This window comes from Nocardia stercoris (genome assembly GCF_003696265.1).
In the GTDB taxonomy this organism is placed as follows: domain Bacteria; phylum Actinomycetota; class Actinomycetes; order Mycobacteriales; family Mycobacteriaceae; genus Nocardia; species Nocardia stercoris.
This window is the reverse complement of sequence record NZ_RFFH01000019.1, coordinates 1-115,343: the sequence shown is the minus strand read 5'-3', so window position 1 is coordinate 115,343 and position 115,343 is coordinate 1. Positions and strand designations below refer to the sequence as shown.

The 115,343-nt window shown below is 69.0% G+C and carries 98 protein-coding genes, 1 tRNA gene and 1 pseudogene (1 of these 100 running past the window's edge); 56 read left to right on the top strand and 44 right to left on the bottom strand.

Annotated elements, in window-relative coordinates:
• Positions 1-1,777 carry part of the coding region annotated (locus tag EBN03_RS29290) for an Rv0361 family membrane protein (protein WP_233608713.1) on the top strand (this coding region is incomplete at its 5' end). 1,456 nt of the annotated region lie to the left of the window's left edge, so 1,777 of the 3,233 annotated nt are shown.
• Positions 1,778-1,943: 166 nt separating this feature from the next.
• The gene (locus tag EBN03_RS29285; RefSeq protein WP_122191381.1) at positions 1,944-2,972 is read left to right on the top strand and encodes a fused (3R)-hydroxyacyl-ACP dehydratase subunits HadA/HadB; all 1,029 of its coding nucleotides are present in this window, start codon (positions 1,944-1,946) and stop codon (positions 2,970-2,972) included.
• A 44-nt stretch (positions 2,973-3,016) separates the two neighbouring features.
• On the opposite strand, the gene EBN03_RS29280 is transcribed toward EBN03_RS29285, so the two are convergent.
• Both EBN03_RS29280 and fbaA read right to left on the bottom strand, forming a co-directional pair.
• Complete coding sequence (locus EBN03_RS29280) at positions 3,017-4,135, bottom strand: BTAD domain-containing putative transcriptional regulator (protein WP_122191380.1); 1,119 nt, start codon at positions 4,133-4,135, stop codon at positions 3,017-3,019.
• A gap of 51 nt (positions 4,136-4,186) precedes the next feature.
• Positions 4,187-5,224: a class II fructose-bisphosphate aldolase gene (gene fbaA, locus EBN03_RS29275; RefSeq protein WP_122191379.1), complete on the bottom strand. Its 1,038-nt coding sequence runs from the start codon at positions 5,222-5,224 to the stop codon at positions 4,187-4,189.
• Positions 5,225-5,489: 265 nt separating this feature from the next.
• Between fbaA and EBN03_RS29270 the strand changes: the two genes are divergently transcribed.
• Both EBN03_RS29270 and EBN03_RS29265 read left to right on the top strand, forming a co-directional pair.
• Positions 5,490-6,122 (top strand): DedA family protein, encoded by a 633-nt coding sequence (locus EBN03_RS29270; protein ID WP_122191398.1) that lies wholly within the window; start codon positions 5,490-5,492, stop codon positions 6,120-6,122.
• Positions 6,123-6,150: 28 nt separating this feature from the next.
• Positions 6,151-6,810: a DedA family protein gene (locus tag EBN03_RS29265; RefSeq protein ID WP_233608712.1), complete on the top strand. Its 660-nt coding sequence runs from the start codon at positions 6,151-6,153 to the stop codon at positions 6,808-6,810.
• Here the strand turns inward: EBN03_RS29265 and EBN03_RS29260 are convergent.
• A complete protein-coding gene (locus EBN03_RS29260) occupies positions 6,804-7,898 on the bottom strand; it encodes a glycoside hydrolase family 76 protein (RefSeq protein WP_407671263.1) in 1,095 nt (364 codons plus the stop codon). The genes EBN03_RS29265 and EBN03_RS29260 overlap by 7 nt on opposite strands.
• Positions 7,899-7,981: 83 nt before the next feature.
• A complete protein-coding gene (locus EBN03_RS29255) occupies positions 7,982-8,656 on the bottom strand; it encodes a TrmH family RNA methyltransferase (RefSeq protein ID WP_122191378.1) in 675 nt (224 codons plus the stop codon).
• A 112-nt stretch (positions 8,657-8,768) separates the two neighbouring features.
• On the opposite strand from EBN03_RS29255, the gene EBN03_RS29250 reads away from it, so the two are divergent.
• The 3 genes from EBN03_RS29250 (at position 8,769) to EBN03_RS29240 (ending at position 11,311) form a co-directional block, all read left to right on the top strand.
• Entirely contained in the window at positions 8,769-10,106 is a 1,338-nt protein-coding gene (locus tag EBN03_RS29250) for a sensor histidine kinase (RefSeq protein ID WP_158675775.1), read from the top strand.
• Positions 10,107-10,120: 14 nt separating this feature from the next.
• Positions 10,121-10,762, top strand: coding sequence for a response regulator (locus EBN03_RS29245; protein WP_122191395.1), 642 nt, complete (start codon positions 10,121-10,123; stop codon positions 10,760-10,762).
• 87 nt (positions 10,763-10,849) lie between these two features.
• Positions 10,850-11,311: a hypothetical protein gene (locus EBN03_RS29240; protein ID WP_122191394.1), complete on the top strand. Its 462-nt coding sequence runs from the start codon at positions 10,850-10,852 to the stop codon at positions 11,309-11,311.
• A gap of 4 nt (positions 11,312-11,315) precedes the next feature.
• Here the strand turns inward: EBN03_RS29240 and EBN03_RS29235 are convergent, their stop codons facing one another.
• The 6 genes from EBN03_RS29235 to clpB all read right to left on the bottom strand — a co-directional run bounded on the left by EBN03_RS29235 (position 11,316) and on the right by clpB (position 18,639).
• Positions 11,316-12,374 (bottom strand): beta-ketoacyl-ACP synthase 3, encoded by a 1,059-nt coding sequence (locus tag EBN03_RS29235; RefSeq protein WP_122191376.1) that lies wholly within the window; start codon positions 12,372-12,374, stop codon positions 11,316-11,318.
• Positions 12,375-12,440: 66 nt separating this feature from the next.
• Positions 12,441-12,986: an orotate phosphoribosyltransferase gene (gene pyrE, locus EBN03_RS29230; protein ID WP_122191375.1), complete on the bottom strand. Its 546-nt coding sequence runs from the start codon at positions 12,984-12,986 to the stop codon at positions 12,441-12,443.
• 46 nt (positions 12,987-13,032) lie between these two features.
• A complete protein-coding gene (locus EBN03_RS29225) occupies positions 13,033-13,842 on the bottom strand; it encodes an SDR family NAD(P)-dependent oxidoreductase (RefSeq protein ID WP_122191393.1) in 810 nt (269 codons plus the stop codon).
• Positions 13,843-13,872: 30 nt separating this feature from the next.
• Positions 13,873-14,907 carry a hypothetical protein gene (locus tag EBN03_RS29220; protein ID WP_325052111.1) on the bottom strand — a complete coding sequence of 345 codons (1,035 nt, stop codon included), beginning with the start codon at positions 14,905-14,907 and terminating at the stop codon, positions 13,873-13,875.
• A gap of 79 nt (positions 14,908-14,986) precedes the next feature.
• Positions 14,987-15,952, bottom strand: coding sequence for a DUF5666 domain-containing protein (locus EBN03_RS29215; protein ID WP_122191374.1), 966 nt, complete (start codon positions 15,950-15,952; stop codon positions 14,987-14,989).
• A gap of 128 nt (positions 15,953-16,080) precedes the next feature.
• Positions 16,081-18,639 (bottom strand): ATP-dependent chaperone ClpB, encoded by a 2,559-nt coding sequence (gene clpB, locus EBN03_RS29210; RefSeq protein WP_122191373.1) that lies wholly within the window; start codon positions 18,637-18,639, stop codon positions 16,081-16,083.
• Between the two features lie 271 nt (positions 18,640-18,910).
• On the opposite strand from clpB, the gene EBN03_RS29205 reads away from it, so the two are divergent.
• Together EBN03_RS29205 and EBN03_RS29200 are read left to right on the top strand one after the other, a co-directional pair.
• Positions 18,911-20,071, top strand: a complete 1,161-nt coding sequence (locus EBN03_RS29205) for an FAD-binding oxidoreductase (RefSeq protein WP_122191372.1) — start codon at positions 18,911-18,913, stop codon at positions 20,069-20,071.
• Positions 20,072-20,114: 43 nt separating this feature from the next.
• Positions 20,115-20,897, top strand: a complete 783-nt coding sequence (locus EBN03_RS29200; protein ID WP_233608711.1) for an FAD-binding oxidoreductase — start codon at positions 20,115-20,117, stop codon at positions 20,895-20,897.
• A gap of 19 nt (positions 20,898-20,916) precedes the next feature.
• Here EBN03_RS29200 and EBN03_RS29195 read toward each other — a convergent pair whose 3' ends face one another.
• Positions 20,917-21,339 carry a hypothetical protein gene (locus EBN03_RS29195; protein WP_122191371.1) on the bottom strand — a complete coding sequence of 141 codons (423 nt, stop codon included), beginning with the start codon at positions 21,337-21,339 and terminating at the stop codon, positions 20,917-20,919.
• Positions 21,340-21,384: 45 nt separating this feature from the next.
• On the opposite strand from EBN03_RS29195, the gene EBN03_RS29190 reads away from it, so the two are divergent.
• Genes EBN03_RS29190 through EBN03_RS29170 form a run of 5 tightly spaced genes read left to right on the top strand, consistent with a single transcriptional unit; the run spans position 21,385 to position 24,615 of the window.
• Positions 21,385-21,714: a WXG100 family type VII secretion target gene (locus EBN03_RS29190; protein ID WP_158675774.1), complete on the top strand. Its 330-nt coding sequence runs from the start codon at positions 21,385-21,387 to the stop codon at positions 21,712-21,714.
• A 7-nt stretch (positions 21,715-21,721) separates the two neighbouring features.
• Positions 21,722-22,018, top strand: coding sequence for a WXG100 family type VII secretion target (locus tag EBN03_RS29185; protein WP_122191369.1), 297 nt, complete (start codon positions 21,722-21,724; stop codon positions 22,016-22,018).
• Positions 22,018-23,355, top strand: a complete 1,338-nt coding sequence (locus EBN03_RS29180) for a putative toxin (protein WP_122191368.1) — start codon at positions 22,018-22,020, stop codon at positions 23,353-23,355. The genes EBN03_RS29185 and EBN03_RS29180 overlap by 1 nt, the downstream gene beginning before the upstream one ends.
• Positions 23,345-24,190, top strand: a complete 846-nt coding sequence (locus EBN03_RS29175) for a HEAT repeat domain-containing protein (protein ID WP_122191367.1) — start codon at positions 23,345-23,347, stop codon at positions 24,188-24,190. Before EBN03_RS29180 ends, EBN03_RS29175 begins: the two co-directional genes overlap by 11 nt.
• Positions 24,187-24,615: a YbaB/EbfC family nucleoid-associated protein gene (locus EBN03_RS29170; protein WP_122191366.1), complete on the top strand. Its 429-nt coding sequence runs from the start codon at positions 24,187-24,189 to the stop codon at positions 24,613-24,615. Before EBN03_RS29175 ends, EBN03_RS29170 begins: the two co-directional genes overlap by 4 nt.
• A 13-nt stretch (positions 24,616-24,628) precedes the next feature.
• Here EBN03_RS29170 and EBN03_RS29165 read toward each other — a convergent pair whose 3' ends face one another.
• Complete coding sequence (locus tag EBN03_RS29165; RefSeq protein WP_122191365.1) at positions 24,629-25,798, bottom strand: globin domain-containing protein; 1,170 nt, start codon at positions 25,796-25,798, stop codon at positions 24,629-24,631.
• 482 nt (positions 25,799-26,280) lie between these two features.
• Positions 26,281-26,769, bottom strand: coding sequence for a MarR family winged helix-turn-helix transcriptional regulator (locus tag EBN03_RS29160; protein WP_122191364.1), 489 nt, complete (start codon positions 26,767-26,769; stop codon positions 26,281-26,283).
• 108 nt (positions 26,770-26,877) lie between these two features.
• On the opposite strand from EBN03_RS29160, the gene EBN03_RS29155 reads away from it, so the two are divergent.
• Positions 26,878-28,590 carry an MFS transporter gene (locus tag EBN03_RS29155; protein WP_122191363.1) on the top strand — a complete coding sequence of 571 codons (1,713 nt, stop codon included), beginning with the start codon at positions 26,878-26,880 and terminating at the stop codon, positions 28,588-28,590.
• 8 nt (positions 28,591-28,598) lie between these two features.
• Positions 28,599-28,895, top strand: coding sequence for a hypothetical protein (locus EBN03_RS29150; RefSeq protein ID WP_122191362.1), 297 nt, complete (start codon positions 28,599-28,601; stop codon positions 28,893-28,895).
• Between the two features lie 222 nt (positions 28,896-29,117).
• On the opposite strand, the gene EBN03_RS29145 is transcribed toward EBN03_RS29150, so the two are convergent.
• Complete coding sequence (locus EBN03_RS29145; protein ID WP_122191361.1) at positions 29,118-30,242, bottom strand: DUF3089 domain-containing protein; 1,125 nt, start codon at positions 30,240-30,242, stop codon at positions 29,118-29,120.
• Positions 30,243-30,495: 253 nt separating this feature from the next.
• On the opposite strand from EBN03_RS29145, the gene EBN03_RS29140 reads away from it, so the two are divergent.
• Positions 30,496-31,083, top strand: coding sequence for a TetR/AcrR family transcriptional regulator (locus EBN03_RS29140; RefSeq protein WP_122191360.1), 588 nt, complete (start codon positions 30,496-30,498; stop codon positions 31,081-31,083).
• A 57-nt stretch (positions 31,084-31,140) separates the two neighbouring features.
• Here the strand turns inward: EBN03_RS29140 and EBN03_RS29135 are convergent, their stop codons facing one another.
• The 4 genes from EBN03_RS29135 to dnaK form a co-directional block, all read right to left on the bottom strand.
• Positions 31,141-31,491, bottom strand: a complete 351-nt coding sequence (locus EBN03_RS29135) for a heat shock protein transcriptional repressor HspR (protein WP_122191390.1) — start codon at positions 31,489-31,491, stop codon at positions 31,141-31,143.
• 78 nt (positions 31,492-31,569) lie between these two features.
• Entirely contained in the window at positions 31,570-32,745 is a 1,176-nt protein-coding gene (dnaJ, locus tag EBN03_RS29130; protein ID WP_122191359.1) for a molecular chaperone DnaJ, read from the bottom strand.
• A 21-nt stretch (positions 32,746-32,766) separates the two neighbouring features.
• A complete protein-coding gene (grpE, locus tag EBN03_RS29125) occupies positions 32,767-33,399 on the bottom strand; it encodes a nucleotide exchange factor GrpE (RefSeq protein WP_122191358.1) in 633 nt (210 codons plus the stop codon).
• Positions 33,396-35,237, bottom strand: a complete 1,842-nt coding sequence (gene dnaK, locus EBN03_RS29120; RefSeq protein ID WP_122191357.1) for a molecular chaperone DnaK — start codon at positions 35,235-35,237, stop codon at positions 33,396-33,398. Before dnaK ends, grpE begins: the two co-directional genes overlap by 4 nt.
• A 325-nt stretch (positions 35,238-35,562) precedes the next feature.
• On the opposite strand from dnaK, the gene EBN03_RS29115 reads away from it, so the two are divergent.
• On the top strand, positions 35,563-36,723 hold the full coding sequence (locus tag EBN03_RS29115) for a zinc-binding dehydrogenase (protein WP_122191356.1): 1,161 nt from the start codon (positions 35,563-35,565) through the stop codon (positions 36,721-36,723).
• A gap of 101 nt (positions 36,724-36,824) precedes the next feature.
• Positions 36,825-37,148 (top strand): hypothetical protein, encoded by a 324-nt coding sequence (locus EBN03_RS29110; RefSeq protein WP_122191355.1) that lies wholly within the window; start codon positions 36,825-36,827, stop codon positions 37,146-37,148.
• A gap of 115 nt (positions 37,149-37,263) precedes the next feature.
• Here the strand turns inward: EBN03_RS29110 and EBN03_RS29105 are convergent, their stop codons facing one another.
• The 3 genes from EBN03_RS29105 to EBN03_RS33870 form a co-directional block, all read right to left on the bottom strand.
• Positions 37,264-38,853, bottom strand: a complete 1,590-nt coding sequence (locus EBN03_RS29105) for a dynamin family protein (protein WP_407671264.1) — start codon at positions 38,851-38,853, stop codon at positions 37,264-37,266.
• A gap of 117 nt (positions 38,854-38,970) precedes the next feature.
• Entirely contained in the window at positions 38,971-40,791 is a 1,821-nt protein-coding gene (locus EBN03_RS29100) for a dynamin family protein (RefSeq protein ID WP_122191388.1), read from the bottom strand.
• 28 nt (positions 40,792-40,819) lie between these two features.
• Positions 40,820-46,528 carry an IniB N-terminal domain-containing protein gene (locus EBN03_RS33870; protein ID WP_147471746.1) on the bottom strand — a complete coding sequence of 1,903 codons (5,709 nt, stop codon included), beginning with the start codon at positions 46,526-46,528 and terminating at the stop codon, positions 40,820-40,822.
• A gap of 383 nt (positions 46,529-46,911) precedes the next feature.
• On the opposite strand from EBN03_RS33870, the gene EBN03_RS29065 reads away from it, so the two are divergent.
• The 6 genes from EBN03_RS29065 (at position 46,912) to EBN03_RS29040 (ending at position 56,659) form a co-directional block, all read left to right on the top strand.
• Entirely contained in the window at positions 46,912-48,720 is a 1,809-nt protein-coding gene (locus tag EBN03_RS29065) for an Hsp70 family protein (protein WP_158675773.1), read from the top strand.
• Positions 48,721-48,727: 7 nt separating this feature from the next.
• A complete protein-coding gene (locus EBN03_RS29060) occupies positions 48,728-51,370 on the top strand; it encodes a LuxR C-terminal-related transcriptional regulator (protein WP_122191348.1) in 2,643 nt (880 codons plus the stop codon).
• Between the two features lie 65 nt (positions 51,371-51,435).
• Positions 51,436-52,590, top strand: a complete 1,155-nt coding sequence (locus EBN03_RS29055; protein WP_122191347.1) for a hypothetical protein — start codon at positions 51,436-51,438, stop codon at positions 52,588-52,590.
• A gap of 172 nt (positions 52,591-52,762) precedes the next feature.
• Entirely contained in the window at positions 52,763-54,154 is a 1,392-nt protein-coding gene (locus tag EBN03_RS29050; RefSeq protein WP_199743014.1) for a S1 family peptidase, read from the top strand.
• Positions 54,155-54,292: 138 nt separating this feature from the next.
• Positions 54,293-55,678 (top strand): S1 family peptidase, encoded by a 1,386-nt coding sequence (locus EBN03_RS29045; RefSeq protein WP_122191346.1) that lies wholly within the window; start codon positions 54,293-54,295, stop codon positions 55,676-55,678.
• 138 nt (positions 55,679-55,816) lie between these two features.
• The gene (locus EBN03_RS29040) at positions 55,817-56,659 is read left to right on the top strand and encodes an NRDE family protein (RefSeq protein ID WP_122191345.1); all 843 of its coding nucleotides are present in this window, start codon (positions 55,817-55,819) and stop codon (positions 56,657-56,659) included.
• A gap of 14 nt (positions 56,660-56,673) precedes the next feature.
• Here EBN03_RS29040 and EBN03_RS29035 read toward each other — a convergent pair whose 3' ends face one another.
• Both EBN03_RS29035 and EBN03_RS29030 read right to left on the bottom strand, forming a co-directional pair.
• Complete coding sequence (locus EBN03_RS29035) at positions 56,674-57,402, bottom strand: DUF5995 family protein (RefSeq protein ID WP_233608709.1); 729 nt, start codon at positions 57,400-57,402, stop codon at positions 56,674-56,676.
• 485 nt (positions 57,403-57,887) lie between these two features.
• Entirely contained in the window at positions 57,888-58,694 is an 807-nt protein-coding gene (locus tag EBN03_RS29030) for a hypothetical protein (protein WP_199743013.1), read from the bottom strand.
• Between the two features lie 464 nt (positions 58,695-59,158).
• Between EBN03_RS29030 and EBN03_RS29025 the strand changes: the two genes are divergently transcribed.
• The 4 genes from EBN03_RS29025 (at position 59,159) to EBN03_RS29005 (ending at position 64,393) form a co-directional block, all read left to right on the top strand.
• Positions 59,159-62,284: a (Fe-S)-binding protein gene (locus EBN03_RS29025; RefSeq protein WP_122191344.1), complete on the top strand. Its 3,126-nt coding sequence runs from the start codon at positions 59,159-59,161 to the stop codon at positions 62,282-62,284.
• 481 nt (positions 62,285-62,765) lie between these two features.
• A complete protein-coding gene (locus EBN03_RS29015; RefSeq protein ID WP_122191342.1) occupies positions 62,766-63,089 on the top strand; it encodes a hypothetical protein in 324 nt (107 codons plus the stop codon).
• A 174-nt stretch (positions 63,090-63,263) separates the two neighbouring features.
• Positions 63,264-63,569 (top strand): hypothetical protein, encoded by a 306-nt coding sequence (locus EBN03_RS29010; RefSeq protein WP_122191341.1) that lies wholly within the window; start codon positions 63,264-63,266, stop codon positions 63,567-63,569.
• A gap of 335 nt (positions 63,570-63,904) precedes the next feature.
• Positions 63,905-64,393, top strand: a complete 489-nt coding sequence (locus EBN03_RS29005; protein ID WP_122191340.1) for a hypothetical protein — start codon at positions 63,905-63,907, stop codon at positions 64,391-64,393.
• A 44-nt stretch (positions 64,394-64,437) separates the two neighbouring features.
• On the opposite strand, the gene EBN03_RS29000 is transcribed toward EBN03_RS29005, so the two are convergent.
• Positions 64,438-64,872 carry a hypothetical protein gene (locus EBN03_RS29000; RefSeq protein WP_122191339.1) on the bottom strand — a complete coding sequence of 145 codons (435 nt, stop codon included), beginning with the start codon at positions 64,870-64,872 and terminating at the stop codon, positions 64,438-64,440.
• Positions 64,873-65,126: 254 nt separating this feature from the next.
• On the opposite strand from EBN03_RS29000, the gene EBN03_RS28995 reads away from it, so the two are divergent.
• The 3 genes and pseudogenes from EBN03_RS28995 to EBN03_RS28985 form a co-directional block, all read left to right on the top strand.
• The gene (locus tag EBN03_RS28995) at positions 65,127-66,461 is read left to right on the top strand and encodes an XRE family transcriptional regulator (RefSeq protein ID WP_122191338.1); all 1,335 of its coding nucleotides are present in this window, start codon (positions 65,127-65,129) and stop codon (positions 66,459-66,461) included.
• A 113-nt stretch (positions 66,462-66,574) separates the two neighbouring features.
• The gene (locus tag EBN03_RS28990; RefSeq protein WP_122191337.1) at positions 66,575-67,822 is read left to right on the top strand and encodes a pyridoxal phosphate-dependent aminotransferase; all 1,248 of its coding nucleotides are present in this window, start codon (positions 66,575-66,577) and stop codon (positions 67,820-67,822) included.
• Between the two features lie 473 nt (positions 67,823-68,295).
• Positions 68,296-69,360: pseudogene (locus tag EBN03_RS28985) on the top strand (YibE/F family protein); the annotation flags it as partial.
• A 637-nt stretch (positions 69,361-69,997) separates the two neighbouring features.
• Here the strand turns inward: EBN03_RS28985 and EBN03_RS28980 are convergent.
• Positions 69,998-70,456: a MarR family winged helix-turn-helix transcriptional regulator gene (locus EBN03_RS28980; protein ID WP_122191335.1), complete on the bottom strand. Its 459-nt coding sequence runs from the start codon at positions 70,454-70,456 to the stop codon at positions 69,998-70,000.
• A gap of 91 nt (positions 70,457-70,547) precedes the next feature.
• Here EBN03_RS28980 and EBN03_RS28975 point away from each other — a divergent pair, with 91 nt between their 5' ends.
• The 8 genes from EBN03_RS28975 to EBN03_RS28940 all read left to right on the top strand — a co-directional run bounded on the left by EBN03_RS28975 (position 70,548) and on the right by EBN03_RS28940 (position 78,087).
• Positions 70,548-71,333 (top strand): hypothetical protein, encoded by a 786-nt coding sequence (locus tag EBN03_RS28975; RefSeq protein WP_122191334.1) that lies wholly within the window; start codon positions 70,548-70,550, stop codon positions 71,331-71,333.
• On the top strand, positions 71,293-71,526 hold the full coding sequence (locus EBN03_RS28970) for a hypothetical protein (RefSeq protein ID WP_122191333.1): 234 nt from the start codon (positions 71,293-71,295) through the stop codon (positions 71,524-71,526). Before EBN03_RS28975 ends, EBN03_RS28970 begins: the two co-directional genes overlap by 41 nt.
• A 111-nt stretch (positions 71,527-71,637) precedes the next feature.
• Positions 71,638-73,545, top strand: a complete 1,908-nt coding sequence (locus tag EBN03_RS28965; protein WP_158675772.1) for a serine/threonine-protein kinase — start codon at positions 71,638-71,640, stop codon at positions 73,543-73,545.
• Positions 73,542-75,074 (top strand): serine/threonine-protein kinase, encoded by a 1,533-nt coding sequence (locus tag EBN03_RS28960; RefSeq protein ID WP_122191331.1) that lies wholly within the window; start codon positions 73,542-73,544, stop codon positions 75,072-75,074. Before EBN03_RS28965 ends, EBN03_RS28960 begins: the two co-directional genes overlap by 4 nt.
• A gap of 154 nt (positions 75,075-75,228) precedes the next feature.
• Positions 75,229-75,621, top strand: coding sequence for a hypothetical protein (locus EBN03_RS28955; RefSeq protein ID WP_122191330.1), 393 nt, complete (start codon positions 75,229-75,231; stop codon positions 75,619-75,621).
• Entirely contained in the window at positions 75,618-76,199 is a 582-nt protein-coding gene (locus EBN03_RS28950) for a DUF3558 domain-containing protein (RefSeq protein WP_325052110.1), read from the top strand. The genes EBN03_RS28955 and EBN03_RS28950 overlap by 4 nt, the downstream gene beginning before the upstream one ends.
• Positions 76,199-77,335, top strand: a complete 1,137-nt coding sequence (locus EBN03_RS28945) for a PPE domain-containing protein (RefSeq protein ID WP_122191328.1) — start codon at positions 76,199-76,201, stop codon at positions 77,333-77,335. The genes EBN03_RS28950 and EBN03_RS28945 overlap by 1 nt, the downstream gene beginning before the upstream one ends.
• A gap of 2 nt (positions 77,336-77,337) precedes the next feature.
• Positions 77,338-78,087 carry an ESX secretion-associated protein EspG gene (locus EBN03_RS28940; RefSeq protein WP_158675771.1) on the top strand — a complete coding sequence of 250 codons (750 nt, stop codon included), beginning with the start codon at positions 77,338-77,340 and terminating at the stop codon, positions 78,085-78,087.
• 45 nt (positions 78,088-78,132) lie between these two features.
• Here EBN03_RS28940 and EBN03_RS28935 read toward each other — a convergent pair whose 3' ends face one another.
• The 3 genes from EBN03_RS28935 to dcd form a co-directional block, all read right to left on the bottom strand.
• Positions 78,133-79,446: an Hsp70 family protein gene (locus tag EBN03_RS28935; protein WP_233608706.1), complete on the bottom strand. Its 1,314-nt coding sequence runs from the start codon at positions 79,444-79,446 to the stop codon at positions 78,133-78,135.
• Between the two features lie 120 nt (positions 79,447-79,566).
• Positions 79,567-80,889 carry a UDP-glucose dehydrogenase family protein gene (locus tag EBN03_RS28930; RefSeq protein ID WP_122191325.1) on the bottom strand — a complete coding sequence of 441 codons (1,323 nt, stop codon included), beginning with the start codon at positions 80,887-80,889 and terminating at the stop codon, positions 79,567-79,569.
• Between the two features lie 141 nt (positions 80,890-81,030).
• Positions 81,031-81,612, bottom strand: a complete 582-nt coding sequence (gene dcd, locus EBN03_RS28925; RefSeq protein ID WP_122191324.1) for a dCTP deaminase — start codon at positions 81,610-81,612, stop codon at positions 81,031-81,033.
• Between the two features lie 104 nt (positions 81,613-81,716).
• Here dcd and EBN03_RS28920 point away from each other — a divergent pair.
• The 5 genes from EBN03_RS28920 to EBN03_RS28895 all read left to right on the top strand — a co-directional run bounded on the left by EBN03_RS28920 (position 81,717) and on the right by EBN03_RS28895 (position 84,964).
• Positions 81,717-81,787 (top strand) — tRNA-Gly (locus tag EBN03_RS28920).
• A gap of 393 nt (positions 81,788-82,180) precedes the next feature.
• Positions 82,181-82,594, top strand: coding sequence for a hypothetical protein (locus tag EBN03_RS28915; protein WP_147471743.1), 414 nt, complete (start codon positions 82,181-82,183; stop codon positions 82,592-82,594).
• 551 nt (positions 82,595-83,145) lie between these two features.
• The gene (locus EBN03_RS28905; RefSeq protein ID WP_122191321.1) at positions 83,146-83,586 is read left to right on the top strand and encodes a hypothetical protein; all 441 of its coding nucleotides are present in this window, start codon (positions 83,146-83,148) and stop codon (positions 83,584-83,586) included.
• A gap of 249 nt (positions 83,587-83,835) precedes the next feature.
• Positions 83,836-84,276, top strand: coding sequence for a hypothetical protein (locus EBN03_RS28900; protein WP_122191320.1), 441 nt, complete (start codon positions 83,836-83,838; stop codon positions 84,274-84,276).
• 220 nt (positions 84,277-84,496) lie between these two features.
• A complete protein-coding gene (locus tag EBN03_RS28895; RefSeq protein WP_122191319.1) occupies positions 84,497-84,964 on the top strand; it encodes a hypothetical protein in 468 nt (155 codons plus the stop codon).
• 67 nt (positions 84,965-85,031) lie between these two features.
• Here EBN03_RS28895 and EBN03_RS28890 read toward each other — a convergent pair whose 3' ends face one another.
• Positions 85,032-86,171 (bottom strand): epoxide hydrolase family protein, encoded by a 1,140-nt coding sequence (locus EBN03_RS28890; RefSeq protein ID WP_122191318.1) that lies wholly within the window; start codon positions 86,169-86,171, stop codon positions 85,032-85,034.
• 63 nt (positions 86,172-86,234) lie between these two features.
• On the opposite strand from EBN03_RS28890, the gene EBN03_RS28885 reads away from it, so the two are divergent.
• Positions 86,235-87,191 (top strand): helix-turn-helix transcriptional regulator, encoded by a 957-nt coding sequence (locus tag EBN03_RS28885; RefSeq protein ID WP_122191317.1) that lies wholly within the window; start codon positions 86,235-86,237, stop codon positions 87,189-87,191.
• A gap of 3 nt (positions 87,192-87,194) precedes the next feature.
• Here EBN03_RS28885 and EBN03_RS28880 read toward each other — a convergent pair whose 3' ends face one another.
• Entirely contained in the window at positions 87,195-87,707 is a 513-nt protein-coding gene (locus EBN03_RS28880; protein WP_325052109.1) for an NUDIX hydrolase, read from the bottom strand.
• A 163-nt stretch (positions 87,708-87,870) separates the two neighbouring features.
• On the opposite strand from EBN03_RS28880, the gene EBN03_RS28875 reads away from it, so the two are divergent.
• The 3 genes from EBN03_RS28875 to EBN03_RS28865 all read left to right on the top strand — a co-directional run bounded on the left by EBN03_RS28875 (position 87,871) and on the right by EBN03_RS28865 (position 92,996).
• Positions 87,871-89,223: a hypothetical protein gene (locus EBN03_RS28875; RefSeq protein ID WP_147471742.1), complete on the top strand. Its 1,353-nt coding sequence runs from the start codon at positions 87,871-87,873 to the stop codon at positions 89,221-89,223.
• Positions 89,220-90,176 (top strand): glutamate ABC transporter substrate-binding protein, encoded by a 957-nt coding sequence (locus EBN03_RS28870; protein WP_122191314.1) that lies wholly within the window; start codon positions 89,220-89,222, stop codon positions 90,174-90,176. Before EBN03_RS28875 ends, EBN03_RS28870 begins: the two co-directional genes overlap by 4 nt.
• Positions 90,177-90,677: 501 nt before the next feature.
• Positions 90,678-92,996 (top strand): serine/threonine-protein kinase, encoded by a 2,319-nt coding sequence (locus tag EBN03_RS28865; protein WP_122191313.1) that lies wholly within the window; start codon positions 90,678-90,680, stop codon positions 92,994-92,996.
• A gap of 30 nt (positions 92,997-93,026) precedes the next feature.
• Here EBN03_RS28865 and EBN03_RS28860 read toward each other — a convergent pair whose 3' ends face one another.
• Both EBN03_RS28860 and pta read right to left on the bottom strand, forming a co-directional pair.
• Positions 93,027-94,226, bottom strand: a complete 1,200-nt coding sequence (locus tag EBN03_RS28860) for an acetate kinase (RefSeq protein ID WP_122191312.1) — start codon at positions 94,224-94,226, stop codon at positions 93,027-93,029.
• A gap of 20 nt (positions 94,227-94,246) precedes the next feature.
• Positions 94,247-96,346, bottom strand: a complete 2,100-nt coding sequence (pta, locus tag EBN03_RS28855) for a phosphate acetyltransferase (protein WP_122191311.1) — start codon at positions 96,344-96,346, stop codon at positions 94,247-94,249.
• 104 nt (positions 96,347-96,450) lie between these two features.
• On the opposite strand from pta, the gene EBN03_RS28850 reads away from it, so the two are divergent.
• Positions 96,451-96,960 (top strand): nitroreductase/quinone reductase family protein, encoded by a 510-nt coding sequence (locus tag EBN03_RS28850; protein WP_122191310.1) that lies wholly within the window; start codon positions 96,451-96,453, stop codon positions 96,958-96,960.
• A gap of 124 nt (positions 96,961-97,084) precedes the next feature.
• Here the strand turns inward: EBN03_RS28850 and EBN03_RS28845 are convergent, their stop codons facing one another.
• Positions 97,085-98,119 (bottom strand): aspartate-semialdehyde dehydrogenase, encoded by a 1,035-nt coding sequence (locus EBN03_RS28845; RefSeq protein WP_122191309.1) that lies wholly within the window; start codon positions 98,117-98,119, stop codon positions 97,085-97,087.
• A gap of 5 nt (positions 98,120-98,124) precedes the next feature.
• Positions 98,125-99,390 (bottom strand): aspartate kinase, encoded by a 1,266-nt coding sequence (locus EBN03_RS28840; RefSeq protein ID WP_122191385.1) that lies wholly within the window; start codon positions 99,388-99,390, stop codon positions 98,125-98,127.
• Between the two features lie 435 nt (positions 99,391-99,825).
• Between EBN03_RS28840 and EBN03_RS28835 the strand changes: the two genes are divergently transcribed.
• Both EBN03_RS28835 and EBN03_RS28830 read left to right on the top strand, forming a co-directional pair.
• Positions 99,826-100,413 (top strand): SRPBCC family protein, encoded by a 588-nt coding sequence (locus EBN03_RS28835; RefSeq protein WP_122191308.1) that lies wholly within the window; start codon positions 99,826-99,828, stop codon positions 100,411-100,413.
• An 81-nt stretch (positions 100,414-100,494) separates the two neighbouring features.
• A complete protein-coding gene (locus EBN03_RS28830; RefSeq protein WP_122191307.1) occupies positions 100,495-101,679 on the top strand; it encodes a low temperature requirement protein A in 1,185 nt (394 codons plus the stop codon).
• On the opposite strand, the gene EBN03_RS28825 is transcribed toward EBN03_RS28830, so the two are convergent.
• The 4 genes from EBN03_RS28825 to EBN03_RS28810 form a co-directional block, all read right to left on the bottom strand.
• Entirely contained in the window at positions 101,661-102,584 is a 924-nt protein-coding gene (locus tag EBN03_RS28825) for an ion transporter (protein ID WP_147471741.1), read from the bottom strand. The genes EBN03_RS28830 and EBN03_RS28825 overlap by 19 nt on opposite strands.
• A 115-nt stretch (positions 102,585-102,699) precedes the next feature.
• Positions 102,700-104,313, bottom strand: a complete 1,614-nt coding sequence (locus EBN03_RS28820; protein ID WP_122191305.1) for a GMC oxidoreductase — start codon at positions 104,311-104,313, stop codon at positions 102,700-102,702.
• A gap of 225 nt (positions 104,314-104,538) precedes the next feature.
• Positions 104,539-105,249, bottom strand: a complete 711-nt coding sequence (locus EBN03_RS28815; RefSeq protein WP_122191304.1) for a type 1 glutamine amidotransferase — start codon at positions 105,247-105,249, stop codon at positions 104,539-104,541.
• On the bottom strand, positions 105,246-106,484 hold the full coding sequence (locus EBN03_RS28810) for a Mur ligase family protein (protein WP_122191303.1): 1,239 nt from the start codon (positions 106,482-106,484) through the stop codon (positions 105,246-105,248). Before EBN03_RS28810 ends, EBN03_RS28815 begins: the two co-directional genes overlap by 4 nt.
• 24 nt (positions 106,485-106,508) lie before the next feature.
• Here EBN03_RS28810 and EBN03_RS28805 point away from each other — a divergent pair, with 24 nt between their 5' ends.
• Positions 106,509-107,294, top strand: a complete 786-nt coding sequence (locus EBN03_RS28805) for a Fic family protein (RefSeq protein ID WP_407671259.1) — start codon at positions 106,509-106,511, stop codon at positions 107,292-107,294.
• A gap of 2 nt (positions 107,295-107,296) precedes the next feature.
• Positions 107,297-107,587 (top strand): hypothetical protein, encoded by a 291-nt coding sequence (locus EBN03_RS35905; RefSeq protein WP_407671258.1) that lies wholly within the window; start codon positions 107,297-107,299, stop codon positions 107,585-107,587.
• A gap of 42 nt (positions 107,588-107,629) precedes the next feature.
• Here EBN03_RS35905 and EBN03_RS28800 read toward each other — a convergent pair whose 3' ends face one another.
• The 3 genes from EBN03_RS28800 to EBN03_RS28790 all read right to left on the bottom strand — a co-directional run bounded on the left by EBN03_RS28800 (position 107,630) and on the right by EBN03_RS28790 (position 111,291).
• Positions 107,630-108,262, bottom strand: a complete 633-nt coding sequence (locus tag EBN03_RS28800) for a pyridoxamine 5'-phosphate oxidase family protein (RefSeq protein ID WP_122191302.1) — start codon at positions 108,260-108,262, stop codon at positions 107,630-107,632.
• A 170-nt stretch (positions 108,263-108,432) separates the two neighbouring features.
• Positions 108,433-110,124: a hydroxysqualene dehydroxylase gene (locus tag EBN03_RS28795; protein WP_456093819.1), complete on the bottom strand. Its 1,692-nt coding sequence runs from the start codon at positions 110,122-110,124 to the stop codon at positions 108,433-108,435.
• Positions 110,125-110,331: 207 nt separating this feature from the next.
• Positions 110,332-111,291 (bottom strand): EamA family transporter, encoded by a 960-nt coding sequence (locus EBN03_RS28790; protein ID WP_122191300.1) that lies wholly within the window; start codon positions 111,289-111,291, stop codon positions 110,332-110,334.
• A gap of 138 nt (positions 111,292-111,429) precedes the next feature.
• Between EBN03_RS28790 and EBN03_RS28785 the strand changes: the two genes are divergently transcribed.
• Positions 111,430-112,338, top strand: a complete 909-nt coding sequence (locus EBN03_RS28785; RefSeq protein WP_122191384.1) for a LysR family transcriptional regulator — start codon at positions 111,430-111,432, stop codon at positions 112,336-112,338.
• Between the two features lie 73 nt (positions 112,339-112,411).
• Here the strand turns inward: EBN03_RS28785 and EBN03_RS28780 are convergent, their stop codons facing one another.
• Together EBN03_RS28780 and EBN03_RS28775 are read right to left on the bottom strand one after the other, a co-directional pair.
• Positions 112,412-113,047, bottom strand: coding sequence for a hypothetical protein (locus EBN03_RS28780; protein ID WP_122191299.1), 636 nt, complete (start codon positions 113,045-113,047; stop codon positions 112,412-112,414).
• A 33-nt stretch (positions 113,048-113,080) separates the two neighbouring features.
• Positions 113,081-113,428 (bottom strand): hypothetical protein, encoded by a 348-nt coding sequence (locus EBN03_RS28775; RefSeq protein WP_147471740.1) that lies wholly within the window; start codon positions 113,426-113,428, stop codon positions 113,081-113,083.
• 71 nt (positions 113,429-113,499) lie between these two features.
• Here EBN03_RS28775 and EBN03_RS28770 point away from each other — a divergent pair, with 71 nt between their 5' ends.
• Positions 113,500-113,952, top strand: a complete 453-nt coding sequence (locus EBN03_RS28770) for a MarR family winged helix-turn-helix transcriptional regulator (protein ID WP_199743011.1) — start codon at positions 113,500-113,502, stop codon at positions 113,950-113,952.
• Positions 113,953-114,094: 142 nt separating this feature from the next.
• On the opposite strand, the gene EBN03_RS28765 is transcribed toward EBN03_RS28770, so the two are convergent.
• Positions 114,095-115,343: MinD/ParA family ATP-binding protein (locus EBN03_RS28765; RefSeq protein ID WP_233608705.1), on the bottom strand; the 1,249-nt coding region annotated here is incomplete at its 5' end.

Below are 115,343 nucleotides of genomic sequence, written 5' to 3'. Positions count from 1 at the left end.
CGGCAATGCGCAGTCGGGCAACACGGTCCGATCCGGCAGCAACGCTCAGCCGGGTAACGCAGCTCAGTCCACCGGCAACGCTCAGCCGGGCAACGCAGCCCAGTCCGGCGGCAACGCCCAGCCCGGAAACGCAGCCCAGTCCGGCGGCAACGCCCAGCCCGGAAACGCAGCTCGACCCGGCGGCAATGCGCAGTCGGGCAACACGGCCCGATCCGGCGGCAACGCCCAGCCCGGAAACGCAGCCCAGTCCGGCGGCAACGCCCAGCCCGGAAACGCAGCTCGACCCGGCGGCAATGCGCAGTCCGGCAACACGGCCCGATCCGGCGGCAACGCCCAGCCGGGCAACGCAGCTCAGCCCGGCGGCAACGCCCAGCCGGGCAACGCGGCTCGATCCGATGCTGCCCGATCGGGCGGTAGTGGCGCGGCCGACGGCGGCGCCGCACCCACCGGTGGCGAGGCGTCCGGTCGCACCGGCACCACTCCGCCCAGTGGTTCGTCCGGGCGTGCCGGTGCTGCCGAAAGCGCGGGGGCAGCGGCGGCTTCGGCGGCGGGTGCCGCTGCGCAGGGCGCTCCGGCCGGTGGTCCTTCCACCGTGGACGGGAAGGCTTCCAGCGCACAGGCTCCGGGGAAGGCACCGGCCGCCGGGTCCGCGAACGCGCCCAGGGCGAACGGACCGGCGCCCGCGTCGACCGCAAGCGAAAAGACCGCGGGCGCGGCCGATTCCGAGCAAGGCACCGGTTCCGGTACGGATCAGGCTGCCGGGCAAGATGTTCCACCGGCGGGAGCCGACGCGCCCACCGTGGTACACGGATTCCGGGCCATCGCCAAACCCGGTGCGGCGAAGCGGGATTCGGCGCCCGCCGACGACGAGACGCAGACCGTCGCGATCCGGCGGCAGCCGGCACCGGGGGCGTCGACCCCCGCCGACGATGCCGCGACCGCGATCATCCCGATCCAGAAGGGCCTCGGCAAGGCTCCCGCACAGCCCGGCGCTCCGAAGCCCGGCACCGACCGCGTCGTCAGCCCGCGCCCACCGGCCGGTGCGCGCCCGCCGGCCACGCCGCGCCCCGGCGGGCCGAAGAACCAGACCCCCGGCGGGCCGGTCGGTGGTTCGGCGCCGGCCGCGCCGGCGAAGAATCCGGCGCCGGGTGACCGGAACCGGGTCCAGCCGGACGCGCAGCGTCCCGGTAGCGCACCGTCACCGGCGGATGTGCAGCCTACCGTTCCCGGGCAGGTCTCGGACCGCCCGATCGCCACACCGCAGAAGGTCGGTGCCGGCGCCCCGGTGGCCGGCGCCCCGCAGAAGGTCGGTGCGAGCGGCACGGAAAAGCCTGCGGCGTCGGGCAATCGCACCAAGCTCATCGCCGCGGCCGTGGTGGCGCTCGTCGCCGTCGGTGGCCTGGTGGCGTGGTTGATGCGTGGCGGCACGGACGATTCGCCGCAGGGGCAGGTCAAGTCGGCGGTGTCGGCGTACACCGACGCCCTCGGCACCGGCAATCTGGACACGCTGCGGGCGACGACCTGCGGCCCGCTGCACGACTTCTATCAGAACATCGCTCCGGACCAGTACGCCGGCGTGCACAAGCTCGCGGCCGATCAGCGCAAGATCCCGAAACTGTCGGAGGTCACCTCCGTTCAGGTCGACGGTGCGAAGGCGGTCGCGACGGCCGGTATCTACACCGATGCCGACCCGGACCACCCGGTGGCCCGCACGTTCGACCTGCAGAAACAGCCGGAAGGCTGGAAGGTTTGCGACCCGGCCGACGGCGCGCACTGACCGCGCCCCGGCGGGGCGGTCCGCCCGGACCGCACACATCCCCGAAGGGCTCGGCGACCGTAAGGTCTACGGGCCCTTCGGGAACGATCCGTGAAGAAGTCCGGTGCGACCGCCGTCGTCTCGATAGCATGCCTTGTCCGCTGAGATACCCGAGGAGTTCGTAGTTATGCCGGAGCAGTCACCCGAAGCAACGGCACCCGATGTGGCGGGCAAGTTCTACCGGCTGCCCGACCACTACGAGGTGGGTCGCGAAAAGGTCCGTGAATACGCTCGGGCGGTTCAGAATTCGCATCCGGCGCATATCTCCGAACTGCACGCGGCGAAGCTGGGTTTCGACGGGGTGATCGCGCCCCCGACGTTCGCGTCGGCGATCGGCTTCCACCCGACCCGGGCGCTGTTCGAGACAGTGTTCGAGGATTTCGACATCTCCCTGGTGCTGCAGGTGGAGCAGATCTTCGAGCTGTATCAGCCGCTGGTGGCGGGTGACCGGGTGCACGCGCAGATCGAGATCCCGTCGATCCGCAATGTGCGCGGCAGCGACTTCGTCACGGTGAAGGTCAGTTTCATCGGCACCGACGGCGTGGTGCGGCAGAGCGCGACCGTCCAGCTCGTCGCCCGCAGCGGTGAATTGCCCCCCGAGGTCCTGTCGATGATCGAGGGCGTGGTCATGCACCTGACCCCCGACGAGACCGCCGGACTGGTGGAGATCGATCCGGCCGACGCGGCCGCGCCGCGCGAACTCGCCGACGCCCGGGCGAACACCGTGGTCAACACCCGGCCGCGGTTCGAGGACCTGTCGGTCGGCGACGAACTGCCGATCGGGATCCGCTCGGTGACCCGCGGCGACCTGGTCAACTACGCCGGTGTCTCCGGCGACCACAACCCGATCCACTTCAGTGACCGGGCCGCCGAGGTCGCGGGTCTGCCGACCGTGGTGGCGCACGGCATGCTCACCCTGGGCCTGGCCGCCGACTTCCTGAGCTCCTGGCTGGACGACCCGAGCGCCATCGAGAGCCTGAGCTTCCGGTTCTCCGGTTTCGTTCCGGTGCAGCAGATCGGCGCGACCGAGATCGAGTTCACCGGCAAGGTGAAATCGCTGGACCCGGTGCGCCGGACCGCCCAGATCCTGCTGAGCGGCACCAGCGAGGGCAAGAAGCTGTTCGGCCGGGCTCTGGCCCAGGTCCAGCTCAGCTGACTTCCGGCAGTCGGCGGGCACGGGCCCGGCCGGCTACCGGACCGTCAGTTGTCCGCCTCGAAAACCAGGACGGTGGAACCGATCCGGATCGCATCACCGTCACCGATCACGGCCCCGGACTCGATCGGCTCCTCGTTGAGGTAGATGCCGTTCGCGGAATTGAGGTCCTTGATCAGCAATCCGGCTCGACTGGACCAGATCTGGGCGTGATACCGGCTGGCCTTCGGGTCGTCGAGCACCAGATCGTTGTCGGTCATCCGGCCGATCTTCAAGCCGGCGGGCCCGATCCGCGCCACCCGGCCGTCGGACAACCGCAGCCGCCCGCTGCGCGCGGCCAGCGGCACCTCGGTGACCGTCTCGGTCATGGACTTGGCCAGGCGCTCGACCTGGGCGACCGCGACGATATCGAGCGGCTCCTGCCGCAGTACCCGCCGCTCCACCTCGACCAGTGCCGGGCCCGGGTCGATCCCCAGTTCGTCGGCGAGCAGCGCCCGCACCTGACGGCACGCGTCCAGCGCGTCGGCCTGTCGGCCGGACAGCGACAGCGCCGTGATCAACTGCACCCACAGCGGTTCCCGCAGCGGATGCTCGGTGGTGGCGCGCTTGAGTTCACCGACCACGCCGGTCGCACGGCCACAGGCGATCTCGGCGTCGATCCGCGCCGACACCACCTGCAACCGCTCCTCGTCCATGGCGGTGGCGAAGGTGTCGGCGAAGCCCAGACCGGACAGGTCGCTCAGCGCCTTCCCGGACCATTCATCCAGCGCCGCAGTGTATTTCACCGACGCGGCCGCGGGATCACCGGCACCGGCGGCCTCGTCACCGGCACGCCGTGCCGCCTCGAAACGGCCCAGATCGCAGTCGGCGTCTGCGATTTCGAGCCGATACCCCGCCGACTCGGTGCGCAGCACCGCCGCCGAATCGATGCCCGCATTGCGCAGCATCTTGCGGATATTGGAGACGAACACCTGCAGGCTCGCCTGATAGGAGTCCGGCGGCTCCTCGTTCCAGACGATGTCGGCCAGTGCCTGTGAGGACACCGCCCGGCGACGGTTCACGGTAAGGGCGGCGAGCAGCGCCCGCGGCTTCGGCCCACCCACCTGGATCGGTTCGCCACCGACCAGCATGCGTACCGGGCCCAGTACCCGGACATCCAGACTCATGTGGAATTACCTGACAAGTGCCGAATCGTCCGCCGCCCCTACCGTTTCCGACTACTTGGCGCTGACGGAACGGCCGGCCGACTTCAGGTCGCGGCACGCCTCCACGACGCGCTCGGCCATCGAGGTCTCGGCCTTCTTCAGGTAGCTGCGCGGGTCGTAGACCTTCTTGTTGCCGACCTCGCCGTCGACCTTCAGCACGCCGTCGTAGTTGGCGAACATGTGGCCGGCGACCGGACGGGTGAAGGCGTACTGGGTGTCGGTGTCGACGTTCATCTTCACCACGCCGAAGCGCAGCGAGTCCTCGATCTCCGACTTCAGCGAGCCCGAACCGCCGTGGAACACGAAGTCGAACGGCTTGCTGCCCTCGGCCAGGCCGAGCTTGGCCGACGCGACGCGCTGGCCCTCGGCCAGCACCTCGGGCTTGAGCACCACGTTGCCCGGCTTGTACACGCCGTGCACGTTGCCGAAGGTGGCGGCCAGCAGGTACTTGCCGTTCTCGCCGGCGCCCAGGGCGTCGATGGTCTTGGCGAAGTCCTCCGGCGAGGTGTACAGCTTGTCGTTGATCTCGGCCTCGACACCGTCCTCTTCACCACCGACGACGCCGATCTCGACCTCGAGGATGATGTTCGCCGCGGCACACTGCTTCAGCAGTTCCTTGGCGATCTCCAGGTTCTCGTCGATGGCGATGGCCGAACCGTCCCACATGTGCGACTGGAACAGCGGCAGGCCGCCGGCGCGCACGCGGTCGGCGGAGATCGCGATCAGCGGGCGCACGAAGGTGTCCAGCTTGTCCTTCGGGCAGTGGTCGGTGTGCAGCGCGATGGTCACGTCGTACTTGGCGGCGACCACGTTCGCGAACTCGGCGAGCGCGACCGCACCCGTCACCATGTCCTTGACGGCCTGGCCCGAGGCGAACTCGGCGCCACCGGTGGAGAACTGGATGATCCCGTCACTGCCGGCCTCGGCGAAGCCCCGGATAGCCGCGTTGACCGTCTCCGACGACGTGCAGTTGATGGCCGGGAACGCGAACGAGTTCTCTTTGGCCCGGCCGAGCATCTCGGCGTAGACCTCCGGAGTCGCGATAGGCATGCAGTGACCTCCGTGTGCGGGGGTGAAAAGGGATGTGTCGGGTCATACACTAAGGTCCGGCACCCACTCGTGGGAACCCGGCCCATCGGTTCACCGTGGTTGCAACCACCTGAGGACAGCCTGTGACCTTGCCCGATAGTGCCTTCGAAGCTGCCGCGAGGTTGGGCGGAATATTCGGTCGCCCGGTACTGTAGGCCGGGTGACCCTGCTGGCCGTGTCCGACGTTCTCGCCAGCAGCTCCGGTATCAAGGGGCTGCTGGATCCGATGCACCTGCTCACCGAAACCGGTTTGAAGCACGCGGTGCTACCGGCGATCATGATGATCGTCTTCATCGAGACCGGTCTGCTGTTCCCGCTGCTCCCGGGCGACTCGCTGCTGTTCACCGGCGGCCTGCTCGCCGCGCAGACCCCACATCCGGTGTCGATCTGGGTGCTCGTCCCGGCCGTGGCATTGACCGCGTGGGCCGGTGACCAGTGCGGCTACTGGATCGGCCGGGCCATCGGTCCCGCGCTGTTCCAGAAGGAGGACAGCCGCTTCTTCAAGAAGCACTACGTCACCGAGACGCACGCCTTCTTCGAGAAGTACGGGCCGAAGACGATCGTCCTGGCCCGGTTCGTCCCGGTGGTCCGGACCTTCATGCCGGTCCTGGCCGGTGTCTCGCAGATGGACTACCGCAAGTTCGCCACAGTCGACATCATCGGTGCCGTGCTGTGGGGTGGCGGCGTCACCATCCTGGGTTACTTCCTCGGCAACGTCGACTTCATCAAGAACCACGTGGAGTCGATCTTCCTGGCGATCGTGTTCGTCTCGATCCTGCCGGCCATCATCTCCTTCGCCCGCAAGCTGCTCGCCAAGACCGACGCCCCCGAGCCGGTCGCGGCCCGCGAAACCCGCTGAACCCTTGCAGGCGACGGAACTCCTCGCAGTGAACAGTCTGGACAGCCTCCAGTCCGCCGGCCCGGCGGTCGTGTGGACCGCCGTCCTGGTGATGGTGTTCCTGGAATGCGCGCTGATCATCGGCCTGTTCCTGCCCGGTGACTCGTTGCTGCTGACCGCCGGGATCGCGCTGGCCGCACAGCCGGGGGGCTCGACCCAGATCTGGGCGCTGTCGGTGGGTGCGATGATCGCAGCCGTCGCGGGCAGCCAGGTCGGCTATGTCATCGGCGGCCGGACCGGCAGCCGGCTCGTGGCCCGCAAGAACGGCCGCTATCTGAACGCGCACAATCTCGAACGGGTCGGCAAGATGCTGCACCGGCACGGGTTCCTCGCGGTCCTGGTCTCGCGCTGGATTCCGTGGATCCGCACGCTGGCACCGCTGGTCGCGGGCGCGGCCGGGATGAATCACCGCCGCTACACCGTCGCCAGTGTGCTCGGTTCGGTGTTCTGGGCGCCGGTCATCCTGCTGATCGGCTTCTATTCGGGCGGCTTCCTGGAACGCGTGTCGTGGCTGCTGCCGACGGTGATCGGCACCCTGGTCGCCGGGCTGATCGCCGGCACCGTGATCGGGCTGCGCCAGTACCGGCTGGAGATGTCGCGGCCGGTGGAACGCGTGTGCGCCGGGGTGGAAGTCCCCGCGAGTCAGTAACCGGCGGCGCTCACCAGGTACGCCGCCTCCATCGCCAGCCAGCCCGACAGCTGCACCGACAGCGCCCGTTCCGGGCGCGCGGACAGCAGGTCGTTACTGCCCGGGAGCTGGGCGGCGTGTGTCCAGTCCGGGCCGAACAGCGGTTCGCCCTCGACTTCGAGCCGGTGGTCCCAGGCCGCGCGGGCGGAGGCCAGCACGATTCGGGCGGCCGTGCGCCGGGTGGCGACCTGCGCGACGTCGGCGCCCGGCAGCATGACCGCGACCAGGCCCAGGTAGCGCAGCAGGATGCCGTTGAACAGGCCGCCGTCGCCCCCGCCGCCACCGGCCACCACACCGTCGTGGGTGAGGTGTTCGTCGACCGCGTCCAGCAGGCGTTGCGCCCGCTCGACGTGCCGGGTCTCGCCGGTGCGCAGGGCCAGTTCGGTCTCCAGCCCGAGCACCACCCCCTGGCAGTAGGTGAAGGTGGGCCGCTCGATCTCGCCGCCGGGTAGGTGGATGCCGTCGAGGATCAGGCCGGAGTCGCCGTCGCGCAGGTTCTTGTCCAGCCAGTCGGAGATCTCCAGGGCCAGTTCGGTGTGGCCGAACCGGGCCAGCGCGATACCGGCCGGGCCGTTGGCGGGTGCGTTGAAGTAGTCGTCGCCTTTGCGCCACGGCAGCGCACCCACCTGCGGCTGGAAGCCGCCGGCGAGGTCGGCTTCCAGGGCGGCCAGGCCGTGGCGCAGATCGGTCAGGCCTTGGGTTCGTTCGGCGCGCTCGAGCGCGAGTGCCAGCCAGGCCATGTCGTCGTAGTAGCGGTTGGTCCAGCCGGTGAGGTTGCGGGTGCGAATGCCGCGCGCTACCGCCGAGATCCGCTTGGTGCGTTCCGGGGACGGTGACCGGTTGGCCGCGTCCACCGCGCAGTCCACCAGATGCGCCTGCCACCAGTAGTCCCAGGTGAGGAAGCCGCGTTCGGCCCGGGTGGCGGGCCAACCGATGACCGCGAGCTCGACGCCCGGCACGCACAGTCTCCGGAGATGCCGGGACACGACGGCGGCCTCGGCCATATCTGCGCGCTGGGACCAGGCCGTGGCGATGGGCTCCGCAGTCATGCGTTCCATGGTGCCAGCCACGACACCGGCCGACGGCGGTACTGTTCGGATCCACTCCGGCGCGACTCGAAACCGCTACGGGCTCACCAGGACTGGGTCAGGTCGGCGTGCCGCCGGATCCAGGCGTGCATGGCGATGCCCGCGGCCACACCGGCATTGATACTGCGAGTGGAACCGAACTGCGCGATCGACACCGTCATGACGGCCGCGTCTCGGGCGGCGGCGGTCACGCCGGGCCCCTCTTGACCGAACAGCAGCAGACAGTCGCGAGGCAGTTCGGCGGTCTCCAACGGCACCGACCCGGGCACATTGTCGACGGCCACGACCGACAGGCCGTGCGCCGCCGCATAGTCCATCAGCTCTCCGATATCGCTGTGGTGGCGAATGTGCTGGTAGCGGTCGGTGACCATGGCACCGCGCCGGTTCCAGCGCCGACGGCCGACGATGTGCACTTCGGCGGCGGCGAAGGCGTTCGCGGTGCGCACCACGGTGCCGATATTGGCGTCATGGCCGAAATTCTCGATCGCGATGTGCAACGGGTGCCGGCGGCGGTCGATGTCGGCGACGATCGCCTCCCGCGTCCAGTAGCGGTAGGCGTCGACCACGTTGCGCCGGTCGCCGTGGGCCAGCAGTTCGGGGTCGAGACGCGGGTCTTCCGGTGGCGCGCAACCGAATTCGTCCACGTATGGCCCGACCCCGTGCGGGTGCTCACCCCATTCGGTGGGCCCCTGGGCGTCGTCGGGCGCTGGGGTGTTCATCCGGGAGATCGTAACCGGGTCCGGGAAGGGCCTAGGGTGTGGCCAGCACTACCCCCGATCCACGGGGCTGCGCCCTCGAACGACCGGGGCGTCCCCGGCCAGCATGGAAACCATGACCGAGACCCTTGCCGTACCGCCGGCCGCGATCGCATCCGCCGCACCGGAACCGGCGCGGCTGCTACGCACCGTCCTGCGGGCCCCGTTCCGCGCCCGGCCGTGGAAAGACCTGTGCTACTTGCTGTTCGCGTTCGTGCTCAGCGGCGTGCTGTTGGCGTACCTGTACGCCGGCCTGCTCGCCGCCGTGTTCCTGTCACCGTTCCTGGCGGGCGCGCCGCTGGCGGTGCTCGTGCTGAGCGGGCGGACCTGGGGGTCGATCCACCGTCCGGTCGTCCGGGTACTACTCGATGACGACCTGCCCGGCCCGGCCGAATTCCGGGCGCGCCGTGGCTTTTTCGGCTGGCTGGGCAGCGCGTTCGGCGATGCGCCGGGCTGGCGCGGACTGCTGTTCGTGGTCGTCGAGGTCCTGCTCGGCTTCGGAACGGGGATCGCGGCCTGCGTCGCGGTCTTCACGACGGCGATCCTGGTGACGGCACCGGTGACCACCGTGGTCTTCCACCCGAAGTCGGTGGACGACCAAGGGCACACACATAATTCGGTGTTCCAGTTCGGCGACTTCTACTTCGACACCTTCCCGCGGACGCTGCTGATCGCTGCCATCGGGCTGGTGGCCCTGCTCGTCCTGCCCTGGCTGCTGCGCGGGCTCTGCCTCCTGCACCTGGGCCTGGCCCGCCTCCTGCTCACCCCCACCGCGCGCGACCGCCGGCTGCTCGAACTGCAGGCCGGCCGCCGGATCGCCCTGGAGAACGCCGCGTCCACCGTGCAGCGCCTGGAGCGAGACCTGCACGACGGCACCCAGGCCCGGCTGGTCGCCATCGCCATGGCCCTGGGCCGCGCCGAGGAACGCCTCACGACCGGCGGCGACGCCACCGGCCTGATCGCCCAGGCCCGCACCGACGCGAAGGAAGCGCTGACCGAGCTGCGGGAACTGGTCCGCGGCATCCACCCACCGGCCCTGGACCTGGGCTTGGCACCGGCCCTGGAAACCCTGGCCGCCCGCTGCGCGGTCCCCGTCGAGCTGGACGTCGATCTGCCGGCCCGCCCGGAGCCGGCGATCGAGGCCACCGCCTATTTCGCGGCCGCCGAACTGCTGACGAACGTGGTCCGGCACGCCGGCGCAGACCGCGCCGAGCTGCTGGTGCGGCCCGACGGCACCGGCCTCGAGCTGACGGTCCGGGACAACGGCCGCGGCGGCGCGGTGGCCACACCGCACGGCGGACTGGCCGGCCTGACCGAGCGCACCCGCGCGGTGGACGGCGCCCTCACTGTCGACAGCCCGCCGGGCGGACCTACTGTCGTGACCGTGACCCTTCCGATGGCGGTTCCGCGGTGACCATCCCGGCCGGCCTGCGCGTCGTGATCGCCGAGGACAACGCGATCCTGCGCGACGGGCTGGCCGGGCTGCTGACCGACCGCGGCCATGAGGTAGTCGAAATGATCAGCGACGCAACCGATCTCGTCGACATCGTGGCCAGCCTCCGGCCCGATGTCGCCGTGGTCGACGTGCGGATGCCGCCCACCCACACCGACGAGGGCCTGGTCGCCGCACTGGCCCTGCGCCGCCGGCATCCGGAGACCGGAGTCCTGGTCTTCTCCCAATGGGTCGAGACCCGCTACGCCACCGAACTGCTGGCCGCGGGCGCCGCCGGCGTCGGCTATCTGCTCAAGGACCGGGTCGCCGACGTCGGCGAATTCGTCGACGCCCTCCAGCGGGTCGCCACCGGCGGTACCGCCCTGGACCCCGAGGTCGTGAGCCAGCTGATCGGCGCCGGCCGCCGGCAGCAGGTCCTGGACCGGCTCACCCCGCGCGAACGGGAAGTACTGGAGCTGATGGCCCAGGGACTGTCGAACAGCGCCATCGCCGCGACCTTGACCGTCACCGAGCGGGCGGTCGAAAAACACGTCGGCAACATTTTCGTGAAGCTGGACCTGCCACCGTCGGACACCCACCACAGGCGGGTGCTGGCCGTGCTGCGGCTACGCGGCTGACCCGCGGCCGAGTTGCAACCATAGGGGCAGGTCGGCGGGGTAATTCGACACTATCCTGAAATTACCCGGCCCATGGGGGAGGCAGTCATGGACCATGCGCGAATCCTGCGCACCGTTGTCGGGGTCACCGCCGCATATCTGGTGGTGCTCGGCTTCTGGCTGGGCTGGGTCATGCCACACACCCCACCGGGTACCGCACCGTTCCAGATCATGGCGCTGGTCGGCGCGTTCGGATCGTGTGTCGGGCTGGGCATGGTGCTCACCCAGCGTCCGAGCCGGGCGGACCGGGCATTGCGCCGGCGCGGGCTGGAGGGCTGGGCAGTGATCGAGGGCATGCATCCGCTCGAGCGCACCGACCATCACACCGAACTCACCGAACTGGATCTGGAACTGACCGTCCCGGGCGCCGAGACCTACCGCGGCACGATCGTCTACGACCTGCAGCCGGTGGACCGGGAACGGATCGCGGTCGGCGAGATCGTCTCGATCAGAGTCGATCCGGCCGACCGCGACCGCATCATCCTGTGCTTCGGGAAGCCACGCAGCTGACGGCTCAGAAGCTCGGCTCGACCGGGGCGGGCGGCAGCACCGCGACCTGTCCGGCGTAGCTGAGCCCGGCGCCGAAGCCGAGCAGCAGCGCCAGCTGGCCGCCCTTCGCCTTACCGGTGACCAGCATTTCCTCGATCGCCAACGGAATCGAAGCGGCCGAACAGTTTCCGGTGTTCTCGATGTCGTTGGCCATCGGAATGTCATCGGCCAGACCGAGATTCTTGCGCATCAGATCGTTGATCCGCGCGTTGGCCTGGTGCGGGACGAAGACCTCGAGGTCGTCCTTGGACACCCCGGACAGCTCGATCGCGCTGGCCAGGGCCCGCGGCAGCGTGACCGCGGCCCAGCGGAAAACCTTGGGGCCCTGCATGTGCAGGCTCATCCGGCCGACCTTCTCGACCTCCGGATCGGTGCCCTGCAGGCGCTGGGCCCGTTCCATGTACTCGAGGAAGTCGACGTCCTGCGCGATCGCCTCGGCGTTCTCGCCGTCGCTGCCCCACACCGTCGGCGAGATGCCGTTCTCCTCGCTGGGCCCGACGACGACCGCGCCGGCACCGTCACCGAAGATCATCGCGGTGCCGCGGTCGGTGGGGTCGAGGCCGACCGTCATGGTCTCGGCACCGATCACCAGGATGTATTCGGCGGAACCGCTGCGGATCATGTCGGCGGCGATGCCGAGGCCGTAGCCGAAACCACCACAGCCCGAGGTCAAGTCGAAGGCCGGAACCCCGTTGAGGCCGATGTCGCAGGCAACGGTCGGCGCGCCGTGCGGGGTCAGCTTGAGCCAGCTGGAGGTGCACAGGATGACCGCGCCGATCTTGGCCGGGTCGACCTCGCTGTTGCGCAGTGCACGGCCGCCGGCGGCCGCCGCGATGCTGCGCAGGGTTTCGTCTCCACTGATCCAGCGGCGGTTGCGGATGCCGGTGCGTTCGTAGATCCACTCCGGGGTGGAGTCGAGAATCTCACACACCTCGGCATTGCTGACGATGCGCTGGGGGCGGTAAGCCCCGATGCCGAGCATCGCGACATTCGCGTGCCCGGACTTCACTGCAATGCTCACCACAGGTGACTCACACGACCCTTCACCACCGTTGGACAAATGTTGCTCAGGCTATCGAAGCCCTCCGGGTCACCCCAGAGCCAGATCCTTCAGCCCGAGGATCGAACGATACTCCAAGCCTTCTTGCGCGATGACCTGATCGGCACCGGTTTCCCGGTCGACGACGGTGGCGACGCCGACGACGGTCGCACCGGCCTCACGCAGCGCTTGGACGGCGGTGAGCGGCGAGTTTCCGGTGGTGGTGGTGTCCTCGACGACCAGCACCCGCTTGCCGACGATGTCCGGACCTTCGATCTGGCGCTGCATGCCGTGCGCCTTCGCGGCTTTGCGCACCACGAACGCGTCGATCGGCCGGCCGGGGGTGTGCATCATGGCCAGGGCGACCGGGTCGGCGCCCATGGTGAGGCCGCCGACAGCGTCGAAGTCCCAGTCCGAGACCAGTTCCCGCAGCAGGGTGCCGATCAGCGGGCCCGCCTGGTGGTGCAGGGTCGCGCGCCGCAGGTCGACGTAGTAGTCGGCTTCCTTGCCCGACGACAGCGTCACTCGCCCGTGCACTACCGCCAGCTGCCGTACCAGCTCAGCCAGTCGGTCCCGGTCGGCCGTCGATTCGATCATGAGAGTTCGTATCCTTTCCGGCGCGCGGGCCCTGCGGCCGGCGCGGCTATGTCCTCCCGCGGCCGTTGAGCAGGCCCCGGTTGAGCCGACCCACCAGACCTCGCGGAATCAGTCCGGCGATCGTGGTGATCGCCTTGTACTGCACACCGGGCACGCAGATCACGCGGTCCTTGTCGAGGTCGGCCAGCGACCCGGCCACCACCTGGTCGACGGTCAGCCACAGCTGCTCCGGCAGCGACGACATCTCGATCCCGGCACGCTGATGGAACTCGGTGTGCACGAATCCCGGGCACAACGCCTGCACCCGGACTCCGGTCCCGGCCAGCCCACCGGCCAGCCCTTCGGTAAAGGATATGACGTAGGCCTTGGAGGCCGAATAGGTCGATCCCCGTCCGGGCACCAGACCGGCGACGCTGGCGACGTTGACCACCGAGCCCTTCGCGGCCGCGATCATGGAAGGCAGTGCGGCCCGGGTCAACTGGACGACGGCGGTGACATTGACGTCCAGCTGGCGCTGCAGCTCGGCCGGTTCGACGGTCCAGAATTCACCGGTGATGCCGAAGCCGGCGTTGTTCACCAAGAAGTCGACGCCCTCGGCCAGCCGCTCGCACACCAGGTCGCGGTCGGCGCTCACCGACAGGTCGGCGGGCAGGAGCTGGGAGCGGGTGCCGAAGCGGGATTCCAGGTCGGTGGCCAGTTCGGCGAGGCGGTCGGCCGAGCGCGCGACCAGCACCAGGTCGTAGCCGAGGGCGGCGAGCCGGGTGGCGAAGCCGGCGCCGATCCCGGAGGTGGGTCCGGTGATCAAGGCCACCGGTCGGGTGTGGCCGGGCAGTCGGGCAGCGGCGGGGCCGGACATCACGTCACCTCTCGCGACGGGTGGTGGGGGTCACCGTGCCGGACCCTGATAGGGCCGGAATCCCGGATGGAACGGGCCGCCCCGGGGTTCGCCGTCCGCGTCGGATTCGTCCGCGTGGTCGTCGTATTCCGGTGCGGCGGAGCGCTTTTCGCGGCCGTTGCCGCGGGCGGGCGGCTCGCGCCGGTCGCGCGGGTCCGGGACGACGGCCAGTGCGGGGCGGCGCGGCGGTTCCGGGTCGGCTTCGCGTTCGGGCTCCTCGGACTCCGGGTAGCCGGCGAAACGGTCGTCGTAGCGGTCCCGCTCGTACTGCTCGTCGTCCTCGTACTGTTCACCCGCCTCGTACTGCCCGTCGGGGCCGTAGCCCTCGTAGTAGTCCTCTTCGTTGCCGTAGTCGTCGTCGAAATCGCCTTCGGCATACCCGGATTCGGGTTCCACGCCGCGGGACTCGGCACCGATCGGCGGCAGCACGTGCAGCAGGCCGGACAGCCGCAGGACGGCGTCGATCGCGGTCTCCCAGTCGCGCGCGCCGGTACCCACCGGCAGCACACCGAGGGTCCAGTTGCCCTCGCTCCACAACTGCTGCACCGTATCCGGCAGCGATTCGATGAAGGCGACCATGCGCTGGTCGACGGCGTGGCGGGCGATATCGGGGTTGGTCGCGAACACCACCCGGTCGCCGATCGCGCCGAGCAGATCGAGGTCGGCGTCCTTCGGCGGCGCCGCGGTCTTGAGCCGCAGGTCGATGTCGATGTCCGAACCGATCTGGCGGCGGACCGCGATCAGCGTGGCGGCGTCCTCCAGATCGAACAGGACGAACTTCTCGCCCTTGCGGATCCCGGACACGACGTCGACCGCCGTCAGGTATCCGAGCTTGGCCATCGCGCCGCGATGCCAGGTGGCCGCCAGCGACGGCTCCACCGAAACATAGGTGTAGCCATGGGATTTCGCCCACACCTGCCGGACGTGACCGGTGCGCTGTCGCTGCAACCGATCGAAATACAGCAGTACGATCGCACCTACCAGTGCGACCGCCGCCAGACCGAACCACATCGCCGTCATCGCCATCGCCCCCGAGTCTAGGCTGTATTACCGCCGCCTGCTCGGAGGCCCTGCGGGGTCACACTTGCGCGGCCGACGGTTTCGCTCAGCGCGTCGGGAGCGAGGCGCCGAAGATGATCTTCGCCTGGATCGACCCGTCGGCCGACTTGTCGCCCTGCACGACGATCAGATCGCCACTGTGCAGGTCGGTGACGGTACTGGCACCCAACGCCAGGATCTGGGTGTCGGCGTCGGTGTGCACGGTGACCGAACTGCCGCCGAGCGACTGCACGGTGAGCGTGCCGGCATTGTTGGACTGCACCGTGCCCATCGTGGCGCCGTCGTCCGGATTACCGAGACCGGGGATCTCGCTCGGCCCGTTCGGTCCCGTCGAGGGTGTCGGGTACGCCGGTGTGTGCGCGGGCGGGAACAGGCTCGTCGTGGACGGCGACGCCGCGTTGTTGGTCGACACCGAACTGTGGCTGCCCAGGAACATCCCCACCAGCGCACCGCCGACCACCACCGCCGCGAAGATCGCCGCGCTGACCGCCAGCCACATCCCGGTCCGCCGCTTCGGCGGCTGCGGTCCGCCGGGCATCGGCATGCCGGGTCCGCCCGGGCCGACCGGCGGATAGCCCTGACCGGTCGGATAACCCGGGCCGCCGGGATAGCCCGCCGCGGGTGGATAGCCCTCGGCCGGATAACCCGGTTCGGCCGGATACCCCGCCGTGTACCGGGCCGTCTCGTCGACCGGATAGCCCGGTGTGGGGTACTGGGCGGTGGGTTCGGGATACCCCGCCGGGTTCTGCGCCGGTGCCCACTGCTGTTCGGGCGCCCACTGTGGTCCGGCGTTCCACTGCTCGCCCGGCCCCCACTGCTGTTGACCCCATTCGGCCTGCCGCGGCAGCTCGGCGGTGCCGCCGATCACCTCGGTCGGCTGCGCGTTCGCCACGCCGCCCGACGCCGGAATCGTCGCGTCCTCCGGGCGGGGGCCGTCCACCGGCTCGTCCGGCCGCTGCGCCCACGGGTCACCCGAAACGTTCTCACCACCGGCACCGCTCGGAGTAGTCATGGCTTCGATACTAGGCACGAAACATGTGCGCCCTCTGAGATCACGAACAGGAATTTCGGTGGTCACCCGGATGCCGGTGCCCCGCACCGACCTGCGTCGATGCGGGGCACAATCGGACGATCCGCCCGTCAGCGGCCGACCAGCAGCCCGTCGCCGGTCGGGTCGATGTTGACCTTGACGGTGTCACCGTCGGTGACCTCACCGGCCAGCAGTTCCTTGGCCAGCGTGTCGCCGATGGCCTGCTGGATCAGCCGGCGCAGCGGCCGCGCGCCGTAGGCCGGGTCGTAGCCACGCACGGCGAGCCAGAACCGGGCCGAGTCGCTGACATCCAGGGTCAGCCGGCGCTGCGCCAGCCGCTTCTGCAGTTGCTGCAGCTGGATGTCGACGATGTGCTCGAGCTGCTCCTCCGACAGCGGCGCGAACATGACCACGTCGTCGAGCCGGTTGAGGAACTCGGGCTTGAAGGCCCGCCGCACCGCGTCCATCACCGTGTCCCGGTCGCCGCCGGCGCCCAGGTTGGAGGTCAGGATCAGGATGGTGTTGCGGAAGTCGACCGTGCGACCCTGGCCGTCGGTCAGTCGGCCCTCGTCGAGCACCTGCAGCAGGATGTCGAACACGTCCGGGTGCGCCTTCTCGATCTCGTCGAACAGCACCACGGTGTAGGGCCGCCGCCGGACCGCCTCGGTGAGCTGACCACCCTGGTCGTAGCCGACGTAACCGGGCGGCGCACCGACCAGCCGGGCCACCGAGTGCTTCTCGGCGTACTCGCTCATGTCGATCCGGGTCATGGCCCGTTCGTCGTCGAACAGGAAGTCCGCCAACGCTTTCGCCAGTTCCGTCTTACCGACACCGGTCGGGCCGACGAACATGAACGAGCCGGTGGGCCGGTTGGGGTCGGCGACGCCGGCCCGGGCGCGGCGCACCGCGTCCGACACAGCCTGTACGGCCTCCTTCTGGCCCACAACCCGTTGTCCCAGTTCGTCTTCCATGCGCAGCAGCTTCTGGGTCTCCCCTTCGAGCATGCGGCCCACCGGAATTCCGGTCCACGAGGACACCACCTCGGCGATGTCGTCGGGGTTGACCTCCTCCTTCAGCATGACGTCCTCGGCCGGGTCGGTCGTGGCGATCCGCTCCTCGGCCTCGGCCAGCGCCTTCTCGGCGGCCGGAATGTCGACATAGCGGACCTTCGACACCTTGGCGTAGTCGCCGTCGCGTTCGGCGCGCTGTTCCTCGCCGCGCAACGCCTCCAACTGCTCCTTGGCGACCCGGATCTCGTCGATGGCGTTCTTCTCGTTCTGCCACCGGACGGTGAGCTGGCCGAGCTTCTCGCGGTCGTCGGCGAGTTCCTTGCGCAGCTTCTCCAGCCGCTGCTTGGACGCTTCGTCGGTCTCCTTGGCGAGCGCCATCTCCTCGATCTCGAGCCGGCGCACGGCCCGTTCGACCACGTCGATCTCGACCGGGCGCGAGTCGATCTCCATGCGCAGCCGGGACGCGGCCTCGTCGACCAGGTCGATGGCCTTGTCCGGCAGGAACCGCGAGGTGATGTAGCGGTCGCTGAGCGTGGCCGCGGCGACCAGCGCGGAGTCGGTGATCCGCACCCCGTGGTGCACCTCGTAGCGCTCCTTGAGCCCGCGCAGGATGCCGACGGTGTCCTCCACCGAGGGCTCGCCGACCAGCACCTGCTGGAACCGCCGCTCGAGGGCGGCGTCCTTCTCGATGTGCTGGCGGTACTCGTCGAGCGTGGTGGCGCCGACCAACCGCAGTTCACCGCGGGCCAGCATGGGCTTGATCATGTTGCCCGCGTCCATGGCGGATTCGCCGGTGGCACCGGCGCCGACGATGGTGTGCAGCTCGTCGATGAACGTAATGATCTGTCCGGCACTGGATTTGATGTCCTCGAGTACCGCCTTGAGCCGCTCCTCGAATTCACCGCGGTACTTGGCACCGGCCACCATCGCCCCCAGGTCGAGGGAGATGAGCTTCTTGCCGCGCAACGACTCCGGGACGTCACCGGCCACGATGCGCTGGGCGAGCCCCTCCACGATGGCGGTCTTGCCCACACCGGGCTCACCGATCAGCACCGGGTTGTTCTTGGTGCGGCGCGACAGCACCTGCACCACCCGCCGGATCTCGGTGTCGCGCCCGATGACGGGGTCGAGTTTCCCGTCGCGGGCGGCCGAGGTGAGGTCGGTCGAGTACTTCTCCAGCGCCTGGTACGAGCCTTCGGGATCGGGTGAGGTCACGCGGGCACTGCCGCGGACCGAGGGGAACGCCTCGCGCAGCGCGGACACCGACGCGCCGTACTTCAGCAGCAGCTGGGAGACGTCGGAGTCGCCCTCGGCGAGACCGACCACGACGTGCTCGGTCGAGACGTATTCGTCGCCGAGTTCGGTGGCCAGCTTCTGGGCGGCGTTGAGCGCGGCCACGGCCTCGCGGCCGAGCTGCGGCATGGTCGAGGAACCGGTCGCGCGGGGCAGCCGGTCGATGATGTCCTGGGCCTCGCGCCGGACCTGGCCCGGGTCGACGGCGGCCGCCTTCAGCAGCGGCGCCGCGATGCCGTCGGTCTGATCCAGGAGCGCCACCAGCAAGTGCGCCGGACGGATCTCCGGATTACCCGCTGCGGCGGCAGCCTGCACGGCGGATTGGATGGCCGCCTGGGTCTTGGTGGTGGGGTTGAACGAGTCCACTGTCACCTTCCTGCTCGTCGGTTGTATCGCAACAGTGCAACGCGGTAGAAGTTGAGTCTGTTCCGCTCAAGTCTGCCAAATTTCCGGGAGCGCCGGAAGCCCGATTCGTTCGGTGATCAACGCTACGCCCGCAAGCCCGCGTTTCATCGTCCATACCGGTGGGTATGCCGTTCGGTCCATTACCGTGCAGCCCGGCCGGTTTCAGGGATACTTGACACAAGTTCGGCGGTATCCCGCCGTACCGGATAGACAGAAAGGAAGCTGCTCGACAGTGGATGCGCGTTCTGCTGCGCTGGTCCGCGCCAATTTCCGGGCGGTGGTCGACGCTCCACAGGGTCCGGAACGCCTCATCGGCGCCTTCTACGGGCACTTGTTCGCCGAGAACCCCAGCCTCCGTGAGCTGTTCCCGCCCGCACTCGACATGCAGCCGCGCAAGCTGTGCGCGGCCGTGCAGTACGTCCTGGACAATCTCGAGGACTTCGGGCGCGCGCAGACCTTCCTCGAACAGCTGGGCCGCGACCACCGTAAATACGGTGTCGTCGCCGCCCACTACGACCTGGCCGGGCAGGCTCTGCTCAACGGGCTGCGGACCTACCACGGCCCCGCCGGCTGGAATCGCGAACTGGACGACGGCTGGCGTGACATCACCATCCTGATCTCGGCGTCCATGGCGATCGGCGCCAACTCCGACAAGTCGCCGCCGTACTGGCACGCGCGCGTCGTGGGACACCGCAAGGTCCTCGACGACCTGGCGATCGTGCGGCTCCAGTCGGAGTCGCCCATCCCCTATCAGGCCGGACAGTACGTGCCGGTGTCGATTCCGCAGCGGCCGAACATGTGGCGGTACCTGTCGCCGGCCATCCCGACCAACCCGTACGGCGAGATCGAATTCCACATCCGCAAGGTGCGCAGCGGCTGGGTCAGCCCGGCCATGATCAACGAAGTCCAGGTCGGCGACGAATGGAAGATCGCCGGACCGCTCGGCGGCCTGCACGTGGACCGCGAGAGCGGGCGCGACGTCCTGCTGATCGGCTCCGGCACCGGGGTCGCCCCGCTGCGCTGCGAACTGATCGACCTGGCCAAACGCGGCGTCAACCCGCGAGTGCACTTCTTCATCGGCGGCCGCTACCCGTGCGATCTCTACGACGTGGAGAACATGTGGCAGCTGTCGTTGAGCAATCCGTGGCTCACGATCGTGCCGGTGTGCGAGAACGCCTCGAATCCGTGGTGGCACCCGTATCCGCCGTCGGATCCGCCGTTCGGCATGCACCGCCGGCTCATCGGTAACCTGGGCGCGGTAGTGGCCAGTTTCGGTTCCTGGTCGGATCGCCAGATCCAGATCGCCGGATCGAAACGCATGATCGAGGACACGCGGCGGGCCCTGCTGGCGGTCGGCACCCCCGACCATCTCATCAGCGCCGACCCGGTCTGACCTGGACGGCCAACATACGAAGTCCGAATGTAAAGGTGGCACAGTGACTCTCGGCCCGGACCAGACAGGGGAGATCCGGATCGATGGGCAGGAGTGGACGTCCACCGTGGTGGGCCACCACCGGCTGCGCCAAGATCTGGCGGTGATCCGCCTGATCGGCGAGTTCGTGCCGTTCGCGGCCGGACAGTCGGTCGAGGTGCGGGTGCCCGGGCATCCGACCCTGCGCCGCCGGCTGTCGCCGGCCATGCCGCCGTCACTGGACGGCAAGCTGGAATTCCATGTGCGGACCGTGCCCGGCGGCTGGTGCAGCGGCTCGATCGTGGCCGACACCCGCCCCGGCGACCAGTGGCTGATCTCCGATCCGGCGGGCTGGCTGAGCGTCGCCCCGGACGGCCGCGATGTCGTGATGATCGCGGGCGGAACGGGTCTGGCGCCGCTGGTGGCGCTGGTGCTCGACATCTCGCGCTGGTCGATCCCGCCCCGCACCACCCTCTTCGTCGGCGGCGCGACGCCCCGCGACCTCTACGCCTCCGACATGCTGTTCCTGCTGGAGGGCCGATTCCCTTGGCTCACAGTCGTTCCCGTGGTCGAGACACCCGTGGACCCGGGCTGGGTGGACCCCTGGTTCGAAAGTTGCCGGGTGGACATCGGTTTCGAGCCCGACGAGATGCTGGAGGGAACACTCGCCGACGTGGTCGGCGACATGGGCCCGCTCACCCGACACCAGGTCCTGGTCTGCGGCTCCCCCGGCATGACCCGCGCCACCGTCAAACGACTGATCGACACCGGAACCCCGGCGGAAGCCATTCGCTACGAAGGGGTTTGAGCGCCGAGGTCGGAGCCCTTCACCCCCACAATCGCGCCGGCGCCACCGCGGCGTAAGCACTGTTCATGTCGATGCGCACCGATTCCTGGTCGACGACATAGGGAACCAACAGATCGATGGCAACCCCCTCGACATGTTCCGCGGCCACCTTGATCGCATCTCCAGGAAACGGCTGCCGCGCCGTCACGTCGTATACCGTTGCGCGCGCCCGCAACTCGCGCGGATCCCGATCCATCGTCAACGTGTCGCGAATCGTGTTCTCGTCGGCCCCTTCCGCCTCGAACCGGCGCAGCTGCTTGCTGCCGTCCACGCCGATAACCAGCATGAACGGCGCGAACGATCTTGTGGCGCCGAGTGATTCACCTGCCAGCGTTAAACTGTCCCGCAGCAGATTGTCCAGATCGTCCTGGGCGCGTCGCGACGCGGTGCTTCTCCAGTCCATGTGCGACTTCCTTCGGGCGGGCGATCTGTAGGGGAAGGGGATACCGTGGACGACAGTACGCTGAAGGTCGATCCGGAGAAGTTGCGTCACGCCGACCAGGCACTGACGCAGCTGCACGGCGACATCCGATACGAGCTGGGGCGGATCCATACCGACCACTCCGACCTCCAGGACACGTGGCAGGGTGCGGCAGCGGATCTGATCGCCACATCCTGGGACACCCTGCACACCGAACTGGGCGCCCACACCGATCAGCTCGCCGGATTCGCGCAGAACCTTCGGACGTCGGCGAATGCCTTCACCGGCCAGGATGCCGACTTCGCGAGCGGGATAGGAAAACTCGGTCTCGATCTGCCGCCGCTCGACCGGGGGTGAGTCGGCCGTGGCCCGCTTCAGCTACGACCTGCCCGCGATGGAGCAGTTCATCAGCAATCTCGACCAGCGCATCTCCGCAGTCGAGAGCCACCTCACGGCCGTTCGCACCACCGCGAGCGGGCTCACAGACGACTACTCCGGCGCCGCCGCAGATGCGTTCACCGACGCCCACGACGACTGGCAGACCGACTCCGCGCAGTATCTCGACAAGCTGAAAGCCCTGCGGCAGCAGGTCGAGACCTGCCGGCACAACTATGCCGATGCCCGGGAGGCCAACCGCAAGATGTTCGGCTGGAGCAGCTAGTGACGGACATCGATCCGGAGTCGTATTACAACGCCGCCCGGCAACTCGCCTTTGCCAGCCGGGATACCGAACAGAAGCTGCGGGACCTGGACAAGAATCTGACCGTGTCGAATTCGGCCGGGAGTTATGCTCCGGGTGGCACGACCTGGGGACAGAACTACGACCAAGCCGCATCCGACATCTTCGAGGTGGCGTCGACCAGCGCCATGGCGGCCCGAGAACTCGCCTATCAGATTCACCAGGCCGGGCTGAATCATGCAAATGCCGAGAATCACAACAACCCGGCCGCGAACCAGCCCACCCCGGCACCGCCACAGGGCACGAGCCTCGATATCAACCTCCACCCGTCCCAGTACGCGGCGGGCGGACTTCAAGACACTCCCGAACATTGGGATCTGATCACGGGGCTCGTCGTACATCCGTGGGCAGACAGCGATCCCACTCGGATAACCCAGGCCGGCACCGACTTCGGGAACTGGGGCCGAACCACGAAGATCAACGCCGACACCATGAAATCGTTCGCACTGTTGAAATGGTCGGATGACGAGAAGAAGGACCCCGAGGTCAGCGGGATAATCGACGAGATCAACAATGTTCACTTCGCTCTGCACGACGCCGGCGAGCTCGGCACTTACCTGGAGACCGCCTGCAAGGCTGTCGGCACCATCTCCGATGCCAACCGGAACGACATCACGTTCTCGCTGCAGCTGCTGTATCTGATCTCCCTGTCGTACGAAGCCGACCGCTTGGCTCTGAAGAAGCTCCCCGGATTCATGCAGCGCTGGCTCGAACCGGCCATCGACAAGCTCGATGAGGCTACCAAGGTCGCGTACGCATCACAGATCGACGCCGCACTGAAGGAGATCAACGACAAGATCGCCGAGGCGATCGGGAACTGCCAGGGGATCTATTCGACCGCAACCGGTGATGTGCAGTTCCTGTCCTCGATCCTGGACCGGACCCCGCGCAACGCGAACCCGATCCGGAACAGGGACGACAGCGACAACCGGGACGCGGGCAAAGAAGGCGAACGGCGGGCCGGTATACCCGATGGATACACTCCGAAACGAGTCGATATCGCTGGACAGGCGATCTACCCAGACTACGTCGATGACATCGATCGCCAGGTGGTGGAGGTCAAGAACGCAAACAAGCTGGACGACCGCTCGATCAACCAAATCAAGCTGGAGACGGCCTACGCCCAGTCCCAGGGGTACAGCATGATACTTGTTACCGATCATCGAACCCAGATCAACGACCCAGATATCCAGCATTTGATCGATACCGGTCAGATCCAATTGGTCAGAAAAGAGCTGGACGACAACGATGACCACTGACGGGCAGAACGATGAAGCTGCGGTTCTGCGTGCCTTGCGCACACAGATCTCGCGGATCGAGAGCGGAACCGAGAGTATCGCCGAAGCCGCGGCCGCCGCGCGAGCGCGAGCGAAGGAGAAGCTGAACGAGGAGCCGCAGCAACCGAAGTGGTCGGGATCGAACTATCCCGGCATGCCGGAGGGCGATGACTGGCTGGACAACCTGCCCCCGCGGTATGTCGATGGTCAACGCGGGTTCGAGATGCGGCTCGCCCGCGAGCTCGCGGCGGTCGGTGTACGTATCTACACCGTGGGGGATCTGCAGAAGTACTCCGGTACGGAGCCCGAGTCGATACCCATCCTGGTCGACTGGCTACGGAATCTGGAGCAGAAGATTCCCGGCCCGGAGACACGGCACCGAGACAGTGTCCGAGCCGGCCTGTTGCGCAAACTGGCAGATCCGGCAGTTTACGGCGATCAAGAGGCCATTGCCGCGGTCATAGCCCAACTCCGGCGCGATCCATCGATCCGCAGTGGGCTCGAGTCGTATGCCGCCCAGGCTCTGGAGGTGATCGCTGGACCAGAGAACTATCCGGAGATCCTCGCGCTGTTCGATGAGCTGACCGACGACAGCGCCCGCGCCGCGCTCCTGCCCTACCTCGGCCGGTCCAAGACACCGGAAGCCATTCAGCGAGCCGTTGACGAACTCGCCTACCCCGGCACGCGCCAATACGCGATTCAGGCGCTCATCCTCGCCGAGGCCGACGACACCCTACCCCTGATCGCCCGCTACGCCGACGACCCCAACGAGCAGGTTCGCGACTGGGTGAAGACCGCCATGGAGCAACTCGAATGAACTCCGGCCCTGTCGATCTCGATGCCGTCACCCGGCAATTCGAGGCCCATGTCACCACTGTGCGAGAGACCGCGGCACAGGTGGCCCGGATCGAGGGCGAGGCCAGTTCCCGCGACGGGTCGGTTCGTGTCCGTGCCAACGCGACCGGCGCGGTGACCGATGTGCAGCTCGGCCCGACTACGGCCGGAGTCAGCCGAGAGTGGCTGGGCCGCACCATTGTCGAGCTGGCACACCGAGCCGCACAGCAGGCGGCCGCGCAGGCCGACACCTACTACGCCGGTCTGCGGGAGGCACAGCGAGAGCTCCAGGACCGGATCGCCGCCGTCGATCCGCTTGCAGCCCAACGGCTTCGCGCAGCCACGGATGCGACCCGCGCACCCGTGCACCCCGCTCCACCGGCCGAGCCGAGACGTCGGACCTGGTGACGCAGCTGCCGTTCTAGAACAGCGGGTCGTGGCGGATGTGCTCGGCGGGGGTGCCGGCGGCCATGAGGCGGAACTTGGTGGTCTGCACCATCGAGGGTGAGCCGACGATCTGGACGTCGCGGTCGGCCCACGGGCCGTAATCGGCCACCACCTTGCCGATCTGGCCGATCCGCAGTGGTTCGATGTTCGGGAAGCCGTCCGGCGATTCACCGGAACCGAAGTACCACCAAGGGTTTTCGTCGTTCTCTACGACGGGCGTGACGGTCAGCCAGCGATTGACCATCGCCATCCGGCTGAGCATCTCCAGATCGTAGAGGTCGCAAGGGAAGTGGCCGCCGACGAACAGGTGGGTCATCGGATTCGAGCGGCGCTGCGTCATGGCCATCAGCTGGGCGCGCAGCGGCGCGATGCCGGTGCCGCAGGCGATCATCAGCAGCTTGCGGCGGGTGTTGCGCGGCACGCCCAAACCGCCCAGCGCGGAACCGAATTGCCACTTGTCGCCGATCCTGGTGTGGCCCACCATGGCCGGGCTGACCCAGCCGCCGGTCACGCCGCGGACGTGAAACTCGATCTCCCCGTTGGGACTTGCCGGAGTCGCGGGCGACATGTAGCGCCACATCCGGGGCCGGGACGGGATCTGCACGCTGAGGTACTGGCCGGCCGCGTAGGCCATCGGCTGGTCGAGCTGCAGCCTGACGATCGCCAGATTGCGAAGGACCTCACGGTGTTCCACGACGGTGCCGGTCCAGATCGGGGGTGTGGTCTCCCGATCGGCCGCCTCCACCATGGTGTCGGAGATCAGTCCGATCGCCTCCGCCCACGCCTTGTCGACGTCGTCGGTCCACAGCTCGGTGCCCGCGAAGGCCTTCAGCGCTGTGTGCAGCGACTTGCTGACCGCCACGTAGTGTTCCCCGGTAATACCGTATTTCCGGTGGTCACGGCCGAGTTGCGCCAGAAAAGGGAGCAGCGCCTCGGGCTCCTCCAAGCGGTCCACGGCGTATCCGATGGCCTTGACCAGCCGGTCGCGTTGCGCGTCGAGTGCCGCGGGGAAGAAGTCCCGTACCTGGGGGTAGTCGGTGAAGAGAATTGCGTAGAACGAGCGGGCTAGGCGTTCGGGGCCGTCGTCTTCTGCAGCAACCGCCTTGAACGTCGTTCTGATCAATGCGATCGTCTGCGAATCCATTTGTCTCACAATCCCATCTCGCACGAGAACCCGGTCCGGGCCGGAACGCGCAATGTCGCAGAACACGCGTCGGCCGCCGATGGCACCGAGTGTAGGCGAGGTTTGCCAGCTACGGACAGACACCGGCGAATATCACGGGTGTGATTCCTCTAAACAAGCACAACTCTGGCAATCAGCCCAGGAAACAGACCGTTCGACTAGGTCCAGCGCTTAGTTCAAGCATCAACCTCAGTGAACTTGCATGCTTCGGTCTGCTTATTTCAGGTTTGTTGGCAACCTATCAGCTATCACGGCGAACGTCGAGCTAGCCGTTTTGCACACCCCCGGAATGTGATCTCCCGCAACAATCACGCGAGCCGTTATCTACGCCACAACAAAACCGACCGGTTCCGAATGTCGGATAAAACTGGCAATTCGCAGCACACGCCGCGCAACAGAACACACAAGTGCGAAGTCTCAATCGCGTCCTGGGCACGGGCGCGTCAACATCCGGGCGCGCCGGACCCGTCGGCGAGCCCCGGCAGCAGCGTTGCGGGCACGCCGCTGGCGTTCGATATGCGCCGCAACGCATCTCGGAACAGGTCACGTTCGGCGGCGTCCAGCGGGGCAAGCAGCTCGTCCTCGAGCGACTGCATGACCCGCTCCGCGGCCGCGAGCAGCGGGGTTGCCGGCGGCAGCGGGTACAGCGCGTAGGCGCGCCGGTCCGCCGGATGCCGGCGGCGTTCGACCAGTCCGGCGCGTTCCAGATCGTCGATCACGCCGACCATGACGTTGCGATGGATTCCGAGCGCCTCACCGACCTGCTGCTGCGTGCTGCCCGGTTCGGCGTGCAGGAACCGCAGCGGGCCGAAGTGCCGCGGCTCGATCCCCAGCGGGGCCAGCAGGGCCTTGAAGCGCATCCCCACATGACCGCCGAGGCGGCGCAGCAGGAAGGGCGGGCGGTCGCCCAGGGGCACGAAAGAGCTGGTCATGGGCCCATCATACGACAATCTAGGCACTCATATTGATTGCACTCTTGCAGGATAATCACTTCAGGTGCATAGTTTGGAGTACATCGACCCCCACGAATCGAGCCCCTCATGGACACCACACACCCGCCCGAGACCGGTGCCGTCCAGACCCTGAGTCGACGGCACTGGATCGCCTTCGGCGTCGTCCTCGTCGCCGGCTTCATGGACCTGCTCGACGTCACGATCGTCAACGTCGCGGCGCCCAGCATCCAGCGCGAGCTGAACGCCGCCTACTCCCAGCTGGAATGGGTCGTCGCGGCCTACGTCCTGGCCTTCGCCGCCACCCTCATCACCGGCGGCCGGCTCGGCGACATCTACGGCCGCCGACCCGTATTCCTTTCCGGCATCACACTGTTCACCGCAGCCTCGGCCGCCTGCGGCCTCGCCGCGAATCCCGACCTGCTGATCGGCGCCCGGTTCGTCCAGGGCATCGCCGCCGGCCTGATGGTGCCGCAGCTGCTCGCCACCATCTCGGCCACCTTCCCGGCGGACAAACAGTCCCGCGCCATCGCCATCTACTCCGGCGTCGGCGGATCCGCCTCCGCGGTCGGCCTGTCCCTGGGCGGCCTGCTGGTGCAATGGGACCTGTTCGGGCTGTCGTGGCGGCCGATCTTCCTGGTCAACATCCCCGTCGGCATCGCCGCCGTCGTGGTCGCCTTCTTCGTCCTGCCCAACTCCCGGTCCGCGACCGCGCAGCGCCTCGACCCGATCGGCATGGTGCTGGCCGTGTCCGCCGTACTACTGCTCGCCTACCCGCTCACCGAAGGCCGCCGACTGGGCTGGCCGACCTGGACCTTCGCCATGATGCTCGGTGCCGCAGGGGTTTTCGCGGTCTTCGTGCTGTACGAGCTGCGCCGGGCCCGCACGGTCGGCTCACCGCTGGTCGAGCCGGCGCTGTTCCGGTCCCGTTCCTTCGCGTTCGGGCTGGCCGGGTGGCTGCTGTTCTGGATCGGGCTGGGTGCGTTCTTCCTGGTCTGGACGCTGTTCATGCAGTCCGGCCTGGGCTGGACGCCGATGCGTGCCGGACTCACCGCCGTCACCTTCGCCGTCGGCGCCGGAGTCGGCGCCGGGACCTCGCTGGAGCAACTGACCCCGCGCTTCGGCAGCCGGGTGATCGTCGGCGGTGTGGTGGTGAACGCGATCGGCTTCGGCCTCTACGCGGCCATGGCCTACCGCTACGGCGCGGACTTCTCCTCGCTCATGATGATCGCGCCGCTGCTGATCACCGGGATCGGCTTCGGTGTGGTCGTCGCGCCCACCATCGACCTGCTGCTCGCCCAGGTCCCGCGGTCCGAAGCGGGTTCCGCCTCCGGCCTGCTCAACACCGGGCAGCAGCTGGGCGCGGCCCTCGGCGTCGCCTTGGTCGGCGTGCTGTTCTTCGCCCAGCTCGACCACGGTTCGGCGCACGGCGTCACCGCCGCGACCCCGCAGATCCGCGCCGAACTGTCCGCCGCGCAGGTCCCCGCCGCCGTCCAGGAGGAGATCCTCGCCGGCTTCGCCGCCTGCGTCCACGACCGCTCGGCCGCCGCCGACCCCACCGTCGTCCCCGCCAGCTGCCGAGTCCAGCCCGCCGGCCCCGGAGCCGGCACCGTCGCCGACATCCTCACCCGCGCCAGCCGTAAAGCCAACGCCGACAATTTCTCCCGCACCTTCGGCTACACCCTCTGCTGGGAGATCGGCCTGCTCGCCTTGGTCGCCCTTGGCTTCCTGGCGCTGCCCCGCGACGCCCGCCCGGCCGACCGCGAAACTGCCTCGCCCACAGCCGAACCCGCCCTTGTCTAGGAGACCCTGTGAAACTCCTCGTCATCGGCCGCAACCCGGAAGTCGTCACCGCCGCGGTCATCCGCCTCACCGAACACGACATCCCCACCGACGGAGTCACTCTCGACACCGACGCCCTCACCCACCTCGCCACCGGCACCGTCACCCACCTGGTGATCGGCGGAGGGGTGGCGGCCGACTCCCGAAAGCTCCTGCACGACACCGCCGTTACCCACGACGTCGCGGTGATCGACGCCGAGCGCGGCGGCCGCGCGGTGCAAGACTACATCACCGAAGTCCTGGTCCCCCAGCTGACGGGGAAGTAGGGCTCGACCGCACATTAGCGACAGAACGCAGTGCCCCTGGGAATCCCCAGGGGCACTGCACTGTCCAGAACAGGGCAGCCAAGAATCAGTCCGACGATGCACTCACCGGTTCACGCGAACTCCGGGCCACAGCGTAGGTCCGATCCGGGAAGAGGACCGAGGCCCCGAACCCGCCACGGAAGGCCCATAGGCGCTGCTGTTTCATGCTGACGGCGCATCGACTCAGTGCGCGGCGAGCCAGGTGCGGGTCTGTCGCTGGGCGATGTCGACGAGACGGTCGAGTCCCCAGTTGATGTCGGCGAGATGGGTGTTCGCCAAGGGAAGTTCGTTGATCGCCTCGGGGACGGTGAGGTCGATGTGATAGCGATGGAAGCCGTCCGGGTCGACGCACCGGCCCGTACCCTGGCCCCGGCTGGTGGTCCACGCGGAGGGCGAGGTCGGCAGTGCGTCGGGGAACGCCGTGTAGGCCAGGAGCAGGTTGATGCCGCCGGGGGCGAACGGGGCGCTCGGGATGGTGAGGCCGACCGGGCTGTCGTCGCCGGCCAGGACCGCGGGGTCGGTACAGGCGACCTGGTAGCCGGGGCCGTGCGGCAGACCCATCGCACCGGAGAGCAGATCGAGCTCGCTGTCGCCGAAAATTGAAGGGATAGGGGCAATTTCGGTGGAGTAGGCGACGACGCAGCCGTCCTGGCCGGGCTGGGTGCACAGCGGCAGGTCGGCGAAGTCGCCACCGGTCGTACTGTCCCGAGCCGTGGTGACGTTGCCGCCCATGAGGAATGCGCCGACCACCCGGTCCCGCAGGGCCGGATCGGGGTCGACCTGCTCGCGAATGAGCTTGCGCAGCATCATCGTGCCCTGAGAGTGGCCGATGAAGACGACGCCGCGCCCGTCGTTGTCGTGCGCCAGGTAGTCGTTCCAGGCGGCGAGCACGTCGGCGTAGCCGGTATCGAAAAGGCTTCCCGCGCCCAGCAATCCGGGCCCCAGGCCGGCCAGCGGCACCTCCCGATAGACGGGCGCGAAGACCCGGCACATGCTCGAGAAGCGGGCGGCCTGGAACTCCGCGATGGACCGGTACTCCGGCGCGGCCACGGGGTCGCCGTGCAGCGAGATCTGGTTGCTCACCGTGGGATAGACGTAGAAGCAGTCGACCGGCCGGTCCGCGTCGGTGGCCGGTCGGTCCGGCGTGACCGCCCCGGTCAGCAGATCGGTTGTGCCCGAGGGCAACTCGCACGGATTGTCGACCATTCCCGGTCGGCACAGCCAGGTGGTGCCCACGCTCGGCTGCGCGACCGCGAGCGGCGCACCCAGCAGCGTGAGGGCGGCCGCCGCTAACGCGCTCCATACCATCCGGGCAGTTCGAGGACGACATCCGCTCGCGGGCATCGGTTCGACATTCATTCGGCTCTCCGTTTCCTGTGACCGGAAACACGGTAAATCCGGCACCGGCGGTTGGCAAGTCACTGACTTGCTTCCCCTGACCGGCACTCCGACAGCTCGAGAGACCGATCGGCTGCTCCAACTCCCCCCGTGCGCCGCGCTCGCCGGTCACCGCGGGCACCCCTGGATATGCTGTGCCGATGCCGGCGCTTCGAACGACCCGATGACCGAGCCGGGAACGCCCAGACCCGCCGCCGTGCGCGATGCGGTCCTGGCCGCGGCGGTGCAGGTACTCACCGAATCCGGTTACGCGGCAACCTCGGTCCGCGCGGTGGCACGCCGGGCCGGGGTCAGCCAGGGCGCGCTGCAACACCACTTCCGCAGCAAGGCGGACCTGGTCGCGGCGGCGCTGGCGCACCTGGCCGGCGAGCTGAGTACGTATGCCGCGCGGGAATTGGGCGCTCTGCGAGGCACGCCGCGCGAGCAAGCAGAGACGCTGCTGAATCGACTGTGGGAGATCCACACTCTGCCGGTGTCGGAAACCATCGTCGAGATCCTCTCGCTGGCCCGCAAAGATCCGGACCTCGCCGCGCGAATGACTCCGGTGCTCGACACCGCCCACACGCTCACCTTGACCGCCGGCGCGAATGCGGCGCCCGAACTGGCCGCGCGCGACGGATTCGATCAGTGGCTGCTGGCCTGCGTGGCCACCATGCGGGGACTGGTCGTCGTGCACGACCTCGACGCGGCGACGACACCCGACTGGCCACAAGCACGCCGAATTCTGCTCCGCGCCTTCGACCTCACCTGATACGAGGCCGGAAAGCACTGTGCCCCTGGGAATCCCAGGGGCACAGTGCCGTCCGTACTACTTGCGTTTGTTGCGTGGCTGCCACACCACCAGTGCCGTACTGCGCACCGGCGGAGTCAGGTCGGGACGGTATCCGGCCCGCAGGCGGTCCACCTCGGCCGACAGTTCCGCGACCCGATCCTGCAGGGCCTCGACCTGATTGGTGAGTTCGATGATCCGTTTCACGCCGGCGAGATTGACGCCCTCGTCCTGGGACAGGCGCTGCACCTCGCGGAGCAGTTCCACGTCCCGAGCCGAATAGCGCCGCCCGCCGCCCTGGGTCCGCTGCGGCGTCACCAGGCCGAGCCGGTCGTACGTGCGCAGGGTCTGCGCATGCATGCCCGCCAGCTGAGCGGCCACCGAGATCATGAAGAACCCGCCGGCCACCGGTCGCTGCGACGGCTGTTCGGCCCCCGGCTCCTGCTTCGGATCACCGTTCATCGTGTATCACGCACCTGTCCAACCGGCTCGGGGATCGAAACCGCCCGCCTTCTCCGCATCCGCGTAGGCGCGCAGGGCCTCGGTCGCTTCGTCGTCGAGTTGTTGCGGCACCGCCACTTTCACCGTGACCAGCAGGTCACCGGCACCACCGCCGCGCTTGGGCACACCGCGCCCGCGCACCCGCAGGGTCCGGCCGTCGGCGGTGCCCGGCGGCACCTTCACCCCGACGCGGCCCTCCAGCGTGGGCACGGAAACCGTTGTGCCCAGGACCAGTTCGGCGTAACTGACCGGCAGCACCAGGGTCAGGTCGTCGCCGTTGCGGCCGAAGACCTTGTCCTGGCTGACGTGCACGGTGACGTAGAGGTCACCCGCGGGAGCCCCGCGCAGACCCGCCTCACCCTGCCCGGCCAACCGGATCCGTTGTCCGTCACGAACACCCGGCGGGATCCGGACCGTGATGGTACGGGTCCTGTTCTGGATACCCGTACCCCGGCAGTCCACACACGGGTCGTCGATGATCGACCCGGTACCGCGGCAGTCCTCGCACGGCTCACTGAAACCGAACGCGCCCTGGTTGCGGCTGATCACACCGGCACCGTTGCAGTGCGGGCACACCCGCGGGCTGGTACCCGGCTTGGCACCACTGCCGTGGCAGGTGGTGCACGGGGACGGACTGGTCATCCGCAGCGGAACCGTCACACCCTGGGCCGCCTCGCGGAAGCCCAGCGTGGTCTCGGTCTCCACGTCCTGACCGCGGCGCGGCCGCGACGAGGTACGGGTGGCGCCACCACGATTGAACAGGCCACCGAACAGGTCGCCCAGTCCGCCGTCGGCGCCGGCGGCCTGGCCGAAGATGTCGCCCAGGTTGAAGTCGCCGGCGAACCCGCCACCGCCACCCGCGGAGTAACCACCACCGGGGGAGAATCCACCGCGGCCGAAACCGCCACTGGCGAACAGCCGTCGAGCCTCGTCGTACTCCTTGCGCTTGTCGGTGTCCGACAGCACGGAGTGCGCCTCGCTCACGGCCTTGAACCGCTCCTCGGCCTTCGTGTCACCCGGGTTCTTGTCCGGGTGCAGGTCACGGGCCAGTTTGCGGTACGCCTTCTTGATCTCCTCCGGCGTAGCGCTGGAGGAAACACCCAGCTCTTTGTAGAAGTCCTTCTCGAGCCACTCCCGATTCACCGGGCATCCCCTCCTCTCGGCTTACTGTTCGTCGGGGCCGGCATGGCTGCCAGCGTTCGAGGAATCCGGCTCCTCCGCCGGATCCGTGATGCCGTCGGTGACACCGACCAGCGCCGGGCGGAGTACCCGATCGCCGAACCGATATCCCTTGCGCATCACCACGCCGAGCACCGGGTTGTGTCCGTCGCCCTCGTGCTGCACGGCCTCGTGCAGCGTCGGGTCGAACGGCTCGCCCGTCACACCGAACTCCTCGAGCCCCGTCTTGCGCAGGGCGTCGGTGAGCTTGTCGGCCACCGACTTCAGCGGGCCCGACTCCAGGTCGCCGTGCGCACGCGCGCGGTCCAGGTCGTCGAGCACCGGCAGCAACTCGGCCGCCACGGCCGCCTTGGCGCCGTCGATCGCGGACTTGCGGTCCCGCTCGACCCGACGGCGATAGTTGGCGTATTCGGCGGTCAGGCGCTGCAGATCGGCTGTGCGCTCGGCCAATTCGGAACTGATCGTGTCGGCCAGCTCTTCGCCGGACGGTTCCGCCGGCGCGGCGTCCGAGAGTTCCTCGGGCGCCGCTGCGGTTGCCGGTTCCGGCGGAGCCGGTGTCGACGCCCCAGCCGCCGTCTCGTCGCCGAGCGACTCGTTCTTCGGATTCGGGGTTGTCACTTCTGACCGGGCTCCTCGTCGACCACCTCGGCGTCGACCACAGTGTCGTCGGACTGCGGGGTCGCACCATCGGTGTGGCCGGCACTCTCCGCCGCCGAAGCGTCGTAGATGGCCTGGCCCAGCGCCTGCGACTCGGTCGCCAGCTTCTCCACCGCGGACTTGATGGCGGAGATGTCCTGACCCTTCAGCGCCTCGTTGGCCTCGGCGATGGCCGCCTCGACCTTGGACTTCACATCCGCGGGCACCTTGTCCTCGTTGTCCTTGATGAACTTCTCGGTCTGGTGCACCAGCGACTCGGCCTGGTTGCGGGTCTCGGCCTCCTCGCGGCGGGCCTTGTCCTCGGCGGCGTGCGCCTCGGCGTCGCGGACCATGCGGTCGATCTCCTCCTTGGACAGGCCGGAGCCGTCCTGGATCTTGATCGTGTTCTCCTTGCCGGTGCCCTTGTCCTTCGCGGTGACGTGCACGATGCCGTTGGCGTCGATGTCGAAGGTGACCTCGATCTGCGGCACGCCGCGCGGAGCCGGCGGGATGCCGGTCAGCTCGAAGGATCCGAGCAGCTTGTTGTGCGCAGCGATCTCGCGCTCACCCTGGAAGACCTGGATCTGCACCGACGGCTGGTTGTCGTCGGCGGTGGTGAAGGTCTCCGACCGCTTGGTGGGGATGGTGGTGTTGCGCTCGATGAGCTTGGTCATCACACCGCCCTTGGTCTCGATGCCCAGCGACAGCGGGGTCACGTCGAGCAGCAGGACGTCCTTGACCTCGCCCTTGAGCACACCAGCCTGCAGGGCGGCACCGACGGCGACGACCTCGTCCGGGTTGACGCCCTTGTTGGGCTCCTTGCCACCGGTCAGCTCGCGCACCAGGTCGGTGACGGCGGGCATACGGGTGGAACCACCGACCAGCACGACGTGGTCGATGTCGGCGACCGAGATGCCGGCGTCCTTGATGACCTGCTGGAACGGCTTGCGGGTGCGGTCCAGCAGATCGGAGGTGATCTTCTGGAACTCGGCCCGGGTGAGCTGCTCGTCGAGGAACAGCGGGTTCTTGTCCGCGTCCACGGTGATGTAGGGCAGGTTGATCGAGGTCGACTGCGAGGACGACAGCTCGATCTTCGCCTTCTCGGCGGCCTCACGCAGCCGCTGCAGGGCCATCTTGTCCTTGGTCAGGTCGATGCCCGAGGTGCCCTTGAACTTGTCGACCAGCCAGTTGACGATGCGGTTGTCCCAGTCGTCACCACCGAGGTGGTTGTCACCGGCGGTCGCGTTGACCTCGACGACACCGTCGCCGATCTGCAGCAGCGAGACGTCGAAGGTACCGCCACCGAGGTCGAAGACGAGGATGGTCTGTTCCTTGTCGCCCTTGTCCAGGCCGTAGGCCAGCGCGGCCGCGGTCGGCTCGTTGACGATGCGGAGCACGTTCATGCCGGCGATCTGGCCGGCTTCCTTGGTGGCCTGCCGCTGCGCGTCCTCGAAGTAGGCCGGGACGGTGATCACCGCGTCGGTGATCTCCTCGCCCAGGTACTCCTCGGCGTCGCGCTTGAGCTTCATCAGCACCCGGGCGCTGATCTCCTGGGGGGTGTACTGCTTGCCGTCGATGTCGACGTGCCAGCTGCCGTCACCCATGTGGCGCTTGACCGACCGGATGGTGCGGTCGACGTTCGTCACCGCCTGGTTCTTCGCGGGCTGGCCGACCAGCACCTCACCGTTCTTGGCGAAGGCGACGATCGACGGGGTGGTCCGGGACCCCTCCGAGTTGGCGATAACCTTCGGCTCGCCGCCTTCCAGCACGGCGATGCACGAGTTGGTGGTCCCGAGGTCGATACCGACCGCACGAGCCATTGTTGTTCCTCCCTGAGGTATTACGACGAAAACTTGTGTGGGTAGCAGGGCGGGTTGCCTTGCTGCGGAAGCCCTGCCGTGGAAGCCCTCGCGGACTTCATCGGACCTGACCCCAACACCGCACGGAGCACGGTCCCAGCAATACTGAGCGTGGTCGGCTCAATCTTGCTCCTCCGGCGATCCGGAGTCAACCGCAAAGTTGAGTGACATCGACTCAATGTTGTCGAAGTGGACAACCCGGCACCCCGAAAGCCCATTCCCGCCATACCGATATATGTGACGCACATCACAAAGTAGTCGCACAACCGCACGGTACCGTGCCGACATGAGGGCAGTTCTGTGCAGCAACGGCCGACTCGACGTCGCGGACATCCCCACTCCCCGCCCCGGCCCCGGACAGCTTCTTCTGACCGTCAGCCGCTGCGGCATCTGCGGCTCCGACCTACACGCCCGCACCCACTGCGACGACCTCGCCGACCTGGCCGCCGCCGTCGGCTACCCGCAGTTCATGCGCTCCGATCAGCAGATCGTGCTCGGCCACGAATTCAGCGGTGAGATAGCCGAATACGGGCCCGGTACCCGCCGCCGCTGGAAGGCCGGCACTCCGGTCGTGGCGCTGCCGATCCGGCGCGAAGGACGCACACCGCAGCTGACCGGCCTCGCCGAACCCGCGCCCGGCGGTTACGCCGAACAGGTCGTGGTCCAGGAATCGATGACGTTCCCGATCCCCAACGGGCTCTCCGCCGAACACGCGGCACTGACCGAACCGATGGCCGTCGCCTGGCATGCGGTGCGCCGCAGCCGAATCGGCAAGCGCGAGACCGCGTTCGTAATCGGCTGCGGGCCGATCGGGCTCGCCGTGATCTCGATGCTGAAGGCCGCCGGCGTGCGCACGGTGGTCGCCTCCGACCTGTCACCGCGCCGCCGCGAACTGGCGGCCCGCTGCGGCGCCGACGTGGTCGTCGACCCGCGCGATACCGACCCGTTCGGCGCCGCAGCGCGCCCGCCCCGGATCACCGGCGTCACCGATGTCCTCAACCTCGGCTTCGACACCATGGACCGGCTGCGCGCGGTCCCGCAGTTGCCCTGGTGGTACCTGTTCCGCGGCCTGCACGCCCTGAACGCCGCGCCCAGCGGCCCGGTTGTCTTCGAATGTGTCGGCGTGCCCGGCATGATCGACGGAATCCTCACCGCCGCACCGCCGTTGAGCCGCGTCGTGGTCGTGGGGGTGTGCATGCAGGCGGATACCTTCCATCCGGCGATGGCGATCAACAAGGAGATCGACGTCCGGTTCGTCCTCGGCTACGACCCGGGCGAGTTCCGTGACACCCTGCACATGCTGGCCGACGGGCGGGTCGATCCGGCACCGCTGATCACCGGAACCGTCGGATTGGACGGCGTCGCAGCGGCTTTCACCGCTCTCGGTAACCCGGAGCGGCACGCGAAGATCCTGATCGACCCGAGCAGCGCGGTCACCGACGTCTAAGGGAAGTTGCTGGTAGGAGCGCGAAAGCTGTTGCAAGACCCCAAAATTGGGGGCGGGCCGAAGCGTATACAGACAATGCTGTACGCAATAGAGTCGGCCGCATGATCGCCACGATGTCTCGCACCATGTTCGTCTCCCTGGCCATCGGCGCCGCCGTGGTCGCCGGTACCGGCGCCGCCTCGGCCGATACCACCCCGACCACATCCGACACCGGAAGCAGCTCGATGTCCGGCTCGCTGTCGGGCACCTACAGCGCCTTCATGAAATCCTTCGGCTCGGCGAACGGGCTCGCCGGCGCCGTCTACCCCGCCAGCCCGTTGCTGGCCGACCTGGTGTGCATCTTCGGTGGCGCCGGTTCGCAGTACTCCGCGCCGTACCTGCCCCCGGGCGCCGCCCCGGTCTGCAACAGCGACCTCAACCTGTGACGGTTCGGTCGGGCCCGCCACACCTGGGCAGGCCCGACCATCTCCGAGGTAGCTCGGCCGGTCGGCTCGGCGAGCACTTGTCCGTCGACGGCGAACGAGAGGCGCCGCCTCGGAGCTAACCGACCTGCGCCGCAATACCTTCCGCGCTGCGGACAGCGGTCCGCGCCGCCTGCGCGGTGAACTGATCCGCCAGCGGGTGCCCCGCCCGGCCCCGCCACTTCCGGACCGCGGCGAGTGCGTGCTCGTGCACCTCGGCGGCCGAAGCGGTCGGCGGCAGGCCCAGGCGCACGTGTGGCGCGAGCCCCGAACCACCCAGCAGCAGATGCAGTTCCGCGATATCCGCAGGCCCGTACGGTAATTCGGCTGTCCGCAGCCGCGCCAGCAAGCGCAACTCGGCGAACCCGTGTACATCGGCCAGCAGCGAACGCACCTGCGGCAGCAGGCTGTCCGCGTCGCTGCCCGGATGCTCGGTCAACACTCGCGCCAGCGCGGTCAACGCCGAATGCGCCTTCAATTGATCGGCGCGCTGCGCGAATTGGATGTCGAGCACCCCGCGCAATTCGTCCAGGCCGGAACGCTTGGTCAATTCCTGTGCCAGCAGCGAGGAATCGCGTGCACCGAACTGGATCAGCTTGATGGCCAACCGGATACCGAACATGCCGAACCGGGCCGCCAGATGCGCCCGCAGTTCCGGCGCCACCGGCAGCGGCAGATCGGGACGGGCGAACCGGTCCGCCGACAGCATCGCCGCGTCGAGCTCCAGGATCGGCACCCCGGCCAGTGCCTCGAACGCGTCGAATTCGCGTTGGCGCAAGGTCGCCGCCGCGTACGCGAGCAGGCCGGCCACCGGAATCACCGCCTGGCACAACCCGGTTCGTTCGAGTTCCCCGGCGAACCGCGACGCCACGTCGCGGGCCGACTGCAGGGCGTCCAGTCGGCCCGAACCGATCTCGTCGGCGCGCGACACCACACCGATCACGCCCAGCGGTCCACCGAAACTCTCGCCCTGGTGGGCGCCCAGCGCCTCCAGGAAGTCGATATCGACGTCGTCGAGCCGGCGCAGCAGGTAGACGACCGCGTCGACACCCGACGACACGGTGTGCGGCGCGTCGGCGGGCGCCCGCGGCGGCAGCACCCGCCTGGCGCCGGAACCGTCCGCGCCCGGCATCAGCAGGGCCGTGGTGCGCTGGGAGACCTCCCGCGACAGCGACGAGGTGCCGGGGGTGTCGATGACCGTGGTGCCGGCCAGGTCGGCGGCGGGCCACTCGACCTCCAGGTGGTCGACCTCGTGCAATCCGGGCGCCGACCAGCGCAGCGCGGACAGATCGAAGCTGAGGCCGTGCGCCCCCGGCAGACCGTCCGCGCCCGGTACGCGGCGCACCGCCACGTCGGCGCGCGCGCCGTCGGCCGACAGCGCCGACACCCGCGGCGCCAGGCCGTGCCGATACCAAGTGACCATGCGGGTGCACTCGGTGGCGTCGGTGGGCGCGATGTCCTGGCCGACGAGCGCGTTCAGCAGCGTCGATTTGCCGGCCTTGAGCTGACCGGCCAGCGCGACCCGCAGCGGCTGCTGCAGGCGCTCGGCGCAGTCGGCGAGCTGCCGGCCCGGACGGGACAGTTCCGGGAACGCGGACCGGGCCCGCGCGACCAGCTCGCGGGCCTGCTCGACCAGGCCGCCGGCGGGCGCGGCGACCGGGATACCCACAGTTCGAAGGCCTGGCTCGGGCTCGCGACGATGCCGCCCGGCGGCGGTGAACTCCGAATTCACTCGGTCACTGTAACCGAGTTCGCCACGGTGGCGATTCGGGACGAAACACGCGAATCACCCGGGGAGCGCCGCCGCTGGTCGAGCGTCCAACATGGTCTCGGCGTACCGCCGCAACTCGGCCACGATGCGCAGCTGCCGCTCCAGTTCCGCCGCCCGCTCGGCCCGCCGCGCGGACTCCACACCGGCCGCGTCCTGAGCCGCCTGCAGCGAATCGTTGATCGAGCGCAGACTGCGCTCGGCTATCCCGCTGAAGTGATCGCGCAGCACCCGGTGCACCCGGTGCAACCGGTCGCGGGACTCCTTGCCCGCCTGGAACCCGACATCGTCGAGGAACTGCCGGACCGCCAGCTTCGCCGTCGCCCGGCGCCGCGCCAGCCGCTCCTGCTGATCGTCACGGAACGCCTTGCCGCCCAGCAACATACCGGCGCCGAGCGAGATCGGATTGATCAACGCCAGACCGGCGACGGTACTGACCAGGCCGACCATCACCATGCCGCCGTAGGAGCCGCGCATCCCGACCAGCAGCTTGTGCCCCAGCCCCAGATCAGGTTCCAGATCCGACAGGGTCACCGACTCGACCTTCGAATCCTCAGGTTGCAGACCGGTTTTCACATTGGGCAGGTCGACGCCGCCGAACTCCACGAAGTGCTCGGCGACCCGTTCCGCCAAAGCCAGCGCGCGGGTGTGAGTCCACAGCAGATTGTCACCGAGCGCGGTATCGACTGTGCCGGTGAGCCATTCGCGCATCCGCTCCCAGTGCTTGCCCGGATCGTTGGCGTCGAGCCATTCTTCGGCCGTGCGGCCGACGCCCCGAAGTCGTTCCCGCAGATCGTGATCGATATCGCCCGCCAGATCGGTGACGCCGTCGCTCAGCGTCTGCTGCCAGGTCGCGGTGCGCCGGTGCAGGTCCTCGGCGGCGATCTTCGCGGTGCGCAGTTCGGCGATCGCGGCGGCACCCTGCTCCGGATCCTTCAGCGCCACCAACTCACTACCCAGCGCGAGCGCCAGATGTTCTGCGGCGGAGGAAATGTCGACGGCCACGGCGTGCACCGTCTCCGCCTGGTCACGCGCCACCACCTGGACCCGCAGGAAGTCGTAGAGCAGACCGAAACCCGACTCGCGGCCCAGCTGCTCGTCCTGCAAACGCAGCGCGTGGGTCCGCAGCAGCGACGACACCGGGATGATCGGAACGTCCACCCCGCCCCGCGCCAGATGCGCGGCATCGGCCTCGCACACCTGCCGCCAGTGCGGGTACAGGTCGGTCTTGGCCAGCACCAGCGCCACCGCGGGACACAACTCGCGCACGCGGCGCAGCAGTTCCAGCTCCGGTTCGGTGAGTTCGGTGGACGCGTCCGACACGACCAGCACCGCGTCCGCGGTCGGCAGGAAACTCATCGCGCCCGCCGCCCCCTGACCCCCCACGGCCGGCGTGTCGACCAGGACGATGCCGTCCGCGAGCAGAGCGTTCGGCGCGGCGATCTCCACCCGCGCCACCTGGCCGTGGGGGGTACGGGGCCGCACCGCGGGAATGTCCGGCAATGCCAACGGAACTCGCTGCCCAGCCGGTTCGGACAGCACGAGATGTGCCTCGGTCCGCAGCCCGTGTGCCAGCAGCAGCGGCACCGTCGTGGTCGTGTCGTCGCCGACCGGGCAGAGCTCGACATCGAGCAGGGCGTTGACGAATTGGCTCTTGCCCTGGTTGCCGAGCCCCACTACCACGATGCGGCGGCGGGGATCCCGGACCCGTTCGACCAGGGCCCGCAGGCGCTCGACCAGGTCGCCCCGGTTGGCACTGCGGGCCGCGGTCAGGGTCTCTTCCAGGGCCGTCAGCAAGACCGGCGCGGGTGCGCCGGTCTTGCTCGGGACAGTGGTCACCTCCACGGTTCCTGTCTACTCCTCGATCTCAGTGCAGCAGGCCGCCGAGGTCACCGGCGGCGTGTTCGCCACCCGCCGGGGCGATGTGCGGGTCGACGCCGGCCGCGTGCGGGTCGGCGTGCACGCCGCCGGTCACCGCGCCGGTCCCGCCGAGCGCGCTGTCGACCGGGTTGTGCGTCACCGCACTCGGGTCGACGGTGCCGAAGGTGTGCGAAACATCCACCGTCGACCACGGATTGGCCGCTCCGGCCCCCACCGCCGCATTCGCGCCGGCCCCAGTGAGCCCGTGGATCCCGGTGTCGACCGCACCACCGGCAGCCGCTCCCCCGGCCGCCCCCGCACCGCCGGACAACGCCGACTCGAGCCCGCCGGTGGCCCCACCGTGCGCCTGCAACGCCGAGGTGAGACCACCGGCAGCGTCACCACCCGCGTGCAGCGAGGTGTCCAAACCCGAACCCGCACCAGCACCAGCGGCCGCACTCCCGGTCACATCCGAACCAGCGTGCAGCGCCGAATCCACACCACCACCGGCCGCACCCTGCACCGCGGCATTCAAACCACCAGCCGCACTCCCGGTCACACCCGAACCAGCGTGCAGCGCCGAATCCAGACCACCACCGGCACCCGCCGCACCCTGCACCGCGGTATTCACGTTGCCGGCCGCGCTTCCGGTCACATCCGAACCAGCGTGCAGCGCCGAATCCAGACCGCCACCGGCACTGCCCGCGCCCTGCACGGCGGCATTCACGTTGCCGGCCGCGCCCTGCAGCGCCGAGGTCAGTCCGCCGGTCGCACCCGAGTGCAGCGAAGTGTCCAACCCGGAACCCGCACCGACCGCACCCTGCAGCGCGGCGTTCAAGCCGCCGGTCACATCGGCCCCGCCGTGCAGCGCCGAATCCAGTCCGCCACTCGCACTACCCGCACCCTGCAGCGCGGCGTTCAGACCACCGGTCGCATCCGCACCGCCGTGCAGCGCCGAGTTCACACCCCCGGTCGCACCGGCGGCACCCTGCAGCACCGCGCCCAGACCACCGGTCGTCCCGGTGTGCAGCGCGGTGTCCAAACCACTGCTCGCACTCCCCGCACTGCTACCGCCCGGCAGCACCGAGCTGAACCCGCCATCCGCAGCACCGCTCAAGGCACCGGAGAGGTCGGCACCGGTGTGCGCCGATCCGGTGGCCGCGGCCGCGAGCCCGGCATTGGCCACGCCGGCCAGTCCCGCCCCGGCCCCCGCCACACCGCTCAGCCCGGAAGCCGCAGCCCCACCGAGCCCCGCCGCCGCACTCCCGGCAGCGCCCGCTCCCGCAGCACCCGAAACCGAACCACCAAGTCCAGCAGCCGCATTCGCCGCACCACTCAAAGCGCCGGACAGCCCACCACCGGCACTACCCGCAGCCCCACTGAGACCACCGCCCAGCCCAGCCGAACTCCCCAGCCCCGCCCCGACACTGCTCCCGGCCCCCGCCGCAGCACCGAGCCCAGCTCCCGCACTACCGGTCAACGCACCACCCAAACCGGCAGCGGCGTTCCCCGCAGCGCCTACAGCGGAACCCAAGCCCGCACCCGCACTACCGGATACGAGCCCACCGAGGCCAGCACCGGCACTACCGGCAGCACCCACACCCGCATCAGCACTGCCAGTCAACGCACCACCCAAGCCCGCAGCCGCGTTACCGGCGGCACCGGCAGCCGAACCCAAACCCGCACCGGCGCTTCCGGACACAAGACCGCCGAGGCCAGCGGCGGCATTACCCACAGCACCGACACCTGCATCAGCACTACCGGTCAACGCACCACCCAAACCGGCAGCCGCGTTACCGGCGGCACCGGCAGCCGAACCCAAACCCGCACCGGCGCTTCCGGACACCAGACCGCCGAGGCCAGCAGCAGCATTACCCACAGCACCTGCAGCCGAACCCAAACCCGCACCCGCACTACCTGATACAAGGCCGCCCAGGCCAGCACCGGCACTCCCAGCAGCACCGACACCTGCATCAGCACTACCGGTCAACGCACCACCCAAACCCGCAGCCGCGTTCCCCGCAGCACCCGCAGCCGAACCCAAACCCGCACCGGCGCTTCCGGACACCAGACCGCCGAGGCCGGCGGCTGCGCTCCCAGCGGCACCGGCACTACCCGCGGCACCGAGCCCGGCGTCCGCACTACCGGATACAAGGCCACCCAGGCCAGCACCGGCACTACCAGCAGCACCCACACCGGCATCAGCACTACCGGTCAACGCACCACCCAAACCGGCAGCGGCGTTCCCCGCAGCGCCTACAGCGGAACCCAAACCCGCACCCGCACTACCGGATACAAGGCCGCCGAGACCAGCACCGGCACTACCGGCGGCACCGACACCGGCATCAGCACTACCGGTCAACGCACCACCCAAACCGGCGGCGGCGTTCCCCGCAGCGCCTACAGCGGAACCCAAGCCCGCACCCGCACTACCAGATACGAGCCCGCCGAGACCAGCACCGGCACTACCAGCAGCACCCGCAGCCGAACCGAGACCGGCGCCGGCCGCACCCGAAACACTGCCGCCGAGACCGGCAGCTGCATTCGCCGCGCCGTTGAGCGCACCGCTCAATCCGGCGCTGCCCGCAGCGCCCAGACCAGCCGCCGACCCGAGGCCCGCACCGGCGGAACCGCCGAGGCCGGCTTCGGCACCACCGGAGAGGGCACCGCCCAACCCGGCACCGGCGCCCGCAGCTCCCGAGATCGCGCCGCCCAGGCCCGCCTCCGCCGAACTACCAAGTCCCGCAGCCGCATTCCCAGCCAGACCGGCCGCGCTGCCCAGACCGGCAGCGAGGTTCCCAGCTGCCCCGAGCCCGGCATCCGCGCTACCCGAAACGATGCCGCCCAGACCGGCTGCCGCACTCCCGGCGGAACCGGCGGCCGCACCGACAGCACCCGAAAGCCCGCCACCCAGACCAGCGGCCGCATTCGCCGCGCTCCCGAGCGCACCGGTCAATCCGGCACTACCCGCGGCACCCAAACCAGCCGCAGATCCCAGACCGGCTTCCGCCGAACCACCGAGACCGGCGTCAGCACTGCCCGAAACAAGTCCACCGAGACCAGCAGCTGCGTTACCGGTAGCGCCGACAACAGAACCCAGACCGGCGCCCGCACTACCCGAGACCAGACCACCGAGGCCGGCGGCCGCGCTACCGGCGGCACCAGCACTACCCACGGCACCGAGCCCGGCGTCCGCGCTACCGGATACGAGGCCGCCCAACCCAGCGGCGGCACTCCCCGCAGCACCGAGACCCGCTTCCGCACTTCCGGAGAGCGCACCACCCAAACCTGCTCCCGCGCCGGCCAATCCGGAGACCGCACCACCCAGACCCGCACCCGCGGCGCCAGAAAGCGCGCCACCCAAACCCGCAGCAGCGCTACCCGCGGCACCAAGACCCGCTTCAGCCGAACCACCGAGACCAGCTTCGGCACCACCGGAAAGCGCACCACCCAAACCCGCACCCGCGCCGGCCAATCCGGAGACCGCACCACCCAGACCCGCACCCGCGGCGCCAGAAAGCGCGCCACCCAAACCCGCAGCAGCGCTACCCGCGGCACCAAGACCCGCTTCAGCCGACCCGGCCGCACCGGCGGCAGAACCGAGTCCGGCGCTGCCCGAGATACCCAGGCCAGCACCGGTTTCCGCGGACAACGCGCCGCCCAGACCCGCTGCGACATTGCCCGCGGCACCGGCAAGCCCACTCAGACCTGCCGACAAACCGGCGGCAGATCCGAGTCCGGCACCTGCTTCACCCGACAGCGACCCACCGAGGCCTGCTGCGGAACCGACACCGGCGCCGACCGCAGCGCCCAGTCCGGCCGCGGCGCTTCCCGCGGCACCGAGGCCCGCGCCCGCTTCACCGGACAGCGCGCCACCCAGACCGGCGGCCGCACTTCCCGCGGCACCGGCGAGACCGCTCAGCCCGCCCGACAGACCCGCTGCGGAACCCAGTCCGGCACCTGCTTCACCGGAGACCGACCCACCGAGACCGGCCGCGGAACCCAGTCCGGCGCCCGCCGCGCCGCTCAGGCCCGCGGCGAGGTTTCCGGCGGCGCCCGCCGCGGCACCGAGGCCCGCGGTTGCGCTACCGGTGAGGTCCGCGCCGAGTCCGGCTGCGGCACCGGCGAATCCGCCGAGGGCGGCGTTCAGGCCCGCGGCGGATCCGGCGCCCGCGCCGGCTGCACCGGACAGCGCACCACCCAGACCGGCGGCCGCACTTCCCGCGGCACCCGCGACACCACTCAGCCCGCCGGTAAGGCCGGCGGCGGAACCGAGGCCCGCCTCACCGGAGAGCCCGCCACCGAGCTGCGCACCGAGCTGACCGCCCAGGTTCGACGCCCCGCCGAGGGCGGCGGCCAGTCCGCCGGCCGCACCGGCGCCAGCGCTCGCACCCGCCGACAGCTCGCCGCCCAGTCCGGCCGCCGCACTGCCGAGTCCGTTCACCACGCCACCGAGCGCACCGCCGGCACCCGCCGTGACACCTCCGACCGCACCACCGAGACCGTTGACGACACCACCGAGCGCACCACCGGCACCGCTCTCGACGCCACCGACCGCGCTACCGAGCCCATTGGCCACCCCGCTCAGCGAGGCACCGAGCCCGGTCTCCGCGCTACCGAGTCCATTGACGACACCACTCAGGCCGCCGCCCACCCCACCGACCGTGCTTCCCAACCCGTTCACGACGCCGCTCAGCGAGCCACCAGCACCAGCCGCCGCACTACCAAGCTCATTCACCACGCCACTCAGCGAAGCGCCAGCACCCGCCGCCGCACTCCCGAGCCCGTTCACCACACCACTCAGCGAGCCACCGGCACCCGCCGCCGCACTTCCGAGCCCGTTCACCACACCACTCAGCGAGCCACCGGCACCAGCCGCCGCACTCCCGAGCTCATTCACCACGCCACTCAGCGAAGCGCCGGCACCAGCCGCCGCGCTACCCAGTCCGTTCACTACACCGCTGAGTCCGGCCTCCGCACTGCCGACGGCACCGAGTGCCGCGCCGGCGCTGCCGAGCCCGGCCAGTCCGGCGCCCAGGCCCGCCGCGGCCTCGCCGACGGCACCCACTCCGGCACCGAGGCCGGCGGTCACGTCGGTCACCGCGCTCAGGCCGACGTCGGCGGAAGCGCCCAGGCCGGCGGTCACGTTCTCGGCGCCGCTGAGGGTGCCGGTCAGGGCGGCGGCGACGGGGATGCCGGCCGCGACCGCACCGCTGAGTCCGGCCGCGATCGGGCCCAGACCCACCTCGATGCCCGCGCCGGGCGTGACGGTCGCCACCGTGGTCAGGCCGGGGAGGGAGATGCCGCCGAGCCCGATCTGCAGGCCGCCCGCGGACCCACCCGAACCGGAGACCGAGCCGCCCCCGCCGAGGTTCAGACCGCCACCGATCCCGCCGGTGAGTCCGGTATCGATGCCGCCGGTGAGTCCGGTGTCGATTCCACCGGTCAGCCCGGTGTCGATCCCGCCGCCCACGCCGGTGTCGATCGCGGCACCGGGCACCCCGGAGGCCGCGGCGACGATCGCCGCCAGCTGGGACCCGCCGCTGACCAAGGCCGACTCGGCCACCATCGGGGCGGCAGCGGCGATATCTTCCGGCGTCACCGACTCGAGGCCTGCGGCACTGAGGGACGCGGTGGGGTTGGCACAGAATCCGGCTGCCGCGTCCGAGTCACGGAGCAAACCGAGAATGAACTCGAGAATCGCGTTGGGGCTCATCGTCATCGTCTCCTGGATCGGCGGATCGGGGCGACCCGCAGCAGTCGAATTGACTTTCACGCTACGAACGCGAGTCGTTACAGGTAACGGGGTCGAGCCCCCCGAAATCCCCCGGGGCGGGGTTGGGGGTGGAACCGGCATTAGGGGAATTTCCCCATGTTTTTCCGACCTCGGTAACGCGGAACCCCCAGCAACCGACAGGCGGGGTAGGTCGGAGTGGTGTCCGCATGGTTACGGACGTCAACCGTTTCGAACAAAATGCACGCGCACTATGTTGGAACAGCGACGTTCACAGTAACGTCCCAGTTCGAGTGACTAGGGGTTCTCGGATGACTCAGGGCCAGACACTCGGCGTTACGGTGGGTTCGTCGTATACGACCGCCGTGACGACGTCGGGCGGTATCAGCACCCGCGCGAAGGCTCAGGTCCGGCCGACTGCGCCGCGCCTGGCGCCGGAGCTGGCGCACAGCCTTCTCACCCGGGTCGGTGACCCGGTCGATATTCGCTGCGACGACGGATCCTCGGTGGCAGCAGCCGATTTCGTGGCCGACGTGATCGACAGCGTCATGGTGAAGAGCCCCAGCGAAGGTGTTGTCGCGGGTTACCCGGCGTGGTGGACGCCGCAGACCGTGGAGGCCCAGCGGGCGGCCCTCGACCGGGCCGGCCTGAATGCGGTGGCCCTGGTCCCCGAGTCGACGGCGGCGCTGCGCTGGCTGGCCGATGCCGACAATGCACCGCACGCCGGTGTGGTGGTCGTCTACGACCTGGGCACCACCGGGCTCACGGTTTCGGTGGCGGAAGCGGGCCCGAAGCCGGGCCTGCTGGCCGAGCCGGTCCGCACGACCTCGGTCGCCGGCACCGAATTCGACCTGCTGACCATGCGTTATGTTCTGGCAAATGCCGTCGGCGACACCGATCTGGACCCGTTCGATCCCGCGGTCGAATCGGAATTGGCCGCTTTGCGGGACCGCTGCCGAATTGCGAAAGAGGATCTGTCCCGGGTCACCGCCACCACGGTGGAGGTGGCGCTGCCGGGTATCTCCCGCAACGTCCGCCTGGTCCGCGACGAACTCGAGGAACTCTTCCGCGGCACCCTGCTGAACTCGCTCGACCTGGTGCACACCGCGCTGCGGCGCGCGCACATCGCCCGCACCGACCTGGCGGCCGTACTGCTGACCGGTGGCGGCGGCGCGATCCCGCTGCTGACCGAACTGGTGTCCGCCGAGTTCGGGGTGCCGACGGTGTCGGATGTGGCGCCGGGCACGACGGCCGCCCACGGCGCGGCCCTGCTGGCCGCGGATCTGCTTGCGGAGGGCCAGAACACGGCCGCGATCCCGGCGCTGGCGGCCGAGTCCGCCCCGACCGTGATCGCCCGGCCCGAGGCGGTCGCGGCGCTGGCGACGGTGGAGGCGGTGGCCGCGGAGATGGCGCGGCCGAAGGTTCCGCCGCTACCCGAGGCGGTTCCCGAGAAGGAGCCACGCTTCAACCGCTGGCAGCGCACGGCCTTGATCGGCGGCGGCGCGGTGATCGTGGCGGCGCTGGCCACCGGCACCTTGGCCCTGGGCACGGCCGTGTTCTCGAACTCCCCGACCGGGAACTCCTCGGCGACCACCCCGGCGAGCCCCGCGGCTTCGGCGGCACCGGGTGCCGCGACCTCGGCCGCCCCGGGCGCTGCGGTACCGGCGGGCATGCCGGGCGCACCGGTATCGGGTGCGGCGGCCGGCGCGCCGGCGCCGAACGGCAACCCCGGGGGCGTGGCGGGTGCGCCCGGCAGTACGGGCGGCAACTCGGCCCAGTCCGCTCCGGGCGCGGCAGCCCCGGGCAGCGCACCGGCGGCCGGCGCGCCCGCCCCGGATCAGCAGCCACCGGTCGTGAGCGGCGGCGACCCCGCCGCACCGGCTCCCGCAGCACCTGTTCCGGCGCCTGCCCCGGCCCCGGCCCCAGCCCCGGCGCCGGCCCCGGCACCTGGTCCCGCACCCGCTCCGGCACCCGCACCTGCCCCGGCTCCCGCTCCCGCACCCTCCCCTTCCCAGCAGGGCCCGTCGCTGCCCGGCGTGATCGGCGGCGTGGTGAACGGCCTGGGCAACACGGTGGACGGCACGGTCGACGGTGTCACGAACACCGTCGGTGGCGCGGTCAACGGTCTGCTGGGCAACTCCCCGCAGACCTCCACGTCCCGAGCGCCACGATGAGGCTGCCATGACCAACAACACTGCGATCGCGCTCGAGTCGTTGCCGGGCGCCCGGGAGGTTCTCCGCGAGCTCGAGTTCGCGAACGGGGAACCGTTGGTCCATCTGATCCGTGGCCGTTCGGGCACCGGGAAATCCACGCTGCTGAGCGCGATCCGGGCCCGGCTGCGAGCGCACGGGGTCACCGCGTGTGAGGACATGGAGGCCGCGCTCAACGGCAGCGGCCCACGTGCCCTGATCGTCGACGACGTGCACACCCTGGACGCCCCCGAGCTCGACAAGCTGTGCGCGGCAGTCGAATCCGGTTCGTGCACGGTGGTGATGGCGACCCGGCCGCATCCGCACGATCAGGCGCTGCGCACCCTGACCGACGCGACGGCCCGGCGGGGCCGGGTGCTGGAGTTGCGCGCCCTGGGAGTCGCCGATATCGCGCCGTTCGCGCGGGAGCTGGGCATGATGGTGCCGCGGGCGGTGGCCGCGCACATCCACCGCCAGACCGCGGGTATCCACAGCGGTGTGGTGGCGGCGCTCACCGCGGCGGCCGCGACCCGGCTCGACGGCGGGATCGCCGCGGTCGAGGCAGCGGTGACGGAGTGGGCTCGAACCTTGTTGAACCACACCGATCCTCGGCTACTGGAGGTGCTGGCGGTCGCGGCGACGGGCGCCGGGCTGGACTCCGACGAACTGTCCGAGGTGCTCGGTGTCGACCGCGACGTCGTGGTGACCCTGATCGACGACGCGCGCGCGGGCGCCCTGGTGACGGACGCGGATCTACTGCTGGAACCGGCGGTCGCACCGCTGCGGACCCTGCTGGGCGACCGTCGCTACCTGAGCGTGCAGCGCCGCTTGTTGCAGACCCGGCTCGACACGGGCCTGCTGCGCGACCACACCGCGCTGCTGCTGGCGGAGTCCGGTGTCCAGGACCCGCGCTTGGCCGAATTCCTGTGTGCGCATGCGGAAAAGGTCGGCGCCGACGCGCTCCGCTACTACCGGGCCGCGGCCGCCGCGGGTGCCGATCCGGAGGCGATCGCGGTGCGCTGGGCCGATGCCGCCGCCCGCGCCGGTGACAGCGACACCGCGCTGCGCTTGGCCGAACCGGTGCTGGCCCGCGCGTGCGCGCCCGAGAACGCCACGGACGCAACAGGTCCGGCCCCGACACCCACCGATCTGGCGCTGGCGGTGCGAACCTGCGCCGGTGTGTGGGCGCGGCGAAGTCTGATGAACCGGGCCGCGCAGTTGTACAGCTGGCTGGGCGCGCACCGGGTCGGCGCGGACTGGGCGAACGGCGCGACGGTGCTGTACCTGTCCGGGGAACCGGAGCAGGCGGCGGCGTTCGCCGCGTCGGCGGTGCACTGGCCCCCGACCGAGACGACGGTCCGTTCGGCGACGATCGCCGGCGCGCTGGCCCGCACGGTGACGACCGGCCCGGTGGCCGAGGTGCAGTTGCCGCTGCCGCCGGTGAACCGCCAGGAGTGGTCGCTGGCCGGTTTCGACTCGGACGCGCCGCCGCGGAACGCGGGTGGCGAGCGCACTCGTTCCGCGGTGGCGGCCCTGATCCAGGCGGCCCGTTCGAACGGCGCGGCGGGCGCGGAACGCTCGCTGCCGTGTTCGTCGGCCGCGATCGCGACGCTGTTGTGCCTGAGCATGGGTGAGCCGCGCCGGGCGGCCGACGCGCTGCGCGGCTGTGCCAAGGATCCACAGGCCCCGGTGCTGTCGGCGTGGGTGTCGATGCTGGGCGGTGACGAGCAGGCCGCCGCGACCACGATGTCGCAGGTGGACGTGGCGGAACTGCCGCCGCGCGACCGGCTGCTCGCGCACGGGGTGCTGGCGGGCCTGGCCCGCCGCGGCGGTGACGACGCGGCCCTGGCCTTGGCGTGGGAGTCGGCGTACCCGCTGCTCGACGAGGTGGGCCCGGATCTGTTGGCGCTCTTGCCGATCGGTGAACTGTGGCTGACCGCGATCCGGTTGCGCGACGAGGGCCGGGTGCTGTCGCTGGTCGACGGCGCCCGGGAACTGTTGGGCCGCTTGTCGGATCCGCCGGCGTGGGCGAATGCCTTCCACTGGTATGCGATTCAGGCGGCGATCGCGAAGGGCTCGCCGGACGAGTTGCTTCCGCCCGCACACCGTTTGAAAGAGGCTGCGGCAGCGGGTGATCCGCATGCGGCGGTCCTCGCCGACGCGGGCCGCAACTGGGTGCTGATGCTGCGCGGCCAGGTCGATCCCGACCGCGTCACCGCAGCTGCGGTTCGCTTGGCGGACATCGGCTTACGCTGGGACGCGGCGAAGCTGGCGTCGGAAGCCGCTCTGGTGGTGGGTGATTCGGCTGCGGCGACGACACTGCTGAAGTTGGCGCGCACGATCCGCGCGCAGGCGCGGCCCCAGGTCCGCCCGGTCGTCCGGCCGGAACCCGCGGCGCCGCCGCCCGAGCAGCGGGTCGCGCCGGCCAATGACGTGTTGTCGGAGCGGGAGCGCGAGGTTGCCGAGCTGGTGCTGCTGGGTCTGACCTATCGCGAGATCGGTGCTCGCCTGTACATCTCCGCCAAGACCGTGGAGCATCATGTCGCGCGGATCCGCCGCCGCATCGGCGCGGGTAGCCGCTCGGAGTTATTGTCGATGTTGCGCGCCATGGGTCACGGTTCACTCCTCGTGTAACGGTCACTGGGTGCCACGGATTGCGGGGTAGACCTACCGAGACACCGATTGCGAGGTATTCGACGATGGCCACTGGCGTGGGCCTGCGCGTCGCAGACGACGAGTCGGTCGCCGCAATCGTCACCGTGGGTGATGCCGAATCGGATTCCGAGTCACAGTTCCTGGTGCGGCCGTCGATCCTGCACATGAGCGACGACGGCGACACCGTCCTCGGTGGCACTCCGCCGCCCGGGCACACCCACAGCGTGCGCGGGTTCGCGAGTTCGGTCGGTGATCCGGCGGGCGTCCACGTCGACGACGGTGACGCGTATCGCGGCGAGGACATGGTGGCGACCGCGCTGTTCTGCCTGATCGAACTGACCGCGGAGATGGTGTCGGGCGCGGTCGAGGTCTACGCCACCCATCCGGGTGACTGGTCGGCTGCCCGGGTGGCCGCACTGCGGGGTTCGCTGGACTATCTGGGTCTGCGGGCGGTGGTGCTGGTCAGCGAGGCCGATCTGCCGAGTTCGCTGACCGCGGCGGGTGCTGCCTCGGGCCTGCTGCTGGCGCACGATGCGGCGCGAGCGGCGCTGGCGGCGGTGTTGTCGACGCCGGCTGGTGCGGCGGCGCCGGATCCGTCGCCGGCCGAGAACGCCCTGGATTCGACGGATGTGCTGCCGACGCTCACCGCTCCGCCGCCCACTCAGGCGTATTCGGTGGCGTTGCCGGAGACGACGGTGGTGCCGGCGGCCGCGGTCCCGGCCACGCCCCCGGCGCGGAGCAGGCGCCGCGGTACCTACCCGGTCGTGGCGGCGGCCGCGGTCGGTGTGCTGCTGGGCGGTGTGGCGGTGGCCGCGGTGCTGAATTCCCGGCATCCGGCGCCGGCGACACCGCTGCCCGGTGCGCGGCCGTCTTCGGCGGCGTCGGCGTCGCCGCAGTCGATCGCGACCGAACTGCCCGCGCCGGCGACCGAATCCGCGCCGCCCGGTGCGCCGTCGGAGGCGGCGGCGCCGGATTCGACGGTCGCCGAGCCACTTCCGGTGACCGAGGAGGCGGATCCCGGTGATGTCACTACGACGTCAACGGCGCCCGCTTCCACCGACGCCGCGGGCCCGCCGCAGAGCGTGCCGACGACGACCAACCGCCTCGGCCAATTACCCACGTGGACTTATCCTTTGAGTCCGATTCCGCCGATTCCGCCGCCGCCTCCGCTGCCCTCCCCACACTGGCAATACCCGTGACGCCTTAATGACCCCTTTCCGCGGTCGGTGCCTTAGAGTGGTGCGCTGACCCGTGTTGTCGTCAACGGCTCTTACCGAGCACGGCTCACCATCGCAGTGGGGGGCTTTGCCGGGCACCGGATCATGACCCACGCTGGACCCGGCACCTGTGGGTGCCTGACGAAGGGAACCCATGCTCGAGCTGCCAGTCCGCCGCGCCACCGTCTCGCCCGCGCGACGGGTGGCTGCGAAATCGGCTGCGGCCGCGCTAGCTTCCGCACTATTGCTGGGTCCTTCGCTGACTTCCGCGCCGGCCGGCGCGGATCCCGATGTGCCGGTCGCGCAGCTGACCGCGGACCAGCTGCCGCCGGAACTGGTGCAGGCCATTCAGCGCGACCTGAAGATGTCGCCCGCCGAGTACCTGGATCGCGCGGCGCGCGCGCAGGAGCTGCGCACCTACGCGGCCGACTTCCGCGCCCAGCGGCCCGACGACTTCGCCGGCGCCTGGCTGACTCCGGACGGTAAGCCGATGGTCGCGGTGACCTCCATGGACGCGGCGAAGGTCGCGGCCGCGGCCGGCTATCAGACCCGGCTGGCCCCGGTGTCGGCGAACCATCTGGAGGCGGCCGCCGGCCAGCTGAACGACTGGATCGCCCAGCAGCCGTTCGATCTGGGCCGGGCGATCAACTCGGTGGCGATCGACTTCCTGAACAGCCAGCTCGTGGTCATAGTGTCCAACAGCACGGTCGGTCAGTTGCTGAACCTGCCGACGCTGGTGGCCACGGTGAAGGTGGTGCTGTCACCGGACGGTGGCGGCCCGGTGGAGAACCGCCCGATGGGTGGCGACACGTACGTGACGGCCCCTATGGCGCTCGACGACCCGGCGCTGCAGCAGGTGACGGTGTGCTCGTTCGGTTTCAACGCGGTCGACCAGGCCGGAACGCCGCTGAATATCAGTGCGGGACACTGCGACCCGAAGGTCGACGGCACCGACCAGAAGGCGTCGGTGTGGGTGCCGAACCCGGACAACCTGGGTGCGAGCCCGCAGGCCGGTGACTTCGCGCGGGCGACGCTGGGCGGGAACACGGCGCTGGACTACTCGGTGATCAAGCTGACCGATCGCGCGGTGCGCGCGGGGATGGACCGGCCGTCGGTGCGCGGCGCCAACGGCACCACCCTGACCCTGACCGGGACGGCCGATCCGGTGGTCGGCGCCCCGGTCTGCAAGTCGGGCCAGTCGTCCACGTTCACCTGTGGTTTCGTGGTCGCCGACCATGTCGAGACGCAGCTGTTCACCGATTCGGGTGATTCCCGCACGATCCGCGGGTTCGCCACCAACGCCTGCACGCTCAGTGGTGACAGTGGCGGCCCGATCGTGACCGGCACCCTGGCGCTGGGCATCACGAGCGGTTCGAACACGGCGGAATCCGAGGACTGCAATGCGGCGAACCTGGATCTGGCGGCCTACGGCGGTACCGCGTCGCTCGGTATCCCGATCCGGCGGATCCTGGCCGATGTGGACGCCACGTCCAACGGCGGGGTCGGCGCGGGCGCGCAACTGCGGATCCAGCAGAACGCGGGCTGAGCCGTTACTTCCGGTGCCCGCAACAGCCCGTGAATTGTTCGCAAATACCCGGCGGACATGCGGTGATCCGTCCAGCGGGCCCTGTCACAATCCGGTCGATCGGTAGGCATCATGTCCACGAACCCATATAGTCGCCTCATGCTCCTGCCACGTACTCACTCGAGCACTGCGGCCCGCACGGCGCAGTCCACCCTACGCAAGGCCACGGTGGTGGCCTCCGCCGCGCTGCTGGTGGCCGGTCCGTTCGTCGCACAGGCGGCCGCCGACCCCGCTCCGGCTCCGGTCCCGTCGGTGGCACTCCCCGCGGACCTGGTCGACGCCGTCCAGCGTGACCTGAAGCTGTCCCCGGCCGACTATCTGCACCGCGCGGATGTGGCGCAACAGCTGGGCGCGTTCGCAGCTACCGCGCAGCAGCAGTATCCGGCGGTGTTCGGCGGCGCGTGGCTGGACCAGGCCGGCAACCCGATCGTGGGCCTGACCCACGGTGCGGGCGCGGGCGCGGCCCGCCAGGCCGCGCAGAACGCCGGTTTCCAGGTCCGGGACGTCGCCAAGTCCGCCGATCAGCTGAGCGAGGAGAAGGCGGCCTTCCAGATGTGGCTGACCGGTCAGCCGCACGACACCGCCGAGGCGGTGCGTGGCGCCGTGGTCGACATCGCCAACAACACCGTGGCCGTGCGCGTGGACAAGGCCGGCCTGCCGATGCCGAGTTTCATCGACCCGACGCGAGTGCTGGTGACTGCTCCCCCGGTCGTCGCGGAACCGATCGACGGTTCGGCCGTCGGCGTGAGCGCCGGTGGCGGTCCGGGCGGGTCGGAGGCCGCGGGTGACGGGTACGTGGCGCGGACGCCGGAGCGGTCGCTGCGGTGCTCGCTGGGCTTCAACGGCACCGACGCGAACGGCAATGTCGTGAACATCACTGCCGGACACTGCAACCCGAATGTTTCCACTGCCGGTACCGACGCCGCCGCGACCGTGTACGACCTGGTCGGTGACTCGACCGGCGTTCAGGTCGGCACGATCTCCCAGTCTTCGCTCGCCAACGAGGACTACTCGATCGTCGCCATCAACGGCGACAACGCCGGCCGGTTCAGCAACTCGCTGGTGCGGGTGCCGGGTCAGGCGCCGGTCACGCTGACCGGTACCGCGCTGCCGGTGGTGGGCGCGCCGGTCTGCAAGTCGGGTTCCCGCAGTGGTTTCAACTGCGGCACCGTGAACGCGGTCGACCAGGTCGTGCAGGTCGGCAGCCGCCAGATGACGCACAGCTTCTCGGCGAACATCTGCGCCGTGCAGGGCGACAGCGGTGGTCCGATCATCACCGGCACCTCCGCGCTGGGTATCTCGAGCGCCTCGTCGGTGCCGGACAACAAGATCGTCGGGCAGCCCGACATCGACCAGGTGCTGAACCAGTACTGCCAGGTCGCCGACATCAACGGCATGATCACCGGCAACACACCGCAGCTGTACGGGCAGCCGATCCAGGCGGTGCTGGACGAGAACCCGGGTCTGTCGATCCGCACCAACTGACATCTCACCGACGAAGCGAACGGCCGGTCGGTCCTGCGGGACCACCGGCCGTTCCGCTGTCCGGGGGGCAGCGTGCGGTGGGGTTTCGGCGGTGTTCCGGCGTTCCGATTGTTCACCGACGTCCGGCATCCTGGAGGTATGTGTCTGGTGTTGGCGGGGTGGCGCGCGCACCCCGAGTTCCGGCTGATCGTGGCGGCCAATCGCGACGAGTTCTTCACCCGCCCGACCGAATCGCTGCGCTGGTGGGACGAGTTACCCGGGATGCTGGCGGGCCGGGATGTGGGCGCGCCGTCCGGAGTGCCGGGCACCTGGCTGGGCATGCAGGCACAGGCGCGGCGGTTCGCGGCGGTGACGAATGTGCGCGGCCCGCGGGAGGCGCGGGCCGATACCCGCTCGCGAGGGGCGCTGCTGCTCGACTTCCTGGGCGGCGGCGCGGAACCGGAGAAGTTCCTGCGGTCGGTGGCGGCGGCGCCGGACGAATACAACGGCTACAACCTGCTGGTGTCGGATCTGGATTCGCTGTGGTGGCACAGCAACCGAAGTGCCATTGCCCCACTGGAACTCGGCCCGGGACTGCACGGACTGTCGAACAGCGCGGTGCTGGCGTCGCTGCCGGTGGGCGCGCGCGAGCCGCTGCGCACCGATACCGGCAGCGTGGCGTGGCCGAAGGTCGCCTCCGGCCTGACCGAGCTCGCTCGGGTGGTGGAGCACGATCCCGCCGACCCGGACGCCTATTTCACCCTGCTGGCCGACGCGGTCGTGGCACCCGACGCGGACCTCCCGCAGACCGGCCTGCCGCTGGACCTGGAGCGTTCGGCGTCGGCGCGCTTCGTGCACAACGACATTCACGGCACGCGCGCGAGTTCGGTACTGCTGGTGCGCGCCGACGGCTCGTTCACCATGGCGGAGCGGGTTTTCGGGCAGGGCGGCCGGCAACTGGGCGCGACCACCCTCATGGGGCGGCTCGAGCTCGCCGACTGACCGGCCGACGGCCGCTACAGCGCGTGCAGCCCGCTCAGCACGTCGAACGCCGTGTCGGCGGCGCCGTACAGGCCGCCGATCTCGGCGGCGGTGGGGTCGTGCAGGGCCGGATTCTCCAGGCTCAGGCCGTTTCCGAAGATGACGACGTTGGCGCCGACATCGGCCAGCACCAGCATGGGCCGGGTGGCGACGCCCTTGCCGACGAGCTGGTCCAGGCCCTCGCCGAGGAAGTAGAACCGCCACAGCGGTCCGAGATCCGCGTGGTACACATCCTCGGTCCGGTCGACGATCTCGTCTCCGGCGGCCGCGATGGTGGCGACGATCTTGAAGTAGTCGGCGGAGTTCTCGATCCGGCTGCCCATGGCCGCGACCGAATACGACAGGTCCACGGTCAGGTGCGCGTCGTACCCGGCCATCGCGACCCGGGCCGGTGAGATGTCGCAGCGACCGGCGAGGTCGAAGTAGTGCGCCCAGTGCGGTTCCACTGTGCCACCGGTGAATTCGGCATGCAGGTTCCGCAGGTACCGGCTCAGCAGGTCGAGGCTGATCGCGTGCGCGTAGTCCCGATTCTCGAACGCGCCCGGATCGCGCTGCAACGGCATCACCGCGTCCTGTTCGACGGCATCGAGCCCGATTCCGAAGAGCCCCCGCCGATCGCCGTGCGAGTTCAAGATCGCGGTGATCTCGTGCAGCCGCGCCACACCGGATTCCAACTGCGCCAGCGCATCTTCGCCAGCCGCCACTGAATCCGACAGCCGCGCTATGGAGTCCAGTTCGCCGTCGGACAACGGAGTTCCGCACACCGTCGCCGGAACCCCGACCTCATCAGCGGATGCCCCTGCAGGGGTAGCGAAAACAGCACCGACAGTGAGCAACAAGGCAACCCGGCCCCAGATCCGCATACCTCGGATCCTAGGGCCGCACCTCCGACCGTGCCCGCACGACACCTGTCCGACATCCATCGCCCCCAGCCGAATCCATCGTTGCCCCGGCCCGAGCACGCGGTGACGTACGCCTATCAACACAACACTCACCGACAGCGGGGCGCCGCGGTGCGGCCCTGCGAGCGTGCTTGCATCGAGCACATGCAGGATGTTCCACGCAAACGCACGGCACACCCGGCGATGGGGCGCAGCGGAGCCGAATGTGGTTGTCGCCGAGACGAGTCGAGCGGCCCGCCGGAGGGCGGACCGCTCGAGGTCGTTACGGCCCGAAGGCCTGGTGATCGCTAGTTGTCGCCGGCGGGGGCCGGGGCCGGGGCCGGGACAGCGCTGGTCCGCGAAGCGGCCTGGTCGCCACCCTGGGCGGCCGCCGCGGCGAGCGCCTGGTCGGTCCAGCGGGTGGTGCCCGGCGCGGCCCGCATGGTGTTCAGCAGATCGATGCCACTCGACATGAGCACCGGGCCACCGGTGAGCATGGTGCCGACGATTCCGCCGACCGCGGCGCCCGGCGCGCAGCCGACGAAGATGGTGAGGATGCAGCCGAGAGCCGTACCGACGAAGGTCCCGATCGAGGTGGCGAGGCCGAACTTGGTCGAGAAGTCGGCCATCGCCCGCTGGTTCTCGGTGTCGGAGGCGATGTCGCTGAGCTGCGCGGCCGCCGGTGCCTGACCAGCGGCCGGGGCGGCGGGGGCCGGGACGGCGAGCGCGTCGATCGGCGCGGACGTGTCGACGACCAGGCCGGTCGGGGCGGTGGGGACCAGCGCGACGCTGGCGCCGTTGTCGCCGATCTGCGGCTGCACCGGGATCTGGGTGCCGGCGAGGCGGAAGTTGAGCGGCAGCTGGGCGGCGAGCGCGCCGGTGGCGTCCTTGATGTCGAGGACCTGCTGGGCGGGAGCTTCCGGGGTGGCGCCGGGCAGGGTGCTCAGCGCGAAGGTGCCGCCGGCGAGCTTGGCGACCACGGTGTGGTCGACGAGCTTGACCGAGTAGGCGATGTCGGCCGGTGCGGGTGCGGGCGCTGCGTGCGCGGTGCCGAAGCCGACCGCGAGCGCGCCGACCACCAGGGCCGCGGCCGCAGTGGAGCTACTGAGCTTCATTCAGTTGATCCAATCCGTCATCAGGTTCGGGCTGTGTCCGCGTTTCGCCTGCGCGCGCCGGGCTGACCTGGCGCAGCCGGAGGCTGTCGAGCCTCCGAACCCTCCCCGAGCGAGGCGATTTCGCGGACAAACGAGTGGGTCCGGATGCAGCGTAGTCGAATGCGCGTCCAGATGCGAGACGCCTTTTCCCACAACAGGTCTGTTGACCAGCAGTCTTTCCGGTCGGCATTGCACCTTTTGCCGATTCCGCCCGGCCGCGCTAGTGCGGATTCCGTGCGGGATAGCGTGAAATGTCTCACAGACAATGCTGGTCAGGGCCGGTTCAGCTGCGGCCGGAGACCTGCGACCATAGAGTCACGCGGTAAGTTACTAGCGAGTAACTTAACGATCGTTACGATACGTGCAACCGAGGCGGCATCAGCCCTGCCGCCTCAACGCACGTCGAACCGAAGGAAGGTCGCGACATGAATGCCCTGACAGTGACGCTGGGCACCATAGGAGCGCTGCTCAGCTTGGTGGCCTGGGGCTCCTTCGTCCTCGGCGTCGGGAAGATCGTCAACGTGATCCGGGTGGGCCAATCGGCCCCGGACCGCTGGCGGCCGTTCATCCCCCGCTTCAAGACGATGCTGGTCGAGTTCATCGCCCACACCCGGATGAACAAGTTCCGGACCGTCGGCTGGGCGCACTGGCTGGTCATGTTCGGCTTCATCGCCGGCGCCCAGTTCTGGTTCGAGGCCTACGGCCAGACCTTCAAGCCCACCTGGGCGTGGCCGATCGTCGGTGACCAGTGGTGGTTCCACCTCGGCGACGAGATCCTGGGCATTGCCACCGTGGTCGGCATCGTGACGCTGATCATCATCCGCCAGCTCAACCACCCCCGCGTCCCGGCCCGGCTGTCCCGCTTCAGCGGTTCGAAGTTCGTCCCCGCCTACGTGATCGAAGCGATCGTCCTCATGGAGGGCATCGGCATGATCTTCGTGAAGGCCGGTGTGCTGTCGCTCGAGGGCGAGTACGAGTGGACCGACTTCCTGACCGGCCCGCTGTCGACGATCATCCCCGCGAACGTCACCCTGATCTCGATCTTCGCCTTCGTGAAGCTGATCTCGGGTATGGCCTTCCTCTACTTCGTCGGCCGCAGCGTCACCTGGGGTGTGGCGTGGCACCGGTTCGCCGCGTTCTTCAACATCTACTTCAAGCGCGAGAAGGACGGCTCGGTCGCCCTCGGTGCCGCCAAGCCGATGATGTCGAACGGCAAGGCCCTCGACATGGAGAACGTCGACGCCGACACCGACACCCTGGGTGTGGGCAAGTTCGAGGACTTCTCCTGGAAGGACATCCTCGACGTCACCACCTGCACCGAGTGCGGTCGCTGCCAGTCGCAGTGCCCCGCGTGGAACACCGGTAAGCCGCTGTCGCCGAAGCTGCTGATCATGTCGCTGCGCGACCACGGTTACGCCAAGGCGCCCTACCTGCTGGCCGGTGGCCGCAAGGACATGGGCGGCGACGAGATCGGCCTGGTCGACGCGGACGGCAAGCCGAACGAGGCCGCACTGGCGAAGATCTCGGCCGACGCGCGCGCCGAGGCCGAGCGGCCGCTGGTCGGCGGCGAAGACGTCAACGGCATCATCGACCCCGAGGTGCTGTGGAGCTGCACCACCTGTGGTGCGTGTGTCGAGCAGTGCCCGGTGGACATCGAGCACGTCGACCACATCATCGACATGCGCCGCTACCAGGTGCTGATCGAGTCGGAGTTCCCCTCCGAGCTCGCGGGTCTGTTCAAGAACCTGGAGAACAAGGGCAACCCCTGGGGCCAGAACGCCAAGGACCGGATCAACTGGATCTCCGAGCTGGACTTCGACATTCCGGTCTTCCAGCAGGACGCCGACAGCTTCGACGGCTACGAGTACCTGTTCTGGGTCGGTTGCGCCGGTGCCTACGAGGACCGCGCCAAGCGGACCACGAAGGCGGTCGCCGAACTGCTCGCCACCGCGGGCGTGAAGTTCATGGTGCTGGGCCAGGGCGAGACCTGTACCGGTGACTCGGCTCGCCGTGCCGGTAACGAGTTCCTGTTCCAGCAGCTCGCGCAGCAGAACATCGAGATGCTGAACGAGGTGTTCGACGGTGTGCCGCAGGCGAAGAAGAAGATCGTCGTCACCTGTGCGCACTGCTTCAACACGCTGAACAACGAGTACCCGCAGGTCGGTGGCACCTACGAGGTCGTGCACCACACCCAGCTGCTGAACCGCCTGGTGCGGGCCAAGAAGCTGGTGCCGGTGTCGCCGGTGACCGAGAAGGTCACCTACCACGACCCCTGCTACCTGGGCCGGCACAACAAGGTCTACAACGCTCCGCGTGAGCTGATGGAGGGTGCCGGCGCGGTGCTCACCGAGATGCCGCGCCACGGCGAGCGGTCCATGTGCTGTGGTGCCGGTGGTGCCCGCATGTGGATGGAGGAGAACCTCGGTAAGCGGATCAACATCGACCGGGTCGACGAGGCGCTCTCCACGCTGGACGGCGGTAACTCGCCGTCGATGATCGCGACCGGCTGCCCGTTCTGCCGCGTGATGCTCACCGACGGTGTCACCGCCCGCAAGGACTCGGGCGAGATCGGCCAGGCCGTCGAGGTCGTCGATGTGGCGCAGCTGATGCTGCAGTCGATCGAGAAGGTCGCGCCGGAAACCCTGTCGGAGAACCTGAAGGTGATCCAGCAGCCGAAGGCCGCCCCGGAGCCGGAAGCCGAGCCCGAGCCCGAGGTGGTCGCGGAGGCGGCTGCTCCGGCCGCCGCGCCTGCGGCGAAGCCGGCCGGTGGTGGCCTGGGTATGAAGGGTGCCGCCAAGGCACCGGGTGGCGGACTCGGCATGAAGGGCGCCGCCAAGGCACCCGGCGCCAAGGCCGCGGCTCCGGCCGATGAGGCCGAAACCCCTGCTGCCGCACCGGCTCCCGCGAAGGGCCTGGGCATGAAGGGTGCCGCCAAGGCGCCCGGCGGCGGACTGGGCATGAAGGGTGCCGCCAAGGCACCGGGCGGCGGACTCGGCATGAAGGGTGCCGCCAAGGCCCCCGGCGCCAAGGCCGCTGCCCCCGCCGAGGCCGAGGCTCCGGCCGCCGCCGAATCCCCGGCTACCCCGACCGCCAAGCCCGGCGGCCTGGGCATGAAGGGTGGCGCCAAGGCACCGGGCGGCGGACTCGGCATGAAGGGTGGCGCGAAGGCCCCGGGCGCCAAGCCCGCCGCCGCGCCGGCCGCCGCCACCCCGGCCGAACCGGCCGCTCCCGCAACGGAATCCGCCGCTCCGGCCCCGGAATCGGCTGCGACCGAAACCAAGCCGACCCTGCCCGCCAAGGGCCTGGCCATGAAGTCCGGCTTCAAGCGCCCGGGCGTCAAGGCTCCGGGCGGCGCGGCTCCGGCAGCGGAAACCGCCCCGGCACCGGCCGAATCACCGGCCGAGGCTCCCGCATCGGCCGCCGCGGCCCCCGCGGCACCGGCCGCCACCGACGGCAACGGCAACGGCGCGGCCGCCGCCCCGCCGGCGGCCAAGCCGGGCGGCCTGGGCTTCAAGTCCGGCGCGAAGGCTCCGGGCAGCCGCAAGAGCTGACCCGAGCCGCCCACACCGACAACTCGGCCCGGCCGTCTTCGGACGGCCGGGCCGAGTTCGTCACTGCCGGTACCCCCAACGCGACCGCCGTCGCCGACCCGGCGACCGAATCCGCGGCGATCAATTCCGCCAGCGGAATTCTCGTGACTCCGTTACTGGTCGCCACCGCCGCGCTGGCCGTCATCGCCTGCGGTGCAGACACCCTGTCGGGGAAGACATGCCCGTTGAACAGCCCCGGGCTGTGATTTCGTATCTGGGCCACACCGATCGGACCGGCACTGCACCGCATCCGCCGTCCCGATCCGCACGCCGCGGATTCGATCCCGGTTCCCCGCTCGATCTTGAACTTGCCCGGCCTCCGGCCGAGTGGACCGGAAATAGCAGCTCCCCCAATCGATCTCGCCCCCGTGTGTGGCTACCCGCCCGTAACCTGGTATGGGCCCGCGCCCACCGCGGGGTTCGACGCGAAAGGGGTTCTGCCATGCGCAAATTCGTAGTCGCTGTTTCTGCCCTCACCCTATTGTTCACCGGAATCGGCACCGCCGCAGCCGATCCCGTCACGACACAGACGGCGGTCACGCAGCCTGCCGCCGATGCGTCCGGGAGCGTCGATCCGGCCGGCATCCTGAACACCCTGTCCGCACTCGGCGCCGGCCCGGTCAGCCTCAGCGGCACCGCGAGCACCCAACTAACGAGCAGCGGCAGCCTCGCTGAGGCCGGGCAGTTGGGCGGCCAGCTCGCGGGCCTCGGGCACGTAGCCTGGTGCTTCGCCAGCGCGGCCTTCTCCGCCACACCCTGCGTGTAATCCCAGGCCGACCGTCACCGAACAGCACTGTGGGTGGTACCGCTGAATCGCGTTACCACCCGCAGTGCTTTCCACTCCCGGCGGTACCCCCCGGTGCGCAAACCCGGCCCTATCTGAAACATCTGCGATTAACCTCACTCATTGCTTCTCTGCCGCGTTGAAAGAGGTTGTCCTATGCGCACATTCGTTGTCGCGACCGCCACCACCGCACTGCTGGTCGCTGGAATCACCACGGCCACAGCGGATCCGATCGCCCCCACACCAGCCGCACCGGCGGTCGCCACCGAAACCGCCGGCACCACCACGGGCAGCGCCGACCCGTTCGCACTGCTCTCCGGCGTGTCCTCCCTACCCAACGCCATCTCGTCCACGCTGTTCGAGCCCTTGCTCATCGGAGGCGCCGTTTTGGTGGCCACCATCTGTATGGCGAGGAATCTGTCCGGGACACCGACGACTCCCACCGCGTGTTTGCCCATCTGACCCGACGCGAAGCGATCCCCGTTGCCTCCGGTCAGGCAACTTGTCCACTGCGGACGCCGTCGATCGCATCCATGTGACGCCGGCACCACGTTCGGTGAGCGGAGTCCGAACGCGGTGCCGGACCGTCCTCCGCACAGCGGCGCAGCTGTGGCACCGGCAGCGCTGTCACTTCGAGGCCATCTCTATGCCCAAGCCTCCGACCTGCGGAAAGTGACCGGATTCACCCTCGCGGACCCGTTCGAAAGTTCCGAAACAACAACCGTTCACACAACGCTCGACTACCCTGCCTGGTGCTTCACCTCCCGCGTGGAGCGGATCGAAACGAGGTTCGAGCAGTGGCACACAAACTCATCCGACCCGCCGGCATCGGGCTCGCCGGTGCCGCCGCGGCACTCGCCGTCGCGACCGCGGGCCCGGCGGCGGCCGACGTGAGCGCGGCCTACATCAACGTGGTCGGCACCACCTTTGTGACCGGCCAGACGTACACGATCCAGGTCACCGTGCCGCCCGGGGCTTCCGCGACGGTTCAGGACACCACGTCCGGCGGGGCGCAGACGAACCTCCTCGGTATTGCGCACACCGCCACCGCCGACTCGACCATCGCGACCCTGCAGTGGATCCCGAGCAACCCTGGCACGCACGGCATCTGGGCGACGGTACTCAGCACGAGCGTCTCGACCGGCACGGCCATGGTGAACGTCACCGGCACCACAACCGGCAACGGCACCGGCAGCGCCAACTACGAGTACGGCACCGGCAGCGACACCACCAGCCTGAAGGCGCTCCCCGTCATCGGCCCGATCCTCACCGCACTCGGCTTGTAGGACACGCGTGACCGGCCCGCCCCGTCGACTGTGCAGCGGCCCGGTCACGCTCCCGCCGCGAGTGCGGCGGTGATGACCACCGACAGCGGTGGCACGGTTCCCGCCGCCACCGGCGGGACGACCCAGTAGCACCCTTCCCGGGTCCAGCGGCCGAGCCCGGTCGGCAACATGACCGCGCTGCCCACGCCGGGCAGTCCGATGTCGTGCCGGCCCAGCTCGGCCTGCACGTCGTCGTCCGGGCGGCCGTCGGGGGTGACCAGGAAGCTCCATCGGATCTGCCGGGCCAACATCGGCCCCTCCAGGTTCCGGCCGATCAGGGCGATCCGGACCGTTTCGGCGCGCGCGACCGGCAGGTGCACGACTCCGACGCGAGCGGTGATCGGCAGCATCACGAAACCGCCGCGCTCGGCCACCGGTAGCTCGAGCTCGTGCCGGTAGTAGTGCACCCATTTCGTCACGGTCCGCAGCTCGTCGGACATCGCGTCCTCCCTCGGTCCCTCCCAGGGTCCAGCGATGCGGGCGATGTGTGAATCGCCCGCCCGCGCACCTTGCACTGCCCTTCCGCTGCCCCTCGTCCCGCAGATCGCAATGCCCCTGATACCAGGTCGGTTTCGGGTGTGGCCGGGCTCACCGCCTGCTCGTACTCTGGACCTCGAATGCGCGCGGAAGGGATGACATCGTGGTCCGGCAATGGTCAGGCAGGGAGGCCCGTGCGCTCCGCGATGCCAAACGAATGAGTATCCGCGAGTTCGCCGCTCATCTCGGCGTCCACGAACGCCTGGTGTCCAAGTGGGAGGCCGGCGGCGCCCGCGTGCATCCGCGGCCGGTGAATCAAGCCGCACTGGACACTTCACTCGCGAGGTCCGACGAGGTCGTGCGGGCCCGGTTCGCGGAACTGATCGATGTGACTGCCGATCGATCCGCGTCCGATCTGCAAGCGCCCCGGGCGAATTCGGTGCGCGCCAGTTATTCGAGCGACGCGGAACTGTTGGCACTCGTCGACTCCGGTGCGATGAGAGGTGATGCGTCAGCGGCTATTTCGGAGAGGGATCTGATCATGGCGGCTGCCCACGAGGCGAGCGAGCATGCCGGTCGCGCGGAGGCGACGAATGTCGGCCCGACGACCCTCGAACAGCTCGACGCCGATGTCACGCGCATCGCGAACGATTACGTGCACGTGCCACCGGTACCGATGATGGTGGAGATGCTGCGGGTGCGCCGACGGGTGTACCGGCTACTCGAGGGCCGGCAACGGCCCGCGGACACCGGACATCTCTATCTGCTGGCGGGCACGCTCTCGGGCCTGTTGGCGAATGCCAGCACCGATCTCGGCCATCACGACGCCGCCGGTGAGCAGGCTCGCGCGGCGTGGGCGTACGCGGAGTTGTGCGGGCACAACGGTTTGCGCGCGTGGACGCGCGGCATGCAGGCGCTGATCGACTATCAGGCCGAGCGCCCGCGTCGCGCGGTGCTGCTGGCCCAGCACGGGCAGCAGTACGCCGAGTCGGCGACGGCGCAGGTGCGGCTGCACAATATCGAGGCCCGGATCTGGTCGAAGCTGGGTAGTACCGAAGACACCGAACGGTGTGTGCGAGCCGCGGACGCGGCCCGCAGCGGCGGGGTGACCGACACGCTGCACGACGAGATCGGCGGGGTGTTCGGGTTCACCGAACCGAAGAGCCACTACTACGCGGGCGCCACCTTCATTCATCTCGGCCAGGCCGAGCAGGCGCTGGCGGCCACCCGCCGGGCGATCGAGCTGTATGCCAGCGGTCCGGTGGAGCAGCGTTCGTACGGCGCGGAGGCGCTGGCCCGCGTGGACAACGCGACCGCGCATCTCATCAACGGCAGCCTGGACGGCGCGGCGGAAGTGGTCGGCCCGGTGCTGGAGCTCGCCGAGGACAAGCGCATCGCCCAGCTGGAGGAGCGGCTGACCGGCCTGCGGCACCGGCTGGCGGGCCCGCGGTTCCGTACGGCCGCGCAGGCGCACGCGCTCGACGAACGGATCGAGGAGTTCTGCGGCGCGTCCGCGGGGCGGGAGCAGCTCGCGGCCCCGCACCCCGGCTGACCGAACGGTCGACGCGGTCCCCGCCCCGGTCACGGCACTCTTCCCGCAAACCGGAACCAGATGTCGGCGCATATCACCGTTCGCCGGTTGCGCGCCGATGGCACGATGGTCCGGTGAGCCCTAGCAATCACCCCTATCGGCCGGCACGCCCGCTGGAGCAGTCGACCAAGCTCCAGAACGTCCTCTACGAGATCAGAGGGCCCGTTCACGCGCACGCCGCACGGCTGGAGGCCGAGGGGCACCGCATTCTCAAACTCAATATCGGCAATCCGGCGCCGTTCGGGTTCGACGCCCCGGACGTGATCATGCGCGACATGATCGCCGCGCTGCCGTACGCGCAGGGCTACTCCGAGTCGAAGGGCATCCTGTCGGCGCGGCGTTCGATCGTCACCCGCTACGAGCTGGTTCCCGGCTTCCCCGAGTTCGACGTGGACGACGTGTACCTCGGCAACGGCGTGTCCGAGCTGATCACGATGACCATGCAGGCGTTGCTGAACAACGGTGACGAGGTGCTGATCCCGGCGCCCGACTATCCGCTGTGGACGGCCATGACCAGCCTGGCCGGCGGTACGCCCGTGCATTATCTGTGTGACGAGGGCAACGGCTGGCAGCCGGATCTGGCCGATATCGAAGCCAAGATCACCGACCGGACGAAGGCGTTGCTGGTCATCAACCCGAACAATCCGACGGGTGCGGTGTATTCGGCGGAGGTGCTGCAGGGTCTGGTGGATCTGGCGCGCAAGCATCAGTTGCTGTTGCTGGCCGACGAGATCTACGACCGCATCCTGTACGACGACGCCAAGCACACGTCGCTGGCGACGCTGGCGCCGGATCTGCTGTGTCTCACATTCAACGGGCTGTCGAAGACGTACCGGGTGGCGGGCTATCGGGCGGGCTGGCTGGTGATCACCGGCCCGAAGGAGCACGCGTCGGGTTTCATCGAGGGCATCGATCTGCTGGCGTCTACTCGCTTGTGCCCGAATGTGCCTGCGCAGCATGCCATTCAGGTGGCGCTGGGCGGGTATCAGAGCATCGACGATCTGATCCTGCCGGGCGGGCGGCTGTTGGAGCAGCGGGATGTGGCGTGGGAGCGGCTGAACATGATCCCGGGCGTCTCGTGTGTGAAGCCGCGGGGTGCGCTGTACGCGTTCCCCCGGCTGGATCCGAATGTCTACGAGATCCACGACGACGGCAAACTGGTGCTCGACCTGCTGTTGCAGGAGAAGATCCTGGTGGTGCAGGGCACCGGGTTCAACTGGCCGCATCATGATCATCTGCGGATCGTGACGTTGCCGTGGGCGCGGGATCTGGCGGTCGCGATCGAGCGGTTCGGGAACTTCCTGTCGAGCTACCAGCAGTAGGGCCTTAGGCCCCTAAACAGACCGGAAGTCTGAATACGAACCACTTTTCGATACCTCCTAGCGCAAACACGCTCTGTTTGTGTACAGTAAGACTCGGCACTCGGAAGTGCCCCGGCCGAGCCGCCTACCCCCCCTGGGCCGCTCGGCCCTGGACCTGGCGCCGCCTACCCCCCCTGGGCCGCCGGGCTCCCGGGCGGCGGAGACATCCCCCTGCTCTCCGCCGCCCCCTCTACTTTCCCCGCAGCTAGCGGACCTTTTCCCACTCGGGACTCACCCTGGCATTCACAGCCGATCCGGCTAGTGTCTGTGCGGTGAGCCACCACCATCATCACCACGACCACTCCGGCCCGATCCCGATCGGCGCGACCGCCGCGCGCGTCGTCGTCGGACTGCTGGGCGGGATCCTGGTGCTGGTGCTGGCCGGCGCGGTGTGGTTGTGGCCCGGCAAGGTCCACATCGACATCCCGCTGCCGATGCAGAACGGCGGCGGGGGCGCGGTGGTCACCGAAACCGGCCACGTCGTCTCCCAGGACATCGGACCGTGCGGCAGTCCCTCCCAGGGCAAGGCCTTCGACGACACCCCCGCCCCGCCCCGCGCCGGCTACAACTGCCAGCGCAGCACCGTGGCGATCGACTCCGGCCCCGACCAGGGCCGCCACACCCTGCTCGAAATCGCCCCCGGCCCAGGGCAACCCGACCTGCACGCCGGCGACACCATCCGGCTGGTACGACAGGACGACCCGTCCGGACAGCGGCTCTACGCCTTCGACGACTACTCGCGCGGCGCGCCCCTGACCTGGATCGTGGTGGCGTTCGTGGTGGTCATCGTGGCGGTGGCGCGCTGGCGCGGCCTGCGCGCAGTGCTCGGCCTGGGCATCGCGTTCGGGGTGGTGGTGCTGTTCATGTTGCCCGCGCTGCTGGACGGCAAGCCGGCGCTGCCGGTGGCCGTGGTCGCGGGCGCGCTGATCCTGTACTCGGTGCTGTATCTGGCGCACGGGGTGAATCTGCGGACCAGCTCCGCGCTGCTGGGCACCCTCTCGGCGATGGTGCTGGCGGCCGTGCTGTCCTGGCTGGCACTGGACCTCACCCACCTGACCGGGCTGTCGGAGGAGGCCAACACCAACGTCGCCACCTATCTGCAGCACGTCAGCATCACCGGACTTCTGTTGGCGGGCTTCATCATCGGCTCGCTGGGAGTGCTCAACGACGTCACCATCACCCAGGCGGCGGCCGCGTTCGAGCTGGCCGGACTCGACGAGGAGGCCTCCCGCCGCGAGATCTTCGCCGCCGCGATGCGAGTCGGCCGCGACCACATCGCCAGCACCGTCTACACCCTGGTGCTCGCCTACGCAGGTGGCGCGCTTCCCCTGCTGCTGTTGTTCAGCGTGTCGCAGCGTTCGTTCTCCGATGTGCTGACCAGTGACGCGGTCGGCATCGAGATCGCCCGCGCCGCCGTCGGCGGCATCTGCCTGGCCCTGTCGGTCCCGCTGACCACCGCGATCGCGGTCCTCCTGGCCCGCCCGCTCGGCTACCAGCCCGGCGAGGGACCTGAAGATGATGCCGCACACGACGATTCGAGCCACCGGCACGCCCACCACGACGAGGACGACCGCCCGGTCGCGGCCGCCCGCCGTCTCGAACCGGCCGGGTACGCCACCGCCACCCCGCCCTACCCGGCCACCGGCAGTTTCGCCCCCGTCCGCCCCGCGCCGCCTGCCGAGGCCGGATTCCGTTCCCCCAGTGGCGGTTTCGACGGCTTTGCGGCCGAAAGCCAAGTCGCCCAGCCCGAACCCCCGCCCGCCGCCGGGCCCCGCACCGGCCGCCACCCGCACGTCGGCTACGGCACGGGCTCCTACCCCTACGTCCGCCTGCAGCGCCCCGGCAGCCGCCCGGATCTCGAAAGTTCTGACACCACAGCGAATTACGACCAGCAGACCAGGCGTGTCGAACGACTTCCCGCCGACCCGACGCAGCCGGGCCACCAGCAGCAGCCCGACCCGGAGTTCGGCTGGAACCCGCCGCCCGCCACCGGACCGAACACCGGCGAATATCGCTGGGGGCGGCACGGTTACGCGAACGACGACTACGACGGACGCTGACATCAGCCGATAACGAGCTCCCGATCTTGTCGGCGATCGGAGGCCGATCACTCGCCATCGGACCGGCCGATCCCGCTCAGTCCGCCTGCGGGCCGAGTTCCTTGTCGAAGCCTTCCTCGATGCGGGCAAGGAAGTCGGTGATCACCATGAGTTCCTCGACCGTGTAGGCGGACAGAGCGCGCCGCCAGGTGCCGAGCAGGGGCCCGTAGAGGGGGGCGATATCGGCGCGGGCACGGGCATCGTTCAGATGGATCAGGACCCGGCGCCGATCGGTGGGATGGCGGACACGCGTGACGAATCCCGCATTCTCGAGCCGGTCGATCAGGCCGGTCATGGACGCGGTGGTCAGGCCGATGAGTTTCGCCAGTTCACCGGACGTGCGCTCGCCCGACTGCAGCAGTTGCAGTACCTGCATATCGGTGGCGTTGATGCCCAAGCGTGCGGCGGCACTCTGGTTCATTCGCATGCCGCGTTCGACCGTTCGGCCGGTGCCGGCCAAGGCAGCGTCGATCAAATCCGCCTTCCTCGTTGACATCTCGCATACCTCTCGTCATCCTTGTTGCTAGGAATCCTAGCAATAAGGATTCCGTTCGTTCATGATAGTCAATCGAAGGACCGTGCGAGTCATGTACCGATCACCACTTCCCGCCTTGCCCCTGGTGGCCGTCGCCTGCATCGCCGCCGCCCCCGCGGCCGTCGCCCAGCCCGGCTCCGGCGCGGCCTACCTCGGGCGCTGGAACTACGACTTCCCCGACCACTCGACCATGCTCGACTACGCGACCGAGAACATCCCCGGCGCCCCGGACGCGCCACAAATCGGCGACATCATCTTCACCTCGTCCGCCACCGGACGGGTCACCGGCCGCACCGACGTGGGCTGCACCTGGGAATTCGCGCCCACAGCCGACGGACTGACCCTCGACCCGCCCAACCAGACCTGCCACAACCCCACCTTCGGCTACACCTACACCACCACCGCCTGGACCGTTCGAGTGCACGGCGACAAGGAAACCGAATCCATCACCGCGGTCAGCCACCACCAGGACACCGACTACACCTTCACCCTGCAACACGGGGCGCGGACCAGAGTCCCCGAGGACGACCCGGATTCCGCCGAAGCTTTCGAGGGATCCTGGCACGACCCCCAGCAACCGGGGAATGTCACGCTCACAAGGAATTACGGCAACCGGCTGCTCGCCCGCACCGACGACGGCTGCACCTGGACCCTCGTCGCCCGCGGCGACACCGCCAAACTCGACCCGCCGGTTCAAACCTGCACCGCAGGCGATTCAGCTGTGACACTGACCTTCTGGACCATTGCCGACTCCGGCGACCACCAGTTCTCGACCATGGTCGGCACCGACGCCAACGGTGGTCCCATCAGGATCAACAGCGAACTCACCCGACAGTGAGGGACAAGCCGGCCGCGGCCTGAACCTGGAGCACCGCGCCGGACCGGCCGGGCAGGCGTACACCGCCGGCCGCGTCGAAGCCGTTCAAGCGCAGATCATCTGCGCCGAACTGGCGAACATCGCCGAGGAGATCACCACCGAACTGGAATCGCGCATCGTGGCCTATGCCGAGATGGCCGACCCGGCCCCCTGAAGCGCACCCGACCCGGCACCCGAAGCGGTGTAGCCGGATGCAACCACGACGGCTCAGCCCGTGCGCCCGACCTCGGCTACCATGCTGCGCAGGTTCTGGGGGAGGAAAGCTATGCAATCGATGGGTGCGGGGGACCAGCGCACGGCGGGCCGGTACGCGCTCCTGGCAGTGATCGGGGCCGGGGCGATGGGTCGGGTTCTGCTGGGCCGCGCGCCCGAGGGCCGTTTCGTGGCGATCAAGCAGATCCACGCCCACCTGGCCCGCGACCCCGAGCTCCGCGCGCGCTTCCGCCGCGAGGTCGAGGCTTCTCGCATGGTCACCGGCGCCTACACCGCCGGCGTCCTCGACGCCGACCCCGACGCGGAAGTGCCCTGGCTGGCTTCGGAATTCGTTCCCGGCCCCTCCCTGCGCGAATTGGTCGACCAAGAGGGCCCACTCCCATTGCGAGGCCAGTGGCTCCTCGCCACCGGCCTCGCCGCCGCCCTGTCCGCGATTCACCGAGCCGGCCTCATTCACCGCGACCTCAAGCCCGGCAACGTCCTCCTGGCCACCGACGGCCCCCGCGTCATCGACTTCGGCATCGCCCGCGCCGCAACCGAATCCGCCGACCTCACCGGTACGGGAACCGTCATCGGATCCCCCGCCTACATGTCCCCCGAGCAGGCCGAAGGCCGCGAACTCACACCGGCGAGCGACGTCTTCTCCCTCGGCGCCATCCTGATCATGGCGGCCACCGGCGAAAGCCCCTTCGTAGCAGCCTCGACCGCCCAGTCCCTCTACCGCGTATTACATTCGAACCCGGATCTGTCGGGGGTCCCCGAGCCCCTTCGCGCGGTCACCCAGGCCTGCCTGGCCAAGGACCCTGCCGAACGGCCCACTGCGACACAGCTTCTCGACCATTTGTCGGCCCGACGGACAGTCGATCCAGGCTGGCCCGCCGCGGTGCACGAGATGATCGTGCACCGCCGCGCAGCTGCGGAGACAGCTGCGGCAGCCGCTGCCACCGGCGAAGACCCGGCCCGGATCGCACCGGTGCGCAGTGGAAAACGACTGCGGTGGGCGGAGATCGGCACCGCGGCGGGGGGCGTAGCGGCGGTCGCGATCGCCGTCGCGGCCTTGATCGTGGGAATGCGCCCGGTCCAGGGGACGGCGGTCGCGGGCACCGAACCCTTGCGAATTGCTCTGACCGCCGACAGCTTACGAACCGTGGATGCCTGCGGGCTGATGACCGACGCGATTCCACGGACCACCGGACTGGTGAAGCGAACGAATTCCCGTCGCACCTGGGCGAACTGCACCACACAGTACGACGGGCCGAACGGCGGCGTGAACGCGACACTGCGGCTCGCGGAGCTCGACGTACCGTCCCATCTCCCGGAGGCGGCCCGGGTCGCCGGGGCACCGGTCTACGAGCAGCCGGACCCGAACGACAGTGAGAAGTGCACGGAATCCGCTCGCGTACTGGACAACCCGAAGGCCGTGGTCCAGCTGACCGCATCGGTCAGCGGCGCCGCCGGCTGCCCGACCACCATGGCGATGTTGAAGGGCACGATCGAGCGGATGGCCGTCGCCGCCCCACACAGCGGGAACCCAACGGGCTCGTTCCTGTCTCTCGATCCGTGCAGCATGCTCAGGCCCGCCGATGTGGCCGCAGCGATCGGCGAACCGGCGCCCCCGGCGATGGCGACAGCCTTGCACCGCTGTGTCGCCGAGGGCCGGACGGTCTCCGTCACACTCGATTTCGGTGATATCGACGATGTCAAGAGCGAGAACGGCGTGACGGATACCGAGGTCCACTACGGCAACCACGGCGGCGACGGCACGGTGCGTTCACTGCCGACGCCGCCGGGCGTGACGCCGATGTGCTTCCGGCAGGGGCGGCGCTATGGCGACAAGACCGACCGCGAATCCGTCGCCGTGACCGTCCGCGCCCAGCCGGGTGCCACGGTCGATTGGGCCACGGCCTGTACGGAAGTCGACTTCTTGTACAACGCAATCGACCCCAGGCTCCCGCAATGACCAGTACCGAACTACCGGCGGCCGTAGGCCGCTACCGAGTCGCGGCTTCACTCGGCGAAGGCGGGATGGGCCGAGTGCTGCTCGGCATCGGCCCGGACGGACGCTACGTCGCGATCAAGCAAGTTCACCCACATCTGCTGGGCACCAGGGAGTTCCGAGAGCGCTTCCGCCGCGAGGTGACGACCTCCTCCCAGGTGTCGGGCGCCTTCACCGCTGCCGTGGTCGATGCCGATCCGGACGCCGACCTGCCCTGGCTGGCGACCGTATTCGTGCCCGGCCCGTCCCTGCACGATGCGCTGCAACTCTTCGGCCCGCTGCCGACGCCCGCGCTCTACGTGCTGGGCGCCGGCCTCGCGTCGGCCCTGCTCGAGATCCACCGAGTGGGCCTGGTGCATCGAGATCTGAAGCCCTCCAACGTATTGCTCGCGGCCGACGGTCCGCGGGTGATCGACTTCGGCGTCGCCCGCACCCTCGAAGCCAGCGAACTCACCCATACCGGCGCGGTGATCGGGTCGCCCGCCTTCATGTCACCGGAACAGGCGGAGTCCGATCGGATCGGCCCGGCCAGCGACGTGTTCTCGCTGGGTTCCGTCCTTGCCGCTGCCGCCACGGGGCGCAGCGTATTCGCGGGCCCGTCGACCCCGCTGACCTTGTACAACGTGGTCTTCCAGCAACCCGACCTCACCGGAGTCCCGCCGGAACTGATCCCGATCGTCACCGCCTGCCTGGACAAGCAGCCCACCGGACGCCCTACGCCACAACAGATCCGGGACTTCTTCGCGGTCGCCACGCCACTCGGCCGGCCGTGGCCCGACGCGATCCATCAGCACATCGCCGACGAGGAGCGGCGCCTGAGCACCCTCGCGCGGCCGGACGCGACGATCATCCGCACGGTGGTCGATCCCGGTCCCGCAACGCCGGTTGTGAGCCCACCGCCGGCGACCGTTCCCGAACATCGCCCACGGCAACGACTTCTGATCGTGCTCGGCGCGATTGCGCTCTGCGCCGTCATGGCAGCGGCGGCAGCCTTCGCCCTCACCAGAGGCGGCAGCGGTAGTTCGACCGCCATGGCGACCTCGACCGCGGCAGCTACGACGACAGCGACCATCGTGTCGCCGGACAAGCTGTTCGACCCGTGTACGGCTATCCCTCAATCATTTCAGAGCGCGCACACCTGGGAATACAAGACGCCGGATAACTTCGCCTATTCCTCCGGCGATTCACAAGGGTGCGATTTCTCCTCCCAGAGTCCGCGCTACCAAATTACAATTCAAACCACACACACGATGATTGAGGCGGCCGCGACAAAAGACCAGGGCCCGCTTACCCAGATCGACATCGATGGGCGACGCGCCGTCCGCACTCCCGATACCGGAACGACACCGCACGAGTGCCAAGTATTCGTACGCATGCGAGGTGGATCCTTGCTGTTCCTATTGATGGAGAGCAGCGATTCCCCCGCCGACGCCTGCGCGATCGCCGTCGACATCGCATCCGGCGTGGTGCCGATGCTGCCCCCGGACAGCTGACTCGGCTCCTTGCATCGCCTGGCTGAGAGGCACCCGATATCCGGGTAGACGCCTCGGCCCGAGGATCGCTGACGGGTCGCAAGACGCCAAGCAGGGCATTGCGGCCGCTGGTAGTCTGCTGCACAGTAGGTTTCGGTTAGGAGGGGGGACCGTCATGGCGAGCACCAGCCCGTTTGCGTCGTTCCACGGGGATGCGCAGTCCGGGGCACTCAAGGTGACGATGGATCCGCAAGGTTTCGTCGACATCGACAAGGCATGTGAAGAACTCAGCTCACAGTTAGTCGGTGCACAGATCGACGCTCGATCGATCGCAGAGAAGTCGACGTGGGGTTTGGGCGAGAACGATGCGAGACTGACATCCGCAAACGAACTCGTCAATATGTTCATAAAGAAGGGTTCCGGTGGTCACAACAATGCGGAATCCACCTTGAAAGAATACGTCACAGTCGTCAAGGATATGCAGTTGATGTTCAAGGAGATCAGAGATCGATTCGCTGCAGTCGACGACAACTTCGCCGCCGAATTGAAGAGGATTCAAGCCAAATGAGCATACGGCGTCCGGCATACATGATCCCGGCAGTAGTGGCGGTAATCGGGGCGCTGTATCTCTCCGGGTGCAGCAGCTCGAACGGAGGAACCAGCGAGTCGAACGCGATGCCGTCTCGGACTACATCCGGCAGTCAGCAGGCCGGCACATCTTCGGCGGTGCCCGCTGCACAGTTCGATCCGTGTACGGCGTTGACGACCTCGTTTCTCGCCGCGCACGCGTGGGACGCGCTGCCGCCTGCACCTCGACACGAGTCGTCCGGCGGCATGCAGTGGCAGGGTTGCCGATTTGTGGCAAAAGCCAGCTACGGCTTCGAAGTTCAGACGACCAACGGATCCCTGAAGCAAATCCGGCAGAAGTTCCCCGCTGCGGCCGATCTCACCATCGGCGGCCGGAATGCTCTTCGGTACGAGGCGCAACCGGATAATCCCGGCGGATGCACCGTCAACGTCGAGATGGCGAACGGATCTCTGTACATCCTGGTGGACGATCCCGACAGTTACGCCGGTAAAGCTCCCTGCGAGACCGCGACCGACATCGCGACCGCGGTCGTCCCGCTGATCCCGGCCGGTGCCTGATGTCACCTACCGACGGTCAGAAGATTGCCAACGCCGAGAACGCCTACGGCTTCAAGCATCAGGAGATCAAAGACTTCGCCGACGCGATGAACCCGGACTCACTTGACGACGCGTTCGGCATGTGGGAGACGTTGGGCAAGACAGTTTCCGACGCCAAAGACAAATTCCAAGCGGCTATGAAGAAGGCGATCGAGGCCAATTGGGACGGCGCCTCGGCCGACAAAGCGCGGACCAGTGTTCGCGACTTCACCGAGCGACTCGGTGATCTGTCGACGGCGATCAACAACCAGACCACACCGATCGCCGCGGCTGCCACTGCCGCAGCGAAGTTCAAAGCGGCGGTGCCGGCGGTGGTCGCGGTCGACGACTCATCGAGCGCGACCGTTGTGCAGGCGGCACACAAGGCAGAGGATTCCGCACGGGACGCCATGGCGAATCAGTACGTCAAGCCGTACGGAGCGACCGCGCCCACGCTCCCCACTCTGCCCCCACCGGTTCCGGTAGTCGCCAACGACGGCAAGGACCCCAGCTCCCCCGGCAATACCGACCAGGGCTCACCCACCTCTCCCGGCAATACCACCCAATCGCCTACCAACACCGACCAGAACGACCAGAACAACCAGGACGGCAAGAACTCGAACGACAACACCTCGAAGGACAACTCCGACAACACCAGCTCGACACCGTCGAGCACCACCACGTCGGACACTCCGTCGACCACCACCAGCGGTACTCCGTCGACGACCACGAGCGGGAACCCGTCCGATACCTCGCCTGCGAGTGTGACGCCGTCTTCGGAGACTCCGTCACCCGGGAGTCCGGGGAGCCCAGGTGGGCCGAGCAGCCCCGGTAGCCCGAACTCGCCGACACCCGGGTCTGCGGTGCCGGGCAGCTCGGTGCCGGGGAACACCGCGCAGACCGGGCAGCCGGTGGCGGTGACCAATGCGCGGAACGGGGCGACCGGCATGAGCGGGATGAGCGGGATGGCGCCACATGGCGCGAACAGCAAGGGTGAGGACGACGGGGCGCACAAGAGTGCGGACTACCTCAAGGGCGACTACACCCCCGAGCTGATCGGCGACATCCAGGCCGGGGTCGGCGTGATCCAGGCTCCGGACGAGATGGACGAGGCCTGACGGTGACCGATGTTCGTTTGTCCGCAGAGCAATTCGCTGCGGTGTGGTTCTCGACCGGCTGGGACCGGCTGCCGTTCCCGTTCCGTTTCACCAGCCGGTTCACTCTGCTCGACGAGTTCGAGAGCTTTCAGGCGGAGACCCGTAACACCTTGAACGAGCCTCGGCACGCTCCGCTGCGGCAGGCGCTTTCGGTTCTGGCACAACCGGATTGGCGGATCGAGTTGTTCGGTTCGTCGGGCGGGCCGGGGGTCGACGGTACTCAGCTGCGTACGCTCGGGTGCGGGCGGCGGGACGGTTCGCTGGTCATCGCGACGCAGGAGCCCGCCGAAGACGGTGGGCCGGTGACTATCCGGTCCTGCCGCGACCTCGCTACCGCTGTGGCGCAGACGATTCCGACCTTGTCACCCGGTACCGGGACCGAGAAGCGTTTCCTACTGGACGATCTCAACGACACTCAGCCCGACCCGTACGGTCAGCGCGCCAGCAGCGAGACCAAGGCCCGCTACGCCAGGTTCTGGCAGCAGCCGGCGCAGGGGCGGGGCACCCTCACGGTCATCATGGGGGCGCGCGGTCAGGACGAGCGTGGCATCGGCCGGTTGCGCTGGCTCGATGTCGCCGACGGGCGCTACCTGGAAGTGACGTCGAACGGAGCACTCATGATCCGTCCGGGCTCACAGCGCGAAATCGCCAAGTACCTCGGCGAAGTCGGCGAGCGGGCCCGCACGCTCGCCGATCGGGCCGCAACCTACTGACCCGAAACCGTCGGCGCACCACCATGTTCGGTGCGCTGACGGGGCTCAGTGCCCCGGCGGTGGTGGTGGTGGTGGGAGCAGCGGCGGAATGGTCGGCATCACGATCGGCGGCAGGAACGGCAGCTGGATCGTGTTGGGGCCCTGGGTTGTCGGTGCGGCTGCGGCGGGCTCCCACTCTTCGGTGGTTGCGGTGGGCGGCATGGTCGCGTTCGTCGACTCGGGGGCGGTGACGGGCGGGAGAACCGTGGTGGGGTGCGGTTGCAGCGGGGGTGGGGTCGTGGTGGCGGCGACCTTGCTGGTCGCGTCCTCCTGCAGGACGTGCTGGCCCCAGCCGAGGCCCACGGCGACGGCGATGACCACGACCAGTGCGCCGAATCCGGCTCCGGCCAAGCTCAATTCGCGGCCGCGGATCAGTGCGGGGCTGCGGTCGCCCATGGGGACCAGGATCTCGGTCGGCATCGAATCCGGCGACCATGCCATGTCGGCGGGCGGCCAGGCGGCCGCTTGGCCGGCGTCGGCGGGCGTGGGCAGCGCGCCACGGCTCGGGCGCGCCAGCATGGCGGCGCCGCGGGCGACCACCGACTCCGGCTCCGGTGGCACCAGCACCGGCATACCCAGCCAGCGGCCGAGAACCTTGGCCACCAACGGGATTCGCGCGCAACCGCCCAGTACGACCACGGCCTGCACCGGCTGTTCGGCGCGCATGATGGCGTCGCGGGCGAGCCGGGCCGAGGACTCGACCGCGAGCATGATCAGCGCTTCGAAGTTCTCCTGGGAGATCAGCACCAGGCCGTGCTCGGACGGCACCGCCACCGCAGTGGTCCCGGTGAGCTGCTCCTTTGCCTGCCGGCAGACCGCGTCGAGCGCGGCGAGCCCCGCCTGGTCGTGCGGGTGTGTGATCCGCCCGGAAGCGATCTGCTGTTCACGGATCAGGGAATCCAGGTAGTCGCCGCTGATGTCGCTGGTGCGCTCGCTGTGGAAAACCTCGCCGGTGACCACGTCGACGACGGTCACGGTCAGGCCGGAGGCACCAAGGTCGTAGAGCGCGATGGTCCGCAGGCCCGCCACGTCACCGGAGGTCTTCAGGAATTCGCAGGCCGCAATGGTTTCCGGCACCAGCTCGTAGTTGGTGAACTGGCGGCGGGCGAGCGCGGCACGCAGGCCGCGGGCCTGCTGATCGTTGCGGTAGGCGACGGCGACCGCGTCGACCATGGCGGCGGTGATCGAGTCGGCGGCCAGTTCGGCCGAAGTCGTTTGGGCCGCAACAGGAGTGGAGGTGACGTCGAATCCGATGGGACGCAGCTGATCAGCAGTGGTTCCCGGTTGCGGGCGTGCGATTCGGAGGGCGGATGCCCCCACCGATGCTCCCAGAACCGAGTTCATCTGCTGCCCATCTCGTCTCGCCCTCCGGACACGCCGCCGCCGCGAGGAGCCGCCGTGCCGTCTACACCGAAATGTTATAACTGTACATGCATCAGCCTACGCAGTGCCGAGGCCCGCGTATACCCATCCCGCGGATCGCCAAACGGCGCGATCGAGACAGTTCCGCCCATCGATGATCGACCGGCGACGGACGACCGGGTCCAGATCCTGCGGTTGCAGCGCGGCGAATTCGGCCCATTCGGTGAGTACCAGCACCACATCGGCCCGCTCGCAGGCGTCGGCCACCGAGGTGGCGTAGTTCAGGGTCGGGAAAATCTTGCGCGAATTGTCAACGGCCTTAGGGTCGTACACCGATACGACGGCACCGTGCAGCTGGATCATGCCCGCCACGTTCAGCGCCGGCGAGTCCCGCACGTCGTCGGATTCGGGCTTGAACGCGGCACCCAGCACGGCCACGTTCGCGCCCAGCAGCGAACCACCACACGCCTTGGCCGCCATGTCGACCACCTGGGTGCGGCGCCGCATGTTGATGTTGTCGACCTCACGCAGGAAACCGGTCGCGCCACCGGCACCGAGCTCGCCGGCGCGAGCCATGAACGCGCGAATGTCCTTGGGCAGACAGCCACCACCGAAACCCAGTCCGGCATTGAGGAACCGGCGGCCGATCCGCGCGTCGTAGCCGAGCGCGTCGGCCAGCACCGTCACATCAGCGCCGGTCAGCTCGCACACCTCGGACACGGCGTTGATGAACGAGATCTTGGTGGCCAGAAAAGCGTTGGCCGACACCTTCACCAGCTCCGCCGTCGCCAGATCGGTGGCCAGGAACGGGATGTCGGCGGCCAGCAGGTCGGCATAGATCTCCCGCACGACCGCCTCGACCTGCGGGGACGCCGCCCGGTCGCGGTCGGTACCCAGCACCAGGCGATCGGGGCGCAGCGTGTCCTGGACGGCGAAGCCCTCCCGCAGGAACTCCGGGTTCCACGCCACCTCGACCGGCACGCTCGCCGCGGCCCGGGCGCGCGGGCCCAGCTCGGCGGCGGTACCGACCGGAACCGTCGACTTGCCGATGATCGTCGCCGGCCGCTGCAGCAGCGGGGCCAGCGTGTCCACCACGGCGTTCACGTACTTCAGGTCGGCGGCGTACTCGCCCTTCTTCTGCGGCGTACCGACCCCGAGAAAATGCACGTCCGCGTGCTGGGCGGCCTCCTCGTAGGAGGTGGTGAAGCGCAGCCGGCCCGCGTCGATATTGCGGCGCAGCACCTCTTCCAGGCCCGGCTCGTAGAACGGCACCACGCCTTCGGACAGCTTGGCGACCTTGCCGGGGTCGACATCCACCCCGAGCACGTCATGGCCGAGCTCGGCCATGCAGGCAGCGTGGGTGGCACCGAGGTATCCGGTCCCGAAGACTGTGAGGCGCATAACGGATTGATATTCGCTGGCAGTGGCCAGGTCAAGTCTCTCGAGCGAGGCTGGAGACAACATCGGGTGTACAACTGCTGACCGCCGCGTCGCGGGCCCGCCAACCCGTGGTTATTGTCACAGGTTTGCGCTGATGAGAGCTCAGTTGCGGGTGGGTGGCAGCGGGAAGTTCAGGTACGCCCGCGACGGCGTCGGACCGCGCTGGCCCTGATACTTCGACCCCGCCTGCGAACTCCCGTACGGGTGCTCGGCCGGGCTCGACAACCGGATCAGGCACAGCTGGCCGATCTTCATCCCCGGCCAGAGCGTGATCGGCAGATTGGCCACATTCGACAGCTCCAGCGTGATGTGACCGCTGAACCCCGGATCGATGAACCCGGCGGTGGAGTGGGTGAGCAGCCCCAGCCGCCCCAGGCTCGACTTGCCCTCCAACCGACCCGCCAGATCGTCCGGCAGCGAGCACAGTTCGAGCGTCGACCCGAGCACGAACTCACCGGGATGCAGCACGAACGGCTCCCCCGCCGTCGGCTCCACCAGCGTGGTCAGCTCGTCCTGCCGCTGCGCCGGATCGATGTGGGTGTACCGAGTGTTGTTGAACACCCGGAACATTCGATCCAGCCGGACATCGATGCTGGACGGCTGGACCAGCGCCGGGTCGAACGGATCCAACCCGAGCCGCCCACTGGCGAGCTCGGAACGAATGTCGCGATCGGAAAGCAGCACCCCCGGAGCCTAGCGCCCACCCCATCGATCCCCACGCCCACCAGGGAACTTGCCCCGACAGCCCCCGCTTCTGCTAGCATCGCACGAGCGTCTCACGACGCAACGCCGGTGTAGTTTAGTGGTAGAACATCAGCTTCCCAAGCTGAGAGTGCGAGTTCGATTCTCGTCACCGGCTCTCGATCTTCCTTCCGCCGGTCCATGCAGGCCAGCGGGGCTGTTGACCCAGTCGCCATCTCCGTAAGACCCCGCCGTTCTCCGCGCCAAGCCGTTGTAGCGGTCTCCCGGTCCCGCGCCACTTTGGCATGGCCGACGACACCGCGAAGGTCTCAATCCAGATATCGGCGGCTTCGGTTCTCGGTCACGGGAATTCCAGGTTCTTCACCGCTTGTGCGCAGCGAGAATTGCCGAATAACCGGCTTTGCCGTGCGGCGTCTGAACATGATCTTCGGCCGGAGCCGAGTCCGAAATCACCGGTTGACATTGCACCAGACAGGTGTCTAGCGTGGTGTCCAGACCCCTCGTTCGGAGGGGTGGACCGTCAAGCCGGAAAGGCCAGATCGTGTCGAAAGTGCCTACCCGCGAAGCCCGTTTGGCGCATGCCGCGCACCATGCCGAGTTGTGGAACGCCGGCCGTAAGGACGAATGGGTGGCCTCATGGCGCACCATGATCCCGGGCGGAGTGCGCATGTTCGACCCGGTCGGCACCGAGGAGAAGACCGGTTTCGACACCGTCACCACCCACGCGTGGGATCTATTCCAGAGCCTGCTGCGGATCACCATGCTGACCGTGCAGGTCAACGGCGACGAGATGGCCTGGGTCTGCGAGAACCGATTCGGCACCGGCGACGACGTGATCATGGTCCACAGCATCGAGACCTTCGCCTGGGACGCCGACGGCAACCTGCTGATCAAGACCTACTACCCGATGCCCGAGCACATCGGCGCCGACGCCGATCCGTACACGCACATCCTGAAGTCTTGACGTTGCAGCTTCATTGGTGGCTCGAAGGGAAGTTGTTCGCGGCCTACCCGGAGCTGATCCGCGGCTAGTTGCCGATATAAGTGGAATCCCCGCCGGCGTAGCCGCGGCCGTCGCGCAGCTGGGTCGGATTCCGAACCTCACGGACCCGCACAACAACCAACGGCACCACCAAGAGACCGAGAAAAGCGGCCAAGCCAAAGACGTTTGCTATCACAGTGGTCTCCCTGTCGGGTCCGGGGAAATCGACCGTACAGAGCTCAGCCGTCGCTGTCACTGCGGATGTCGCGAGCGGCACAGAGACCGCGCGGCCTCGAGCCATCGGCAATTCGGCCGCTATTCGATCCGAACAACTTGTCCCGCAACGGGTTCGGTCGGCGGCATTGTCCGGCACCCGATGCCCACCCGGGACGCGTACCGCACACAATCTCTGTGAGTAAGACACGACGTTTACCAATCAGGTGTCCAGCTCCTACCGTCGACGCACTCGCGTCATCTCGGGCGCGGGTCGGCTGTCGGCGGGGCGGTCAGTCGTTGCTCGACGAGGAGTTTTCGTGAAAAAGATCATCAGCGGTGCCGGGCTCGGTGTCATGGGGCTCGCGGCGGCAGCTATCGCCGCGGCACCGATGGCGGCGGCCGACACCACCAATAGCGGCCTGACCGTCACCGGCACCCAGTGGGTGGTCGGCCAGTCGTACACGCTGCTGGCCAACGCCGGCGTGGGTGGGCTCACGGCCCACTTCTACGACAACGGGGTCGAGATCGGTTCGGTCGGAACCTCTCTCGGCCAGGGCAGCCCCGGCAATGTTCCTGTCACGTGGGCGTGGAAGCCGACCACCACCGGCGCGCACACCATCACCGAGAAGACCATGGACCCGATCCTCGGCAACGTGATCGGCACCGAGGGCCCGGTGACCATCACGGTCATCTCGCAGTGGGACTCCGTCGTCGGCGGCATCCCCGGCATCGGGCCTGTCCTGGGCAGCCTGAGCTGATCCCCCGGCCCGGGTCCGCCACGGTGGCGCGCCCGGGCCATCCGAGCACATGCCGACCTCGTGAGCTGGTTGTTTCGGACGATCCACCGACGGCGAGACCAGCAAGCTGTACAAGTGACCATCTCTGTGAGTAAGACGCATCGTTTACTTACCGCTCAGTCAGATCCTAGGGTCGAGCGCACTCGCGCCGTCTCGGGTGCGGGTCGGCTGCCTGCGGGGCGGTCAGCCGCTGCTCGACGAGGAGTTTCAATGAACAAGATCATCAGCGGAACGGGAATCGGCGTCATGGGACTCGCGGCCGCGGCGATCGCGGCGGCGCCGATGGCCGCGGCCGACGTCACCAACGCGAATCTGACCGTCGCGGGTAGCCAGTTCGTCGTGAACAAGTCCTACTCGATCACCGCCAACGCCCAGATCCCCGGCGTGGTCACCCACTTCTACGACAACGGCGTCGAGATCGGCTCGGTCCCGACCCTGCTCTCCCAGGGCTCCCTCGGCAACGTCCCGGTCACCATCTCGTGGACGCCGACCACCACCGGCTCGCACGTCATCACCGAGAAGAACCTCGATGCCATCCTCGGCACCACGCTGAGCAGCGACGGCCCGGTCAACGTCAACGTCATCTCGCAGTGGGACGCCACGGTCGGCGGCATCCCGGTCATCGGCCCCGCGCTCGGCAGCCTGAGCTGACGAACCGGCCGCCTGGTGGCGGAACCCGAACCCGCAGTGCGGATTTCGAGTCCGCCCCCGGTGGCACGCGATGTCCTCACCCACGTCCGGCGGTCCCTGTGAGTAGGACAAACCGTTTACTAGACAACCGTCCAGGTTCTAGGGTCGAGGCCGCTCGCGCCGTCCCGGGCGCGTGCCGACTACCCACCGGTGGTCAGTTTGCGCTCGACGAGGAGATGTTATGAACAAGATCATCAGTGGCGCCGGGATCGGCGTCGTCGGGGTCGCCGCGGCGGCGATCGCACTGGCGCCGACGGCTTCCGCGGACACCACCAACAGCGGCCTGACCGTCTCCGGCTTCTCGTACGTGGTCGGCGGCACCTACACGCTCACCGCCAACGCGGGCCTCGGCGGCCTCACCGCCGTCTTCTACGACAACGGCACCGAGATCGGCCGCACCGGATCGGCCCTCGGCCAGGGCACCGCGGGCAACGTCCCGGTCACCCTCCCCTGGAGCCCGACCACCGCCGGCACGCACACCATCACCGAGAAGACCGTCGACCCGTTCTTCGGCAACGTGGTGGGCGAAGAGGGCCCGGTGACCGTCAACGTCTCCGCGACCGGCTCCGGCTCCGCCGCGGCCGGCCTCCCCGACATCGGCGGCCTGTTCGGTGGCCTGAGCAGCGCCACGGGCAGCGGCCAGCACTGACCGACCGGCCACCGGAGTGGCGGAATCCGAAGCCGCGGTGCGGATTCCGATTCCGTCGCCGGTGGATTCAGCGATAGGCGCGGAACGTTTCGCGCAGATCCGCGACCACGAGGTCCGGGACCTCCATCGCCGCGAAGTGACCACCGCGCTCGTATTCGGTCCAGCGCACGATGGTGTGATTCCGCTCGGCCATCCGGCGCACCGGCACGCCCAGATCGGCCGGCATGACCGCCACCGCGACCGGCACGTCCGTCTCGGGTTCCGGCGCGCCCCAGGTGGCGGCACCCTCGTAGTAGTAGCGGGCCGACGAGCCCGCGGTTCCGTTGAGCCAGTAGATCATCACGTTGGTCAACATGGCGTCCCGGCCGACCGCGTCCTCGGGGACCTCCTTCGAATCGGTCCAATCCTTGAATCGTTCGACGATCCAAGCCAATTGGCCCACCGGCGAATCGGCGAGCGCGTAGGACAGCGTCTGCGGCCGGCTTGCCTGCAGCAGCGCGTACGCGCCCAGTTCGTACTGCGCGCGGGCAGCCTTCTCCAGCGCCCGCCGCTCGACCGGATCGTCGAGATCGGCAGTCTCCGGAGTGACCGTCGCGGACGCGATCATCGTCAGATGTACGGCGGCAAGGTGTTCGGCGTCGATGACGGCCAGCTGGCGGGAGATCGCGGCACCGGTGTCCTCGCCGTGCGCGACATAGTGGTCGTAGCCGAGCCGGTGCATCAATTCCTTCCAGGCCCGCGCGGCGCGATCGGTCGACCAGCCGACCGCCGGACCGGACAGCCCGAACCCCGGAATGGTCGGCACGACCACATGGAACGCGTCCGCCGCCGAACCACCGTGGGCCACCGGATCGGTCAGCGGCCCGATGACGTCGAGGAACTCCACGATCGACCCCGGCCAGCCGTGCGTCAGCACCAGCGGCAGCGCGTCCGGTTCGGGCGAGCGGACGTGAACGAAATGCACGCTGTGGCGGTCGATTTCGGTGCGGAACTGCGGAAAGGTGTTGAGCCGCGCCTCCTGCGCCCGCCAGTCGTAGGTCGCACGCCAGTAGGCAGCCAGTTCCCGCGTGTAGTCGAGCGGGATGCCCTGCCGCCACCCCGCGCCGGGATCGGCGTCGGTCCAGCGCGTCGCGTCCAGGCGCCGATTCAGGTCGTCGAGCTGCCCTTGGTCTACGTCGATCCGGAAGGGAGTGATCTCTGTGCTCATGGAAAACACACTAGGAAGCAGCTAGGACGACTTCCGCCCTAGGTTGTGGGCAGAATACCGACCGTGTTGGAGACCTCCGCCCGGCTGCTCGAACTGCTCTCACTACTGCAGACCCCACGTGACTGGACCGGCGCCGACCTCGCCGAACGCCTCGGCGTCGACGTGCGGACCGTCCGCCGCGACATCGGCAAACTGCGCGACCTCGGTTACCCCGTGCACGCGGTCGCGGGCGCCGCCGGCTACCGGCTCGGCGCCGGTGCAAAACTGCCGCCGCTGCTGCTCGGCGACGACGAGGCTGTCGCGGTCGTGCTCGGGCTGCGCACCGCCGCGGGCGGAACCATCGCCGGGATCGAGGAGAGCTCGCTGCGGGCGCTCGCGAAACTGGAGCAGATCCTGCCCACCCGGCTGCGCCACCGGGTCGCGGCACTGCAGGCCGCCACCGTCAGCCTGCCCGCCGGCACCCCCGCTGTGGACGCCGACGTCCTCACCGCGATCGCCGCCGCGATCCGCGACCACGAACAACTCCGCTTCGACTACCGCACCCACGCGGGCGACGAGATCCACCGGACCGCCGAACCGCACCGGCTCGTGCACACCGGTCGGCACTGGTACCTGGTCGGCTGGGACATCGACCGAAAGGATTGGCGCACATACCGAGTCGACCGCCTGCGGCCCCGTGTCCCGAATGGGCCACGCTTCACGCCGCGCGCGGCGCCCGAGGTGGATCCGGCGCGGTTCGTCTCGAATGCGGTGAGCACCGGGGCATATCGCTATCGAGCACGCATCACACTGGAAGTACCTGCGGCCGTCGCGGCGGATCGCATCCCGCCCACCGTCGGCGTGATCGAGGCGATCGACGAAAGGCGCTGCATGCTGCACACCGGGTCGAACTCGCTGGACGAAATAGCGGTCTACACAGGACTTTTCGGCTTCGGGTTCCGGGTGCACGAACCACCGGAACTCATCGAGCACCTGCGCGCGCTGGCCGACCGGGTCACCGCAGCCGTTGCGCAGGAATGACTTTCAGGCCTCGTCCCGGTAACCGATCCGCAGCTCGGGCCACACCAGCGCGAAAGCCGGGTGCAGTGGGCGTAATTCGACCTCGCCCTCGGGAATCCAGGCGATCTCGACGCTCTCGTTGTTGGGTGTGACCGGCAAGGCTTCGACCACGTCCGCGACCACCGTCGTATACGTCCAGCCGCTCGGCGCCACCGCCGTCACCTGCTCACCGCGCACCCGGATGGCCTCGGCGGCGATCCCCGCCTCCTCCAGCGCCTCCCGGACCGCGGCCTCGGCGGCCGTCTCGTGACTGTCGCGGGCACCACCGGGCAGCGACCAGGTGCCGCCGTCGTGCGTCCACAGCGCGCGATGCTGCAGCAGGATCAGCGCGGTGCCGTCGGGCGCGGGCGCACGCAACAGCAGACCCGCGGCACCGTGCAGACCCCAGTGCTTGGTTCCGTCCGGATTCTCCACAAAGCCGTTGCCGTCACCACGCATACGTAACCCGACCCACTTTCCACCGAACCCGGCTGCCACCGAGCCTCCAGCCCGAGTGTAGGTGCCACAGCGACGCCACGGTCCACGAAGTGCACCTCACCTGCGCAGGTAGGACGGGTTCGGCTGTTACACAGCTGTGCACGATCCGAGCGCCCACAATAAGCTCATCCCCGAACGAATACGGTGGGCGAAGGGAGGTGTGGTGTTGCCGACCAGTCGACTCCAGCGACCGGGCCGCCTGCTCGTACCCCGCCTCGACGAGCTGTCACCACGTGCGGCGGCCGCCGCGGTCCGCCATCACCTGGACCGGACCGATCTGCAGAGCTTCGCCCGATCCTCGCCGGCCCGGCTGCTGGCCTTGGGCGTGGTCCTGCTGCTGCTGTGTCTGAGCGCGGGAGCCGTGACCGCGAGCACCGTCTCGAATCGGCGGCATTCGCTGCAGACCGTGCTCGGCCAGTCCGAACCCGACGCCGTCGCCGCCCAGGGCCTCTACACCTCGCTGTCGGTCGCCGACGCCGCCGCCGGCGCCGCGTTCATCGCCGGTGGTGTCGAACCGAAAGAACTGCGCGACCGCTACGACCAGGCGATCGCCCAGGCGTCGTCCGCCCTGGTCACCATGTCCGACGGCAGCGCGACGGACTCCGCGCTGCGCGCCGACCTCGCGACCGGGCTGCCCGTGTACACCGGCCTGATCGAGACAGCGCGCGCCAACAACCGGGCCGGCCGCCCGGTCGGTGCCGCCTACCTGTCCGAGGCGTCGAACATGATGCAGACCACGATGCTGCCCAAGGCACAGCAGCTGCTGGCACATCGGTCCGCCGCCATCACCGAGATCCAGCACGAGCACGTGCAGATTCCGTGGGCGGCCCTGGTCGCGGACCTGTTCGCGCTGACCGCGCTGATCGCCGCCCAGTTGTATCTGGCCCAGTACTGGCGGCGCATGTTCAACGCCGGGCTGCTGCTGGCGTCCGGCACGCTGACCGTGCTGCTGGCCTGGACGATCATCGCCGGGGTGATCTCCGCGATCCAGGTCGACTCGGCGCGCGCGCACGGCGCGACCCCGATGGCGACCCTGACCTCCAGCCGCATCCTCACCCAGCAGGCGCGGTCCGCCGAAACGCTGAAACTGGTTCGCCGCGACGCCAGCGGCGACTACGACCGCACCTTCGACACCGCCGTCGCGCAGCTCGGCGACCAGCTCGCCCACTATCCCTCCGATGCGCCGGGCGCCCGGAACGTCGCCGCCGCGAAGGGCATGCTCGCCGCCTGGCGGCAGGCCCACCAGCGCATGAACGACGCGCTCAGCCGCGGTGACTTCCCCGGTGCCAGCCAGGTCGCGGTCGGGCCGGGACCGACCGAGGCCACCGCCCAGGTCGACAGCCTGGACAAGGCCCTCGCCGACGGCATCGTGTCTACTCGCACCCAGTTGCGCGACGACGTGTCCAGCGGGTACCACGCGACCAGCCTGCTGTCGCCGGGCGGGCTGGCGGTGTCCCTACTGGCCGCCGGATTCGTCGTCCTCGGCATCTGGCCTCGACTCCGGGAATACCGATGAGGTACACCACCCGCGCCTTGGCCGCGCTCGTCCTGCTGCCGGTGCTCGCCGGCTGCGGCACGATCGAGGCGACAGCACCGCAGCCGGGCAGCTTCACGGCACCGCCGCTGCCGGCCCGAGCCGATCCGTCGCCGAGCCTGTCCGCCCTGCCCGCGACCCCGAACTGCGGCGACGTGACCGCGGGACCGCGGCCCAGCCGTGCGGGCGGACCGGCGCTGGACGCGGTGCGCGCCCGCGGGCGGCTGCTGGTCGGACTGGATCCGGGCAGCAATCTGTTCAGCTTCCGCGACCCGATCAGCGGCAGCCTCACCGGATTCGACGTCGACGTCGCTCGGGAGATCGCGCGCGACGTGTTCGGCGACCCCGACAAGATCGAATACCGGATCCTCAACTCGGGCGACCGGGAGAAGGCACTACAGAGCCACGCCGTCGACGTCGTGGTGAAGACCATGACCATGACGTGTCAGCGCCGCACCGAGGTCGCGTTCTCCACCACGTATCTGATGGCGCACCAACGGGTTCTGGCGCTGCGGAGTTCGGGGATCAACGGCATCGGTGACCTGGCCGGCAAGCGGGTGTGCGTGGTGGACGGCACCACCTCGCTCGACCTGTTGCGCCGTGTCCAGCCGGCCGCCGCCGTCCTCACCGTCCCGACCTGGGCCGACTGCCTGGTCGTGCTGCAACAGCAGCAGGCCGCCGCGATCACCACCGACGACGCGGTCCTGGCCGGCCTGGCGGTCCAGGATCCGTACACCGAGGTCGTCGGCGACAATCTGAGCAACGAACCGTACGGTGTCGGCGTCCCCAAGGACAACGACGACATGGTCCGGTTCGTCAATGCGACACTGGAACGGATCCGGTCCGACGGGACCTGGAATCGCCTGTATCAGCACTGGCTGGCGGACGCGCTGGGTCCGGCCTCGGGTCCCCCGCCACCGGACTACCAGGATTGAAGCTCGATGTCGGACACCCCCGCCCCGCTAGCCGGCGACGAGCCGACCGGAGAAGATGTTTCGACCGCGCCGATCGAGCGGACGGCCGGAACGTCGGGTGCGCTGGTCGGCGGGATCGAATTTCCGGCGTCGGCGGACGACTGCCTGCCACCGGTGAGTGCGGCTGCGTCGCCCGAGCCGGATACGGACTTTCTGCCGTCTACTGCGGGAACGACTCGGGAGCAGACGACTTCGGGGATGCGGGAAGCGACAGGCTCCGGGAGCGCGGCTCCCGAGAGCAGCGGACCGACCGAACGCCATGCTACGCAGGCATTCTGGCGCGGAAGGCCCGGCAGTGCCGAAACGTCTGCGGCAAAAGGAGATTCGGCACGGCAGGAAAGCCTGCGGGCCGACGACCTTCCCGGCACCCAGTGGGTGCTGCCGACGTGGGCAGATTCCCGAGCGAGCGCCGGCACGGCCGGTAGCGAATTCCCGCCCACGCAGGCGGCATCGGATGCGGGCATGCACCCCACGGAATTCACTGCCACGCAGGCGGTTCCGGGGACAGCGGCAATCTCTCGCGCCGAGCTGTCAGCGGAGACCACCGATGCGGTGCACCGGCCCGGTGCCGAAGGCTCGGCTCCCGCGTCGTCCTCGGCTCCGTCCGGTCGCAGCAGCCGGGCCACGCGCAGCGCCCGGACCCGGCCCACCAGTCGGCTGGGCGCCGGTCTGGTGCCGATTCCGGCTGTGCCGCAGTCCGATCCGCGCGATGCGGTACTCACCGATCCGGTGGTCGAGGAGTCGCGCCGATATTGCTGGCGGTGCTCGAAGCCGGTCGGGCGCGGTACCGAGAGCACTGTGGGCACCACGGTGGGCGTGTGTGCGAGCTGCGGCGCGCCGTACGATTTCCGGCCGTCGTTGCGGCCCGGGGAGCTGGTCTCGGGGCAGTACGAGATCCAGGGGTGTATCGCGCACGGTGGGCTGGGCTGGATCTATCTGGCGATCGACCGTAATGTGAGCGACCGGTGGGTGGTGCTCAAGGGGCTGCTGCACTCCGGTGACGCGGAGGCGCAGGCGGTCGCGGTCGCCGAGCGGCAATACCTTGCGGCGCTGGCACATCCGAGCATCGTGAAGATCCACAACTTCGTGGAGCATCCGAATCCCGACGGCACCCCCGTCGGCTACATCGTGATGGAGTACGTGGGCGGACGCTCGCTGCGCACCCTGCTCGACGAACATCCGCGCCCGGAACGGATGCCGCTGCCCGAGGCGATCGCCTACGTCCTGGAGATCCTGCCCGCCCTCGAATACCTGCACGGCCAGGACCTGGCCTACAACGACCTCAAACCCGACAACATCATGGCCACCGAGGACCGCGTCGAACTCATCGACCTGGGCGCGGTGGCCGGATTCGACTCGTACGGGAACCTGTACGGCACCAAGGGTTTCCAGGCTCCCGAGATCGGGCGGACCGGCCCCACCGCGGCCACCGACCTCTACACCGTCGGCCGCACGCTGGCCGTGCTCACCCTGAGCAAGGTGCTCGACTCCGGCCGCTACCTCGACAGCCTGCCGCCGGCCGACGCCGAACCGGTACTCGCCGCACACGAGTTCTATCACCGGTTCCTGCTGCGGGCCACCGATCCCGATCCGGCGCAACGCTTTCCGTCCGCACGGGTGATGACGACCCAGCTCGGGGGTGTGCTGCGCGAGATCCTGGCGACCACCACCGGCACCGAACATCCCCAGCTGTCCACGGTTTTCAGCCCCACCCGCACCAGTTTCGGCACGGCCGAACTGATCGCGCAGACCGACGTGTACGCCGACGGGATCGAGCGGGGCACCGAGCTGGCGGCCCGCGACGTGGCCGCCGCGCTGCCGGTCCCGCTGATCGATCCGGCGAATCCCGCCGCGGCCCTGCTGGCCGGCACCGTCCATCCGGAACCGCAGCACGCCCTGGACGCGGTCCGCACCGCCCGGCAGCGGGCGGCGACCGACGGGATCACCTCGCCGCAGGATCCCGATGCCGACACCGCCGCGCTCGCCGAATCGTTCGAGATCGAGTGCACGCTGGCCGAAGCCCGCATCCAGCTCGATCTGGGCAATCCGTCGGTCGCGCGAAACTTGTTGCAACGCATCAATTCCGACGACTGGCGCGGCAACTGGTACCACGGCCTCGCGGATCTGCTCGAAGAACGCTACGAGCACGCCTTCACCCGTTTCGACACGGTGCTGTTCGCGTTGCCCGGCGAGATCGCCCCGAAGCTCGCCCTCGCCGCCACCGCGGAACTGGTACTGCAGCAGTGGGATTCACCGGACATCGAACAGTGGCGCGGGTACGCCGAACGGTTCTACGCCACGGTCTGGCGCACCGATCGCGGTGTGGTCAGCGCCGCCTTCGGCCTGGCCCGCCAGCTCGCCGCGGCCGGCCGGGTCGACGAAGCCGTCCGCGCCTTGGACGAGGTCCCCGCCGCCTCCCGGCACTTCACCGACGCCCGCATGACCGCGGTATTGCTGCTGCTCACCGCCGCGCCGGTCGCGCAACTCCCGGAATCGGCCCTGCACGTAGCCGCCGCCCGCGTCCAATCCCTGCCGCCCGGCGAGCACCGCGTCGCCCAGATCCGGGTCCTGGTCTTGGGTTCCGCCCTCGCCTGGCTGCAGGCGGGCAATGCTCCGAAGACCCCGGGTGCCACCCTGCTGGGCGCGCCGTTCACCGAACGCGCCCTGCGGCTGGGTGCCGAGTCCGGCCTGCGCGGTCTCGCCCGCTCGGCGCCGGGCCGCACCCACCGCTATGCCCTGGTTGACCTGGCCAATTCGATGCGGGCCAAGAGCTGGTTCTGACCGCGCCGGTGCACCGGCCGGCCGCCGTTGTCAGCCCGGTCGGACCAGATCCGCCGCGGCCCTGGCGATCGCCAGCTCTTCGTTCGTCGGGACCACCAGCACGGCAATCTCACTGTCGGACTTCGAGATTCGATGAGCTGACCGGTTCCGGACGTCGTTGAGTTGCGGGTCGATCGCGATGCCGAAACGCTCCAGCCCGGCGAGCGCGTCGAATCGAACCTGCGAACTGTTCTCCCCCACACCGCCGGTGAAGGTGATCACGTCCACCCGGCCCAGCTCGATCAGGTAGGCGCCGATGTAGTGGCGCAGCCGGTGGATGTAGACGTCGTAGGCCAGCCGGGCCGCCGCGTCGCCGGATTCCATGTGCGCGTGGAGTTCTCGGAAGTCGTTGATCCCGGACAGGCCCTTGAGACCCGATTCCCGGTTCAGCAGGACGTCGATCTCGGCGACGTCGAGACCGTTCCGTTCCAGGTGCAGGATGATCCCGGGGTCGAGGTCGCCGGAGCGGGTGCCCATGACCAAGCCTTCCAGCGGGGTCATGCCCATGGTGGTGTCGACGGCGCGGCCGGCGCGAATCGCGCTGCCCGAGGCGCCGTTTCCCAGGTGCAGCACGATCTGGTTCACGTCCTCGGGCCTGCGGCCGAGGAATGCGGCGGCCTGCCCGGACACGTATTCGTGTGAGGTGCCGTGGAATCCGTACCGGCGGATACCGAATTTCGCGGCGATACCGGCGTCGACGGCGTACGTCTTGGCCGCGGCGGGCAGTCCGTGGAAGAAGGCGGTGTCGAACACCGCCACCTGCGGCACCCCGGGCAGCAGCCGCATCGCGCACTCGATGCCGATCACGTTCGCCGGATTGTGGAGCGGGGCAAGGGAAGACAGGTCACGAATGGTCGCCAGTACCTCGTCGGTGATCAGCGTCGGCCGGTAGAAGACCTCGCCGCCGTGCACCACCCGATGCCCGGCGGCGGCCAGCCCGGCCGTGGCGAGATCCTGCCCGTCCGCGGCGAACAGGCCGAACACGAGTTTCAGGCCGGCCGCGTGGTCGGGAATCGGCCCGGTGTGCACGATTTCGCCGCCGCGACCATGGTGTTCGATGGTCGGTTCCCCGGGGCCGACGTCCTCGCCGATCCGCGACACCAGTCCCGAAGCCGACACCGTGCCCGAATCCGGTTCCAGGAGCTGGTATTTGATCGAGGAGGATCCGGAGTTGAGGACCAGGACCAGCATGGGGTCTCCCGTCGTGGCGGTCACGCGTCGGCCCCGTCCGGGCTCACCTGGGGCGATTGCGCCTGGATGGCGGTGATCGCCACCGTATTCACGATGTCGGCCACCAGCGCACCCCGCGACAGGTCGTTGACCGGCTTGTTGAGCCCCTGCAGCACCGGCCCGATCGCGACCGCGCCCGCGCTGCGCTGCACCGCCTTGTAGGTGTTGTTGCCGGTGTTCAGATCCGGGAACACGAACACCGTCGCCCGCCCGGCCACATCGGAATTGGGCAGCTTGGTGCTGGCCACGGTCGGCTCGATCGCGGCGTCGTACTGGATCGGGCCCTCCACCAACAGTTCCGGTGCCCGCTGGTGGACCAGGACCGTGGCGGCCCGCACCTTGTCCACGTCGGCGCCGCTGCCGGAGTCGCCGGTCGAGTAGGACAGCATGGCCACGCGCGGGTCGATCCCGAACCGGGCCGCGGTCTGCGCGGAGGAGATGGCGATGTCGGCGAGCTGCTCGGTGGTCGGGTCGGGCACGACCGCGCAGTCACCGTAGGCGAGTACCCGGTCGGCCAGGCACATCAGGAACACGCTCGACACCGTGGAGACTCCCGGCTGGGTCTTGATGATCTCGAAGGCGGGCCGGATGGTGTGCGCGGTGGTGTGGGTGGCGCCGGAGACCATGCCGTCGGCGAGCCCGCGATACACCATCATCGTGCCGAAGTAGGAGATATCGGCCATGACCTCACGCGCCCGCTCCAGGGTCATGCCCTTGTGCTTGCGCAGCGCCGCGTACTCTGCGGCGAATTCGGCTCGCAGCGGCGAGGTTTCGGGATTCAGCACGGTCGCGTCCGTGATGTCGACACCGAGTTCGGCGGCGCGGGCGCGCACCGTCTGCTCGTCACCGAGCAGGGTGAGGTCGGCGATATTGCGCTGCAGCACCCGGCCGGCGGCCCGCAGGATCCGGTCGTCGTCGCCCTCGGGCAGCACGATGTGGCGGCGCTGCTGCCGAGCCTGCTCCACCAGCTGGTATTCGAACATCTGCGGGGTGGTCACCGACGGCGGCGGCACCTCGATGATGCCGAGCAGATCCCGCGCCGGCACCCGCTGTTCCATCACCGCCAGCGCCGTGTCGACCTTCCGGATGCTCGACAACGACACGCGCCCATGGGCTTTCGCGGCCGCGCTGGCGGTGTCGAAGGTGCCCAGGGGGGTGGTGACGATCGGCAGCCGGGGCCGCAGGCCCGCGATCAGCCGCGCGATGGCCGGGTGCGGGTACAGGCCGCCGTTCATGATGATGCCCGCCAGCGACGGGAAACCCTCGGCCTCGTGCGCGTTCACCAGGGCCAGAAGCACTTCCGAGCGGTCGGCGGGCACGATCACCGCCACCGAGTCGGTGAGCCGCTCCAGGATGTGCTCGGCCGTCATGCCGCCGACCATCACGCGCAGCGCCTCGCGCTGCATGAGTTCCCTGTCGCCGGAATAGATCTCGCCGTCGATGGCCATGCACAGCTCGGCCATGGTGGGCGCGGACAGCAGCGGCACCTCCGGCAGTGTCCAGGTCGGGACGCCGGTCGCCGCCACCGCCTTCTGCACGTCGTCGAGCCGGTCCGGGTCGCAGCGGTTGACCACGATCGCGGCCGCCGAGGCGTGCTCGGCCTGCAGTTCACCGCGGCACAGTTCGGCCATCGCGTAGATATCGGCCGGTGAGCGCTCGGCGCCGCGCAGCACCAGCACGATCGTGGCGCCCAGGTTGACCGCGATGCGGCCGTTGAAACGCAGCTCGCTGGGCCCGGCGACGTCGGTGTAGTCGCTGCCGACCACTACCACCGCGTCACAGGCCTTGGCGACCCCGTGGAACTTCATGACGATCTCGCCGATCGCGGCGTCGGGGTCCGCGTGCAACTGCTCGTAGGTGACGCCGCACGCCTGCTGGTAGTCGATGTCGGCGGTGCAGTACTCGAGCATGAGTTCGAGGATGTAGTCGGGTTCGGTGGCCGACCGCATGATCGGCCGGAACACGCCGACCCGCGGGACGCTCGCCGTCAGCATCGCCAGCAGTCCCAGCGCGACGGTCGATTTGCCGGTATCCCCTTCGAGAGAGGCGACGTACACGATGGACGGCGACGGCTCGGTCATGATTCGACCTTACTGACCGGACCGTCCGGTTCGGCGCGCACGCACGCACTCGGGCTCGAGGTCACAATTCGGGCGGCCGTGGATCGAGCGCCTACGATCGCTGCGTGACCGAATCGTTCCCCAGCCGGGAGTGGGGTTCCCGTACCAGCCCCCTCGGCCGCTTCGCCAACTGGTTCGCCGCCACCGACGGCGGTTCCCGCGCGATTCGCGCCCTGATCCCGCTGGACCGTTCCCTGCTCGAGCGCACCCGGGGCCGGTTCACCGTGCTGGGCCCGATCGGTGTGCCGATCATGCTGCTGACCACGACCGGCCGGAAGTCGGGTGTCGCCCGCACCAGCCCGCTGCTGTACGTGCACGGCGGCGATGTCCTCTACGTCATCGGCAGCAATTTCGGCCAGGCGCATCACCCGGCGTGGACGGTGAACCTGCGCGCCGACCCCAAGGCGACGGTCGTCCTCGCCGGGGAGACGCTGCCGGTCGAGGCCACCGAGATCACCGACGCCGACCACAAGGACGAGATCTTCCGGCAGTTCGCCGAGGTCACCGACGCCTACACCGCCTACAAGGACCGCACCAGCCGCGACCTGCGCATCTTCGCTCTACGGCGCAGCTGAACCTACCGCAGTCCACCGACCGTTCGGAAAGCCTTGCGGCCGTGCCGAATCCGGCCTGCTGCGACGAACACGCGAAACACGACGGGCCCGTCCGAATACGGACGGGCCCGCGTCGTGCCGGAACTCACCGGTTCGCGAGCAGCACTTCCGCGATCTGAATCGTGTTGAGCGCCGCACCCTTACGCAGGTTGTCGCCGGAGATGAACAGTGCCAGCCCGCGGCCCTCCGGAGCACCCGGGTCCTGCCGGATCCGGCCGACCAGGGAGTCGTCGCCACCGGCGGCGGCCAGCGGAGTCGGGACGTCGGTCAGGCGCACACCGGCCGCACCGGCCAGGATCTCCTGCGCCCGGGCCGGGGAGATCGGCCGGGCGAATTCGGCGTTGATCGACAGCGAGTGCCCGGTGAAGACCGGCACCCGCACGCAGGTGCCGCTGACCAGCAGCTCCGGCAGGCCCAGGATCTTGCGGGACTCGTTGCGCAGCTTCTGGTCCTCGTCGGTCTCACCCGAGCCGTCGTCGACCAGCGCACCCGCCAGCGGGATCACGTTGAACGCGATCGGCGCCACGTACTTCTTCGGCGCCGGGAAGTCGGCCGCGGACCCGTCGTGGGTCAGCTTCTCGATATCGGGCTCGACCGCGCGGACCTGGCTCGCCAGTTCCTCCACGCCGGCCAGCCCGCTACCGGACACGGCCTGGTAGCTCGACACGATCAACCGGACCAAACCGGCCTCGTCGTGCAGCGGCTTCAGCACCGGCATGGCCGCCATCGTGGTGCAGTTGGGGTTGGCGATGATGCCCTTGGGCAGGTTACGCACCTGCTCCGGGTTCACCTCGCTGACCACCAGCGGGACCTCGGGGTCCTTGCGCCACGCCGAGGAGTTGTCGATCACGGTCACACCGGCGGCCGCGAACCGCGGCGCCTGCACCCGCGACATGGTGGCACCGGCCGAGAACAGCGCGATGTCCAGACCTGTCGGGTCGGCGGTCTCGGTGTCCTCCACCACGATCTCGCCGCCGCGCCACGGCAGCGTCTTGCCCGCCGAGCGCGCCGACGCGAAGAACCGCACCTCGTCGGCCGGGAAGTTCCGCTCCTCGAGCAGCTTCCGCATGACGGCGCCGACCTGACCGGTCGCGCCGACGACTCCAACCCGCACACCCATGGCGATTACCGTCCTGTTCCAGCGTGGACGACCGCGACCTCGTCGCCGCCCAGATCGAAGGCCTTGTGCAGGACCTTGACCGCCTCGTCGAGCTCGGTGTCCTTGACCAGCACCGAGATGCGGATCTCCGAGGTCGAGATCAGGTCGATGTTGACGCCCGCGGCGGCCAGCGCCTCGCAGAAGGTGGCGGTGACGCCCGGGTGCGACTTCATGCCGGCGCCGACCAGCGACACCTTGCCGATGTGGTCGTCGAAGAGGACCTGGGCGAAACCGATCTCCTCCTGCCGCTTGGTCAGCGCCTCGACCGCGCGCGGGGCGTCCTCCTTCGGCAGCGTGAAGGTGATGTCGGTCTTACCGGTGTCGATCTTGGAGATGTTCTGCAACACCATGTCGATATTGATCTCGGCCTCGGCGATGGTCCGGAACACCTTCGCGGCATAGCCCGGCTCGTCGGGCAGGCCGGTCACGGTCACCTTGGCCTCGCCGCGGTCGTGCGCGACGCCGGTGAGGATTGCTGCTTCCAAGGGGATGTCCTCCATCGATCCGTAGATGTAGGTGCCGGGGCGGTCGGTGTAGGAGGACCGCACATGCACCGGAACGTTGTAGCGCCGCGCGTATTCCACGCAGCGAAGCATGAGCACCTTGGCGCCGCATGCGGCCAGCTCCAGCATCTCCTCGAAGGAGACCTGCTCCAGCTTCTGGGCATCGGGCACGATCCGCGGGTCGGCGGTGAACACGCCGTCCACGTCGGTGTAGATCTCGCACACGTCGGCTTCCAGCGCGGCGGCGAGCGCGACGGCGGTGGTGTCGGAACCACCGCGGCCCAGGGTGGTCACGTCCTTCGAGTCCTGCGAGACGCCCTGGAAACCGGCGACCAGCACGATCGTGCCCTCGTCGAGCGCCTGGCGCACCCGCGACGGGGTGACGTCGATGATGCGGGCGTTGCCGTGCGCACCGGTGGTGATCACACCGGCCTGCGAACCGGTGAACGAACGAGCCTGCGCACCGAGCGAGTGAATAGCCATCGCCACAAGCGAATTCGAGATACGCTCACCTGCGGTCAGCAGCATGTCGAGTTCCCGGGCCGGCGGCGCGGGGGCCACCTGCTGGGCGAGGTCCAGCAGTTCGTCGGTGGTGTCGCCCATCGCGGAGCAGACCACCACGACATCGTGGCCGGCCTTCTTCGTCTCGATGATCCGCTCGGCGACGCGACGGATCCGCTCGGCGGACTCGAGCGAGGATCCTCCGTATTTCTGAACGACGAGAGCCACGGCGGGGGTCCTCCGAGATCGTTTTGTGCTGGTTGTCGATGGTCCAGAGTACCGGCCGGGGTCCGGGAATTTGCTCCGGCCGTCCCAGTCGACCGCGTCGGGCCGCTCGAGCACCATCGGACCGCGTCGCGCGCCGCACGCGGCCGCACACGCGCAGCGGGGCGCGGGCAAATCGTCGGCGATCGAGCCGACCACGGCCTGGGCGGCCCCGAGCGGGCCGGCGCCGTCGGGCCCGATCGTCGGAAGTCCCCTGAACACGCCATCGGACAGCATATTTGCCCAGGATTCTCCCGGGTTTTCGAAAGACATCCTCAGCAGTGGGAATGCGGTGTAGCGGAACGAAGCTCGCGGATCGTTGGCCCGGTGCCCGGTTGACTCGGGACTGTGACGCTGTAGACAATCTGGCGCAAGCGTTATGGGGGGTGGAGGGCAGCCATGCGTACGAAGACCGACCACCGATTTATCGTCGATGTTCCATCGGACCAGGTGCTGGCGACGTTACTCGCGGTGGAACGGGCACCGGAGTGGTCACCGGCACACCTCGACGTGCGTGTCGCCAGCCGCGACCCCCAGGGGCGGCCGCTACGGGTGTACGCGACCGTCGCGCCGACCGGGCGCTCCGACCGCCAGGTCATCGAATACGAGTACTCCCCCGGCCGCATTGCCTGGACGGTGATCGAGAGCGGTGCCGGTGGGGGCGGCGGCGGCTGGTTCGAGGTCGAGGATCTCGACTCCGGCGGCACCGAGATCTGGTATCACAACGAGCTCTACCTGCCCATTCCCATGCCCGGGATCGTGCTGAAGCGGACGTTGACCCGGATCGTGGACGAGGCCGTGCACAATCTGGCCCGGCTGATCCGCCGGTCCGCGGGCTATCCGACCGGCACGTTCCGGGTGCCGGTGGAATATCAGCAGCAGACCTACGACGACGCCGCGGACCAGCAGGGCTACGCACCGCAGCAGTACGAGGAGCAGCGCCCGAATCCGTTCGCCCGGCGGTACCCGATCGAGGGCATCGGCTGAGCCGATCACGCCACCTCGGCTGAGCCGATCACGCCACCTCGGCTGAGCCGATCGTGAGCGGGAACCTGCCACGATGAGTCCATGACCGATGGCACCGCCCGCCCCAGCCGGCCACGATTGCGCCTTCTCGCCGAAGACGCGTCGGTCACCGAGCTGGAACTGTTCTTCGACCTGGTCCTGGTGTTCGCGTTCACCCAGGTGGACGACCTGGCCGCACACCACACCACCGCGGTCAACATGTTGCGCGCGCTGCTCGTGCTGGCGGTCATGTGGTGGGTGTGGATCGGCTACGCCTGGCTGGGCAATGTCGCGCAGGCCGATGTCGGGCTGATCCGGCTGGCGTTGTTCTCGGCCATGGGCGCCGGCCTGATCGTCGCCGTCGTGATCCCGGAGGCCTTCGAGGACATGTCCGGCGGCCTGCACGGGCCGCTGGTCTTCGCGCTGGCCTACCTGGTGATCCGGCTCATCCATCTCGTGTCGTTCTGGGTGATCAGCGCGAAGGATCCGCAGCTGCGCCGACAGGTGACCCGCTGGTCGGCCGGATCCATCACGATCGGCACCACCCTGCTGATCATCGCCGCCCAAGCTCACGGAACCGCCCAGATCTGGTGGTGGATCGGCGCGGTAGTCGGCGACATGGGCTGGACGCTGCTGGCCGGGAACGAGTGGCGGTTGAACTCGGCCGGGCACTTCGCCGAACGGCACGGGCTGATCGTGATCGTGGCGCTCGGCGAGTCGATCGTCTCGATCGGGATGGGTGTGGCGGGGCTGCCGGTGTCGTGGCCGATCATCGCGGGAGTGCTCCTGGCACTGAGCGTCTCCGGGCTGCTGTGGTCGGCCTACTTCGACGCCGCCGCCGACCATGTCGAGAAGGCGCTGAAGCAGGCGCGCGGTCCCCGGCGCGTGCAGATCGCCCGAAACTGCTACACGTACTGGCATTTCCCGATGGTGGTCGGGATCGTGGCGCTGGCCCTCGGGTCGAAGAAGGTGATGGCCGAACTCGGTGGTACCGAGGACCACGCGCTCACCGGTATCCCATTGCTCGCCCTCTACGGCGGCCCGGTGCTGTACCTGCTCGCCCTGATCGGATTCCGGCACTACGCCACCGGCGTGGTGCTGTGGGCCCGGCTGCTGACCGCCGGGATCCTGGTCGCGCTGACCCCGCTCGCCTGGCATCTGCCGGCGCTCGGGGCGCTGGCGCTGCTCGCCGCGGTGCTGGCGGTGCTGATCAGCTGGGAACGGTGGCGTTACCCGGAATGCGTCTGATCGTCGGCGCGGCGGCGTTGCTGCGACAGCAGGAACTCGCGCGAGGGCGCGTAGCCCGGAAGCAGCTTGTTGTCGACCGTCTCGGTCACGTCGATGCCCTCCTCGACGGCGCGGCGCATCTGCTGGATGTTCTCGCGCAGCACGTCGCCGATGAGTTCGTCGATCCGGTCGTCGGCCAGCACCTGGAACACCACCCGGAAGCTGGCGTTCGCGATCCCGCGGATGATGTCCTCGTGGAAGGGCAGGTATTTCACCCGGCCCAGCTGCGGATCGGACCGGATCACCTCCAGCATCATGGCGTCCAGTTCGGCGCGGTTCTCGTCGAGCGCCGAGGCGATGTTCTGCGCGTACTTGCCGGCGCTCATCACCTGCGCTATCTCGTCCAGCACGGCCGCGGTCACCGGGCGTTTGATCGCGCCGACGATGGCGTCGACGAACCGGTTGAACAGGACCACCACGATCCGGTCGGCGTAGGCGCGTTCGACCGCGCGCGCGACCCGGATCCCGACCGGGATGATCCGGAACAGCCGCCAGGCCCGGTAGTACAGGTTCGTCACCGGGATCATGCCGAGGACGTCGAACCAGCGCACGAACGGGAAGGTCCAGCTCCAGCCGTAAAGCCGCCAGCGCCACAGGAATTCGGCCGCGAAGACCAGGCAGATCGCGTAGTCCAGGAGCAGCAGGTCCTGGTGCACCTGCTTCGAGGTCGGGACGAACAGCAGCACCGAGACCAAGACGATCGCCACCAGCGCGAGCACGATCATGAGCAGCTCGAGCCAGAGCGGTATCGCCGTGGCCGTGCGGGCGGCGCGCACGGCGGCCGACTCCTTCGCGGCTGCCTTCGGCGGTGGTGTGACCGCGCCCGGGCGGGCGGGCCGGTTCGGCGCCGGATTCTGCAGCTCCACGGATGTCCCTTTCACAGCGACCGGCCGCTGCAACATCGCACGGCCGACTGCACCGAGGGTAGCGGCGGGCCGGGCCGCGATCACCGGGTCAGCTGAACCGGCCGCGACGGACCGCTCACTTCCCCGCGCGGATGATTTCCTCGATATTGCGCTCGGCGATGGCCGCGATGGTCAGCGACGGGTTCACCAGGCCGGCGCTGCCGGGCAGGCCCGCACCGTCGGTCACGTACAGGCCCGGGTGCCCGATGACCCGGCCGTAGCCGTCGGTGGCCTGGCCGAGGACCGCGCCGCCCAGCGGGTGCGCGGTGAACCAGGCGTTCGCGTCCAGGCCGACGATCGAGTAGTCGAGCATCGAACCCGAGGCCGCGGCGACCCGGCGGTCGACCGCGCGGGCGGCGGCGGTGATCGCGTCCTGGGCCTGCTTGGGCCAGTTCAGCGCGATGGTGTCGCGGTGGGCGTCGTAGGAGAATCGGCCGCGGGTGGTGTCGTGCACCATCGCCAGCGAGGCGATCATGCCCAGGTCCATGCCGAAACTGCCTGGCGCGTACCAGTTCTCGAGGGTGAGCGGGGTGCCGGTGGTGTCGGTGATGCGGCCGGCGCTGGCGGCGCCGAAACCGGTTCCGGTGAGCTGCGATTCGCCGCGGGCCAGCACTACGTCACCGTTGGTGCCCCAGCCGTCGCCGATGTACTCGTTGAGGTTCGGCAAGGCGCCGGTGGCCTGGGCGCGGACCAGCAGTTCGGTGGTGCCGATCGAGCCGGCGCCGAGGAACAGCCGGTCGCAGGTGAGGGTGCGGGTGGCCAGGACGGCGCCGCTGGGGTCGAGCTTCGCGACGGTGACCACATAGGTCCCGCTGGGGTCCTGCTGGATCGAATTCACCTGGTGGCCGGGATAGATCGCGGTGTTGCCGGTGTCTTCGGCGTAGCGCAGGTAGTTCTGTGTGAGGTCGAACTTGGCGCCGTTCGAGTTGCCGAGGTTGCTACGACCGATGGTGGCTGATTTCTGTACGGCACCGGCCAATTCGGCCCGAATGATGTCCCAGTTGAACACCGAGTCGCTCGGAGTCGGCTCGTATCCGGCCTTGCGTATCTGGGCATCCCATTGCCGCGAGTGGGTGAACGGGGCGGAGCCGTACACGTCGGCGGGCATCGGACTGAGCGCCATCATGTTTCGCACGCGCGGGTAGTAGGTGGTGTCGAGTTCGGTGTAGTCGACCGAGCCGCCGAACATGTCGTCGAACCAGCGTCGTTCGGGGGCGATCATGCAGCCGGTGTAGACGATCGAACCGCCGCCGACCGCGGCGCCCCGCCATACCTGGATGCCGCCGAAGTCTGTGGTGTCCAGCACACCGCCGAAGTAATCGCACGGTGCGGTGACTTTGGACACGGTGGTGAACGAGGTGCGGTGCCAGTAGCCGCGGCCGTCGGGCAGATCGTCACTGCAGAACACGTCGCGCCACGGATCGGTGGGCCAGCGGGATCCGCGCTCCAGCACGGTGTTCGCCACGCCCGCCTGGGACAGACGCAGCGCGGTCACCGCGGCACCGAAACCGGAGCCGATGATGATCACGGGCGAGTGTTCCGGCGGGTCCGGTAGCGGCGCAAAAATTTCCGGCACCCAGCGGCGAATTTCCCCGATATCGGCGACGGCCGGAGCCGTACCACGAGCGGCGCCTGCCGCGCCGAGGACTGCCGCAGCACCGGCGGCCTTGAAAAAGGCACGTCTGTGCACCGCGAGCCTCCAACATCAGGTACGAACCTGCGGAAGAATACCGCTTCACACCGTGCGACGGTACATTTCGGGCGGATCCGGAATGCGTGGAGTTATGCGGTATAGCCATGATTGTCGACCAGGCAGGCCTGGGCAGTCAGTGTTCCCAACGACTTCCGGCCCGCAGCCGCGAGGACTACGAACCATGAAGCACTCCAGTCGAATTCGATTCGAAGGCTGGAACGTTCAGGCGCGCAACCGCTCGCGACGCAACAGGGCTACCTCGGGAAGATCCAGGGGCGGAAGGCTTTCCACGCCCATGGCCCGGCTCAACAGGTAGTCGGCCAGCTCCGGATTGCGGGCCAGCGCCGGACCGTGCATGTAGGTGCCTATGACCGAACCCTGCACGGCACCCTCCAGACCGTCACCGACGCCGTTGCCGACACCCTTGGTGACCCGGCCCAGTGGTGTGGCGTCGGGGCCCAATGTGGTTCCGCCGCCGTGGTTCTCGAAGCCGGTCAGCGCCTCGGACAGACCCGGGAGCAGCGGGGTGGTGGCGACCTCGCCGATGGCGCGGCGGCCCTGCGGGGAGGTGGTCACGTCCAGCATCGAGACCCCGTCCACCCGTTCGCCGGTGGAGGTCTCGTACCAGTGCCCGAGCACCTGGATCGCCGCGCAGATCGCCAGCACCGGCACGCCGCGCTCGGCGGCCCGCTGCAGGCCCGGATACTGCTGCAGGTGGCGGGTGGCCAGGCGCTGAGCCGAATCCTCCGCGCCGCCAAGGGTATACACGTCCAGCGACTCGGGAACCGGGTCGTTCAAGGTGATCTCGACGATTTCGGCGTCGATTCCGCGCAACCGCAACCGCTGTCGCAGCACAACCGCGTTGCCGCCGTCGCCGTAGGTGCCCATCACGTCGGGCAGCACCAGCCCGATCCGCACGGTGGATTCGGTCACTGCCCCAGCCCTTCCAGATCGCGGTTCAGGTCCCGGAAGGCGGTGTAGTTGGCCAGCACCTCCACCTGCCCCGGCGGACACGATGCGATGGCGCGCAACGGATCCGAGACCAGCGTGTGGTCCACGCCGGCGTAGGTGAGGCGCACCGCGAGGTCGGTGCCGCGCTCACCCGAGGCCACCACCTGCGTGCCCTCGAAATGTTCGAACCGCACGTCCCACAACCAGGACAGATCCTCGCCGTCAGGCACCTGCCCGTTGACCGCGATGACCAGGCCGGTCGCGGACGGATCGATCATCGACAGCGCCTCCTGCCAACCGGCCGGGTTCTTGGCCAGCAGCAGCCGCGCCGAGTGCGCCCCCACCCGCACGGTCCGGTACCGGCCCGCGATCTCCTTGACCGTGGCCGCGGCGTCGGCGGCCGCTTCGGGCGTCGCGCCCAGCGCCACCGCGGCCGCCACCGCCTGCGCGGCATTGCCCCGGTTCGCCCGGCCCGGCAGCGCCAGGTGCAGCGGCACCTTCACCCCGTCCGGCCCGTACAGGAACTCCTCGTCCACCGACCAATCCGGTTGCGGGCGTTCGAAATCGGCGCCGGTACTGCGCCAGTGCTCGCCCTCCCACACGATCGGCTCGCCGCTGCGCGGGCAGCTGGCCGAGTCGACCGCCCAGCCGCTGCCGGCGGCCACCCACACCACGTTGGGGTGGTCGTAGGCGATCGAGGTGATCAGCACGTCGTCACAGTTGGCGATCAGCGTCGCGTTCGGGTGCCGGGCCATACCGGCGCGCAGCCGGCGCTCGATGGTGGTGATCTCGCCCACCCGGTCCAGCTGGTCGCGCGACAGATTCAGCAGCACCACGGCCGCCGGCTCCAGCGCATCGGCGACGTGCGGCAGATGCAACTCGTCGACCTCGATGGCGGCCAGCGGCGCGGCGCGGTGCGCGTTGAGCGCGGCGATGATCCCCGCGTCCATGTTCGCGCCGTCGGCCTGGGTGGCGACCCGGCCCATCGTGCCCAGCGCCGCCGTGGTCATCCGCGTCGTGGTGGACTTCCCGTTCGTCCCGGTGATCAGCACCGTGCGCCGGTTCCGCCCGAGCTGGGTCATGATCGACGGATCCAGCTGCTGCGCGATCAGCCCACCGATCATCGACCCCTTACCGCGCCCGGCCTTCTGCGACGCCCAGGACGCCAACCCCGCCGCCGCCAGCGCCAACCGCCCACGAACCGATATGTCTGCCACGGGGTGAGTCTAGGGGTGGGGCGGGTGTGGTCGCGCGGCGGCGCTGGCGATGCCCCGGCGGCCGAGGTCGCCCGCGCCCACGAGGACGCCATCATCTCCGTTGCGCGTCTGGAGGCGGGATTCGGTGCACACTTGGCGCCGTTGTCGGACTTTCTGCTCCGGAGCGAATCGGTCGCCTCTTCGAAGATCGAACATGTCGACGCCGGCTGGCGCGCCTTCGCGCGAGCCGTTGGCGGTGGCAATGCCAGCGCCGAGGCACAATCCCAGCTCGCGGCCGTCCGGGCGTTGATCTCTATGGTCGACGCGGCCGACATCGGCCCGATGACCGTCAACACTCTGCTCGAGGCCCACCGCCTGCTGATGGCACCCGACTACTACGCCGCGCGCGAGTCGGGGCGATTCCGCGAGGTTCAGAACTGGATCGGCGGCAGTGACTACACCCCACTGCACGCGGCGCACATCCCGCCGCCGGAACTGGTTCCGGATCTGATGGACGACCTGCTGACCTTCGCGAACCGGAGCGATCTTCCGATTCTCGCTCAGGCTGCGCTCACGCACGCCCAGTTCGAGTCGATCCATCCGTTCACCGACGGCAACGGCCGGATCGGCCGAGCATTGCTGAGCGCGGTCCTGCGTCGGCGCGGCCTGACGCGGCGCATCACCGTGCCGCTCGCCTCGGCCATGCTGGCCGATACCAGCCGCTATTTTGCCCAGCTGAACAGCTACCGAACCGGCGCTGCCGACGAATTCTCGAGTACGTGGCCCGAGCGACAACGCGGTCATGTGCCGCGGCCGAGGATTCCGCACTGACCTTGTCCGGCCTGCTCGGTCATTGGTACACCCGAGTCCGGCCGCGCGCCAACTCCGCCGAGGCCGCCATCCTCGATCACTTGCTCGGTACTCCGATTCTCAACTCCAATTCTGCCCAAACCCTCACCGGCACATCCGAAGTCAGCACTCTGCGGGCACTGAACAACCTCACCGAGGCCGGCATCCTGGAGGTGTTGTCAGCGAACAAGCGCAATCGGGTGTGGGGTGCGGTGGATGTACTGGCGGAGCTGGACGAGCTCAACGCGGCGATCGGGCGGCGGACGCTCGGATGACTTCACCGGGACGGTCATCCGCTGGGTTCGCGATCGTTGCCGTCAGTACAGCCCACGCGTGTAGTTGGTGACCGAGTAGTACTCCTCCAGTTCCGGCAGCGATTCCGGGAGAGTCGGGGCCACGTCCTTGGAGATTCGGGCGTGGGTGGGGAGGGTCACTTCCGGCCAGTCTCCGGGATGCCAGAGTCCGCTGCGGAGGGCCGACTTGCCGCAGTGGAAGAAGACCTCCTCGATCGCTACCTCGCACGCCAGGATCGGGCGGTTGCCCTTGACGATCAGGTCGTCGAAGTAGGGGGCGTCGCGGACCAGGCGGGCGCGGCCGTTGACGCGGAGGGTCTCGTTGCGGGTGGGGACCAGGAACAGCACACCCACATGGGGATTGGTGAGGATGTTGCGGTAGCCGTCGCCGCGGCGGTTGCCGGGGCGTTCGGGGATGACGATGGTGGAATCGTCGAGGACGCGGACGAATCCGGGCGGGTCGCCCTTGGGGGAGGCGTCGCAGGTGCCGTCGGCGGCGCTGGTGGCCAGCACGATGTAGGGGGACGCGGCGATCCAGGCGCGGTCGTGGGCGTGCAGGGCGGTGCGCTCCTTCAGGGTCGCACGGTGGCCGACCTCGCCCAGGAGGTTCCGCAGTTCGGCGGGGTCGGTGATCGTGGTGTCGCTGGTCTCGGACATGCTGTGCCCCTTCGGATCCGGTGGGAAGTCCGTCCGTGTCCGGCTGCCGGCGTCCCGCCACTGTCGGAGGGTGGGCGCCCGTCGACAGCCCGCACTTCGATCCAACCGGGCACCTGCCGGACTGACAAGGGTTTCCCGCGGAACGCCGGAACCTGCTGCCGCCGAGCGACTTACGCGGTGTCGAACTGATTCGGTTGCCCGGCGGCGTAGCGCGCGATGTCGGCCTGACGCAACGGTTCCAGGATCGGGGACCGGAACAGCGAGAACATGCGGCAGCGGGGCGCGGACGATCCGGTCACGTCCAGCAGCGCGTTGACGGCGGCCCGAGCGGACTCGTTGGCACCCTCCATCGTGGCCAGGTCGATCGTGGTCTGCACGTAGTCGCCGGCCAGGAACAGGTTGTCGACGGCGCCGTGCGCGGCGGGCCGGGCCGACCAGGTACCGACCGTATTCACCAGCAGCGGATCGGCATTGGTGTTGACCGACCGGTTCGCGTCCCAGGCCACGCCCGGGTCGAGGAACCACGAATGCAGGTCGGCGTCGGAGAGCCGACTGTCGCCGACGAGATGCTGTTTGACCTGTTCCCAGACCTCCCGAGCGATCTCGTCGTGGTTGCAGTCGCGGGCGGGCTTGCCGTACAGCACTCCCGGCAGGTTCCAGTTCGAGATGTCGACCGACAGACAGTCCTGCACGGTGCCGTCGCCGAAGGCGGGCAGTTCGGTGCGGGCCCAGAACTGGTTCTGCGAGATCGAGGTCAGCGACCACGGTGAGTCGACGTAGGCGGTGTGCCCGCGCGCGATGTTCGCCGGCCGGTTCAGATAGAACTGGATGCCGGTCATCCATTCCACATTGAGCCAGCTCATGTTCGCCAGTTCCGGTTGCAGGGAAAGGATTTCGGGCGTCCAGAAGGTGCGGGCGACCTCGGCGGGCACGGCCAGCAGATAGTGGTCGGCGGTGACCGGGGTGCCGTCGGTGAGCCGCGCGCCCGAGATCCGCGAGCCCGCTATGTCCAGGCCGGCCAGTTCGGCGGTGACGAAGGTGACGCCGAGGCCGCGCAGCCGGTCCACCCACGGGTCGATCCAGGCCTGGTTGGTGGGGCCGTTGAGCACCCGGTCCATCGGGCCGTCGTTGCCCTGCCAGAGCGGGTTGCCGAGGAACTGTTCGCCCATCGTGCCGATGGTCCGGGTGCTGGCCTGGTCGTCGCTCATCGCCACCAGCATGGTGGTGAGCGTGCGGGACAACAGGATTCGGAAGTCCTCGGATCGTTCGTTCGCGCCGACGAAGTCGCGCCAGGCGACCTTCTCCCACTGCCCGAGCCGGCGGTCGTCGCAGCTGGTGAAGAAGACGAGCAGCCGGTTGGCGAAATAGGCGGCGTCGGCGGGCGGCATCTTGGCCGAGGTGGCGATCATCGACCCGAGGGTCTGCTGGAATTCGCCGGGGCCGGACCAGGGTATGTCGCTGTAGCTGGTGGGCACGAAGGTGCTGTCCGCATCCTTGCGCGCGAAACGTGCTTCGGGCGTGGAGATCAGGTTGTCCCAGACGCCGTTTACGTTGCCCGCGAACGGGATTCGGCGCATGGTGTCGGGCAGGTGGTGATAGAAGCCGGGGAAGAACCGGAATCCGTGCTCGCCGGGCAGATCCGGGCGTCCGCCGGTGCCGGTGCCGGTGAACGGGATCGAGCGCGCCTTGCCGCCGAGGGCGCGGCGCTCGTAGACGGTGACCGCGAATCCCCGCTCGGCGAGTTCGTGTGCGGCGGTGAGACCCGCGACTCCGCCGCCGAAGATCGCGACGCTGGGCCCGGTGTTCGCGGTGGCGACCGGTGAGCATAGTGCGCCGGCCGCCACACCCGCACCGACACCCATCGCACCGCGCAGCACTGCGCGTCGGGTCACCCCTGACCGCCGTTCAGCCATACCGAACCTCCAGATCGCGGCTAACTGTAGGCGATTGCCACGAAACCCGAGTCGATCAGGGGTCATCCACGATTTTAGAGGTCGATTTTCTGCAATATTCCGGATCAGCGATCGGCCAGCAGTTCAACCGGACAATACCGACTCGGCGGGCGCGGCTCACGCTACCGGATCGAGGTCCGCGATCCGCCGCGTACCGCCGGAGCCCACGACGCCGCGATCCGAACCCGCCGACACGGCGGGCGACGTGACCGCGAAGGCGCCCGCGATGACGATCACCCCGCCGGTCAGCGCGAACACCGACGGCCGCTCCCCCAACAGCGCCCAGGACGCGGCGATACCGACCACCGGAACCAGCAGCGAGAGCGGCGCCACCGTGGTCGCCGGATAGCGGCCCATCAGCGTCGTCCACAGACTGGAACCGACGAGCGTGGCGAGAATCGCGGTGAACGCCAACGCGATCAGCGCCGAACATCCCGCCGGAGTGAAGGCGTGCCGCAGCGCTCGCGGCCCGGCCGCGGGACCCTCGACGAACGCCGACAGGACGAACATCGGGATCGGCGGCACGACCGTCATCCACAGCGTGAGGGCGAGCGGGTCGGGCCGCTCGCCGTCCGGCCCGGGCGCCGCGGCCAGCCGGGACCCGAGATTGCCGAACGCCCAGCCGAGGCCACCCGCCAACGTGAGCAGCACCGGGAGCAGCGAAGCGTGCTGCGCCCGATCCCAGCCGATCACCACCATTCCGGTGACGGCCACGGCCAGGCCGGCCAGCTGTACCGGCCGCAGCCGCTCGCCCAGCAGCAGCGCGCCCAGCAGCACCGTGAACAGCGCCGAAGACTGCAGCACCAGCGACGACAGCCCGGTCGGCATTCCCGCGCGCATGGCAGTGAACAGGAAGGCGAACTGCAGGATCCCGAAACCGCTGCCGTACAACACGAGCCAGCGCAGCGGCACCCGTGGACGCCGCACCAGGAGCACGACGGGGAGCGCGAGCACGGCGAAACGCAGGCCGGCGAAGAACAGGGGCGGGAACTGCTCGAGCCCGATGTGCAGGGCGACGAAGTTCAGTCCCCAGAGCAGGACGACGGCCGAGCCGAGCAGGCGATCACGGGGGGTCATGCGGCAATCGTGCGGGGTGTGGACAACGTAGAACAATCGAATAATTATGGATGGTTCATGTAGAAGTTCTACACATTCATCCCCAGAGGACGGCGCTTGGATCCCACCACCGGACCGCAACACCCGACCGGACCGGCGCTGTCGGTGGAACGGCTGCGCGTCCTGCGCGAATTCGCCGACCGCGGCACTGTAGCGGCGACCGCCGCGGCCCTGTCGATGACCCCGTCCGCGGTCTCCCAGCAGTTGAAGGTGCTCGCCCGCGAAGCCGGCGTCGAACTGCTGGAACCCGACGGGCGCCGAGTGCGGCTCACCGCCGCCGGGCAGGCACTGGTGCTACGCGCCGACGAGGTCCTGGCGGCAGTCGACCGGGCGGTCGCCGAGATGGCGCACTACCGCGGCTCGCCCCGCGGACTGGTCCGGGTCGCGGCCTTCCCGTCCGGCGCCGCCCTGCTGTTCCCTGGGGTGCTGACCGCGCTGGCCGGAACCGACGTCGAGGTGATCCTGGCCGACGAGGACCTGCCACCCACCGAGGTGCCGAAACTGTTGGCCGACTACGACATCGTGCTCACCCACCGCGACGAACGCAGTCCCGCCGTGGCGGGCCCGCGCGTGCGCACCCTGCCCCTGATGCGCGAGCCCATCGACGTCGTCGTCGCCACCGGTCACCGCCTGGCCGGCCGCGGCGCCGTCGTCCCCGGCGAACTCGCCGCCGAGACCTGGCTCAGTGTCCGCGGCGGCTTCCCCGTCGACGACGTCCTGCGCTCCATCGCCACCGTCACCGGCGTCCAGCCCCGAATCACCCAGCGCATCAACGACTTCACCGTCACCGAGGCTCTGGTCGCCGGCGGCCACGCCGTCGCCCTGATGCCGCGGTACGCGGTCCGGCATCCGGAGCTGGTCGTGCTCCGCCTGGCCGGCGTGCGGGCGGCCCGGCGCTACGACTTGGCGATCCGGCCGGGGGCCGACCGCTCGCCGGCGGTCGCGACAGTGCTGCGGGCGTTCCGGACCGCCGCAGCGGCTGTCACCCACTCCCGGCCCCCGCGTTAGGCGGTACGACCGCGCACCCGAACCGGAACAGGTTCGGGTGCTTCGGATCGGCGCTCTGCGGCGTGTGTTCGGCTCAGGCCGGGACCGCGATCCGGGCGACCGATACCGGCCCTGTGATATCGCGACGTGCCCACGCGGTCGCCGGGACCCAGACCAGCAGGACGATCCCGGCGACGTAGGCGGCGGGCGCGAGAGTCGTACTGAGCAGCAGATATCCGATGCCGGAGATCGAAATGGTCAGGGCCAGAGCGAGACCCGTCAGGTGCACCCACACCGGGCCGATGTGGTTGCGCAGCGCGGACACCGACACCAGGAACGCGGCCACGGCCAGGAGCAGCATCTTCACGCCGTCCAGGCGATTCACCAGAGCGAAGACAGTCTGCGCGGCGTCGGCGGACCCCGCGGACGACCATCCCGACATGTGCACGCCCAGGGCGCACTGGGTCAGCGAAACCGCGACGGCCGACAGGCCGGTGATCCGGGCCCATCCGGTGAACGTCGAAACGATCACGGCGAGTGCGATTCCCGCGATGCCCTGGGTGCAGACATACTGGGCGATCGCGACCGGGACATGACCGTGGAGAGCGGCGGCGATCTGCGTGCCGGATGCCCGCACCGAGGGGTTGGTGGGCCAGACCGAGAGTCCGACGATCCAGGCGAAGAGGTAGACGATCCCGGCGACGCGAACGGTGCGGCGGTCGAAGTTCATGACAGTTCCTCTGCGACAGCTTGTTTCGGATGGTCAGGACAGGGCGAGCCAGGCGGCGGTGCCCAGGTGGACGGCGGCGAGCCCGATGCACGTCGCGGCCATCGGAAGGTTGCGGAGCCGGAAACCCAGTGCGGCATCACCGATCTGAGCCAGGCCGGCGACGACGAGGACCGGGGCGATCGCGGTCCGGTTCCCGGTCGCCAGCACGGCGAGGGTCACTGCGCACAGCGGCAGGGCTCGGGCGGCGTAGGCGCCGAGGAAGAACGTGATGCCCGGCGTCACGGACTCGCCCGCCGGCAACGCCAGGCGCGGCCGAACGAGTCCCACCAGACAGGACACACCGGACACCACGGCTACCAGTGCGTTCGAAGCGGCGATCACAGTCAGCATTTTGCTTCTCTTCTCAAATCGTTCGAGGCGTGAATCATTTGAGTAGAGATATACTCGACCCCGTGACGAGAGTCAACAAGAAGACGACGATCCCCAGCACCGTGGCGTACCGGCTCGGAATCCTGGGAACCATTGCGGCGAACAGTTTCTCGGCGGAGATCGAGTCCCTGAACCTCAAGCCCAAGCAGGTGGGGCTGCTGGTCGCCCTCGACCACGATGTCGCGGCCTCGCAGCAGGAACTCGCGGCCCGCCTCGGCGTGGTGCCGAGCCTGGTGGTGTCGCTGGCCGATCAGCTCGAGCAGCGTGGCGCGGTCCGGCGCGAACGTGATCCGGCCGACCGGCGCCGGCAGATCCTGACTCTCACCGACCGCGGCCGGGAACTACTCGATCAGGCCGCCCAGGCCGCCGAGCAGGTCGATCGCGCCCTCACCGCGCGTCTCACCGCAGCGCAGCTCGGCGCCCTCCACGAGGCGCTCGCGGTGCTCGCCACCGACGCCGGTCTACCGGGAGCCTGAACAGCGGTTCCTCGTGCACGACAGCGCCCGCATCAGCATTCGGCGGAACTGCGATAACCGATGCGGCACTTCATATTTCGGTGATACACAGCAAGACACCCCCGACGCGGCGGACGCGTCGAGGGTGTCTTTCGAAGCGAATTCAGGACCCGGCAGGTTCCCCGAAGCCCGGTGGCAGTCCGTTGTAGCCGGGCGGCGGTACCGGGGCGCCGGGGTATGGAGGCTGGCCCGGGTAGCCCGGCTGGTCCTGGTACTGCGGCGGCATCATCTGCCCCGGATACTGCGGCTGGCCAGGGTATTGGGTCTGGCCCGGGTACTGGCCGGGCATCGGGGCGCCCGGGTAGGGCGGCTGGGGCAGGTGGTAGCCGAAGTCGTCGGCGACCAGGGCGGCCAGTTCCAGCAGGGCGCGGCGGGTGGGCTTGCCGACGAGTTCGAGGTCGATCTCGGCGCCCTCGGCGAGGTGCTCGTCGAACGGGACGACCTGCACGGCGCGGGTGCGGTCCAGGAACAGCTTGCGCAGCTGGTCCAGGTCGACGGTCGACGCACCGCGGCGAGAAGCGTTGACCACCACCACGGTTCGCTCGACGAGCTTGCCGTAGCCGTGGTGCTCGAGCCAGTCCAGCGTGGCCGAGGCGCTGCGCGCGCCGTCGATGGCCGGCGAGGTGACCAGGACGAGCGACGAGGCCTCGTCCAGCACACCCTTCATGGCCGAATGCATCAGTCCGGTACCGCAATCGGTGAGGATGATGTTGTAGAACTGCTGCAGGATGGACAGGGCGCGCCGGTAGTCCATCTCGCTGAAGGCTTCCGACACCGCCGGATCCTGCTCGCTGGCAAGCACTTCCAGTCGGCTGGCGGCCTGCGAGGTGTGCGCGCGCACATCGGAGTACCGCGAGATGTTGCGGTCCTCCAACAGGTTTCGCACCGTCGAGCGAGTCTGGCGCGGCACCCGGTGGGCGAGGGTACCCAGGTCGGGGTTGGCGTCGATGGCGATCACGCGGTCGCCGCGGGTGGCGGCGAACGTCGAGCCCAGGCCGACAGTGGTGGTGGTCTTGCCGACGCCACCCTTCAGCGACAGGATCGCGATCCGGTAGTCGCCCCGGACCGGCTGGTTCACCCGGTCGACGAGCTCGCGATGCACCACATCGGCCGACGACTCACCGGGGTTGATCGAACCACCGGACACCTGGTGCACGGCCCGGCGCCACCCGCTGCGCGGTGCCCGCCGGGCCCGCTTCAACAGGTTGAGGTCGTTGACCGACGACGCCGGCTGCCCGGGGATCTGCCCGTACTGCGGCTGGAAACCGGCCGGCGGACCCGGCGGTGGCGGCGCCCACCCCGGCGGCGGACCGGCCGGAGCCGACGGCGCGACGGGCGGCGGCGCCCAGCCC

Coding starts and splice junctions, on each gene's coding strand:
- EBN03_RS29285 (WP_122191381.1), top strand. CDS start 1,944: ATGCCGGAGCAGTCACCCGAAGCAACGGCACCCGATGTGGCGGGCAAG.
- EBN03_RS29280 (WP_122191380.1), bottom strand. CDS start 4,135: ATGAGTCTGGATGTCCGGGTACTGGGCCCGGTACGCATGCTGGTCGGT.
- fbaA (WP_122191379.1), bottom strand. CDS start 5,224: ATGCCTATCGCGACTCCGGAGGTCTACGCCGAGATGCTCGGCCGGGCC.
- EBN03_RS29270 (WP_122191398.1), top strand. CDS start 5,490: ATGCACCTGCTCACCGAAACCGGTTTGAAGCACGCGGTGCTACCGGCG.
- EBN03_RS29260 (WP_407671263.1), bottom strand. CDS start 7,898: ATGACTGCGGAGCCCATCGCCACGGCCTGGTCCCAGCGCGCAGATATG.
- EBN03_RS29255 (WP_122191378.1), bottom strand. CDS start 8,656: ATGAACACCCCAGCGCCCGACGACGCCCAGGGGCCCACCGAATGGGGT.
- EBN03_RS29250 (WP_158675775.1), top strand. CDS start 8,769: ATGACCGAGACCCTTGCCGTACCGCCGGCCGCGATCGCATCCGCCGCA.
- EBN03_RS29240 (WP_122191394.1), top strand. CDS start 10,850: ATGGACCATGCGCGAATCCTGCGCACCGTTGTCGGGGTCACCGCCGCA.
- pyrE (WP_122191375.1), bottom strand. CDS start 12,986: ATGATCGAATCGACGGCCGACCGGGACCGACTGGCTGAGCTGGTACGG.
- EBN03_RS29225 (WP_122191393.1), bottom strand. CDS start 13,842: ATGTCCGGCCCCGCCGCTGCCCGACTGCCCGGCCACACCCGACCGGTG.
- EBN03_RS29220 (WP_325052111.1), bottom strand. CDS start 14,907: ATGGCGATGACGGCGATGTGGTTCGGTCTGGCGGCGGTCGCACTGGTA.
- EBN03_RS29215 (WP_122191374.1), bottom strand. CDS start 15,952: ATGACTACTCCGAGCGGTGCCGGTGGTGAGAACGTTTCGGGTGACCCG.
- EBN03_RS29195 (WP_122191371.1), bottom strand. CDS start 21,339: ATGGACTGGAGAAGCACCGCGTCGCGACGCGCCCAGGACGATCTGGAC.
- EBN03_RS29175 (WP_122191367.1), top strand. CDS start 23,345: ATGACCACTGACGGGCAGAACGATGAAGCTGCGGTTCTGCGTGCCTTG.
- EBN03_RS29170 (WP_122191366.1), top strand. CDS start 24,187: ATGAACTCCGGCCCTGTCGATCTCGATGCCGTCACCCGGCAATTCGAG.
- EBN03_RS29165 (WP_122191365.1), bottom strand. CDS start 25,798: ATGGATTCGCAGACGATCGCATTGATCAGAACGACGTTCAAGGCGGTT.
- EBN03_RS29160 (WP_122191364.1), bottom strand. CDS start 26,769: ATGACCAGCTCTTTCGTGCCCCTGGGCGACCGCCCGCCCTTCCTGCTG.
- EBN03_RS29155 (WP_122191363.1), top strand. CDS start 26,878: ATGGACACCACACACCCGCCCGAGACCGGTGCCGTCCAGACCCTGAGT.
- EBN03_RS29145 (WP_122191361.1), bottom strand. CDS start 30,242: ATGGTATGGAGCGCGTTAGCGGCGGCCGCCCTCACGCTGCTGGGTGCG.
- EBN03_RS29140 (WP_122191360.1), top strand. CDS start 30,496: ATGACCGAGCCGGGAACGCCCAGACCCGCCGCCGTGCGCGATGCGGTC.
- EBN03_RS29135 (WP_122191390.1), bottom strand. CDS start 31,491: ATGATCTCGGTGGCCGCTCAGCTGGCGGGCATGCATGCGCAGACCCTG.
- dnaK (WP_122191357.1), bottom strand. CDS start 35,237: ATGGCTCGTGCGGTCGGTATCGACCTCGGGACCACCAACTCGTGCATC.
- EBN03_RS29115 (WP_122191356.1), top strand. CDS start 35,563: ATGAGGGCAGTTCTGTGCAGCAACGGCCGACTCGACGTCGCGGACATC.
- EBN03_RS29110 (WP_122191355.1), top strand. CDS start 36,825: ATGATCGCCACGATGTCTCGCACCATGTTCGTCTCCCTGGCCATCGGC.
- EBN03_RS33870 (WP_147471746.1), bottom strand. CDS start 46,528: ATGAGCCCCAACGCGATTCTCGAGTTCATTCTCGGTTTGCTCCGTGAC.
- EBN03_RS29060 (WP_122191348.1), top strand. CDS start 48,728: ATGACCAACAACACTGCGATCGCGCTCGAGTCGTTGCCGGGCGCCCGG.
- EBN03_RS29055 (WP_122191347.1), top strand. CDS start 51,436: ATGGCCACTGGCGTGGGCCTGCGCGTCGCAGACGACGAGTCGGTCGCC.
- EBN03_RS29050 (WP_199743014.1), top strand. CDS start 52,763: ATGCTCGAGCTGCCAGTCCGCCGCGCCACCGTCTCGCCCGCGCGACGG.
- EBN03_RS29045 (WP_122191346.1), top strand. CDS start 54,293: ATGCTCCTGCCACGTACTCACTCGAGCACTGCGGCCCGCACGGCGCAG.
- EBN03_RS29040 (WP_122191345.1), top strand. CDS start 55,817: ATGTGTCTGGTGTTGGCGGGGTGGCGCGCGCACCCCGAGTTCCGGCTG.
- EBN03_RS29030 (WP_199743013.1), bottom strand. CDS start 58,694: ATGAAGCTCAGTAGCTCCACTGCGGCCGCGGCCCTGGTGGTCGGCGCG.
- EBN03_RS29025 (WP_122191344.1), top strand. CDS start 59,159: ATGAATGCCCTGACAGTGACGCTGGGCACCATAGGAGCGCTGCTCAGC.
- EBN03_RS29015 (WP_122191342.1), top strand. CDS start 62,766: ATGCGCAAATTCGTAGTCGCTGTTTCTGCCCTCACCCTATTGTTCACC.
- EBN03_RS29010 (WP_122191341.1), top strand. CDS start 63,264: ATGCGCACATTCGTTGTCGCGACCGCCACCACCGCACTGCTGGTCGCT.
- EBN03_RS29000 (WP_122191339.1), bottom strand. CDS start 64,872: ATGTCCGACGAGCTGCGGACCGTGACGAAATGGGTGCACTACTACCGG.
- EBN03_RS28995 (WP_122191338.1), top strand. CDS start 65,127: ATGAGTATCCGCGAGTTCGCCGCTCATCTCGGCGTCCACGAACGCCTG.
- EBN03_RS28980 (WP_122191335.1), bottom strand. CDS start 70,456: ATGTCAACGAGGAAGGCGGATTTGATCGACGCTGCCTTGGCCGGCACC.
- EBN03_RS28975 (WP_122191334.1), top strand. CDS start 70,548: ATGTACCGATCACCACTTCCCGCCTTGCCCCTGGTGGCCGTCGCCTGC.
- EBN03_RS28965 (WP_158675772.1), top strand. CDS start 71,638: ATGCAATCGATGGGTGCGGGGGACCAGCGCACGGCGGGCCGGTACGCG.
- EBN03_RS28960 (WP_122191331.1), top strand. CDS start 73,542: ATGACCAGTACCGAACTACCGGCGGCCGTAGGCCGCTACCGAGTCGCG.
- EBN03_RS28955 (WP_122191330.1), top strand. CDS start 75,229: ATGGCGAGCACCAGCCCGTTTGCGTCGTTCCACGGGGATGCGCAGTCC.
- EBN03_RS28950 (WP_325052110.1), top strand. CDS start 75,618: ATGAGCATACGGCGTCCGGCATACATGATCCCGGCAGTAGTGGCGGTA.
- EBN03_RS28945 (WP_122191328.1), top strand. CDS start 76,199: ATGTCACCTACCGACGGTCAGAAGATTGCCAACGCCGAGAACGCCTAC.
- EBN03_RS28930 (WP_122191325.1), bottom strand. CDS start 80,889: ATGCGCCTCACAGTCTTCGGGACCGGATACCTCGGTGCCACCCACGCT.
- EBN03_RS28900 (WP_122191320.1), top strand. CDS start 83,836: ATGAACAAGATCATCAGCGGAACGGGAATCGGCGTCATGGGACTCGCG.
- EBN03_RS28895 (WP_122191319.1), top strand. CDS start 84,497: ATGAACAAGATCATCAGTGGCGCCGGGATCGGCGTCGTCGGGGTCGCC.
- EBN03_RS28890 (WP_122191318.1), bottom strand. CDS start 86,171: ATGAGCACAGAGATCACTCCCTTCCGGATCGACGTAGACCAAGGGCAG.
- EBN03_RS28870 (WP_122191314.1), top strand. CDS start 89,220: ATGAGGTACACCACCCGCGCCTTGGCCGCGCTCGTCCTGCTGCCGGTG.
- EBN03_RS28865 (WP_122191313.1), top strand. CDS start 90,678: ATGCACCCCACGGAATTCACTGCCACGCAGGCGGTTCCGGGGACAGCG.
- EBN03_RS28860 (WP_122191312.1), bottom strand. CDS start 94,226: ATGCTGGTCCTGGTCCTCAACTCCGGATCCTCCTCGATCAAATACCAG.
- pta (WP_122191311.1), bottom strand. CDS start 96,346: ATGACCGAGCCGTCGCCGTCCATCGTGTACGTCGCCTCTCTCGAAGGG.
- EBN03_RS28845 (WP_122191309.1), bottom strand. CDS start 98,119: ATGGGTGTGCGGGTTGGAGTCGTCGGCGCGACCGGTCAGGTCGGCGCC.
- EBN03_RS28835 (WP_122191308.1), top strand. CDS start 99,826: ATGCGTACGAAGACCGACCACCGATTTATCGTCGATGTTCCATCGGAC.
- EBN03_RS28830 (WP_122191307.1), top strand. CDS start 100,495: ATGACCGATGGCACCGCCCGCCCCAGCCGGCCACGATTGCGCCTTCTC.
- EBN03_RS28800 (WP_122191302.1), bottom strand. CDS start 108,262: ATGTCCGAGACCAGCGACACCACGATCACCGACCCCGCCGAACTGCGG.
- EBN03_RS28795 (WP_456093819.1), bottom strand. CDS start 110,124: ATGGGTGTCGGTGCGGGTGTGGCGGCCGGCGCACTATGCTCACCGGTC.
- EBN03_RS28790 (WP_122191300.1), bottom strand. CDS start 111,291: ATGACCCCCCGTGATCGCCTGCTCGGCTCGGCCGTCGTCCTGCTCTGG.
- EBN03_RS28780 (WP_122191299.1), bottom strand. CDS start 113,047: ATGAACTTCGACCGCCGCACCGTTCGCGTCGCCGGGATCGTCTACCTC.